The 115,343-nt window shown below is 50.2% G+C and carries 104 protein-coding genes and 1 pseudogene (1 of these 105 running past the window's edge); 21 read left to right on the top strand and 84 right to left on the bottom strand.

Annotation, left to right across the window (positions count from 1 at the left end):
• Window positions 1-131: 131 nt before the first annotated feature.
• The gene (locus tag PCH05_RS27230) at window positions 132-1,067 is read left to right on the top strand and encodes a CAP domain-containing protein (protein WP_246049421.1); all 936 of its coding nucleotides are present in this window, start codon (window positions 132-134) and stop codon (window positions 1,065-1,067) included.
• Between the two features lie 59 nt (window positions 1,068-1,126).
• On the opposite strand, the gene PCH05_RS08675 is transcribed toward PCH05_RS27230, so the two are convergent.
• From PCH05_RS08675 to PCH05_RS08700, 6 genes are all read right to left on the bottom strand, one after another.
• On the bottom strand, window positions 1,127-1,594 hold the full coding sequence (locus tag PCH05_RS08675) for a GNAT family N-acetyltransferase (RefSeq protein ID WP_127601987.1): 468 nt from the start codon (window positions 1,592-1,594) through the stop codon (window positions 1,127-1,129).
• 215 nt (window positions 1,595-1,809) lie between these two features.
• Window positions 1,810-2,949, bottom strand: coding sequence for a toxic anion resistance protein (locus tag PCH05_RS08680; RefSeq protein ID WP_127601988.1), 1,140 nt, complete (start codon window positions 2,947-2,949; stop codon window positions 1,810-1,812).
• Window positions 2,950-3,000: 51 nt separating this feature from the next.
• Window positions 3,001-4,689: a vWA domain-containing protein gene (locus PCH05_RS08685; protein WP_127601989.1), complete on the bottom strand. Its 1,689-nt coding sequence runs from the start codon at window positions 4,687-4,689 to the stop codon at window positions 3,001-3,003.
• A 12-nt stretch (window positions 4,690-4,701) separates the two neighbouring features.
• A complete protein-coding gene (locus PCH05_RS08690) occupies window positions 4,702-5,433 on the bottom strand; it encodes a hypothetical protein (protein WP_127601990.1) in 732 nt (243 codons plus the stop codon).
• 401 nt (window positions 5,434-5,834) lie between these two features.
• The gene (locus PCH05_RS08695; RefSeq protein WP_164766584.1) at window positions 5,835-7,175 is read right to left on the bottom strand and encodes a copper amine oxidase N-terminal domain-containing protein; all 1,341 of its coding nucleotides are present in this window, start codon (window positions 7,173-7,175) and stop codon (window positions 5,835-5,837) included.
• Between the two features lie 72 nt (window positions 7,176-7,247).
• Window positions 7,248-7,817, bottom strand: coding sequence for a GNAT family N-acetyltransferase (locus tag PCH05_RS08700; protein WP_127601992.1), 570 nt, complete (start codon window positions 7,815-7,817; stop codon window positions 7,248-7,250).
• A 281-nt stretch (window positions 7,818-8,098) separates the two neighbouring features.
• On the opposite strand from PCH05_RS08700, the gene PCH05_RS08705 reads away from it, so the two are divergent.
• Complete coding sequence (locus PCH05_RS08705) at window positions 8,099-9,835, top strand: ABC transporter ATP-binding protein (protein WP_127601993.1); 1,737 nt, start codon at window positions 8,099-8,101, stop codon at window positions 9,833-9,835.
• A gap of 96 nt (window positions 9,836-9,931) precedes the next feature.
• Here PCH05_RS08705 and PCH05_RS08710 read toward each other — a convergent pair whose 3' ends face one another.
• Window positions 9,932-10,777, bottom strand: a complete 846-nt coding sequence (locus PCH05_RS08710) for a helix-turn-helix transcriptional regulator (RefSeq protein WP_127601994.1) — start codon at window positions 10,775-10,777, stop codon at window positions 9,932-9,934.
• A 121-nt stretch (window positions 10,778-10,898) separates the two neighbouring features.
• On the opposite strand from PCH05_RS08710, the gene PCH05_RS08715 reads away from it, so the two are divergent.
• Window positions 10,899-11,894 (top strand): Gfo/Idh/MocA family protein, encoded by a 996-nt coding sequence (locus PCH05_RS08715; protein ID WP_127601995.1) that lies wholly within the window; start codon window positions 10,899-10,901, stop codon window positions 11,892-11,894.
• A gap of 24 nt (window positions 11,895-11,918) precedes the next feature.
• Complete coding sequence (locus tag PCH05_RS08720) at window positions 11,919-12,860, top strand: aldo/keto reductase (RefSeq protein ID WP_127601996.1); 942 nt, start codon at window positions 11,919-11,921, stop codon at window positions 12,858-12,860.
• A 73-nt stretch (window positions 12,861-12,933) separates the two neighbouring features.
• Here the strand turns inward: PCH05_RS08720 and PCH05_RS08725 are convergent, their stop codons facing one another.
• The 7 genes from PCH05_RS08725 to PCH05_RS08755 all read right to left on the bottom strand — a co-directional run bounded on the left by PCH05_RS08725 (window position 12,934) and on the right by PCH05_RS08755 (window position 21,553).
• Window positions 12,934-14,607, bottom strand: coding sequence for a ribonuclease J (locus PCH05_RS08725; protein ID WP_218030517.1), 1,674 nt, complete (start codon window positions 14,605-14,607; stop codon window positions 12,934-12,936).
• A gap of 92 nt (window positions 14,608-14,699) precedes the next feature.
• A complete protein-coding gene (locus tag PCH05_RS08730; RefSeq protein WP_164766585.1) occupies window positions 14,700-16,139 on the bottom strand; it encodes an LTA synthase family protein in 1,440 nt (479 codons plus the stop codon).
• Between the two features lie 179 nt (window positions 16,140-16,318).
• Window positions 16,319-16,603: a hypothetical protein gene (locus PCH05_RS08735; protein WP_127601999.1), complete on the bottom strand. Its 285-nt coding sequence runs from the start codon at window positions 16,601-16,603 to the stop codon at window positions 16,319-16,321.
• A 137-nt stretch (window positions 16,604-16,740) separates the two neighbouring features.
• Complete coding sequence (locus PCH05_RS08740; RefSeq protein ID WP_127602000.1) at window positions 16,741-17,394, bottom strand: deoxynucleoside kinase; 654 nt, start codon at window positions 17,392-17,394, stop codon at window positions 16,741-16,743.
• Window positions 17,391-18,014, bottom strand: a complete 624-nt coding sequence (locus PCH05_RS08745; protein ID WP_127602001.1) for a deoxynucleoside kinase — start codon at window positions 18,012-18,014, stop codon at window positions 17,391-17,393. The genes PCH05_RS08740 and PCH05_RS08745 overlap by 4 nt, the downstream gene beginning before the upstream one ends.
• Window positions 18,015-18,261: 247 nt before the next feature.
• Window positions 18,262-20,583 (bottom strand): glycoside hydrolase family 95 protein, encoded by a 2,322-nt coding sequence (locus PCH05_RS08750; protein ID WP_127602002.1) that lies wholly within the window; start codon window positions 20,581-20,583, stop codon window positions 18,262-18,264.
• A gap of 190 nt (window positions 20,584-20,773) precedes the next feature.
• On the bottom strand, window positions 20,774-21,553 hold the full coding sequence (locus PCH05_RS08755; RefSeq protein WP_246049422.1) for an FHA domain-containing protein: 780 nt from the start codon (window positions 21,551-21,553) through the stop codon (window positions 20,774-20,776).
• A gap of 108 nt (window positions 21,554-21,661) precedes the next feature.
• On the opposite strand from PCH05_RS08755, the gene PCH05_RS08760 reads away from it, so the two are divergent.
• Together PCH05_RS08760 and pdxK are read left to right on the top strand one after the other, a co-directional pair.
• A complete protein-coding gene (locus PCH05_RS08760; protein WP_164766586.1) occupies window positions 21,662-22,123 on the top strand; it encodes an NTF2-like N-terminal transpeptidase domain-containing protein in 462 nt (153 codons plus the stop codon).
• A 187-nt stretch (window positions 22,124-22,310) separates the two neighbouring features.
• Window positions 22,311-23,123, top strand: a complete 813-nt coding sequence (pdxK, locus tag PCH05_RS08765) for a pyridoxine/pyridoxal/pyridoxamine kinase (protein ID WP_127602005.1) — start codon at window positions 22,311-22,313, stop codon at window positions 23,121-23,123.
• A 124-nt stretch (window positions 23,124-23,247) separates the two neighbouring features.
• Here pdxK and PCH05_RS08770 read toward each other — a convergent pair whose 3' ends face one another.
• The 9 genes from PCH05_RS08770 to PCH05_RS08810 form a co-directional block, all read right to left on the bottom strand.
• Window positions 23,248-23,730: an HAAS signaling domain-containing protein gene (locus PCH05_RS08770; RefSeq protein WP_127602006.1), complete on the bottom strand. Its 483-nt coding sequence runs from the start codon at window positions 23,728-23,730 to the stop codon at window positions 23,248-23,250.
• 82 nt (window positions 23,731-23,812) lie between these two features.
• Entirely contained in the window at window positions 23,813-24,157 is a 345-nt protein-coding gene (locus tag PCH05_RS08775; protein ID WP_127602007.1) for a PadR family transcriptional regulator, read from the bottom strand.
• A 139-nt stretch (window positions 24,158-24,296) separates the two neighbouring features.
• Window positions 24,297-25,115: an NAD(+) synthase gene (gene nadE, locus PCH05_RS08780; protein ID WP_127602008.1), complete on the bottom strand. Its 819-nt coding sequence runs from the start codon at window positions 25,113-25,115 to the stop codon at window positions 24,297-24,299.
• Window positions 25,116-25,131: 16 nt separating this feature from the next.
• A complete protein-coding gene (nadD, locus tag PCH05_RS08785) occupies window positions 25,132-25,746 on the bottom strand; it encodes a nicotinate (nicotinamide) nucleotide adenylyltransferase (protein WP_127602009.1) in 615 nt (204 codons plus the stop codon).
• Between the two features lie 130 nt (window positions 25,747-25,876).
• Window positions 25,877-26,431 carry a cysteine hydrolase family protein gene (locus PCH05_RS08790; RefSeq protein ID WP_127602212.1) on the bottom strand — a complete coding sequence of 185 codons (555 nt, stop codon included), beginning with the start codon at window positions 26,429-26,431 and terminating at the stop codon, window positions 25,877-25,879.
• Window positions 26,432-26,515: 84 nt separating this feature from the next.
• Window positions 26,516-27,292, bottom strand: a complete 777-nt coding sequence (locus tag PCH05_RS08795; protein WP_127602010.1) for an NUDIX hydrolase — start codon at window positions 27,290-27,292, stop codon at window positions 26,516-26,518.
• Between the two features lie 193 nt (window positions 27,293-27,485).
• Complete coding sequence (locus PCH05_RS08800) at window positions 27,486-29,114, bottom strand: MDR family MFS transporter (RefSeq protein ID WP_127602011.1); 1,629 nt, start codon at window positions 29,112-29,114, stop codon at window positions 27,486-27,488.
• A 16-nt stretch (window positions 29,115-29,130) separates the two neighbouring features.
• Window positions 29,131-29,574, bottom strand: coding sequence for a MarR family winged helix-turn-helix transcriptional regulator (locus PCH05_RS08805; protein WP_127602012.1), 444 nt, complete (start codon window positions 29,572-29,574; stop codon window positions 29,131-29,133).
• 216 nt (window positions 29,575-29,790) lie between these two features.
• On the bottom strand, window positions 29,791-30,882 hold the full coding sequence (locus PCH05_RS08810; RefSeq protein ID WP_127602013.1) for a glycosyltransferase family 2 protein: 1,092 nt from the start codon (window positions 30,880-30,882) through the stop codon (window positions 29,791-29,793).
• A 325-nt stretch (window positions 30,883-31,207) separates the two neighbouring features.
• Between PCH05_RS08810 and PCH05_RS08815 the strand changes: the two genes are divergently transcribed.
• On the top strand, window positions 31,208-32,074 hold the full coding sequence (locus PCH05_RS08815) for a pentapeptide repeat-containing protein (RefSeq protein ID WP_127602014.1): 867 nt from the start codon (window positions 31,208-31,210) through the stop codon (window positions 32,072-32,074).
• Window positions 32,075-32,169: 95 nt separating this feature from the next.
• Here PCH05_RS08815 and PCH05_RS08820 read toward each other — a convergent pair whose 3' ends face one another.
• The 8 genes from PCH05_RS08820 to PCH05_RS08855 form a co-directional block, all read right to left on the bottom strand.
• Entirely contained in the window at window positions 32,170-34,122 is a 1,953-nt protein-coding gene (locus tag PCH05_RS08820; protein ID WP_127602015.1) for an elongation factor G, read from the bottom strand.
• A 129-nt stretch (window positions 34,123-34,251) separates the two neighbouring features.
• The gene (locus PCH05_RS08825) at window positions 34,252-35,931 is read right to left on the bottom strand and encodes a glutamine--tRNA ligase/YqeY domain fusion protein (protein WP_127602016.1); all 1,680 of its coding nucleotides are present in this window, start codon (window positions 35,929-35,931) and stop codon (window positions 34,252-34,254) included.
• Between the two features lie 383 nt (window positions 35,932-36,314).
• Complete coding sequence (locus PCH05_RS08830) at window positions 36,315-37,067, bottom strand: DUF7002 family protein (protein ID WP_127602017.1); 753 nt, start codon at window positions 37,065-37,067, stop codon at window positions 36,315-36,317.
• Window positions 37,045-39,048, bottom strand: a complete 2,004-nt coding sequence (locus PCH05_RS08835; protein WP_127602018.1) for a Na+/H+ antiporter — start codon at window positions 39,046-39,048, stop codon at window positions 37,045-37,047. The genes PCH05_RS08830 and PCH05_RS08835 overlap by 23 nt, the downstream gene beginning before the upstream one ends.
• Window positions 39,049-39,216: 168 nt before the next feature.
• A complete protein-coding gene (locus PCH05_RS08840) occupies window positions 39,217-39,978 on the bottom strand; it encodes a metallophosphoesterase family protein (protein ID WP_127602019.1) in 762 nt (253 codons plus the stop codon).
• 200 nt (window positions 39,979-40,178) lie between these two features.
• Window positions 40,179-40,442, bottom strand: coding sequence for a hypothetical protein (locus PCH05_RS08845; RefSeq protein ID WP_127602020.1), 264 nt, complete (start codon window positions 40,440-40,442; stop codon window positions 40,179-40,181).
• Between the two features lie 195 nt (window positions 40,443-40,637).
• Window positions 40,638-41,093 (bottom strand): hypothetical protein, encoded by a 456-nt coding sequence (locus PCH05_RS08850; RefSeq protein WP_127602021.1) that lies wholly within the window; start codon window positions 41,091-41,093, stop codon window positions 40,638-40,640.
• A 125-nt stretch (window positions 41,094-41,218) separates the two neighbouring features.
• Entirely contained in the window at window positions 41,219-41,617 is a 399-nt protein-coding gene (locus PCH05_RS08855; RefSeq protein WP_127602022.1) for a hypothetical protein, read from the bottom strand.
• A 272-nt stretch (window positions 41,618-41,889) separates the two neighbouring features.
• On the opposite strand from PCH05_RS08855, the gene PCH05_RS08860 reads away from it, so the two are divergent.
• Window positions 41,890-42,729: a DegV family protein gene (locus PCH05_RS08860; RefSeq protein WP_127602023.1), complete on the top strand. Its 840-nt coding sequence runs from the start codon at window positions 41,890-41,892 to the stop codon at window positions 42,727-42,729.
• Between the two features lie 66 nt (window positions 42,730-42,795).
• On the opposite strand, the gene PCH05_RS08865 is transcribed toward PCH05_RS08860, so the two are convergent.
• On the bottom strand, window positions 42,796-44,739 hold the full coding sequence (locus PCH05_RS08865; protein WP_127602024.1) for a glycoside hydrolase family 127 protein: 1,944 nt from the start codon (window positions 44,737-44,739) through the stop codon (window positions 42,796-42,798).
• Between the two features lie 221 nt (window positions 44,740-44,960).
• Between PCH05_RS08865 and PCH05_RS08870 the strand changes: the two genes are divergently transcribed.
• Window positions 44,961-45,866, top strand: a complete 906-nt coding sequence (locus tag PCH05_RS08870; RefSeq protein WP_127602025.1) for a helix-turn-helix transcriptional regulator — start codon at window positions 44,961-44,963, stop codon at window positions 45,864-45,866.
• A 39-nt stretch (window positions 45,867-45,905) separates the two neighbouring features.
• On the opposite strand, the gene PCH05_RS08875 is transcribed toward PCH05_RS08870, so the two are convergent.
• The 15 genes from PCH05_RS08875 to PCH05_RS08945 form a co-directional block, all read right to left on the bottom strand.
• Entirely contained in the window at window positions 45,906-47,009 is a 1,104-nt protein-coding gene (locus PCH05_RS08875; RefSeq protein WP_127602026.1) for a Gfo/Idh/MocA family protein, read from the bottom strand.
• 32 nt (window positions 47,010-47,041) lie between these two features.
• Window positions 47,042-47,761: a ThuA domain-containing protein gene (locus tag PCH05_RS08880; RefSeq protein WP_127602027.1), complete on the bottom strand. Its 720-nt coding sequence runs from the start codon at window positions 47,759-47,761 to the stop codon at window positions 47,042-47,044.
• A 33-nt stretch (window positions 47,762-47,794) separates the two neighbouring features.
• Window positions 47,795-48,955: a Gfo/Idh/MocA family protein gene (locus PCH05_RS08885; protein WP_127602028.1), complete on the bottom strand. Its 1,161-nt coding sequence runs from the start codon at window positions 48,953-48,955 to the stop codon at window positions 47,795-47,797.
• Between the two features lie 42 nt (window positions 48,956-48,997).
• Window positions 48,998-50,071 (bottom strand): LacI family DNA-binding transcriptional regulator, encoded by a 1,074-nt coding sequence (locus PCH05_RS08890; protein ID WP_127602029.1) that lies wholly within the window; start codon window positions 50,069-50,071, stop codon window positions 48,998-49,000.
• A 209-nt stretch (window positions 50,072-50,280) separates the two neighbouring features.
• Entirely contained in the window at window positions 50,281-51,390 is a 1,110-nt protein-coding gene (locus PCH05_RS08895) for a DNA alkylation repair protein (RefSeq protein ID WP_127602030.1), read from the bottom strand.
• Between the two features lie 143 nt (window positions 51,391-51,533).
• Window positions 51,534-53,237, bottom strand: a complete 1,704-nt coding sequence (locus PCH05_RS08900) for an alpha-keto acid decarboxylase family protein (RefSeq protein ID WP_127602031.1) — start codon at window positions 53,235-53,237, stop codon at window positions 51,534-51,536.
• 91 nt (window positions 53,238-53,328) lie between these two features.
• Complete coding sequence (locus PCH05_RS08905) at window positions 53,329-53,811, bottom strand: DMT family transporter (protein ID WP_127602032.1); 483 nt, start codon at window positions 53,809-53,811, stop codon at window positions 53,329-53,331.
• A 29-nt stretch (window positions 53,812-53,840) separates the two neighbouring features.
• Window positions 53,841-54,539, bottom strand: coding sequence for a Crp/Fnr family transcriptional regulator (locus tag PCH05_RS08910; protein ID WP_127602033.1), 699 nt, complete (start codon window positions 54,537-54,539; stop codon window positions 53,841-53,843).
• Between the two features lie 51 nt (window positions 54,540-54,590).
• Window positions 54,591-55,016: a DMT family transporter gene (locus tag PCH05_RS08915; RefSeq protein ID WP_127602034.1), complete on the bottom strand. Its 426-nt coding sequence runs from the start codon at window positions 55,014-55,016 to the stop codon at window positions 54,591-54,593.
• A 159-nt stretch (window positions 55,017-55,175) separates the two neighbouring features.
• The gene (locus PCH05_RS08920) at window positions 55,176-55,658 is read right to left on the bottom strand and encodes a DUF1259 domain-containing protein (RefSeq protein ID WP_164766587.1); all 483 of its coding nucleotides are present in this window, start codon (window positions 55,656-55,658) and stop codon (window positions 55,176-55,178) included.
• A gap of 197 nt (window positions 55,659-55,855) precedes the next feature.
• The gene (gene thrS / locus PCH05_RS08925; RefSeq protein WP_127602036.1) at window positions 55,856-57,769 is read right to left on the bottom strand and encodes a threonine--tRNA ligase; all 1,914 of its coding nucleotides are present in this window, start codon (window positions 57,767-57,769) and stop codon (window positions 55,856-55,858) included.
• A 495-nt stretch (window positions 57,770-58,264) separates the two neighbouring features.
• Window positions 58,265-58,606 (bottom strand): DUF1801 domain-containing protein, encoded by a 342-nt coding sequence (locus tag PCH05_RS08930; RefSeq protein WP_127602037.1) that lies wholly within the window; start codon window positions 58,604-58,606, stop codon window positions 58,265-58,267.
• 125 nt (window positions 58,607-58,731) lie between these two features.
• Window positions 58,732-60,006, bottom strand: a complete 1,275-nt coding sequence (locus PCH05_RS08935; RefSeq protein WP_127602038.1) for an RNA polymerase sigma factor — start codon at window positions 60,004-60,006, stop codon at window positions 58,732-58,734.
• A gap of 328 nt (window positions 60,007-60,334) precedes the next feature.
• Window positions 60,335-60,883 carry a PepSY-associated TM helix domain-containing protein gene (locus PCH05_RS08940; RefSeq protein WP_127602039.1) on the bottom strand — a complete coding sequence of 183 codons (549 nt, stop codon included), beginning with the start codon at window positions 60,881-60,883 and terminating at the stop codon, window positions 60,335-60,337.
• Window positions 60,884-60,998: 115 nt separating this feature from the next.
• Entirely contained in the window at window positions 60,999-62,777 is a 1,779-nt protein-coding gene (locus PCH05_RS08945) for an SgrR family transcriptional regulator (protein WP_164766588.1), read from the bottom strand.
• A 118-nt stretch (window positions 62,778-62,895) separates the two neighbouring features.
• On the opposite strand from PCH05_RS08945, the gene PCH05_RS08950 reads away from it, so the two are divergent.
• Window positions 62,896-64,128, top strand: a complete 1,233-nt coding sequence (locus PCH05_RS08950; protein ID WP_127602041.1) for an MFS transporter — start codon at window positions 62,896-62,898, stop codon at window positions 64,126-64,128.
• A gap of 174 nt (window positions 64,129-64,302) precedes the next feature.
• Here PCH05_RS08950 and PCH05_RS08960 read toward each other — a convergent pair whose 3' ends face one another.
• Both PCH05_RS08960 and PCH05_RS08965 read right to left on the bottom strand, forming a co-directional pair.
• On the bottom strand, window positions 64,303-65,274 hold the full coding sequence (locus PCH05_RS08960) for an acetamidase/formamidase family protein (RefSeq protein WP_127602042.1): 972 nt from the start codon (window positions 65,272-65,274) through the stop codon (window positions 64,303-64,305).
• 55 nt (window positions 65,275-65,329) lie between these two features.
• Complete coding sequence (locus PCH05_RS08965) at window positions 65,330-66,382, bottom strand: ATP synthase beta subunit C-terminal domain-containing protein (RefSeq protein WP_127602043.1); 1,053 nt, start codon at window positions 66,380-66,382, stop codon at window positions 65,330-65,332.
• 790 nt (window positions 66,383-67,172) lie between these two features.
• Here PCH05_RS08965 and PCH05_RS08975 point away from each other — a divergent pair.
• Complete coding sequence (locus PCH05_RS08975) at window positions 67,173-67,874, top strand: G1 family glutamic endopeptidase (protein WP_127602045.1); 702 nt, start codon at window positions 67,173-67,175, stop codon at window positions 67,872-67,874.
• Window positions 67,875-67,964: 90 nt separating this feature from the next.
• Entirely contained in the window at window positions 67,965-68,240 is a 276-nt protein-coding gene (locus PCH05_RS08980) for a hypothetical protein (RefSeq protein ID WP_127602046.1), read from the top strand.
• An 86-nt stretch (window positions 68,241-68,326) separates the two neighbouring features.
• On the opposite strand, the pseudogene PCH05_RS27630 reads toward PCH05_RS08980, so the two are convergent.
• The 6 genes and pseudogenes from PCH05_RS27630 to PCH05_RS09005 all read right to left on the bottom strand — a co-directional run.
• Window positions 68,327-68,527 (bottom strand): annotated as a pseudogene (locus PCH05_RS27630) (helix-turn-helix domain-containing protein); the annotation flags it as partial.
• A 12-nt stretch (window positions 68,528-68,539) separates the two neighbouring features.
• Window positions 68,540-69,922: a response regulator gene (locus PCH05_RS08985; protein ID WP_246049424.1), complete on the bottom strand. Its 1,383-nt coding sequence runs from the start codon at window positions 69,920-69,922 to the stop codon at window positions 68,540-68,542.
• Between the two features lie 22 nt (window positions 69,923-69,944).
• Window positions 69,945-71,690: a sensor histidine kinase gene (locus PCH05_RS08990; RefSeq protein ID WP_127602047.1), complete on the bottom strand. Its 1,746-nt coding sequence runs from the start codon at window positions 71,688-71,690 to the stop codon at window positions 69,945-69,947.
• Window positions 71,691-71,859: 169 nt separating this feature from the next.
• A complete protein-coding gene (locus tag PCH05_RS08995) occupies window positions 71,860-73,380 on the bottom strand; it encodes an ABC transporter substrate-binding protein (RefSeq protein WP_127602048.1) in 1,521 nt (506 codons plus the stop codon).
• 90 nt (window positions 73,381-73,470) lie between these two features.
• Window positions 73,471-74,367 (bottom strand): carbohydrate ABC transporter permease, encoded by an 897-nt coding sequence (locus PCH05_RS09000; RefSeq protein WP_127602049.1) that lies wholly within the window; start codon window positions 74,365-74,367, stop codon window positions 73,471-73,473.
• 21 nt (window positions 74,368-74,388) lie between these two features.
• A complete protein-coding gene (locus PCH05_RS09005) occupies window positions 74,389-75,315 on the bottom strand; it encodes an ABC transporter permease (protein WP_127602050.1) in 927 nt (308 codons plus the stop codon).
• 231 nt (window positions 75,316-75,546) lie between these two features.
• Between PCH05_RS09005 and PCH05_RS09010 the strand changes: the two genes are divergently transcribed.
• Window positions 75,547-76,377, top strand: a complete 831-nt coding sequence (locus tag PCH05_RS09010) for an alkaline phosphatase family protein (protein ID WP_127602051.1) — start codon at window positions 75,547-75,549, stop codon at window positions 76,375-76,377.
• Window positions 76,378-76,392: 15 nt separating this feature from the next.
• On the top strand, window positions 76,393-77,346 hold the full coding sequence (locus PCH05_RS09015; protein WP_127602052.1) for a metallophosphoesterase family protein: 954 nt from the start codon (window positions 76,393-76,395) through the stop codon (window positions 77,344-77,346).
• Between the two features lie 33 nt (window positions 77,347-77,379).
• Here PCH05_RS09015 and PCH05_RS09020 read toward each other — a convergent pair whose 3' ends face one another.
• From PCH05_RS09020 to PCH05_RS09040, 5 genes are all read right to left on the bottom strand, one after another.
• Window positions 77,380-77,844 carry a GNAT family N-acetyltransferase gene (locus PCH05_RS09020; protein ID WP_127602053.1) on the bottom strand — a complete coding sequence of 155 codons (465 nt, stop codon included), beginning with the start codon at window positions 77,842-77,844 and terminating at the stop codon, window positions 77,380-77,382.
• 121 nt (window positions 77,845-77,965) lie between these two features.
• Window positions 77,966-78,718, bottom strand: a complete 753-nt coding sequence (locus PCH05_RS09025; RefSeq protein WP_127602054.1) for an SDR family NAD(P)-dependent oxidoreductase — start codon at window positions 78,716-78,718, stop codon at window positions 77,966-77,968.
• Between the two features lie 73 nt (window positions 78,719-78,791).
• Window positions 78,792-79,262, bottom strand: a complete 471-nt coding sequence (locus PCH05_RS09030) for a MarR family winged helix-turn-helix transcriptional regulator (protein WP_127602055.1) — start codon at window positions 79,260-79,262, stop codon at window positions 78,792-78,794.
• Window positions 79,263-79,495: 233 nt separating this feature from the next.
• Window positions 79,496-80,887 carry an MATE family efflux transporter gene (locus tag PCH05_RS09035; RefSeq protein WP_127602056.1) on the bottom strand — a complete coding sequence of 464 codons (1,392 nt, stop codon included), beginning with the start codon at window positions 80,885-80,887 and terminating at the stop codon, window positions 79,496-79,498.
• Window positions 80,888-81,057: 170 nt separating this feature from the next.
• On the bottom strand, window positions 81,058-83,217 hold the full coding sequence (locus PCH05_RS09040) for an alginate lyase family protein (RefSeq protein WP_164766589.1): 2,160 nt from the start codon (window positions 83,215-83,217) through the stop codon (window positions 81,058-81,060).
• A 266-nt stretch (window positions 83,218-83,483) separates the two neighbouring features.
• Between PCH05_RS09040 and PCH05_RS09045 the strand changes: the two genes are divergently transcribed.
• On the top strand, window positions 83,484-83,834 hold the full coding sequence (locus PCH05_RS09045; RefSeq protein WP_127602058.1) for a VOC family protein: 351 nt from the start codon (window positions 83,484-83,486) through the stop codon (window positions 83,832-83,834).
• A 244-nt stretch (window positions 83,835-84,078) separates the two neighbouring features.
• Here PCH05_RS09045 and PCH05_RS09050 read toward each other — a convergent pair whose 3' ends face one another.
• From PCH05_RS09050 to PCH05_RS09105, 12 genes are all read right to left on the bottom strand, one after another.
• Window positions 84,079-86,667 (bottom strand): glycoside hydrolase family 84 protein, encoded by a 2,589-nt coding sequence (locus PCH05_RS09050; protein ID WP_127602059.1) that lies wholly within the window; start codon window positions 86,665-86,667, stop codon window positions 84,079-84,081.
• 135 nt (window positions 86,668-86,802) lie between these two features.
• On the bottom strand, window positions 86,803-87,828 hold the full coding sequence (locus PCH05_RS09055) for an LLM class flavin-dependent oxidoreductase (RefSeq protein ID WP_127602060.1): 1,026 nt from the start codon (window positions 87,826-87,828) through the stop codon (window positions 86,803-86,805).
• A gap of 15 nt (window positions 87,829-87,843) precedes the next feature.
• The gene (locus tag PCH05_RS09060) at window positions 87,844-88,080 is read right to left on the bottom strand and encodes a DUF896 domain-containing protein (protein ID WP_127602061.1); all 237 of its coding nucleotides are present in this window, start codon (window positions 88,078-88,080) and stop codon (window positions 87,844-87,846) included.
• Between the two features lie 83 nt (window positions 88,081-88,163).
• The gene (locus PCH05_RS09065) at window positions 88,164-88,646 is read right to left on the bottom strand and encodes an RrF2 family transcriptional regulator (protein ID WP_127602062.1); all 483 of its coding nucleotides are present in this window, start codon (window positions 88,644-88,646) and stop codon (window positions 88,164-88,166) included.
• A 148-nt stretch (window positions 88,647-88,794) separates the two neighbouring features.
• Window positions 88,795-89,682 carry an anti-sigma-V factor RsiV gene (rsiV, locus tag PCH05_RS09070; protein ID WP_127602063.1) on the bottom strand — a complete coding sequence of 296 codons (888 nt, stop codon included), beginning with the start codon at window positions 89,680-89,682 and terminating at the stop codon, window positions 88,795-88,797.
• A gap of 1 nt (window position 89,683) precedes the next feature.
• Window positions 89,684-90,190 carry an RNA polymerase sigma factor SigV gene (gene sigV / locus PCH05_RS09075; RefSeq protein ID WP_127602064.1) on the bottom strand — a complete coding sequence of 169 codons (507 nt, stop codon included), beginning with the start codon at window positions 90,188-90,190 and terminating at the stop codon, window positions 89,684-89,686.
• A gap of 156 nt (window positions 90,191-90,346) precedes the next feature.
• The gene (locus tag PCH05_RS09080; protein ID WP_246049425.1) at window positions 90,347-92,275 is read right to left on the bottom strand and encodes an acyltransferase family protein; all 1,929 of its coding nucleotides are present in this window, start codon (window positions 92,273-92,275) and stop codon (window positions 90,347-90,349) included.
• Between the two features lie 186 nt (window positions 92,276-92,461).
• Window positions 92,462-93,565: a stalk domain-containing protein gene (locus tag PCH05_RS09085; RefSeq protein ID WP_164766590.1), complete on the bottom strand. Its 1,104-nt coding sequence runs from the start codon at window positions 93,563-93,565 to the stop codon at window positions 92,462-92,464.
• Window positions 93,566-93,717: 152 nt separating this feature from the next.
• Window positions 93,718-94,551 carry a sugar phosphate isomerase/epimerase family protein gene (locus tag PCH05_RS09090; RefSeq protein ID WP_127602067.1) on the bottom strand — a complete coding sequence of 278 codons (834 nt, stop codon included), beginning with the start codon at window positions 94,549-94,551 and terminating at the stop codon, window positions 93,718-93,720.
• 26 nt (window positions 94,552-94,577) lie between these two features.
• A complete protein-coding gene (locus PCH05_RS09095) occupies window positions 94,578-95,372 on the bottom strand; it encodes an arylamine N-acetyltransferase family protein (protein WP_371860531.1) in 795 nt (264 codons plus the stop codon).
• Between the two features lie 206 nt (window positions 95,373-95,578).
• Window positions 95,579-96,322: an SDR family NAD(P)-dependent oxidoreductase gene (locus PCH05_RS09100; protein WP_127602069.1), complete on the bottom strand. Its 744-nt coding sequence runs from the start codon at window positions 96,320-96,322 to the stop codon at window positions 95,579-95,581.
• 56 nt (window positions 96,323-96,378) lie between these two features.
• Window positions 96,379-97,134 carry an SDR family NAD(P)-dependent oxidoreductase gene (locus PCH05_RS09105; protein ID WP_127602070.1) on the bottom strand — a complete coding sequence of 252 codons (756 nt, stop codon included), beginning with the start codon at window positions 97,132-97,134 and terminating at the stop codon, window positions 96,379-96,381.
• A 202-nt stretch (window positions 97,135-97,336) separates the two neighbouring features.
• On the opposite strand from PCH05_RS09105, the gene PCH05_RS09110 reads away from it, so the two are divergent.
• Together PCH05_RS09110 and cls are read left to right on the top strand one after the other, a co-directional pair.
• On the top strand, window positions 97,337-98,251 hold the full coding sequence (locus PCH05_RS09110) for a LysR family transcriptional regulator (protein WP_127602071.1): 915 nt from the start codon (window positions 97,337-97,339) through the stop codon (window positions 98,249-98,251).
• A 53-nt stretch (window positions 98,252-98,304) separates the two neighbouring features.
• Entirely contained in the window at window positions 98,305-99,753 is a 1,449-nt protein-coding gene (cls, locus tag PCH05_RS09115; protein WP_127602072.1) for a cardiolipin synthase, read from the top strand.
• Between the two features lie 94 nt (window positions 99,754-99,847).
• Here cls and PCH05_RS09120 read toward each other — a convergent pair whose 3' ends face one another.
• The gene (locus PCH05_RS09120) at window positions 99,848-101,104 is read right to left on the bottom strand and encodes a stalk domain-containing protein (RefSeq protein ID WP_127602073.1); all 1,257 of its coding nucleotides are present in this window, start codon (window positions 101,102-101,104) and stop codon (window positions 99,848-99,850) included.
• A 188-nt stretch (window positions 101,105-101,292) separates the two neighbouring features.
• On the opposite strand from PCH05_RS09120, the gene PCH05_RS09125 reads away from it, so the two are divergent.
• Entirely contained in the window at window positions 101,293-101,901 is a 609-nt protein-coding gene (locus tag PCH05_RS09125) for a cupin domain-containing protein (RefSeq protein WP_246049426.1), read from the top strand.
• Window positions 101,902-102,070: 169 nt separating this feature from the next.
• Here PCH05_RS09125 and PCH05_RS09130 read toward each other — a convergent pair whose 3' ends face one another.
• Window positions 102,071-102,481: a GNAT family N-acetyltransferase gene (locus PCH05_RS09130; protein ID WP_164766591.1), complete on the bottom strand. Its 411-nt coding sequence runs from the start codon at window positions 102,479-102,481 to the stop codon at window positions 102,071-102,073.
• 201 nt (window positions 102,482-102,682) lie between these two features.
• On the opposite strand from PCH05_RS09130, the gene PCH05_RS09135 reads away from it, so the two are divergent.
• Window positions 102,683-103,390, top strand: coding sequence for a TioE family transcriptional regulator (locus PCH05_RS09135; RefSeq protein WP_127602076.1), 708 nt, complete (start codon window positions 102,683-102,685; stop codon window positions 103,388-103,390).
• Here the strand turns inward: PCH05_RS09135 and PCH05_RS09140 are convergent.
• Window positions 103,369-104,700 carry an alpha/beta fold hydrolase gene (locus tag PCH05_RS09140; RefSeq protein WP_246049428.1) on the bottom strand — a complete coding sequence of 444 codons (1,332 nt, stop codon included), beginning with the start codon at window positions 104,698-104,700 and terminating at the stop codon, window positions 103,369-103,371. The genes PCH05_RS09135 and PCH05_RS09140 overlap by 22 nt on opposite strands.
• Window positions 104,701-104,956: 256 nt before the next feature.
• Between PCH05_RS09140 and PCH05_RS09145 the strand changes: the two genes are divergently transcribed.
• The gene (locus tag PCH05_RS09145; protein WP_127602078.1) at window positions 104,957-105,352 is read left to right on the top strand and encodes a DUF2500 domain-containing protein; all 396 of its coding nucleotides are present in this window, start codon (window positions 104,957-104,959) and stop codon (window positions 105,350-105,352) included.
• An 85-nt stretch (window positions 105,353-105,437) separates the two neighbouring features.
• On the opposite strand, the gene PCH05_RS09150 is transcribed toward PCH05_RS09145, so the two are convergent.
• Window positions 105,438-106,427, bottom strand: coding sequence for a ring-cleaving dioxygenase (locus PCH05_RS09150; protein ID WP_127602079.1), 990 nt, complete (start codon window positions 106,425-106,427; stop codon window positions 105,438-105,440).
• Between the two features lie 227 nt (window positions 106,428-106,654).
• Here PCH05_RS09150 and PCH05_RS09155 point away from each other — a divergent pair, with 227 nt between their 5' ends.
• Window positions 106,655-107,296 (top strand): DedA family protein, encoded by a 642-nt coding sequence (locus PCH05_RS09155; RefSeq protein ID WP_127602080.1) that lies wholly within the window; start codon window positions 106,655-106,657, stop codon window positions 107,294-107,296.
• 90 nt (window positions 107,297-107,386) lie between these two features.
• Here the strand turns inward: PCH05_RS09155 and PCH05_RS09160 are convergent, their stop codons facing one another.
• The 8 genes from PCH05_RS09160 to PCH05_RS09200 all read right to left on the bottom strand — a co-directional run.
• Complete coding sequence (locus PCH05_RS09160) at window positions 107,387-108,034, bottom strand: TVP38/TMEM64 family protein (RefSeq protein ID WP_164766592.1); 648 nt, start codon at window positions 108,032-108,034, stop codon at window positions 107,387-107,389.
• Window positions 108,035-108,036: 2 nt separating this feature from the next.
• On the bottom strand, window positions 108,037-109,200 hold the full coding sequence (locus PCH05_RS09165; protein WP_164766593.1) for an MGDG synthase family glycosyltransferase: 1,164 nt from the start codon (window positions 109,198-109,200) through the stop codon (window positions 108,037-108,039).
• A 209-nt stretch (window positions 109,201-109,409) separates the two neighbouring features.
• Entirely contained in the window at window positions 109,410-111,206 is a 1,797-nt protein-coding gene (locus PCH05_RS09170; RefSeq protein WP_127602083.1) for an LTA synthase family protein, read from the bottom strand.
• 673 nt (window positions 111,207-111,879) lie between these two features.
• A complete protein-coding gene (locus tag PCH05_RS09180) occupies window positions 111,880-112,542 on the bottom strand; it encodes an S-layer homology domain-containing protein (RefSeq protein ID WP_246049429.1) in 663 nt (220 codons plus the stop codon).
• A gap of 124 nt (window positions 112,543-112,666) precedes the next feature.
• Entirely contained in the window at window positions 112,667-113,368 is a 702-nt protein-coding gene (locus PCH05_RS09185) for a DNA alkylation repair protein (protein WP_127602085.1), read from the bottom strand.
• A gap of 54 nt (window positions 113,369-113,422) precedes the next feature.
• The gene (locus tag PCH05_RS09190; RefSeq protein WP_127602086.1) at window positions 113,423-114,031 is read right to left on the bottom strand and encodes a DNA-3-methyladenine glycosylase family protein; all 609 of its coding nucleotides are present in this window, start codon (window positions 114,029-114,031) and stop codon (window positions 113,423-113,425) included.
• Window positions 114,032-114,076: 45 nt separating this feature from the next.
• The gene (locus PCH05_RS09195) at window positions 114,077-114,895 is read right to left on the bottom strand and encodes an SPL family radical SAM protein (RefSeq protein WP_127602087.1); all 819 of its coding nucleotides are present in this window, start codon (window positions 114,893-114,895) and stop codon (window positions 114,077-114,079) included.
• A gap of 54 nt (window positions 114,896-114,949) precedes the next feature.
• On the bottom strand, window positions 114,950-115,343 hold the 3' portion of the coding sequence (locus PCH05_RS09200; protein ID WP_281278752.1) for a methylated-DNA--[protein]-cysteine S-methyltransferase. It continues 149 nt past the right edge of the window; only the last 394 of its 543 coding nucleotides appear in the window; the start codon falls outside the window, past its right edge; its stop codon occupies window positions 114,950-114,952.

A 115,343-nucleotide genomic window follows, 5' to 3' on the forward strand; every position in this document is an offset into this window, starting at 1 on the left:
ATAAAAAATCACGCTCTTGGCATAAGGGGTAATTTCCATTAAATGGGGATAAATATCTCTGAAAAGAGGACAAGCCGATGTGATTCCGATGGACGGAATAATTCGGCGCACTGCGGGAAAAGTTAAATCCGGTGGCTACACTAATTTCGCAGATCGAGGTGACCAAATACATGATCAAATACATCATGCTTTCGGCATTGATTCTGGCTGGAGGCTGTACCGCAAACCACACCGTCACACCGAAGCAAGTTAATCCGGAACCGACAAGATTATCAACGTATACGCATACGCAAACACCGGATCATATGCGGCCGCAGGTCCATGCCAGAACAGGTGAACCGATCCGTTCTCACTCCCAGGCACGCGCATCGATCGTAACCCAAGCTTCGTCCACCTCTACTTCTTGGATGAAAGGTTCAACCCTTTCCGCAAAAAGCACTCAGGACGGAATTCCTTCCGAGCTGCTTGACTTGCTTCAAGGCGCAGCCGGCAACCGTGCTGCCGGACAAGGACAGATGCCGACCGGGACTACAGGAGGAAAGACTCCGACGACAGGGACGGGAACTGCAGACCAAACCGGACAAACCAATCAGACGGGCCAGAATGCAGGGACAAATCAAAATACACAGGCAGGTCAAAATACGCAAACTGGTCAAAACACGCAAACCGGGCAGAATAACCAGTCCGGCAGCAAAGATTCCTCCCAATTCGCCCAGCAAGTACTGGATCTGGTAAACCAGGAACGTTCCAAGGCAGGTCTAGGCTCCCTTAACATGGACGATCAATTATCCAATATGGCTATGGCCAAGGCCAAGGATATGTATGACAACAATTACTTCGATCATAACTCGCCGACACACGGATCACCGTTCGATATGATGAAGGAGTACGGTATCACCTACAATTCGGCTGGTGAAAACATAGCCAAAGGGCAAACCACACCGTCTCAGGTCATGAAGGATTGGATGAACAGTCCGGGACATAAAGCCAATATCCTGAACAAAAGCTATTCGCATATAGGCATTGCCTTTTATAACAATGAATGGGTACAGGAATTCACCGGCTGATGCTGGTAAGTATTTCGAACGAAGAAGGCGATCCCCATCAGGATCGCCTTCTTCGTTTTCTATTGATGGGGCTCCAATTCCAGCGTCATAAATACACTGTATGGATCTGGGATATAGTCGGCAAAAGGCTCGCAGTATTGAAATCCGAAGCTGGCATAAAGCCTTCTCGCAGGTTCAAAGGCATGCATTGAACCCGTTTCCAGACTCAATCGCCGGAATCCTCTGTGCTTGGCCTCTTCGGTGATGTGCTCCAGAATCCTCCTGGCCACTCCCTTTCGCAGATGGGCCGAGGAGGTTCGCATGGATTTGATCTCACCGTGCTGTTCGCCCAGATCCTTGAGGGCTCCGCAGCCAAGCAGCTCTCCCTCCTCCCAAGCAGACCAGAACGTGATTTCCGGTTGTCTCAGCTTATCCAAATTTAAGGCATGTGTACTTTCCGGGGGCGATAACTCCGCCAAATTGTTCGTATGCTCGCTTATCAAAAGCGCCACTTCCGGTCCAGTCAAATCATCAAGCCTAATTTCCATTAGCCACTCGCTCCTTATTTTTGTTATCCCACGCTTATTGAGGTTCGATTGAATCACTTCATGTTATATAAATTAACACAATAATATTTTCATGTCCTCACACGGTTTGTAAGGCCGCTCAAGCCATACTTGATCAAGCTTGAAGATCAAAAAAAACTCCCTGTACCTTCAGCTTAAAGGCAGGGAGTTTGTAACCTTGTTTTCGTTGAATCGCATTACAATCCGAGCTTGTGCCCTCTTTCCAGACGCTGTATCTCCTTCTCACCGCTGTCCGCCATTTCCCGGAACTGATTGATCGTATCGCGCATTTTCGGCAGCGCTTCCTGTTTATACGTGCTGATCGAATCCAAAGCCGAAAGAACATCTGAAAAGGCCTGCTTCATCGTGTCTACCGATATGCTCGCTTCCAGCGCCTGCTTCTGGATCTCGGCGCCTTGATTTTTGAGCATTCTCGATGTGCTAGCGATGAGTTCATTGGTCGTTTGGTTGAGCAGCTCGATTTTCTTCAACACGATCTTCTGATTGTACAGCGCGCTGGCCACCGTTACGGCGATCTTCAAGGCAGACACCGTAACGTTTTTCGCACGGTCTACGCCCCGGATCAGCTCTTTATTGTTGCGGATGACGACCTCGATCGCCATAATCCCCTGCTGGTTAACGACCAGCATCTGCTGCAAATCCATGACCCGTTGGCGGAGCGGGAACAACACCTCTTCGGTGATAAACCGAATTTTGTCGGGATCCTCATTGCGTGCCTTAGCCGACTCAACCTGTGCCTCGATCGACTGGTCCATCAAGCCGCCGAGCTGAATTTCCTTCTGCAGCTTCTTCGTCAAATCGCGGAGCGTCTGCTGTTCGATTTCAAGCGTCGTATTGTCGTTCTTCAACGTCTGCTTTCCTTTATCCAGCGAGATCACGATGTCCGCTATAACGCCGTCCGCCTTCTCGAATCGCAGGAAGTAGGCGCGCAGCGGATTGAAGAGCTTTCCGAGCAGGCCCGTTTTCGCAAAATCAATGACGCTCGGGTCCAAATCCCGCAGCTGTGTATGCAGTTCCGCAAGGCCTTTGGCGACGTCTCCGCCTTCATCTCCCGTTTTGGACAGCTTGCCGACGGACACCTGAAGCAGCGCGTTTTTGTCCGAGGACATTTTCATCGTGTTCAAACCGAAAGCGTCGATGGACTGCAAAATTTCCTTTCTTTTGTCCAGCGATTCGATGTCGAGCTCCATAATGGCCGCCACATTGGAATCGGCCAGCTCCTGCAGCTTGGCGACTTCCTCCGGGACGGGCTTAACTTCCTCCTCGATTGCGGCTTTAATCTCTTCCGGGCTTGCGATTTCCATCGAAAATGACATGGTATTCCCCCTACAAGTTATAATTACTGATTTCATTCCTATGAATATTTGTTACATTTGAACGTTAAACAAATTTCCGATTTTGTAGACGACATCATCCGTGTCTGCATTGATGCTGGCTGCTTCATTAATGCTCGAGATGTTTTGGAGCGCCTTGATATTCGCGTTGTAGCCGATGGTATAGATCGGCACCTTATAGGCCTCAATCAAGCTCTTGATGTCTTTTAACGTATGCCCTTCATTCGTCTCCCCGTCGCTCAGCACGAAAATAAGCGGTTTGCTGGACGGATTGGCAGTCATCTCCTCCTGGAGCATTTTCAATGCGACCACGATGGCATCGAACGTCGCGGTGCCGCCGCTGGCCTGGAGACTGTCGACCGCGCCCACGAACATGGATTGCTGGTTGGTGTCGTATTTTCCGATCGGCAGATTGATGGTAACGTCGCTCGAATAGGATACCAGGCCGATGCTGTTATCTCTTCCTAAAAACTTTTGGCCCTTGAGCAAAGACTCTTTCAAGCGGTTCAGCGGTTCACCTGCCATGCTGCCGGAGACGTCGGTGACAAACACGGCCGCGATCGGTTTATTGCCGTTTTTCTTTTCCTTCCAAATCTTCTGGGCAGCAATCAGGACATCTCCGTCGACGGGGGTCATTTCGGATTTATAATCCTCCAGTCCGTTGAATCCCTTGTCTTGAGCCGCTTTTTGATAGGTATCCTGTGCAGCGAAGTCCGCAAACTTCTTGATGATGTCCTGTTTGTTCTGGGGGAGATCTCCCAGCGCATATAACGGGCTGTCATGACGGACGCCAAAAGGAGTAAATACATATCCTCCCTTCAAATCCGCTGTATTGACGAATGTCTGGTATTCCAATACAAATCCGTCCAGCATGCCCGACTTCGCCGCTTCGCGCATTTGAATCGTGGTCGAAGCTGTGAACGGCACGTTGGCCTGGAAGTTCTCGAAGCCCTTCACCGCTTTGTCCCCAAGAATGTTGGAGCTGTCAAACGTGTTCAGCGCCGTGATAAGGAAATTCAGGCCCGTCGAGCTTGCGAACGGATCGGTGTAACCCATGGAGAATTCATTGCCCGCTATCGCTTCGGTCACTGTTTTGACGTTGACGGAGCCATATTTCTGCACCAATGCGTCATATTTGGACTTGGAGAGGACGATGCCCGGCACGTTCCCCACGAGCCGTTTGGACACAAGCTTGGCTTTCACGCCGCTCGCCTTGATCATTTCGCCCCATAGCTCATTGGAAGGGGTAATGGCGTCAGGTATGTATTTGCCGGATTTAATGTAATCCACGCCGGTACCGGAGGCGATATTGCGGATTTTCACGGAAGCCGGTTTGCCGTTTACCACGATATTGGCCTTATTGAAGGCTTCTGCGGTTTCCGTGAGCCAGCCGTCCACGCCGGTGCCGCCCTTTTCCGGAGACGAAAAGATTTCCACGTAGTTATTCGTCGTATTGTTCACGGTGATCGGATATTTGGATATATCCGGCAGCGTTTCCCCCACATCGGCCGGATTGAGATCGATTTGCCCTTTGATCGGCGTATCGGTTCTCACGGAAATGTTCGAGTAGAGCTTATTCAACCGCTTGGCGGCATCCTGCGCGGTAATTTGCGGCTTAGTTTTACCAAGATTGGACGTCAAGTTAACACCGACATAGACAAGAACGAATACGACCACAAGAATAATGCCGGAAATCAGAAGAAACTTGCTTTTTCTTGCCATTCATTGCACCTCTCACTGTTTATAAAATTTGGTCTGCTTGATCAAAGAATCGATTTCCTGCATGCACGGCATCTGGTCAATGTCGCCGGGCTCGAAACTATCCAAACGGGAAATTTCCAGCAGCAGCTTATCGAGCTTCAACAATATTTCCTCGTTTGTGCCAAGCGAGTTTTTCATGAAAGTAATATACTCCCCGTACACCCTTCTCTTTTCCTGTAAAAGCTCGCTGGAGAACTTGCCCGTCTTTTGGCTCATGACGCTTTTGTACTCCGACTCGTCGAAGACGTTCAGCCGGTTCAGGATGCTGCGGACGTTCAGATAAAACAATTTCTCCACCTCGTACGTCACCGAGTCGAATTTCTTGTAGCTAAGCTCGGCAGGGTCGAACCTCTGATTCAGGACATTCAGCAAGGTGGCTTTTTTCTTCCGGAGTCGTTCCAGCTGCTCCAGCGCCAGGTTGATGTCTTCCTCCAGCGTTTTCATGTGTCTGTAGCGCTGCAAAGCCTCCACGTAGTCTTCGTGTGTCTTAACCTCCCGGACGGGCCGGACAACGGGCGGTTTAAACAGCCACGCGTAGCATCCGTACAAAATGATCAGCGCGCTCGCCGCAAGCAATGTCACTCCAAATGCCGTTTGGAGCGCTCCTCCTCCGATTTCGACCCCGATGAATCCGGGTGAGAGTACAAGGACATTCAGGATCAGCACGCCGACGATCAGTCCTGTGAATTTTATGTATTTGATCATGTTCAATATGTGTTCCCCCTCTTTCGTTCAGCAGGAATCCTGGATGCAAACCGGCTATGCAATGATGGAAAATATTTGAACATATCTTCATGATTGAAATATGTTTACGCAGCATCAAGCATTCGGTTTCATTTCATCGCTTCGACACGGCCCTATGTATCCTTCAAGAATGACCTTGATCAGTATGCCTTCCCCTCCCGTAAACTTGCTTTATTCGTACGCATTTTCCTGCTAAGTAAATATCTGTAACATGAAAATTGTACCATATGTCCGGAGAAGACGTGACCTAAAAAATTCAGAAAATCGTATTTTTTACGGGAATAATCAGTTGGCTATTCACCATGGACTCAAAAACAAAAAAAGCCGCAATCATGCGGCTTTTTCCCTTTGCTAACTCGGCTTTAAGGTTCTTCGATTTCTTCCCATTCCTTCGTGAACAGGTCCAGCTTGATCCATATCTTTGTCTTATCCTTCAGGACGGCACCGTAAATATAACCATCCCCATATCCCCCGCCGATCCATGACTTGCTCGCAGGAACGAGTCCATAGCTCTGAAGAATCGGACCCGCCAGCTTCAGCAGCTCTTCCTGATAGACGTTGCCGTTCCAAATAGCCTTCAGGTTAGGGGCGTTATCGATGATGAGATTCGTTTGGGGTCCGCCTGAAGTCGCGTCATATACTGTACCCGTGCGGCCGTTTACTTTGTATACGACACCCTCTGCCTTCGAGTCCGAAGGGACGGAAATGAAAGAGTAAATATTGCCCTCTTTGCTCATGCTCCAGTCTTTAACGCCCATTTTCTCCGCCATAAGCTGCTTGATGGCTTGCTCTCCCGACAGGAATACCGGTAGCTCGGCGACCACCTCTTCGGTATTTACATCAACGGGGTTCTTCCCTTCGTAGAGCGTTTTTCCAGCTGTGTCATAGATACCATAACGAACCTGGCCCGTGATCCAAGATTCCCTAAAGAAATCGATACGCCCCTTGAAAACAGGAGCAACTCCCCAGCTTTCACCCATAACGGGTATCTGGATCGGAAGCTCACCCGAAAGATTCTTATTCCCCGCATCCACGCGGGCTTCGAAGGTTCCCCAGGCGGCCCCGTTCCTGATTTCAAAATATCGGGCGATTCCCCGGTCAATATACATAAATCGGTCTCTCTCACCGGAGCGGAAGTAGTATGTTCCGCCGCCTCCCTCTTCCTTCGCCATCAATGAATCATGCAAAGTAATGCGCGGCAGACGGATTGCTGCATTCCGAGCCTTGGCGAGATCGGCGCCGTGCAGCGCTTCCGTTAATTTTTCATCGCTTTTATACATCACGACGGTTTGCGACGGCGCATCCCACAGCACTTGCGCATGAAGGCTGCCTGCGATAAAACGGAAAGGAACATAGAGCGTCCCGTCCTTCATCGCCGGCGGCGCATCAAGCGGGGTCTTTTGGCCATCGACATAGGCAATGCTACTTCCAGCCTGCAATTTCAACTGTTTTTGTGACACGGGATCGGTCATCATAACCGTCTTGTCGGCAGCATTCCAACTCACTTCGGCATCGGATATCAGGGCTACGGTGCGAAGAGGTACCATCGTATGGTTGTTCATGATGACGGGATGCTGTCCTTCAACGTTAACACCGTTCAAATTCAAGCGGACTTCCTGATTACCCGAAGCATGAGCCGCCTGAACGGATAGGATAGCAAACATTAGAATCGTGCAGCTCGCATGGATGAATTTCTTTTTCATCATATTCCTCCACAAGAATGTTCTCATGCTTAAGACGTTATAAACGCGGGAAAGTTCTATTTTCTTCCAAAACTATTTTTCATGAAGTAAGCTACCCTCAATAATGGCTCTCAGCCCGGTATCCTTCAAACGCTCCGCGATGTCACTCCATCTGTCTGCGTGACTTTCATGCGAAATGACAGGTACGAAGCCGAGTCTGAGATATGTAATAATGGCGGGAATACGAAAATCATCGGTGTTCAGCAGCGCTTTAGTTCTTCCTTCCTTTTGCATGTGAATTAATGCCGCGTGCGTAACGAATTGCCCAAGTCCCTGCCCGGCATAAGCATTTCTGGCACCGACCATATGTAAGTAGCCGGTATCGTTCCCCAGCTTGGGATGATGCCAGGCAGAGGCGGTAGCTGCCGGATCGCCATCCTTCCATACGATTAGAATCCGCTCCGGCTTGTACGCTGCATCCTTTTTCATAAATTCTTCAAAGGAAAACTCGGTTTGAAAAGATTCGCCGATAATGGTCTCCCATGCCTGCTCATCGCCGGGACGAAATGCGGAAAGCTGATAGAGACCCATCCCCGTCAAGGAAGGCAGCTTTGTCAAATCCTCATGCGTCATGACAAGCTGTGGTAGGTTCGGTTCATTCATAAAGATAACCCCCTGCGAAAAATAGAATGTTTGAATCCCAAAAGAATATACGTTCACGTTCTTTCATGTCAATATCATAAAACTGTTGTGGTAAAAAACAATTTAAATCATGGTATCGATTTCAAACTGAGGTAATATAAAAGTGTTAAACGCAGATGACTGCGAACCAAAAAAACGAGGAAATGGGTGTTTCGGATGAAAAAACGATGCTGGCTGCCGCAACGGATTTAATCTGGAGGGCTACCCTGCGTTAACCCTCCAACACATGGAGGTCAATATCATTGAAATCACGTACCCGAAAGTTTTTTTCTTATTATAAGCCTTACAGGAGGCTCTTGTTGACGGATTTGGCTTGTGCGGTAATCGTCTCCGCCATCACCCTGATCCTGCCCCTTTGCGTGCGGTATATTACCGTCAACGTGCTCGATGGCCATCCTTCTGACGCATTAACCCAAATCTACCGGATCGGTGCGCTCATGCTCGTGCTGGTTCTCATCCACACGTTTTGCGACATGTATATCGGCTATAAAGGCCATGTGATGGGCGCCATGATGGAGAGCGATATGCGAAGGGAGCTGTTCGAGCACTATCAGAAGCTGTCGTTCCGCTTTTATGACGAGCAAAAAACGGGTCAATTAATGACCCGGACCACGAACGATATTTTGTCGCTCACCGAATTATATCACCATGGGCCGGAAGATCTCCTGATTTCGCTGCTAAAGTTTGCGGGCGCTTTTGTTATCCTGATCAACATCAATGCAAAGCTTGCCTTGATCGTTTTTCTCTTCCTGCCCGTGATGGCGCTGCACGCCTTTTATTTCAACCGGAAGATGAACACAGCGCTGAGAAAAAGCAAAGACCGGATCGGCGATATAAACGCCCAAGTCGAAGACTCTCTGGCCGGAATCCGGGTCGTCAAGTCGTTCACGTATGAACAGGTCGAGGTGCGCAAGTTTGCCCGTGCAAACGAACGGTTTGTCCAAAGCCGCAAGGAAGCCTATAAAAGCGAAACCTATTTCGCAGAAGGCATGTCAGCCTTCACGAATTTGATCACGATTGCAGTCATCGTGTTTGGCGGAGCGGCGATCGTGAATGCTTCCCTTGCGCTTGCCGACCTGCTTACCTTCTTTCTGTGCATCGGGATACTGATCGAGCCCATCCAGCGGCTGGTGAATTTCGCAAGACTATACCAAGAGGGAATTACCGGGTTCGACCGGTTTATGGAGATGCTGGAGACCGCCCCCGAGATCGTGGACTCGGAAGATGCGATCGAGTTGACGCATGCCGAAGGGAGCATCGAATTCCGGAACGTCAGTTTTAAATACAAGGATGAATACGATTTCGTGCTTCAAGATCTCGTACTGGATATCAAAGCCGGTGAATATGTTGCGCTCGTAGGTCCCTCCGGTGTCGGGAAAACGACGTTATGCTCGCTCATCCCGCGTTTCTATGAGGCTTCAGCCGGGAACATTCTGATCGGCGGAATTCCAATCGTGGACATCAGCCAGCGATCGCTCCGGCAAAACATCGGCATCGTCCAGCAGGATGTATACTTGTTCGCGGGCAGCGTCAAGGAGAATATCCGTTACGGGAGAATGGATGCAACCGAGGAAGAAGTGGTGGAGGCGGCCAAAATGGCCTATGCCCATGACTTTATCATGAGTTTACCGGATGGTTATGACACGGATATCGGACAGCGCGGCGTGAAGCTATCCGGCGGGCAAAAGCAAAGGCTCAGCATCGCCCGCGTATTCTTGAAAAATCCGTCCATCCTCATATTTGACGAGGCCACAAGCGCTCTGGATCAAGAAAGCGAAAAATCCGTTCAGCATTCGCTGGAAAGCCTGAAAGAAAACCGTACCACGATTGTCATTGCTCACCGCTTATCCACCGTGCGCAGCGCACACCGCATTATCGTGTTGTCGGAGAACGGAATCGGCGAGCAAGGGACGCATGACGAGTTGCTTATGCAGGGCGGTACGTATGCCAAATTATATAGCATGCAGCTCATGCCGTAAGATCAAACTCGCATCAAAGCCCGGATGACGATAACAAAAGCATGAGCAGCAGCCCTTGCCGCTCATGCTTTTTTGTCATGCTCGCGTCCCAGCCCGCTAGCTTTTGTGGACGCCGTACAGCTGCCGGTAAGCTGTAGGCGTCATTCCCTCGTGCTCCATGAATCTTTTATTGAAATAGCTCACGCTCGGATACCCGGCTTCCTCCGCGATCCGCCCTACGGACGTCTCCGTGCGTTCCAAAAGCCATTGTTTCGCTGCCTGAAGCCGGCAACGCGTAATGAATTCCACCGGCGTCATTTCCGTGACGCTGCGGAACAGCTTGCAGAAATAATAGCTGCTGACGCCCAGCTTCTCCGACCAATCCTCCAGCCGGAACGGCTTCACCGCCTCCTGCTGCATAACAGGCAGCAGCTCCAGAATCCTGCTGTTGGATGTGGTGAACTTGCTGCCTGTCAACGGGGAAGCTTGCTCCACGAACACGCTGATTAAGGCGTAGGTCAACGTCGACAGTTGAATGGGCCGCAGCATCCGGTACTCTTCCGCTTCCTGCAGCAGCGCTTCATGCGCCTGCTCGAATACGTCCTTCTGGCGCACCGTCCATAGCAGACTCGCATTAAACCCCCGATCGACCAAATAATGCTGCAAACCGCTTCCGTAAAAATGAAACCACCGGACATCCCACGGATCATCTTCGCTGCTGTAATATCTTTGCTGATGCATCGGAAAATAGAGTACCGCCTCGCCGGAACGCAGCTCATGAATGACATTGTCGATTTCAACGTAACCCTTGCCTGCCGCCACGTAATGAATATTGAAGTTGTTCATGGCTCCCGCTTTCCGGGAAACGCTGTGCTCCGGATCATTTTGATAAATACCGACGGATTCGGGGAAGCAGAAGTAAGGCATTTGCGGAAGTGTAAGCAGATGGATTTGTCTTTTCATCATGACTCCTTAATGACAATTTTGTTTTAATGCAACGCAAAATAATATCATTTTAATTTTAAATTCGATCTTTTATAATCGCAATATCATCATAAAAGAACTTAAGGAGATGATCAACTTCATGAGCCGAAAATTAAAATGGGGCATCCTTGGCTGCGCCAGCATCGCCAAGAGATCCGTCATCCCAGGCATTCAATCATCCGAAATGAATGAAGTCGCCGCCATTGCAAGCCGAAACAAGGAGAAGGCGCAGCAGACGGCGGATCAGCTAGGCATACCGAAGGCTTACGGAAGCTATGAAGAACTGCTTGAAGATCCGTCGATCGACGTGGTATACATCCCGCTTCCGAACCATCTTCACAAGGAATGGACCATTCGTGCCGCTGAGGCGGGCAAGCATATTCTCTGTGAAAAGCCGCTTGCCTTGAACGCCGCAGAGGCGGAGGACATGGCTGCTGCCGCCGAAGCGGCGGGCGTTCATTTGCTGGAGGCATTCATGTATCGTTACCATCCCCGTTATGATGCGATCAAGGACCTGATGGAGTCGGGAGCCATCGGCGATATCAGAGGCCTTCGCGGGGTGTTTACATTCAACAATGCGGGAGATACGGCAAACGTGCGTTACCGCAAGGACTGGGGCGGCGGCTCCATTTATGATGTCGGATGTTATCCGATTCATGCCGCCCGGCTGTTGCTCGGCAAAGAGCCTAACGCGGTGACGGTAAACGCGTTTTTCTCTCCGGAGCATGACGACGTGGACATGATGGCCGCAGGATTAATCGAATTCGGTGACGTCTCCTTGTCGTTTGATTGCGGCATGTGGGCGGCTTCCCGCAATCCGCTGGAAATTCTGGGTACCGACGGCATCATCGAGATACCTTCCGCCTTCGTTACACCGACGGAGGGCAGCGGCAACTTCTTTATTACCGCGCATGGCGAGAGAAAAGAGATTCACGTACAGCATGTCAACGCTTACACGGAACAGGCGGATCAGCTTGCGAGAGCGATTCGTAACGAGGCTCCCCTCCGCTTCGACGTTCAGGATGCCGTTCGCAATATGAAAGTGATCGATGCTTGTTTGTTGTCCGCCAGGGAACACACGCGCGTGGTTCTTTAATACATCTGACAGGAGGTTTCGAATATGAAATATATAACAGTTCCCGGATTAAGTAAGCCTGTGTCCCGGCTGATGAAGGGTTCGGACTATTTTTATCATGATTCCTATGAAAAAGCGGCCGCGAATCTGGATGCCTTCATGGCCATCGGCGGCAACTCTATCGATTCTGCCCATATCTATTGCGGGGGTCAAAGCGAGGAAGTCATCGGCCGCTATATGAAGGAACGGAACAACCGCGATCAGCTTGTCATTCTCACGAAAGGCGCCCATCACGACCAGAACGGGCCCAGAGTCAGCGAACGGGATATTCGTCATGATCTGATGACAAGCCTCGAGCGGCTACAAACGGATTTCATCGATCTTTATGCCCTGCACCGCGACGACCCCAACGTGCCTGCGGGGGAAGTCATTGAGATATTGAACGAATACGTCAAAGCAGGCAAGGTGGGAGCCATCGGCGTATCCAACTGGAGCTGGAAGCGCATTCGGGAAGCGAATGACTATGCAGGCATGAAAGGCTTGACCGGATTCACGTTCAGCAGCCCTAACCTGAGCCTTGCCAAGGCCAACGAACCTTTCTGGGCCGGCTGCGTTTCCGCGGATGCCGAGACATGCGCCTGGCATGAAAAGGAGCAGTTTCCGCTGTTCTCCTGGTCCTCACAGGCCAGAGGATTTTTCACAGGCAGATTCACGCCGGAAGTTCGCGACAACGCGGATCTGGTTCGCGTATTCTACAGCGACGATAATTGGGAAAGACTTGAACGGGCCAAGCAATTGGCGGCATCCAAACAAGTCACGGCCATACAAATTGCCCTTGCTTACGTGCTGAATCAGCCGTTTCCGACCTGCGCGCTGATCGGCGCTCAATCCGCGGATGAACTGCGCTCCTGCGACGAAGGCGCGACGATTTCGCTCACCCGCGAGGAGCTGGATTGGCTCGACCTAACATCGGACACGTTGGATTAATGACGATTGGACATGTCAAAAAACCATAATCGGCAAACGTGCCGGTTATGGTTTTTGGTTTTTGCCAAGCTTGCTATATCTCAATAATAATCGGTAATATCATGGGTCTCCGCTTCGTCTGTTTGTATATGAATTGGCCGACCTGATCTTTCAAGGTTTGTTTAATCAGGTTCCATTGGGTCGTTTTCGTCTCCATTAAGTCATTCATGGCTGAATTGACGATCTCCAGAATATCCTTCATCAGCTCTTCGGAGTCTTTTACATAAACGAACCCCCGTGAGATCACTTCCGGAGGTGCCATCATATGCCCTTCCGTTTTGCTCAGCGTCGTCACGATGATCAGCATGCCGTCCGAAGACAGCAATCTGCGGTCGCGGAGCACGATATTGCCTACATCCCCGATCCCCAACCCATCTACGAGGCTGTTGCCAGAATGGATCTTCGGTCCAAGAGCCACGTTCCCCTGCTTGATCTCAACCGTATCTCCGTTCTGGATGATGAATACATGCTCCGGCATAACCCCCACCGATTCGGCCAGTTGGCGGTGCTGATAGAGCATCCGGAACTCCCCGTGAACGGGTATCAGGTATTCCGGCTTCATCAGGGTCAGCATGAGCTTGAGCTCCTCCTGGCTGCCATGGCCGGATACGTGCATGCCTGAAGCCGTGCCTTTTCCGTAAATGACGCGGGCGCCGAGCACGTACAAATTATCGATCATCTGTGCTAAATTCCGCTCATTGCCCGGAATAGCTCCTGCGGCAATAATGACCGTATCCCCCGGCAATATTTCGACATGGGGATGCCGGGAACTGGCTAAACGCGAAAGCGCCGCCATGGGTTCGCCTTGGCTTCCCGTGCATAACACAGCGATTTTGTCAGACGGGAAGCGCTCCGTTTCTTCCGGTCCGATCACCAGATCGTCGGGGAAGCTCAAGTATCCCAGCTCCTTGGCCATCGTTACCACATTGATCATGCTCCGCCCGAGCAGCACCAGCTTCCGCCCGGTTTCCAACGCAGCGTCGATGATTTGCTGAACCCGGTTGACGTTCGAAGCAAACGTAGAGATAAACACCTGCTGCCTGGCGGCTGCGAATGCGTCAAAAATATGTTCACCCACCATACGCTCCGAAGGCGTGAATCCCGGTCTTTCGGCATTCGTACTCTCGGAGATCAGGACTTTGACGCCCTGCATCCCGATTTCAGCCATGCGATGCAGATCGGGAAACGGTCCTTTCACGGGGGACATATCGAATTTAAAATCACCGGTATGAACCACATTGCCTTCCGGAGTGGCAAAACGAATGCCCAGGCAGTCCGGAATACTGTGAACGGTCGTAAAAAAGGTAGCCTGTATCTTTCCAGCATCCACCTGGGAATCCGCCGTAATGATATGAAGCTTGGCACCCCGAAGAAGACCATGCTCCCTCAATTTGATTTCGATCAGCCCGATCGTGAGCTTCGCCCCATACACCGGTACATTCAGCTGTTTTAAAAAGTACGGGATGCCTCCAATATGATCCTCATGCCCATGGGTAACGATAAGTGCTCTGACTTTATCCCTGTTTTCAAGCAAATAGGAAATATCGGGAACAATCAAGTCGATGCCGGGCAGGCTTTCATCCGGAAATTTCGACCCGCAGTCAATCACCACGATATCATTGCCATATTGCACCATGTACATATTTTTACCGATCTCGTTCACGCCGCCCAGTGCGGCTATCAGCAATTTATTCTCTGCAAGGTTCAACCTTAAGTAACCTCCTTGGGATAAGATGTAAGATCTTCCGCTACATATAGTATTGATTGTCCCCTGGAAGCTTATGCGGATGGTCTTTTCCATCATAAAGCCGGGATACCTTTTCCCTTTTTTTCCGGCCTGGAGGTCTGCCTTTCGGGGAGCAGCTTTACATACCGGTCCGACAGCTTCATCCATTGCATAATGTAGTCGTATTCCAGCTTATAACGATTGATATCCTTGACCGGCTCCAATGTCCGGATTGACGTTGCTTTCCCGTCCGCAAACCCTTTTTTCCCGGGAACAAACAGGACATCATCATTGACGAAGGTGCCTGTTGGCGAGTAATAACGCATCCCGATCACATTGTGATCAATATTGCACAGATCATGTCCGAACATCGGAGCTCCTTTGCCTGGCCGGATCCCCATAATATTCGCAATCGTCGGCATAATATCGATCTGTCCCCCCGTTTGCTCGATCCGTTGCCCTGCTTGCTGCCCTGGCAGATGGATGATAAGCGGCACATTAAACGTGCTAATCCGCTCGTGATAGGGAACTCCCGCCACCTTTGCGATTTCATCGGCCTTGTGATATTTGGGATGAAGCCCGAAATGATCTCCGTACACAACGAAGACGCTCTGATCCCATAACCCTGTTTCCTTAAGCTTCGCGATAAAGGTCCCCAGCGCATAATCCGCATAATGGATGGAGGTCAAATAATCCCCCAGTCTTTTGTCATGCATTCCCGGCGGCAGCTTCAGCTTTCTGCTGGATTTAGGAATGGTAAAGGGAGCATGGCTGGAAACGGTGATGAACTGGGAATAAAATTTTTGCCCGCGCCAATGCATTGTTTTCATCTGTTCTACGCCCACCCTAAAGAGCTCTTCATCCGAAGCCCCGAAGCGATTGAATTTTTCCGGACGGTAATAAGGACGATCGTAATACTTCCCGAAGCCCAAAGCCGGATACATCTCGCTTCGATTCCAAAAGCTCACATCGTTCACATGGAACGTGTTCGCCGTGTACCCCTTCGCCTGCATCATCCTGCCCAGAGCGGGGATGGCCCGGCTGCCGTATTTCTCCGACATCGCCGCTTTGCCAACCGGATATATGGAGGAGTTCATCGTGAACTCCGCGTCTGACGTATTGCCGATGCCGATTTGTTGGAAAATATGCGGAAAGTATAAGCTCTCCCTGGACAGCGCATTCAGCACCGGGGTGATGGGCTCGCCTTGAACTGATGCATGGATGGCGAAATTTTGAAAGGACTCGAGCTGGACGACGATCAGGTGCTTGCCTTTTCCTGCTCCTGCGTAAGCTTTTTTTCTTCCCGCTTTTTCATGGAACGGGAAAAACGCGTTCAACTGATTGCGCGCATTCACGACCGCCCCGGTTGCTTCCGTGGTTTGAACATGTAGCCGTTGACGGGATTCTCGTGATGGAGCACGGTCCTTCTGGTTCCATATAAGCATAGCGAACACGACTCCGGCAGCAAGGACGAGAATGATCATCGCAAATCTGCGGGTTTTCATAATGTGCATGGCATTCCTCCGGAAGAACTTGGTCTTTGTTATGCTGTCCGCTACGATGGTTTGTATTCCGATTTTCAACTCGATTCCCGATGTCCCAAGCCTCATCTCCCGGAAAATCAAAAAAACGCCGAAAAGAATTTCGGCGCGCGTCGAAGTCGCATCAATGAAACGAAGATATGTATGGAGGCTCAGAACACATTGATATAGAACACAGGGCCGCCAATGCCCAGCACCCAAAGCAGAGGCATCAGATTGAGGATCGCAGCCGCCCGAGCTTTGCGCTTGTGAAACACCCACGCCATAATCGAGCTTGCGATCGCAACAAGCGGATACACGCCGATGATAGTCACCAAAAGGATCGCCCCCGCACTGACGCCGCTATCGAACGCCATGAACGATATTCCCCAAATAAACAGCCATGGGATGATAAATAGCAAATAAATGATTTGGCTGATGATCAAATAAGTCTTCATGAATCTCCCCCGAGATTAGGATTAGAATCTTGCTACTACGTCATTTTATACCATAAGAGATGCGCTCGTTCCCAGCTTTATTTTAATAAAAGATCAAAAAAAGAGAGAGCACCATCGATGGCGCTCCCGCTCTTTCCTTATCTATTCGCAACGGGCGGAGTAATGATCTTCCCTACCCGCTCCAAAATGCCCGACATCGATTGGGGATCATGGACGTCATAGTCGTCAATATTCAAACGAAGCACGGGACAAGCGTGAAACTCATGAATCCAATTCGAATAACGCTCATGCATATGCTCCCAGTACGAAACATCCGTCTGAATCTCCATTTCGCGTCCGCGCTCCTTGATCCGGTTCAGAATGGAAGGCAGGCTGCCTTCAATATAGATCAGGACATCCGGATGCGGAAAATAAGGCGTCATCACCATCGCTTCGAACAGGCTGGTATACGTCTCATAATCAGTTTTGGACATCGTGCCTTGGTCCGCATGCATTTTAGCGAAAATTCCGGTATCCTCGTAGATCGAACGATCTTGGACAAAGCCTCCGCCCAGCTCAAAAATCTTTTTCTGCTCCTTAAAGCGCTCTGCCAGAAAATAGATTTGCAAGTGAAAGCTCCAGCGCTCAAAATCATGATAGAACTTTTCCAGATACGGATTATGATCCACCTGCTCCAGGGATGTTTTGAACCTGAGCTGCTGCGCGAGCGCCGCAGTCAAGGTGGATTTGCCGACGCCGACTGTACCTGCGACCGTGATGACGGCATGATCCGGGATGTGATATTGGTTCATATCATAAGCTCCTTTATTTGAGAAGAAATTTCTTCGTAATGTTCCTGATTCTCAACAAAATCAACGGCATTTCCGTCAATCGTGATGATGTGCGGCTTGGAGGGGCTATCCGCTAGCGCTGCCATGGCGGCATCGTAATCTTCGATCAACTGCTGCAGATACCCCTGATCGATCCCTTCCTCGAAAGCCCGTCCCCGTTTGGCAATCCGCTTCAGCAGCGTGTTGAGATCTGCCTTAATGTATATAATCAGGTTCGGTTTCGGCAGGTCATCGGTCAGGACATGATAAATTTGCCTGTATTTGTCCCGCTCGATGCCTTTCAACGTTCTTTCGCTAAAAATCAAATTTTTATAAATGTGGTAGTCCGAAACGACCGGCTTGCCTTTTTCCGTAAATTCGTTCGCCGTTTCTTTAAGCTGTTTGTACCGATTGCAGAGAAAGAACATTTCCAACTGGAAGCTCCAGTCATCCATGCTCTGATAGAATTTATCGATGAACGGATTCTCCTCCACAATCTCTTTGACGATCGGCAGCTGCAGTTCGTCCGCTAGCATCGTGGCCAGCGTTGTTTTTCCTGCTCCGATCGGGCCTTCCACGGCAATGAATGGCGCATGCTTCATATGATGCTGATTTCCTCCCCCGGTGCCAACCCAATAAATAGAACTAAAGAAAGCGCAGACCCCTGTGAATGCAAGGATAGCTTTAGTTCGTTGTATATCAAAAAACAGACTTTCCTATTGTATCACCTGCACTGTATTTCTCATAGATGCTTTATGAAAAATAGAGTGCACGTCGAGCAGCTCCCGCAAATGAAAATAGGAACCTGTCACCTATTCAACAGATTCCTGCAATCGTTAACTTTTTTCTTCAGAACAGGCTGCCCGCGCTGCGTAACGGATGGTAGACTTCTCCCGGTTCCGTCTCAAATTCGCACTTTAGACCTTTCCACATGATTTTACACGTATGGCCCTGATGGGATACAATCCTGCAGTCCATGAGGTCACCCTGCTTCCATTCCAGATCGACTTCAAAACCGCCCCGGGCTCTCAATCCTTTCACCAACCCGGACCCCCACTCGGCAGGAAGTGCCGGCAGCAATTCCAGGACACCGGTATGGCTTTGCAGCAGCATTTCCGCTATGCCAGCCGTGCCTCCAAAGTTCCCGTCGATTTGAAAAGGCGGATGGTTATCCAGCAGATTCGGGAGCGTGGAATGGGTCAGCAAGCTTACCAGATTGCGATATGCCTGATCCGGTTTTCTCAATCGGCTCCAGAAGTTGATGATCCAAGCCCGGCTCCAGCCCGTATGCCCGCCGCCATGCGCAAGACGATACTTCAGGGTCTCTTCTGCCGCAGACATATAATCCGGCGTGGATTCGTATGTATACAGAGCTGCCGGAAACAAGCCGTATAAATGGGAAATATGCCTGTGGCCGGGTTCGACCTCCTCAACCTCCTCGCACCACTCAAGCAGCCTGCCGTCCGCTCCGATACCGGGCATGGCTAAATCGGGCAGCATCCCGGCAATCCGGGCCGTAAACTCATCCTTCAAGCCCAGGGTTTCCGCAGCCTCCAGCACATGGGCGAAAGCTTCGTGGATAATCTGCTGGTCCATGGCGGGAGCCATACATAAGCCGGTTACTCTTCCGGACGCCGAATAGTACATATTTTCCGGAGAAGTAGAGGGCCCCGATATCCAGCGGCCGGTTTTAGGGTCCCGGACCAGCCAATCCATGAAAAAGAGCGCCGCTTCCTTCAGAATCGGATAGGCACGCTCTGCAAGAAACGTCTTATCGCCCGTGAACCTGTAATATTCCATGAAATCACGGACGCACCAGCCCGCTCCCATCGGCCACATGCCATAGCTGATCATGCCAAGCGGAGCCGTAAACAACCAGGCATCCGTCGTATAATGGGCGACAAAGCCGCGGCAGCCGTATACTTCGGAGGCGGTCTTCTTACCAGGCTCCACAAGCCCCTCCATCAGCTCAAAGTACGGCAAATGGCATTCCGAGAGATTGGTAACCTGTGCCGGCCAATAATTCATTTGAAGATTGATGTTCAAATGGTAGTCGCTGTCCCATGGCGCTTCCATGAGCGGGTTCCAGATGCCCTGCAGGTTGGCCGGCATGCTTCCCGGACGGCTGGACGAGATCAGCAGATACCTCCCGTATTGAAAATACAGCGCGATCAGATCCGCATCCTTGCCGCCGTTGTTCATGTCGGTTATTCTTTGGTCTGTCGGAAAGGAACGCCGCTTAACCGTCTGGGGATCATCGACCGAGAGCTCTAGCTGGACCCGGCGGAATAAACGCCGATGCTCAGCGACGTGATCCTGTTTACTCTGATCATAGGTCTTCCGCATCGCCTGTGCCAGCTCATCCATACATAAAGAAATCAGGTCATGGCGAAAAGGTTCCATCGGTTGATTAAAATGATAATCGGTGCGTACGGCAAGGTATATGGTCAGGCTATCGGCCCCTGTAATCCGCAGCGCACCGCCGGCATGTTGCAGCCTGCCTCCTTCCATCGAGACTTTGAGGACGCCGGCGAATCGGACGCCCGGATGGCTGGTGCCATGCGCAGCTTGCCCCTCAAGAATCAGCATGTCCATGCCTCTACCGGAAGTCATGGCGCCTGTCTCCCGCGTCAAGCGGACGGATGTATGGATTTGTCCCGGCAGCTCCGCGGTCCATCTCATGACGAGAACTTGATCCACGGCACTGACGAACGTTTCGCGCAGATGACGGACGCCTCCCTGAAAGAACGTAACCGTGGCCATCGCCTGATCCAGATCCAGTTCCCGCCGGTATCCTTCCAGCTCCGCTGGCGCAAATCCTTCGATAGGTTCTAACCATATGTCCCCAAACGGCTGATAACTTCGAGGTCCCGTGTGAGGCGACAACACCTTCTCCTGCACAAGCCGCTCCGCCTCTTCTTCCCTGCCGGCAAACATCAACGCCCGCGCTTGTTCCAGGGCATCCCGCGCCCCCGGCTGATGCATGGGCACGGGCGGCCCTGCCCAGATGGATTCTTCATTGACCTGGATCCGCTCCACCGGCAGATCCCCGAAGACCATCGCACCTATTCTTCCGTTCCCGATCGGCAGCGCCCGGTTCCAGCCGGAATGCTCAGACGGCTCCGCGAGCGTTGAGGGCTTGTCATACCATAGCTTCAAGTTCTCTCTCATTATCAACTCCACCTTTTGATATCAGATCGTTCCTATTGGATCGCTGTCGTTGTACATGGTCACACGTATTCTGGTTCCATGCGTATACCAAAAACTCCTTCCCGTACGGGAAGGAGTTTGGACTAGACGTGATAGCACTGCCCGCAGTTCTAAGCCATTTTTGCATTTGCTTGACTGGAGGTCCGCCAAATCATGCCTGCTTGCTTGTTTCGGGGTGGTTCATGTCTCGTTTCATATATACGCCTTTTTTATAAACGGATTTAATCGAGAAGGATGCTCCAAGCTTTTTGTTCGTCCGGTAAATAAGCGAATTTACTTCGTCGATGCCGACAAGATCGGCCTCTCCGCTGCACCGCTCCGGCCAAACCAACTGCATGATCTCCTCTTTGGTCACGAAATGATCGAGCCGGTCGTGAAGCAGCTTGAACAGCAGATATTCCTTTTTGGACAACGTGATGCTCTCGCTGCCTACCTGAACGCTTTGAAGATAATCATTCAGCCGCACTTCCCGCTCCAGCAAATCCGAAATCAGGTATTCCCGCGTATCTTCCAGATCGCTGCTTACGTCCACCTGCAGTCCGACCAAACCATTGACAAGCGTCAGGCTGTCCTCGGCCGACAGGAGCGTCTTCTGAAAGGGGTTCAGGCGCTGTCCATTGATTTCGGTGCCGTTCTTGCTCCCCAAATCCTCGACATAAACATCGTTGTGCATGCGATGAAAGCGGCAGTGCAGTTTGGATACAAGCTGATTGTAGATCGGCAGAAGCGTGTGATTCATCCCTGTATGCCTGCCGACGGTGACGCTTTTTCCCTGCTCCAGATATTGAAATGAACCATGACCCTTCTGACCGGCTGTATCAACCATGATCTTTATGATATCCGGCATGACGAATCTCTCACTTTCTTCATGAACATTCAAGAGAATCTGATGACTGAATCGATCAATAATGATAATTTCATCAGATTTCATCCATTGTTTGCTCCATTGGTAAATTTTATAGTTACATGGAGCAATGGTTTGTTCTCTGCAATTATATTAACAGCTTGTGAATTATTTTTCAAAAGTGAGGTTGTCGAAATGAAGACAAAACAAATCGTCATGTACGGTTTGCTCTCCTTTTTGGCCGCGTCGGTGCTAGCTTTATATGTGTACTTTTTCGGCCAATTGAAGGATCATACACCGAATGAAACGGTACAATCCTATATAGTCAGTTTGCAAAACCGGAATTTTGATGAGCTTTATAACCTGATGTCCAAAGAATCATTGGAGCAATCGGGATTAACACGCGACCAATTCATCCAGAAATATACTGCTGTCTTCGAAAGGATGGGTGTACAAAACATCGAAGTCACAGCCGGCATGCCGCTCAAATCGATGGATACACCTGACTATACGCTGGATTATTCGGCCATCATTCGAACCCAAAGCGGTGAAATTTACGAGAGTTATCAACTGTGTCTGATCCAGGATAAATATGATAAAGGCCATCCCTGGAAAATCCAATGGAAACCCTCGCTCATTCTTCCGGACGATCTATAAGACGATATGCAAACGCAGAAAATCATCAGAACGCGTGAATAAGGTGAATATTTTGACGGAATATATAAAGTGATTGTATATTTTGTTGTACTTTTATGCCAAAAAAGCAACCAATGCACCGATTTTCTGGTATAATCAACTCGGTTTGAACGTTACATAATTCATTGCAGGAAAAGAGGAATCAACCGTGTCCAATATTGTTAAAACATTAACTATTGCCGGCAGCGACTCCAGCGGTGGCGCAGGCATTCAAGCCGATCTCAAAACCTTTGAAGAATACGGCACTTATGGCTTCAGCGCTTTGACCACCATCGTGACCATGGATCCGGATAACGGATGGCATCATAACGTGTATCCGGTTGAAGCCGCTCTGGTCGCCGAGCAGCTCAAAACCGTTTTTGCCGGCGGTCCTGTCGATGCGATGAAAACCGGCATGCTTGGCAGCGTGGAGATCGTCCGCGTCGCGGAACAGGCAATCAAGAACAATCACCAGTCCAATGTCGTTATCGACCCTGTGATGGTGTGCAAGGGCGAAGACGAAGTTCTGAATCCGGAGAGCGCCGAAGCGATCCGCGATCTGCTCCTTCCGCTTGCAACGGTGGTAACGCCTAATCTGTTTGAAGCCGGTGTTCTTTCCGGTCTCGGCAAGCTGACTTCTATCGAGGACATGAAAAATGCAGCCCGCAAAATTCATGAGCTCGGAGCCAAAAATGTGGTCGTAAAAGGCGGCAAAGCCTTGGACGGCGAAAAAGCAATCGACGTCTTCTTTGACGGATCAGACTTCACCGTCCTGGAATCGGATAAAATCGAGCCTGCCCATAACCATGGCGCTGGCTGCACCTTTGCGGCAGCCATCACTGGCGGTTTGGCGAACGGCCTGCCGGTTCATGAAGCGGTCGCGAAAGCGAAGGACTTCGTGTCGGCAGCCATTCGCAGCGGCTATCAATTCAATGAATACGTTGGCCCCGTGTTCCACGGCGGCTATCGTTTGAATCGCTAAGCGATCAGGGCATGGATTAAGAAAAAGCCTCCTTCTTCTCGAAGGAGGCTTTTTCCAATTTAAATTAGATGCCTGATGGCTAAATGACGGATCTTTTGAGTAAAAAGAATTCATGCTGCTATTTCTAATATCCCGCCGATTGGCTGCCGGGCAGTGAACGACTGTAACGTTCGGACAAGAACGCGAGGTATTTCTTTAATCCTACCCAGCTAAACCAGGCGATCCCGCCGATAATGGCTCCCAAGACAAGAGCAAAGATCATGCTGTATTGTGTGGGTACCTCCATCCCGGGTCCAATCGACATATTGATCCAAGAAGCTCCGAACGTGCGGAGAATACCTGCGAGGATGGTTAAAATGGTGCAAAAACCGAATCCGTATGCTAACGTTGCCAGCACGGGAATCACCATCACGCTGAGCAGTCCCGTCGTGCAGTAGAAGCCGATGATGTTTAGGACATCCTTAAACGACTTCACGTTTTTCAACCCGCCCATATGCTCGCTCCGGTATGCCTTGGCTAACTTTCGCGGGTCTCCGAGACGGGATAAAATAACGGACTCCGGCTGCCCGTTCGCTATGCCCTCGGCAATGTGGCTTTGAATCTCCATTACTCGTCCATCCTTTCTTCGTCAGGCAGCTTCTCCAAGTACCGGTTTAACTTTTCCAGGTACGCACTCCCCATTGCACTCATCATGAATTTTCTCCTCCCAACCATTGTATATGCCCGACAGCGCTGCTGATTTTATTCCATTCCACCGACATCTGCTCCGTCAATTCGCGTCCGGAAGCTGTCAGGCTGTAATATTTCCGCGGCGGTCCGGATTCGGATTCTTTCCAATAGGATTCAATATATTGATCCTTGAGAAGTCTGCGCAGCAGCGGATATAATGTCCCTTCCGTGATGGCCAGCGGTTCCCACTGGTCAAGCAAAGTTACAAGCTCATAACCGTATCGGGGTTCCCGTCCTATGAGCTGCAGGATGCAATATTCCAATATGCCTCGGCGAACTTGAGAAGTCCATTCCGACATTTCCATACAGTCGTCCGCTCCCTTCGATACCATAATATCACCTAGTACTGTGCTTTACAAGGTACTAGGCGATATATATCCTCATAATTTTCAAACCACACTAAAAATCCCGACTGCGGGTGCAGTCGGGATACGTTCATGCAAGCTATTTCCACCACTCGTCAAATGGCGTAACAGGAAGTTCACGCTTGTGCCGGGAGTTTTGATAGCGTTGTTCAATCTTCGCTTTCTCTTCTGGTGCCACTTCCTTACCGGCAAGGTATTCATCGATCACTTCGTACTTCATGCCAAGCTCTGTTTCGTCGGCCTGCTGCGGCTTATTGTCCAGCAGATCCGCTGTCGGCACTTTCAAATACAACCGTTCCTTCGCGGCCAGTGCTTTCAGCAGCTCTCGTCCTTGTCCCTTCGTGAGTCCGGTAAGCGGTATAACGTCGGCACCGCCGTCGCCAAATTTGGTGAAAAAGCCGGTGATCGCTTCAGCCGCATGATCGGTGCCGACAACGAGACACTGGCGTTCTCCGGCAATGGCATATTGGGCGATCATCCGCATTCTCGCTTTCACGTTCCCCTTATGGTAATCGGGAATCTCCGCTCCCGTCGATTCCAGGTAAGTCCCGGTAAACGCATTGACCGAATTCTCAATATTAAAGGTAAAGGATTGATCCGGCTGAATGAAGGTCAAAGCTTCCTGCGCATCGTCTTCATCCTTCTGGATGCCGAACGGCAGGCGTACAGCATAGAAGAACGCCTCATATCCCTCCGCGCGAAGCTCCTCTGCCGCAAGCTGGCACAAGCGACCCGCGAGCGTGGAATCCTGCCCGCCGCTGATGCCGAGCACATATCCTTTCGCTCCGGCTTTTTTACAATAAGCCTTCAAGAAATCAATCCGGCTGCGAATTTCCGCCTGGGGATCGATCACCGGCTTCACATGCAAGTCTTTCATCGTTTGTTCCTGTGTGTTCATATCGGGTCTCTCCTTGTCATTCATATAGTTGATGGGCTTTGATATAGTCGTAGCAGCGATCTGGAACGAGATAACGGGGCTCCCCGCCCATTTTGAACTCATCACGGATGTAGCTTGAACTGATCTCCATCGCCAGACCTTTATCGATCAGGTGAAACGTATGGCCATCATCCGCGTTCCGCAATATCGGGGACTTGCTGATGGCAGACAGCATGTTGATCCCATTCCGGGCCATCACGATGAACTTGTTTTCCTTGATCAGCTCTTCGGATTTTTTCCATTTGCCTTCGCCGATATCCAGCAGTAAATCGGCTCCCATGATAAAGTAAATCTCATCTTCCGGAAATTGCTTTTTGAAATGCTTCAGCGTCAGATACGTGGCAATTTCCCAGCCGGCCTGCTTCATTTCATAGTCATTGGCGACGAATTTATCATTGCCCTGAATCGCCAATTCAATCATGTTCCAGCGATGCTCATCACGGATGTGCAGCGTCTTGTCGGGCCTTTTGCTTGAACAGGGCAAGAAAATCACCTGATCCAGCTTGCAGCGATGTGCTACCGTGCTGGCCGTCCAAAGATGAACGTTCGTGATGGGATCAAAGGATGAGCCATATATTCCGATTTTAGCCATATAGACCTCCTTTTGCTTCATTCCGCCTTCGCTTGCCAACGAGCCTCTTAAGTTAATAAGCCAGATGTCCATATTCCAAACGAATACCTTTAGGTTTATCCGTTCAGTAAATTCTCAGACTCGCTATCTCTTACCTAACGCTGGCACCCAGCGAGCCTTTAAAATGCCGAAGCGCCCACGCATGGCCCTCCGGATCAAAGCTGGCCACGGCATCCTGATAGATCACTAGCTCAAAGCCCTTATTGTAGGCATCAACAGCTGTATGCAGCACGCAAATATCCGTGCATACCCCCACCAGATGCAATTCCGTAATGCCTCTGGCGCGAAGCTGCAGCTCAAGGTCCGTTCCTGCAAACGCGCTGTATCTCGTTTTGTCCATCCCATAGACATTTTTGTCCGCACGATTCGCTTCGAATACCTCCTCCAGCGCTCCATACAGCTTCCGGCCCGGCGTGCCTTCGATATTATGAGGCGGAAACAGCTTCGTTTCGGGATGGAGCGTGTCTCCGGCTTGATGGACATCGATGGCGAACACGACATAATCCTGATTATCGATAAACTCTTTGGTGATCCGAACGATTTCTTCTTCGATTTCCTGGCCAGGAACGCCGCATGTCAACGCGCCGTCGGCAGCGACAAAATCATTCGTGTAATCGATATTGATTAACGCTTTTTTACGATCCATACCCATCTCGATTCCCTCCTGATATTTTCAACTCATTTAGCGTCTAAACGATCTTTTCATCATCAATTCTTGATTAGCATCCTTTTACTTTTTCGCATGGTAGATGGAATTGTTCACTTCCATATTTACAAAACGATACAGCTGAGTCGGTTTTTTAGATGTACGAGTCGTTTTTTTGCCTTCCGCCTCTTCGATAAACGGGAGAGATTTGATTTTCCTCGCAAATGCCGCATCCAAGGCGATCGCCGAATCATTCGTTACCGTCAGCAGGACGGCCTGCAGCTCGGAGTACGTAAATTCCTCAGGCAAAAACGCCTTTGCGACCGTGGTCTCCAGCAGCTTTTTGCGGATAACGGAAATGGCATCCTGAATAATTTTCGCATGATCGAAAGCCAGATCCAGCTCCAGAACCTCGCTTACCGAAAAGAGCTCCACCTCGCTCGCGTCATCCTGGGCTTGCCGATGCGACAGCTCGTGTTCCGGAACGATCGCATAATGCGCGTTCGAAATAATCCATCCCCTCGGATCACGCCCCGGCGTATCATAAACCCCAAAATGCTCAAGATGAATATGGTCAACGCCCGTCTCCTCCCGGAGCTCCCGCTGCGCTGACTGATAGGCGCTTTCTTCCGGATCGACAAAGCCGCCCGGCAGAGCCCACTTGCCTGCTTCCATGTTGGGCCGTCCTTCGCTGTCCATCATGCTCCGCTGAATCAGCATGATTTTCAGATCCATGACAGGAGGCTTGAACGCCTCCGCCTTCTCGGAAAGAATCGTAAACACCGCGATGTCCGAGGTGTAGCCATCGGGGGTTCTGTACTTAGCTGCATCGTATTGCTTCAATGCTTGCTCGTTCGACATGCATTCACCTCGCACTTATTGATGAGTTTCCAATTGCCTCACCTAACATTTGACGTTTTGTTAATTGTATTATAGTAACACAGGCTGCGCCTGTCAACCAATTTGTTCCATCCGGATTATTTTTAACGTAGGTGAACAAACGAATACCCCAAGCTGTTTTTAGCCTGGGGTATCGTTTATTTCATTATACGCATTATTCTGCGGTCAATGCTTTACCTTCTTTTATACCGGGATTCGCCTCGGGAGCAGCCGCATCTGCCGGCTGATTCGATGAGCGAAGCGGAAGCTCCTTCAGGAAGAAGACCAGCAGCAGCGCCACGACAAGCACCAGCGTACCTGTAAGAAATACGGTCGAAAGCGTGTTGCCCAACGCATCTCGGATGCTGTCAATCATTTGCACGAACAATGCTTTGGCATCGGCCGGCAGGCTTGCTTCCGTCTTTTCGACGAGCGGCTTGTTCATCAGCGTCTGCGGATTGGCAAATGACAGCATGCTTTGTGCCACTTGCGGATCCACTTTGCTAAAGTCCGGCGCGCTTGGAGATTGCAGAGCTTCTTTCAGGTTCTTCGTCAGGCTGTTGGACATAACGGTTCCCATCACGGCGATGCCGATCGTTCCTCCGAGGTTACGGAACAGCTGCGTTGAGGCCGTCACGACGCCAAGCTCTTTGTGCGAAACGGCATTTTGCGTCGCCAGCGAGAACACCGGCATGCCCAGACCGAGACCGAGGCCGAAAATAACCAAACTCAAAATGGTAAGACCAATATTGTCCATGAAAATCATAATCGCCATTCCGATAATCATTACCGGCATACCGATCAATGCGAAACGCTTGTACTTGCCGGTTTTAGCGATCAGCTGACCGGTAATGGCACTCATGACGACCATGCAGATGGACATCGGCAATGTAACATAACCCGCATAGGTCGGAGAAATAGCCAGAACGCCTTGAACATAGAAAGAGATATAGATCATAGCACCCATCAAGCCGAAGTTCATGATAAAGCCGATAATATTCGAAATGGTGACGACGCTGTTTTTGAACAAATGAAGCGGCAGAATCGGTTCTTTGACATATTTTTCAATCAGAATGAAAATAAAGCCTGCTACCACCGAGCCTCCGATAAGGCTCAAGATTTGCCAGGAACCCCATGGATGCTCCGTACCGGCCCACGAGAACGCGAGCAGCAGCGGAACGATCGTGAGCGTCAGGAACAGAGAGCCCCAATAGTCGATACTCTGTCCTCGTTTACGGTCCACTTTAGGGAAGAGCATCAAAATCATGATGAAGGCAACGACGCCAAGCGGCAGGAAGATCCAGAACAACCAATGCCAATCGATATGATCGACCAGGTAACCGCCGAGCGTCGGGCCGAGTACGCTTGAAAAACCGAATACGGCCGTCATCAGACCCATCCACTTGCCGCGCTCACGCGGAGGGAACAGATCACCTACTGCTGTAAAGGCTGTGGACTGGATAATACCTGCACCAATGCCTTGAATACCGCGGTAAATAATAAATTGATACACATCAGTGGAGGTTCCCGTCAGGAATGCCCCGACCATAAAAAATAATATACCGATCAATATGAACGGCTTACGGCCAAACATATCTGACAGCTTGCCGACCAAAATGGTTGCAATGGTGGACGTCAATAAGTAAATGTTGATGGTCCAAGTGTAATAATCCATACCATCAAGAATCGCGATAATGCGCGGCATCGCCGTGCTTGTAATCGTCTGGTTAATAGCAGCGAAAAACATTGCGGCCATAATCGCGATCATGATCGTAACTTTTCTTTTAAGCGTTAAATGCTCCATGCTTTCTCTCTCACCTCTAAATGTCGTTATAATCTATGTCCGAAAGCATTGAAGAGAAGATCCTTCTCAAATGCTGAATATCCTCCTCCGACAGCATACCGAAAAAGCCTTGAATGACTTCTTTCTGATCCTCTTTGATCTTGTCGATGATGGCATGCCCTTCATCCGTTATTTTCGTATAAACGACCCTTCGGTCGTTCTCCCCCCGTTCCCGGACGACATAACCGCTCACAATCAGCTTATCGGTCAAGCTCGTGATCGCCGGAGAAGTCAAAGCCAATGCCTCCGCCAGTTCCGATACTTTCAGAGCGCCCTTGTTCTTCAAGGTAAACAATACCTGAAACTGGGGAAAAGTCAGATTATATTCCTTAGCGCTTATTTTGTTCCATTCCTGAGACAAATTTTTTAACAAGGCACGAAACATTGCCGTCACTTCAAACAGCAATTCGCTTTTAGCCAAGCTTAAAACCCCCTTAACCGCATAACCCGCTCGCACGCGTTTTTTATGTAGTCACGCAAAATAATAAGAAATGAATATTTCAGTGACTTAATCATTAAAGACTTAAGTAATATTAAAGGCTCCGCAAAGAATAGTCAAGCGGCGATCAAAAATATTCGGAAAATAAAAGCAGCCCGAATCATGGAACATGACTCCAGCCGCTTTGATGTCCATCCCTTAAGCTTTAAGCTCCGTTCGATCATAGGTCGTACCCCGCCACGTCATACCTCCACGCCGACCGGCGTTAACAGCCCCGCGCCATGCACCGGCGATGAGAAGCAAACCTACGATGGGGTGCGCGATTCCATACCATTTCCCGCTTCCGGAATGTCTGGCGTAGACCATGTACAGCCAAAATACGGACACCAGGCTCACAGCACACAGCATTCTGGCGGATGCCGGCCCTGCAAAAAGTCCGATCCACGGATAAATCATCGTCAACAGGCAGGATATCGTCGTTAGGATCGCATTCGGAATCCGAAAAACGGATTTCTCGACGCTTCCGACCAGCTGCTTCACATTTTCATACCATTCCCACACCGCTATCTCACGCGTCCCGTAAATCGCATCCTGGCGGAATCCCGCTTGCTTGAGTTTTTTTCCGAGCGCCGCGTCATCGGTCGTAATATAAGCGAATTCAGCATGGGTTCCAATCTTGTCGTATGCAGCCGTCCGGACCAGGTTGAATGCTCCAACGCCCAAGGATTGCGTCGATTTCGGATCTTTGATTTTCCACAGTCTTCCGAAGGAAGACGCGCTCATAAAAATAAAGGCAGCGTACCATTTGGCAAACAGATTCGGACCTTTAAAGTCCGGGATCATCGTCAAATGATCCAGAGAATTTCGCTGACTGTAAGTAACGGCCTTTGCGATGCAGCTGGGCTCAAACAGGATGTCCGCATCCGTAAAAAGCAGCCACTCCCCTTTTGCTTGCTTGGTCCCCTGATACAGCGCATGGCTTTTGCCCATCCAGCGCTCCGGCAGCTCGGTGATTTCGATCACCGACACATTCGGATAGGCTGCCTCCAACTTGGCCATGATTTTTCCTGTTGCGTCTTCGGAACGATCGTTAATGAGTATGATTTCCAGCTGCCTGTAGGTCTGTTGGACGAGCGAGAGCACGCAGCGCTCAAGTGCCTTCTCTTCATTCCGGGCGGCCAGGACGACCGATACCAATGGATGGCTGCCATTCGGTAACTCCTCTGTGTCGTGAAGCCCCCCGATCTCCTTCGCTTTCAAGGTGAAAATAACGGCAATCGGCCCCCACATGATTACATTCAGTCCTCCCAAAATCCAATACAACCAATGCAAACCTAATCCCTACTTTCGAATAAATTGAACGTTCGTTCTAATCTTTGCAAAAAAATAAGCTGCAAAGAATTCCTTTGCCCATGTATCACTATATAGAACGAACGTACTAATCAAATTTTAAATGCTCGGGCACATGTTTGGCAATCTTTTCCTCTCCTTTTCACGAATCTGACAAATTAAAGGTTGATGCACTTTGCAGTTCCGGCTAAACTTTGAACATATGAAAAAGATCATCTGCGTTTTCTTCAAATTTCATCTATGAACCAAAGGAGTCTTCACGATTATGACGATAGATCGACCAAAATCCCCACCCTATATGGATCGAAGCAATTTGCAGGCGGATTGTGAACAATGCTTCGGCCTTTGCTGCGTGGCTCTACCCTATGCCGCATCGTCGGATTTTGCTTTTGATAAAGCTGCCGGGAAGCCTTGCCCTAATCTTCAAAACGATTTCCGCTGCGGCACGCACAGCAGTCTGCGCCAGCTTGGAATGCGCGGCTGCACCGTTTATGACTGTATGGGCGCAGGGCAAAAGGTCTCCCTGCACACCTTTAACGGGCGCGACTGGCGAGAAGCTCCGGAAACAGCAGCCCTTATGTTCGCCGTCTTTCCGCTTATGTGGCAGCTTCATGAGTTGATGTGGTATCTGAACGATGCGTTATCACTGGAAGGCATTCAGGATATACACGATGATCTTCGGCAGGCTTTGGAACGAACGGAGCAGCTGACGCTTCTCAGCCCGGAGGACTTATTACATTTGGATGCAGCCGCTCATCGCGCGGAGGTCAATGTCCATCTGGTGCGGGCAAGCGAGCTGGTGCGCGGGAATGCGCGCCGTCATCATAAAGGAGCGCCGGGACGTCGTAAAATTGCGGACCGCGGAGCCGATTTGATCGGTGCCAAACTTAAAGGCGCCGATTTGAGATACCAGAGCCTGCGGGGCGCCTATCTGATTGCCGCAGATCTTCGCGGCGCCGACCTGCGCGTTACGGATCTGATCGGTGCGGATTTCCGCGATGCGGATATCCGCGGTGCCGACCTGACAGGCAGCTTCTTTCTGACCCAGGCACAGCTCAACGCGGCAAGAGGCGATGAGCATACCAAGCTTCCGCCGCATCTCGCACGCCCGTCTCATTGGTTGAGAGGCTAAACGAGGATCTGATCTGCAAGTTACGCTTCCGCAGCGTGCTTATTCAAGACAAAAGAGCCGCCCCAGGTCAAATGACTTTGGGCGGCTCTAATGGTTTATATGATATGCATATATCCTTCCGCTTCATCCCAAGGAACGCCAAACGCCTTACCCTTGGAGCAAAAGATGGAGGATGACGTGTACTCCGGATCTGCATTTTTATCATACGATTTGGCAGCGATCACCTGCTCATATTGACGGCATGCTTTGTATCCGTTCAACCGGAGCGAAATAGCCCCTCTCCCTTTCGTATACGCAGCTAATTCCGCAGGGTAATTCATCATCGTGGCTACGGGTGCCTCCCCGCTGATGTCAGCAGTGTCACCAGCAATTTCCGGCGGGTTAAAGATGCCTCGCGCTTGCTGTATATCTGACATGACCCGACCGATCAGGTCGGAATCCACTTTAATTGTAAACTCATAAAACGGCTCCAGTAGCCTGCTATCCGCCTTTTCCAGTCCTTGACGCAATGCGCGAAGCGCCGCTTCCCGGAAATCGCCGCCGCTCGTATGCTTATTATGCGCCCGGCCCGTTAGTAAGGTGACCACGACATCCGTCACAGGCGAACCCGTTAACAACCCGCGATGCTCCTTCTCGGTCACATGCTGTCCGATCAGATGCTGATAGCCGACGCTTAAATCATCCGGATGGCAAGCATTCACGAACGTAATCCCGCTCCCGGAAGGTCCGGGTTCCATTCGGAGATGCACTTCCGCATAATGACCGAGCGGTTCGAAATGACCGTATCCGATGGTCTGGGACGTAATCGTTTCCTTGTACAAAATTTCCGGATTGCCGAAGGTAACCGGGAACCCGAAGCGGGCTGCAACGACCTGAAGCAGAACCTCAAGCTGGATCGTCCCCATTACATGGATATGAAGCTCCTGAAGCGCTTCATCCCAAACCACGCCAAGCGCGGGATCCTCAGCGTCTAACATCCGGAAACAACGTACCACCTCGCGTGCGGGAATCGATTTGTCAAAGATGACCTTCGATTTCAACGCGGGAACGAGCTCGTAAGGTACCCGCTGCCGGAAGGCTCCAAGTCCCTGACCTGCCGCCGCTTCCGTCAGTCCGGTCACGGCAATCAGCTGTCCCGCGGTGGCTGCATCCGTGGAGCTGTTCCGATCTCCGTTGTATAGGCGAATTGAAGTGATTTTCTCCCTCTTTTCCTCGCCCGCCGCATCGGTATAGACGATTTCATCCCTGACGCTCAGCTTTCCTTGCTTTATCTTCATGAAGGTTAAACGCATTCCCTGGGAATCGTGGCGGATTTTATACACTTGCGAGGCAAATGGGCCGGATTCATTATGTTCGGTCTTCGTCAGCAGCTCTAGATTACCGAGAAAATCATCAATACCCTCATCCTGCAGGGCGGAGCCGTACATGACCGGAAAGATCCGACGCTCTTTCAGCAGGGAGCGGCTTACGGTAACCGCCTGTTCCGAATCGGCATGCCCCGCCAGGTATGCTTCCAACCATGCTTCATCTCGTTCAGCCATAAATTCCAGAACGGATTCATCCATCCGTTGCTCTAACGAACCATGAATAAGACAAGCATCCGGAGTCAGCTGCTTCCGAATTTGCTCCAGTACTGCAGCCGGATCCGCCCCCTCGCGATCGGTCTTGTTCAAGAAAAACAATACGGGGACGCGATATTTTTCTATGAGATGCCATACGGTCTCGGTATGCCCCTCAACGCCTTCCACAGCGCTGACGATCACGACCGCATAATCCATCACCTGCAGCGCACGCTCCATCTCTGCCGAGAAATCGACGTGGCCTGGCGTATCGATCAGATCGTAAACCGAGCTGCCGTAGGACATGATGGCCTGATCCGCGAAAATGGTGATCCCGCGCGCACGTTCCAGTTCATGACGATCCATAAAAGCATCCCTGTGGTCCACCCTCCCCCGCTCGCGGATGCTGTTCGTATGATACAGGAGCTGCTCGGCAAACGTTGTTTTTCCGGCATCGACATGAGCTAGCAGCCCCACCGTTTTATACATTTTCCCCAAGGTGATCACGTCCGTTTGTAGTTAATTTCAACAATAGCAATGTACATTCTAAATCATTATATCAGAAAATGGTAAAGCACCTGATGGACTCCGGCTGCCATAATTCTGTCCATCATGCCGTTACTTCCCCTTTTTCCATGAATCCTTTAACGAAACCACGCGGTTATAAACCGGCTTCTCTTCGGTTGCATACCTCGAATCCAGACAGAAATATCCATGACGGATGAATTGGTATGTCGTTTTCATATCCGCGTGCTTCATCCCTTCTTCAAGGATCGCATCGGTTATTACGGTTTTGGAATCCGGGTTCAGAATGTGCTTCCAGTCGTTGTCCGATTCGGCAAGGCGAGCCTCCTCCCGCAGAAGCTTGTCGTACAGATGCACCTCTGCGCTTACCCCATTCATAGCTGATACCCAGTGAATCGTGGACTTTACTTTTCGGCCTTGAAAGCCCGACCCGCTTTTGGTTTCAGGATCGTAGGAACAATGCAGCTCGGTAATATCTCCCGTTACAGGATCACTGATCACCCCTTCGCATTTGATGAAATAAGCCCCTTTAAGCCGCACTTCCGAACCCGGAGCTAACCGATGGAAACCTGAAACGGGACATTCCATGAAGTCTTCCCTTTCGATATACAGCTCCCTGGAAAACAGGACATCCCGGCTGCCCACGGACTCGTCGGTTTCGTGGTTTCTCAGGCGCAACCGCTCCGTTTGGTCTTCGGGGTAATTCGTTAGGATGACCTTCAACGGATGCAGTACCGCCATCGCACTGATGGCCCGCTCCTTCAGATCTTGACGAATATAGTGGTCCAGCATGGCCGAATCCACGGTAGAGTTTTGCCTGAACACGCCAATTTCCTGAACAAATCGCTTGATCGCCTCCGCTGTGACGCCCCTTCGTCTCAGGGCTTTGATCGTAGGCAGACGGGGATCATCCCAGCCATCCACAAATCCGCCCTCAACCAGCTCCCTGAGATATCGCTTGCTTGTGACAAGCCCGCTCACATTCAGACGGCCAAATTCCCTTTGTTTAGGAGGTTCCGTCACGTCAAGCTCACGCAGAACCCACTCATACAGAGCACGATGGTCTTTGAATTCCGCGGAGCACAACGAATGCGTAATGCCCTCCAGGAAATCTTGAATCGGATGCGCAAAATCATACATGGGATAAATGCACCATGCCCGCCTCGTACGGTAATGCTCCGCATGAAGAATACGGTACAACACCGGATCCCGGAGATTCATGTTGGGTGAGGACATGTCGATTTTGGCACGGAGAACTTTGGACGAAGCCGGGTACTTCCCCTCCCTCATACCCTGGAACAAGACAAGATTTTCTTCAACGGACCGGTTGCGGTAAGGACTGTCCGTGCCGGCCTCCGTCAGCGTTCCTCGATATGCGGTAATTTCTACAGGAGTCAGATCGCATACGTACGCTTTACCTTTCCGGACAAGCTGCATGGCTGCTTCGTAATAGCGCTCTGAATAATCGGAGCCGAAATAAACGGGAGGATGAATGCCGAGCCATTCCATATCCTCCTTAATGGCTTCCACATACTTGATATCCTCCTTCACGGGATTGGTATCATCGAATCTCAAGTGAAAGACGCCGCCATATTTTTCGGCAATGGAATGGTTGATCCATATCGCGTAGGCGCTGCCAATGTGCAGGAATCCATTCGGTTCCGGCGGGAACCTCGTAGCGACAGGTCTATGATACTCTCCGTTCTCCAGGTCTTCCTTCACCAGCTTCGTCAAAAAATCCGTCGTTTCTTCGTTAAACGTCTTCGAATCCATCGTGAACACCTCCAAAAGTGTGATGAGCCTGAAACTTCTATACAACAAAAAAATCCCGTCTCCAAGACATGTGTCTTGGGGACGAGATTCGGTTTCGCGGTGCCACCCCTGTTCACGGAAAACTTCACAGTCCTCCGCCTCTTCGGGTACGGCAGCCTATATCTGCGTATACCCTAGCTCTATAACAGGAGCTCCTGTCACACCATCCCTGCAAATGAGTTCCGATGCACCGCTCAGAGGCTTGTTTCAACGAACCGGATTCTGCTCCTTTTCAGCTGCCGGAGCTCTCTACAAGAATCCATGCTTCGTTTACTCTTCTCTTCCATGCGTTTCATGTTTGGTAAATATTATCATCCTGCTGCTCAAAAGTAAACCCGTCACTTTCATTTCATTGAGCCGTCCCGTTTAACCTCCCAACAGTCCGGAAAGAGGCTTAGACAGAGAGCGCCAGCAGCTTGGCACATCCCGGCTGTCATCAGTATGAACGGCCTGTAAGAAGCTTGTGATGCGGTCAACCGATTTTCGATCAATACCTCGCGGATCTCGGACGCCTTGGTAGGTACGTTGCCGTTCACTTTGATTTTATAATGATCCAAATCCACAAACATATTCGGACTCTTCTTATAAGAGCAATGTTTCGGATAACGTGGGGAGCTTCCCGAATCATACTTGGACAGCTTGACTGCATCATAATGATCAAGCAATAGCGAAGCCGCGTCAAAGGACAGCACCGCAAATTTCTCCTCCGGCTCTCTGCGGGTATAGGTAGAAAGCATCTTCTGGCAGTCCCTTCGCGTAGGCCAAAAAAACACATGACGATCCAAATAAGCGCGAAACTGTTCCAGCGTGAAGTCAGGCTCTAACATGCTCTCTGGAATACACAAATGAGCATTGATGGTAATCAGATGACGGTCATACCGCACTTTCATGGGCGACGTTCTCCGTTCTCCTGCCGGATAAGGACTCATGCTGCCGCTAGAAACTAAAGAATCGGAAGCAGCGATGGCCGTTAAATTGCTGAGCCGCGTAAAGTGATACAGCGTTCGTCTGCCTGCTGTCGGCGTGACCGAGGCGACGATTTCCATTCTTACATCCGCAGGGTTGTCCGCATTCTTAATGTCCTTCTTCATCGTCATGTACCGTCAGCGTCTCGTAGACATGTCCTTCATGGTAGTTCACGTCCATCCGCAGCGTGTTGGCCAGCGTTCGGCTGATCTCCCCTTGTTCGAACAGCGTCTGAATTTCATTGCGCTCAGCCTGGATAGCCTTAAGCTCAAGCTCTCTGCGCTCGATATTCGGATCCAATCCGGATTCGCTGCGCTTCGAATCATTCTGCAGCTGAAATTCCATGCCTCGGTAATCCGCAATGATATTCTGAACAGTATCGCGGTTCTCCGGGGTTTCCAACTTTTTCACCTCTAGGATTGCTGCTTGAATGGCTTCGAGCTTAAGCAATTTGTATTCTCCCCACTTCGGATGGGACCGATCAAAAGCTTTTTCCTTTTTGCTCGCTTTCCTCATCCACCTCTTGAGAATCGCCAAGCCGAGAATAAGCAGCTTTTTCAGCTTCAAGCGGGTTGTGAGCATAAGTTCGATTTTTTCAAGCGATGTCTGGAATTTCTGCGCAAGCACCGGCGATATCCGTCCTTCCTTCAACCAGCTCTCCGCGACTCTCTTTTCCGCTTGCAAGGCTTGAAGGCGTATATCGAGCGCTGATTTCCAGGCGTCAGACAGATCTGTCCTGTTTTTCAGCTTGGTCATCTGAAGCTTATGCGTATAGAACGAAATCAATCCCAATCCTTCCTGCCGGTTGTCATCATTCATTTCGCTGCGAATGGCAAGAAGGCCAGCTTCCAGCACTCTCACTCTTGCATCCCGTTCGATTTCTTCCTGTTCATGCGGATCGGCTTTGGCATCGCGGGTCAGCAGCGGCAGCAAGGCGCTCGCCACAATAAGCGTGACCAGAATGACTCCCGAACAGATGAAGAGAATCAGGCTCCTTTCGGGAAATGGGCTGCGATCCGCCAACGTGAGAGGAATGGAAAACGCGGCTGATAACGTTAATGCTCCCCGGACACCCGACAAAGCGGTGAGCAGGGCATCGCGGAAATGCCTGTTCGCCGACCATACCCACAGGAAGCGCAGCACAATCAGCACCGCGGTAATCAGGAGTATATATCCGATCACTTGCCCGTTATTATAAGCCGGATCCTTCCACACTTCAGATAAGACAGCGGGAATTTCAAGCCCGAGCAAAATAAACACGAGCCCGTTCAGCGAAAACAGGATCACCGACCAGGTGCTGTCGGATACGACGCGCAGCCGCGCCGACCCTCTTCTCATTCGATCCCGTTCAATGGCATGGGTTACTCCGGCTGCTACGACAGCCAAAATGCCGGATACATGCACTTCTTCTGCGATCCAGTAAATGATAAAGGGAGTCAAAATGATAATAAGCATATGCAGCGTGACATCCTCCATCCCTAGCCGTCGCAGCTGCAAGCGGATGCCGATGACCAGGAATCCCAGCACAGCGCCGACGAGGATGCCCCCAACCGCAATGACCAGGAAGCTTCCAATCGCTTTGGGCAGTGAAAAATATCCCGTGACGGTGGCAGCAATAGCAAAATTAAAGGCAACCAGACCTGACGCATCATTCATTAATGCTTCGCCTTCAAGCAGCCGCATAATATTGCCGGGTAGCTTGACTCTCCCCGACAGAGATCCGACCGCCACGGCATCCGTTGGAGACAGAATCGCAGCTAACGCGAAGGCAGCCGATAGCGGTATGGCCGGAATAAGCCAATGGATGAACGGGCCGGCAATCAACACGGTTGCGAACACAAGCCCAAGCGCCAACAGCAAAATAAAGGAACGCAGCTGCCATAATTCATCCCGCGGCGTTATTTTACCGTCATTGAACAGCAGCGGAGCGATAAACAGCAGTAAGAACAGCTCGGGATTCAGCGGAATATGATGCAGCCCCGGTACGAATGTCGCCAGGATGCCGAGCGCAATTTGGATCAATGGAACCGGGACCACCGGAATGAAGTGATTCACGACATTGGAGATACCGATTAGAATAAGCAGCACAAGGACCACAAGAAATATTTCCACGAGCCTGTCCTCCTAATGGTTCACATTTCGAAAGTTGTGAAAACCTGATCGGATTATGTATTTACTAACAACTATTGTGTTCCGTTTCTTCTAGGTTCATCCGGCTTGCCTAAGCGGCTTCAAGCCCAAAAATAAAAACCCGCTTGGCGGGTTTAATGATTGTTTCATCTATGACTGTCCCTCTACTTCGTTTCCTGCTGCAAAAGAATCATCTTTGGGGACAACATGCATCTTGTACTCATTTCGTTCATTGATTTCGAGGCAATTGAGCTGTTTACCGAATACGCAGCCGCCATCAATACCGATTTTATCTTCCAAAGGACTGAACCAGATATCCGCTGATTCATGCAGATGTATAGCCGGCGTATGTCCAAAGACCACTTTTTTATCGAGGCCGGTGGGATTCGCGTAGAAGGGTTCCCTGATCCAGATGAAATCCTCGTGAGGCTGCTGCTTCCAGTCGGAATGCAAAGGATTGACCCCGGCATGCACAAAAATATGGGAATTCGTCTCATGATACAAACCCAGACTGCCTAAAAAATCCAGATGATGTCTGAAGCTGCTCTTCACGACTTCCTTAGCCTCTTTGAACTTGCCTGGCTCCATCTCCTCGCCGAAAAAATCCGCTCCACAGTAGCTTTCCAGCGTTTGGCGCGCACCGTTGCGACTCCATCTGGCATTCAGCTCGTCCGATTCGTTCAGAATCGCGTCATGCATCATCTGATCATGGTTACCGCGAAGAACAACGACGCCATGCCGATTTTTCAGATCAATGAGCTGTTCGATCACACGTTTGCTGTCGCGTCCTCTATCCACGTAATCGCCCACCAAGATCAATTGATCTTCAGCAGGATCGTATTGTACCTTTTCCAACAGCTGGTTGAATTCCGCCCAGCAGCCATGAATATCGCTAATCGCAAGTGTTCGCATCGCTATTCTTCCCTTCCCTTCCTGTCGTCTCAATTTTCTAATGTAATTGTTATCATACCACGGGCATCTCTATGCCGGGAAATCGAGCCTATCATGCAAACAAAATAAAACCAGCTCCCCGGGGAGCCGGCTTCTATGTTCAGAAACGGTTGAGCGGAATGCAGCCCCGTTCCTTATATACAATCGTGGACATTGGTTACTTAGACCAGGGAATCCTGCTTGTTGGTGCGGCTTTTCTTCATAATAGCAAACATGCCAATCACGCCGTACATCGGAATTACGAAATAAAACGCAACGGTCAGGTAGAACAAACCATTCGGATTATTGTTTAAACCGAAACCAACCGCAAGACCTACGAACAACAAAGCATTCATGACGATGGCAATTAAAATTTCGTGTTTCTTACCAAAAATCAATACCCCGATCATGGCAGCGGTGAATAAAATCAGAAATAATGTAGTCATAGCTGACTCCTCCTCATCAAGCTGATGCTTTATCATACGCGGTTGATTCGGCATCGATTCACAATTTAGACACATTTAGATTACCTAAAAGATACCACATATTATCCTCAATGAAAAGGCTTCCAATCAAAATAAATAAAAACCGCCGGGCATTGGCCCGACGGATCGCTTTCTGCACTCTTTTCCAGTCCTGACTCAGATCGGCGGCGAAGAATTAAAGATGTCCTTCAACACGCCCAGGTCCACTTCGCTTCGTATCCGACAATATTTCAGTCTGTCTTTACGTTTTTCCGGATCGAAAATCGAAAGGAACTGATCGTCATATACATTGAAGCTGAATTTCTTATAGTTGTTCACGTACACCGTTACCCAGTAATCGGAGTTCCTAAAATGAACCTGTGAGCTGCTTACCTCCATTAACTTAACGTCCTTAAACAAATTCAGGAACCGGTCGATCGTTTCTTGATCCGTGATTTTCACTTCTTTATCATCGTTTAAAATGTAAACGGACCTCACTTCACTCCCCTCGATATTGCCTCTCGTTTGCTTGTCGAAAGTTGTGAATAACCCGAAAAAATAAACGACGGTTAAAGCGATTGCTAGTATGTATAGTCCAACGAACCAAGGAATGTACTTATCATAATTTTTCATCCGATCCCTCCCTGTCACCCTTTGGTTTTGGTTGTCAAAAGAAAACCACCCTGGAGGAACGGACGCAGCTTCAATCCATTCCCACGGATGTTCAGACCCATACCGCCTTCGACGCTATGGGCTACTTACTTCAACAATCCCATTAGCGGCATAATCGATCTCATGACATTCATACCGATCTTGATGTGCGGAACCATTTGTCCGATAAATCCAAACATTCCCCTTTCGCCGCCGCTCCTTGCATTTCCCGCGCCGACGGCTGCTCTGGCCACTCCCGGCCGGCCTGCCCGGGCGAAGCCCCCAAACAACAGCGAGCTGAGCAAGCCGGATACCTGGGCCTGATCGTTCAACATGGATTCCGGAAACCGTCCTTCCTGCGGCAACGCCGTTAATGTCACGCCGGTTCGATCCATGCTGCTGACCGTTCCTACATAATGGCTGCCATCCTTCAAAACAACTAAAACCGGTTGTCCGACCCATTTTGCCGCCGACTTCCTTTTACTCCGCTTCTTTTTTACAGGCATGGTTTTCACCTCAGAATTCATTATTATATCTTTTAATGTATTCTGAAGGCTGCAATCAGCTTGTGCCTTTTGTCCAAAATATGAAGCTGCACTAGGCGGATCCGGGCATCTTTTATTATAACGCAGATTGGAAAATTACGGTTCATAGACTTCAAACGAGATTTAAGGTAGAGTTAGATTACCTCAATATATGCCAGGTGGAAGTGCTTCATACAACAACATCTTGATATTTGAGGATTCGTCCAAAAGAACATCGAAGGAGCATTTGCCTAATGCCGATCAAGATCATCACCGACAGCGGTTCTGATTTGCCTCTGGAGTACATTGAGAAATTTAACATTTCCATCGTTAAACTCGCGGTACATTTTCAGAACGAAAAAATGCATGAGGAGATGGATGCCTGCGCATTTTATGCCAAAATGCAGGAATCCAAAGACCTGCCGACGACAGCCAGCCCCAGCCCGCTTCAGTTTCTTGAACAATTCAAGGAAGTGGAGGACGGCACGGATATTCTTGTCATCAGCATGTCATCCAATATCAGCAGCACGTATCAGGCCGCAATGATAGCCAAAGAAATGTATGAGGAAGAAGGCCATAAGGCGCGGATCGAGGTCATCGATTCGAAGACTTTTTCCGGTGGACTCTCCCTGCTGGTTGCCTTCGCTGCCAAATGGTCGCAAACCACCCACTGCATTATGGAATTGAAAGATAAAGTTCAACACCAGATCAAGGATGTAAGCGCGTTCTTCACGTTGGACACGCTCGAAAATGTAATTAAAGGCGGACGCCTCAGCCGGTTATCCGGAGCGGTGGCATCCGTGCTTAATATAAAGCTTCTTCTGAAAATCAGCGCGGAAGGAACGGTTGAAGTCGTCGAGAAAAACCGCGGATTCCAGAAGGCATTGTCCGGTATCATGGCCCGGCTCGAAGAAAAGCACCATGATTACGAAAAGGGTATGCTCGCGATCGTGCACAGCAACTGCGAAAAACGCGCGCTTGAATTAAAGGAACGTATACTGGAAAAGCATCCCTTCAAAGAAATCCTGTTTTCGAACATGGGTCCGATCATGGGCGTCTATGCCGGCGAAGGCGGGATTGGCGTAGCGTTTTAAAAAAGGAAAAAGCTGATCATCGGAGATCGTTCCGAAATCAGCTTTTTGCTTTGAATGGGTAGTAGATTAAATTTCATGAATCCAGACACGCATTTCGCCCTTTTCCCTGTTGCACCAGGCATAATAAGGAATCGCCGTGATGGTCTGCGGTATCCTTTGCGGAGCATCGGACGAGTAGAGCGCAGCCGAAGACTGAATCCGGTAGCCCTGCGCCGTAATCTTCACGATCCCGTTCAGCAGTTGTTCATCATACTCGATCTCCAGGCTGCTCTCCCGCGGAAGGCGCAATGCCGCAAGATTGCTGCCGTTATCCGTTTCTTCCACGCAATACACGACAGGTCCGCGCTGCAGCGCAATTTGCCCCTGATTCATGGAGACAAGTGAATGGCTTCGCAAGCGTTCCACCGGCATCGGTAGCTCAAGACTGACGATATCGTCCTGAGACCATGTCCGGCGAATATGAAGATAGCCCTTTTCCACATGATCGAGCTTGACCGTTTCTCCATTGATTGTGACTCTTGCATTCTTGCACCAGCCGGGAATGCGCAGCGCCAGATCAAAATCCACTGCATTCGCGGCATCTACCCGCAGCTCGATACTTCCATCCCAAGGGTACCGATGAATTTGACGGATTTCAACCTCGTTTCCTTGAAAAAAGGTTTTCATTGTTCCGGCAATATACAAATGCGCGTAGAGTGTGTCCTCCGTTTGGCCATAGATGTGATCCTCGACCGAAGCGATCATCCGCGCCAGATTCGGCGGACAGCAAGCGCAGAAAAACCATTTTTGACGCTCTGTTGCAACATGCTCCTGGTCCCTACGACAAGCTTGAAAAGGGTTCACCTCCAGCGGATTGACATAAAAGAACCGTTTGCCGTCCAAATCCATGCCGCTGATCGTGCCGTTATAAAGCGCTCTCTCCAATACATCGGCATAGCGGCGATCCGGCTCCAAACGAAGCATCCGGCTGGCCCAAAATGCCAGTCCCACCGATGCGCAGGTCTCGCAGTACATGCTGTCGTTCGGAAGATCATGACCGCATGTAAAGGCTTCTCCATTAACTGCCGAGCCGATCCCTCCCGTGACATACATCTTCCGCTCCGTGACGTCCTCCCATAGCTTTTCGCAGGTTTGTTTAAGCCCGGCATCTCCGGTTTTGGCCGCCAGATCCGCCATGGCTATGTACAGGTACATGGCGCGTACCGCATGACCGACCGCTTCGGTTTGTTCTCTAACCGGCAGATGCGCCTGCTGGTATGCGAATCCCAAGCCGAAATTCAAATGCTTCTCATCGTTCCATGTCGGTTCCGATGGGGATGGCTCTCTTCTTTCCTTTTCCCCGATAAAATAAATGGGCTGCCGGCCGCGCTCCTCGATAAAATATCGGGCGAGTTGTAAGTATCGTTCATTACCGCTAACTTCATACAATTTGACGAGCGCAAGCTCGATTTCTTCATGACCCGGATATCCCTTCATTTTACCTTCATCGGGACCAAAAACGCTGTCGATCAAGGAAACATATTTCTCGGCGATGTTCAGAAGCTCGGCTTTGCCTGTCGTTTCATAGTAAGCTACGGCCGCCTCGATCAAATGTCCCGCGCAGTACAGCTCATGATTATCCCGCAAATTCGTCCATTGCTTATTCGGTTCTTTCAGCAAATAATACGTATTCAGATAGCCGTCCGCCGCCTGAGCGTGACCGAGCAGCGCAATGACTTCGTCCGCCTGGTTCTCCAGCTCGCGATTGGGATGATCCCTTAAGCTGTACGCGACCGTTTCCAGCCATTTGGCTACATCGCTGTCCTGAAACACCGTCCCGTAATAATCCCCGCTGGACTCTCCGGCAGCGATCCGAAAATTTTCAATCGCGTGGCTGGGTTCGGTATCCGGCAGTTCGTCGTTCAAAGCTTTCCATTGATAGGGAATGACCTCGTCTGCGACAATGTCCTTGTACTTTTTCCAAAAAAGATCCTCTACGATTATACCTTTGACGGGAAAAGCTATTTTCATTAGAGCAACCATCCTTCGCGTATAATTAATTAGCCCTTTCGTTTGTTTGCCATTAGCGGTAAAGTTGTGATGAATACGGATTTACCTGATTTCCCTGCTGCTTTGTCTGCTATTCTAGCAGATCAATCCGATTCGAAAAATCCGCGATCGCAACCTGTTGTTGTACGATTTCACACAATGAATTATTATGATGAATTTCATACGATGGAGTTGATCAGAAGATGGGCACATCCGGCTATCTTTCGTTTCTTGTTCCGCCCTTCCCGTATTTCATTGAAGGCAATATCACCACATACCAGCCAGGCGATCGGCATCCGGACCGGTATCGATTGGGCTATTTTGATGTCATTATTGTCCGGAATGGGGCATTGTATTTGGGCGAGGACAATCAAAGCTGGACGTTGACCGAGAATGATGCGCTCATCCTGGAGCCGGACAAGCATCATTATCCGGTGAAGCCCTGCAGCGTCGAAACGTCCTTTTACTGGTTTCATTTTCTCACGCCCAATCGATGGCTGTCCCAATCGGAGCCTCATCTGCTCGCGGGAAGTCCATCCATGTCCAATCTTCATTTCCATATGGACAACGCTACGATCCACCTGCCCAAGCACCAAAGCCTTGCCTATCCGAAGGAATTGTTCTCGAATTTGGATCTGCTGATGGCCTCTACGCTGAAACCGAGCAAGCTGGCTTTATGGGAAACACAGATGACGTTCATGAAGGTCATACAGCGTCTTGAAACGGGGCAGGGGCCGAAGGACAGCTCCACGCAATTAGCCGAACAGCTGGAGCTGTACTTGAAACAAAACTACCATCGTCCCCTTACCAATCAGGATCTGGCGAATCGCTTTCACATGCATCCGAATTATCTCGCACGATGCATGAAAGCCGCATTTCAATACACGCCCCTTGAATATTTGCTGAGGTATCGCCTGGAGCAAGGACGGAGTCTTCTGATTCAAACCGATGCCCCGATCCAGCGGATTACGGAAGATATAGGCTTCTCCCAGGTCAGCTATTTTTCAAGATGCTTTAAGGAGCAGTACGGTTTATCGCCGCATCATTACCGGAAGCAGTTCAGAAAGCCTCCGGAAGAACCGGCTGACGCCAAAACCCCCATTACGTGAGTAATGGGGGTAGAAGCTTCTTCGGCTATAAAGGACAGATTAATCAAGTACCCCGAACGGCATATGAAGGGGCATCGGTTTCGGACGTTCGCAGGTGCTTTGCATCATGTAATATTGATCCTGATCGGAGGAATCGTGGAATGCGTGCATGGCCTCAAGCACATGATATCCCAAGCTGCCGTTGGCACGGTTGATTCTGCCGCTGTTTATCGCATGTACCATATCCAGCACTCCCACGCCTCTTGAATTCTCTTTATACCCGTGAGACAAAGGGATCTCCTTCCAATCCGCAGAGTCATGCCGCTTGAGCAGCACAGGTCCTCCAAAGTTATTCGGGTCGGGAACACTGATCGTCCCCTGGCTTCCGTAGATCTCGATTCTCGGCAGCTGGCTGTCGCCAAAGACATCAAAGGTCGTTACCATCGTACCGATGACACCGCTGTGGAAATCAAGCACACCGGCGATATGGGTCGGTGTCTCGACTTGAATCGTTTGGCCGAATTTTTTGCTGCTCGTAATCGTTCTTTCCGGATACGATATTTTCGTCATGCCCGCTACCCGCTTGATCGGGCCCAGCATCGCAACCAGCGCCGTCAAGTAATAGGGGCCCATATCGAACATCGGACCGCCGCCTTTGGCATAATAAAATTCCGGATCCGGATGCCAATGCTCATGCCCGCGGGACATCATGAATGCTGTCGCGGCGACGGGGGTACCAATCCAGCCGTCTTCGATCAGCTTAATACAAGTCTGGATGCCTCCACCGAGGAACGTATCGGGAGCACTGCCGACGAGAAGACCCTTCTCCTTCGCTTTTGCCAGGATGGCCTGTCCTTCTTCCCTGGTGACGGCAAGCGGTTTTTCCACATAAACATGCTTGCCTGATTCAAGGATATCCAGGCAAACCTGTCCGTGCGCTCCCGGAATGGTCAGATTAATCACCAGATCGATTTCCGGGTCAGCAAGCAGTTCTTGGACTGAGCAGCCCTTCGGTACGCTGAATTCCTCCGCTCTGGTCTGGGCCTTGGCAAGATCCAGATCGGCGCATGCCGCAACTTGCACGCAGCCAAACGCATTTAAATTCTGAAAATATATGGCGCTGATATTTCCGCAGCCGATAATACCAACCTTTACGGTTTTCATGTCAATAGACTCTCCCATCCCTATGATCTTTCTTATACCTGGCTGTCCTGCATTCCTGTATAAGCGTTTCCTGCTTGCTGCCCTGCGGCCTGCGCTTTTCCTTCGGCAGCCCACAATAATCCCCTGCGCATGATTTCCTTAACCGGAGGCTGCTCGATAATATTCGCCTGATGGCCTAGAGAACAGTAAAACACCTTTCCTACGCCCCATCGCTTCGTCCAGACGACCGGCATATCGACGGCTTTATTCAGCACATGCGGACCGTCCGCCACCGGAAAACGGGTTGTGGCCAGAACCTCGACCGCCGGATCGACATGAAGATAATACTGCTCGGTGGAAACGTCGAAATCCTCAATGCCCTCCATCAAGGTGCTTGACGTGTTCACGATGTTGATCCGATGCGGCGTACCGTCATTACCGGGATGAGCCACCCAGTTTCCGCCCGTCATAAACTGCCAGTCGACATTGCTCCGGAATGCATCGCACATGCCGCCATGACAGCCGGCCAAGCCTACGCCGCTTTGCACGGCAGCAGATACGTTGTTGACGCGTTCCTGGCTGATCTCATCCATCGTCCATACCGGAATGATCAGATCAAGAGATTTTAGCTTGGCTGCATCGTCAAAAGCAGCAAGCGAATCTTCGACTTCGACCTCAAAGCCTTCGTGTTCCAGAAGACCCTTGAAAATAGCCGACACCTCTTCGGGCTGATGCCCAAGCCAGCCTCCCCATACGATTAATGCCTTTTTCATCCGTTGTGTCTCTCCTTCGCTTCCCTCATTGGTTTATAGTTCATCCGTACGCACCCAGCGTTTCTCTGCGATCGATAATTCCACTGCTTCGAGAACCTGCTGGCATTTCACCCCGTCTTCGAAATTCGGCATAGGCTGCCGGTCTTCGGCCACCGCCTGCAGCAGCTCCACGATCTCATGAATGAACGTGTGCTCGAATCCGATCGTATGTCCTGGCGGCCACCAGGCCTCTGCATAAGCATGGGCGGGATCGGTAGCCAGAACCCGGCGGAAGCCCTGCACGTCTTCGTCGTCACTTGTGAAGTAGACCTGCAGCTCATTCATCCGTTCGAAATCGAATTTGATGCTGCCTTGGCTGCCATTGATTTCGAACGAATTCGTGCAGCGATGCCCTGCGGCAAATCGGGTTGCCTCAAAGGTCCCAAGCGCTCCGTTTGCGAAACGGGCCAGGAACAGCGCCGCATCGTCGACAGTGACGGGACCTTTCTCATCGCTTTGCGAGCCTTTGGCACTCAGCCCGCTCATGGAGCCCGGAAGCGGACGTTCTTTGATGAAGGTTTCGCTCATGCCGACCACTTCTTCAATATCGCCGAGAAGATAATGGGCAAGATCAATCGTGTGAGCGCCCAGATCCCCAAGCGAACCGGAACCCGCAATGTCTTTTTGCAGGCGCCATACGAGCGGGAAGTCCGGATCGATGATCCAATCCTGCAGGAACCAGCCGCGGAAATGATAGATTTGCCCGAGTCTTCCTTCCAGAATCAGCTTGCGGGCGAGCTGAACTGCAGGTGCAAAGCGATAGTTGAATCCGACCATATGCTTGACGCCGGCTGCATTGGCAGCCTCCAGCATTTCACGGGAAGCCTTCAGTGACAGCGCAAGCGGCTTCTCGCAAAACAGATGCTTGCCAGCCTTTGCGGCGGCGAGCGCAATGGTTTTGTGCATATCGCTGGGGGCATTGATATCGATCAGGTCAATATCACTGCGTTCCATTAAATCACGCCAATCCGTCACGGCTTCCCTCCAGCCGAACTGCTTTGCCGCGAGGGACACGCCTTCCGCATCCCGCCCGCAAATCGCCTGCATCACAGGCTCTGCAATGTGGGGGAAGAACATCGGAATATCCCGATATGCGTGGCTATGTGCTTTTCCCATGAACTTATAACCTATCATTCCGATACGGACCTGCTTCATTGCATTGCATCCTCCTCTTCATTTGTGACTCCATGATTGATTCTATGCATGCTTGCCGCTGCTTGATGAACGGATCACGAGCTTCGTGTCCATTCGGATCAACCGCTCAGCGGGCGTGGAATGCTCTTGTTCCTTCGCTCCCGGAGCGGCAGAAGACAGCACGAGCCTGGCAGCCATCATCCCCATGCGGTAAAAGGGAACCGATACGCTCGTTAGCGGAGGATCGGTGATTCTTGCACCATCCGAATCATCATAACCCGCGATGGCAATATCCCGGCCCGGCTGCATGCCCAGATCTCGAAACCCCTGCATCAGCCCGATCGCCATGCGGTCATTCGCCGCGAAGACCGCATCGATCCGGTCCTTATTCCGAAAAAACCGCGAAGCCGCTTCATAGCCGCTTGTTCTGCTGTAATTCCCTGCTTCCATCCATTCCCTCGGAACAGATGCGTTGATATCAATTCCGGGCTGGAATATCCCGGCTTCCGTCATGGCCCGGACATAGCCTCTTAACCGGTCTATACTATTTGAGAACTCTGGCGGGCCGTTCAGAAATGCGATTCTACGATAACCTTCATCCAGCAGATGCTTCACCGCTTCATACGCGCCCTGTTCATGGTCCGCATCGACTTCCCAAAAGTGCTCCCCTTCAAAATGCTGGTTGACCAAGCAAAAAGGATATCCTGCGGCTTCCAGCTCCTTCAAAGCTTTACGCTCGCCCGGCGAATCTGTCGTGCCCAGCAAGATACAGCCGTCCACTTTTTGCGACCGGAACAGATCCATGTAACTGTTATCAACTCCGGGCTTCCGAAAGATCAGCAGCATGTCGTATCCGAGCTCCCGTACCTGCTCCCCGATTCCGTTCAAAATTTCGGAGAAATAATACGTCGAGAAAATATGAACCTTCGGTACATACGGCAGGACGACTCCCAGATTGCCGCTGCGCCGGCGAGCAAAGCTTTGGGCAATCGCGTTCGGGTAGTAGCCAAGCTGATCTGCTGCTTCGAGCACTTTGCGTTTCGTTTCTTCTTTCATCGGTCCCACGTTGTTCAGTACGCGGGAGACGGTCGCCTCCGATACGCCAGCCATTTCAGCGACCTCTTTACGTGTAGCGATATGGCATCACCTCTTGGTATGGTCATCTCTTTAAAAGAAAAGCATCCTCATTTTTAATTTTATGTACGCGCGTACATTATGGAATACAAACGACCTTGCTGTCAAGAGGTCAGATAAAATCGCAACTAAAAATATTGTCCGTCGCAATACTAATCATTAAAAAACAGAGAGAACCTCAGCATAACGAGGCTCCCTCTTTGTTCACTTTGTTAACGCCCATCTTCGATCCGAATGGCGGTTGCCGCGGCCTCTTGTCCATTCACGACCAATACGATCCGATGTTCGCCCGGATAATGCTTTCGTGTCGTCAGATCCGCCCAGCTGTGCGTGCGGGTTCCTTGGAGCCTGCTTCCACCGGGAACCGTCTTGTCCGACAACAGGAATAGTTTGCGGCTTGTCCGTCCGTTTGCTTTGATAAAATCGATGCCGTATTCAATCCTGACACGCACGCTTTCCCCACCTCGAATCTGCACATCATAGACAAGCTCGCTTCTTCCGCCTATCGCGACCGAATCAGGCTCTATCTTCAGGGCTGCCTCTGCGACCAGAGGCGTCTCGCCTTCGTCCTTTGCGTATCCGAACAGCCCCAGGACTTCCGGATCGGCTTTGCGGATCAGCGTTCTGCAGGCATGTCTGACGATCCAGTCGGTATGCGGTTGAACGCCTATCCAGCGCTTGGCGAGACCGATCACGACATCCGGATGATCCTTGGCAATATCGTTCAAGTTGTTTGCAACGCTTTTACGAACATAAAGCGAAGGATCTTCTTTCAGCACCTCCAGCACCTCCAGCACGGGAGCCGGATCCTTCTTAAACATCGTCAGTGCTTGTCCCCATGGAAGTCGCGGCCTGCATCCTTCACTCGCCAGACGTCTGACGTGCTCGCTCGGATGCACGGCCCAATCCAGCATCTGCTTCATCATCCGCTCCGGATCGGACATGATAAACGCTCTGACCGCAAATTCGGCGGATGAACGCTGCGTGAACCGCTCCAGGGCGTTCATGGACAAATCCCAGTCCTGCGCCGCTTGTCCATGGACCTCCACAAAATCCGGAAAAAATAAGTAAGGAAAGCCGACACATTCCTCATCGATCTGAAACAAAATATGAACTGCTTCCTCATAGGAATCGGGTAAATTTACTCCAAGCGCTTCGCTGATCCGGCGCATCCTCCCTTTCAGCGCCAGCTCCTCCCAAGAAGCATCCATAATTTGCGCAAGGAAGCGATTGCCATCGAAAGCGGGATAGACCCTCTTCACCTTTTCGCCAAATCCTTGCAGAAACTCCGGGTGATACATCTCTTTTAATGCCTCCGCCATGCTGCTCTCCTCCTTATGTTCCCGCTATCAAACGTATGTATATCGTCTGGCTCTACTACAAACATAACCCCATTACCCGGGAAACTCAATCACCGGACAATGGGGCATTTTCTCTACTATTCAAATTTCCAAGCTGACACGAATTAGCTTTGCTGCTTCTCCTGCTGTTCCATATACTTGCGCATGTTATGCATATACTGTGGGGCATCCATCGGATCAGCAGCCATCATTTCAATGATGCATAACCTGCTGCCGGACTCCGCCTCGGCTCTTATGATCGCTTCATCCAGCTCCTGGTTGGTATGGACGGTAGCGGTAAAAGCATCGCCTCCGAACGCTTCCGCCAGCTTGGTATAAGACCAATTTGGAACCTTGTTATACGTCTGATTCTCTGTTTTAACATTTAAATACTTCTCGATCGTATACCCATCATTATTAAGGATAAAAATAATCGGTTTGCATCCGTAATACAGCATCGAGCTGATCTCCTGCGCCGTCAGCTGCAGGGAACCGTCACCCGTGAACAGCAGCACCCGGCGCGTCGGAGCCGCGATACATGCCCCATACGAGGAAGGTGTCGCGTATCCGATCGACTGCCATCCCCCTTCGGCAATATACGTAACGTTTCGGGGCAGCTTCACTTGGGACATGCCGTAGAAGAACGTTCCCGTCTCGGGAATGATAATGTCCCCTTCCTTCAGCATCCGCTGAAACCGCGGGTAATAAGTTGCTGCTGTGAGCGGTTCTTCAGGATTTCCCATGATAACATCATAAGGATGTGTGAATTGGGGTACGCTAGCCTGCTGCCTGTACCCGGTTTTGGGCAGCGCTAGCAGGACATCCTCCGCCATCACGTTCAGATACTCGGCCGACGCGACCTTCACTTGCGTAGGTTGGATCTCGATCAGTTGAAGAGGATTCAACTTGGCGGTAAAGTTAGCCGTATTGGTATCTGCCCATACCAGCCCGACCGCAATAACGACATCTGCTGTCTCGACCTTTTCACGCACTTCAGGACTCCCGAATGCACCGCCGTACATCCCGATGAACAGCGGATGATTTTCGTCAAAAGAACCTTTGCCGAACAACGTGGAGACTACCGGCACGTTCATCGTTTCAGCGAGCTTGCGCACATACTCTTCCCAATGAAAGCGCATTGTTTTGACGTCCGCTAAAATAACGGCATGTTGCGCACGGTCCAGCAGGAGCTTCATCTGATCCACAGCCGCCTGAAGCGTCGCAGGATTCGTAACGGCTGACGGCATGGGTTGCTCCTTATGAGGCCATATCGGCTTATTGACCAGATCGTCGGCTACGACAAGGTATACCGGTTTCTTACTTGTCTTGGCGATGCGGATGGCATTCGGGATTTCGAGCGCCGCATTTTCCGGTGTCAGCACCGCCGTGTAAGCCGTGATCGGTTCATAGACTTTGCGGAAGACGTCAAAATCCCCGTCCATCAACGTGTGATGCATCAGCTTTCTCGCCTTCTGCGCCGTATCCGGCGGAGACCCGACGATGTGTATGATCGGAACATGCTCGCTGTTCGCGCCGGCAATCGCGTTGCAGGCGCTCATTTCGCCAACGCCGAACGTCGTGATCAGAGCCGACATCCCCTTCAAGCGGGCATAGGCATCCGCGGCATACCCTGAATTCAGCTCGTTTCTGCCATTCACGAAGCGGATGCCTTCATAGCGTTCAAGAGCATCCAGCAGGGTAAAATTATAATCGCCCGGCACGCCGAAAATATCGGTGATTCCTTCTTGTTTCAAACGATCAAACAGATACTCGCCTAACGTTTTTTGAATGAGGGGCATCTGAGATAGTTCATTCGTCATATTTTCCATACAAAAAAAACCCTCCCATCGAATCTGCAGCAATGTCCTGTATAACATTACCCGATTCTGGAAAGGTTATTCGGTTGGTTATGCTCCTTCCTCACACCGTGCCGAGGCTCTTCTGCGCGTTCTCCTGGCTTGGTTTCTTTCGTCCCCCCAGCTTGAACACGAGAATGCCTCCGACGATGACAAGCACGCCGACCAGCTGTTTAAACGTAAAATCGACCTTGTCCAGACCCAGCCAGCCCATGGAGTCGAACAACAGCGCGAAACCAAGCTGGGCGCACATGCTGATCGAGACCCCGAAGGTCGGACCGAGACGGTTGATCCCCTGGACCATGCAGGTTACCACGCCGACGCCGATTAAGCCGCTGAAGCAATACCAGAGCTTTAATGCATGCAGATCGAACATCCCTTTCCCTTCAAACAGAAGTCCGAGCGTAAACGAAGCCGCGAACCCGAGCCCCAGCACTAATGTCGTCGTGGTCCATGAACCGACATGCACGTTGACTTTATTATTGAAAATATTTTGTAAACTAACGAGCGAACCGGCCAACAAGGCCAATATAATTCCCAGTAACATTGTTGAACTCTCCTATCCATGTCATTCTGTTATTCATAAATGCTATCACCCGCAATGCTCTTCAAACGCTCCCGGTCCTTGACATGAATGCAGCCCTTGCCACGCTCCAGGATCCCTTCGTTACACAGCTGCAAAATTACGCGATTCAAATGCCGGTAGCTTGTACCGATCAAATTCGCCGCATCCCTCAGCTCCGAAGTGCTCAGCTTTCCCCTGAACAGCACATCGGACGGATCAAAGGAAACGGACAAAATGTAACTGGCGAGCCTGACTTCAACGGGATACATCAAATTGAAGCTGAGTGCGTTCGATTTCATGAAAAATTTGCCGGTAATGATTTTCAGCAGAAATTGCAGCAGCGGTGTATGATCCCTGCCGTATTGTTTCAGCCACTGATGATGAATCGCGATCATATGCACCGGGGACACGGCTTCAACGGTGTTGATAAAATCCGCCTCCTGGATATATTCCACGTCGCCAATCACTTCAAGCGCGTTTTTAAAGGAAATAATGAGCGTCTTGCCTTCCGTTGACGTGTTGTAGACCTTGAGTTTTCCTTTAACCAATACGTACAAATATTCCGCAGGCTCCCCCTGGGAACAGATCAGTTCTCCTTGTTCAAAGCTGTAAAGACTCAGATGAGAAAGCATCGGTTCATTGAAAATCGCGTGCAATTGATGCAGTTCCATATAATCCGCTAAGTTCGCGCGGTCCTTGATTTCTTTCATGAAGAATATCCCCCAGCCTTTGAATGTACATCATATCCTGAACATTATACTTTAAAATTTCAGGATCACCACACCCAGGATCATGATGGCGATGCCGGCGAATTGGGTCCATCCCATCCGTTTCTTCGGAAGACCGAACCATCCGTAATGATCCATTAAAAAGGTCAATACCAGTTGAGCGATAATGACCAAGGCCACCGTCAGTGTCACGCCGACATGTTGTATGGCCGTAACGTTACTGAAAATAATCACGGCCGCATACGCTCCCGCGCTCAAATACAGCGGTTTGACCTGCGTGAAGCCCTGACGCTTGAAATCGCGAAAAATGAACAGCAGCACAAGCGCTGCCACAAACCCCGTAAGCTGCGTTAACGCAGCCGCCTGCCAAGTGCCGATTCCCTGGCTGATCCGGGAGTTGGCGACACCTTGCAGCGTAATAAACGCGCCTCCCAGAAATGCAAATAGTATTCCCTTCATTGTGCCCTTCTCCTTAACACTCTTATTTGATAATCATTAAATAATAATTCGCTATCTCAATGATAGGACATATGTCCTCAATTCGGCATAACCACAAAAAAATGTAGAGTTCCAAAAAATAAACAGTTCAATCCTGTGGATTGAACTGTTTATGAACGGTTAATTTAGTTTCAAAGTTCCAGCCGAGCTGGCTGCCCCGATGGCTGCTTTGACGGTGGCTGCCAATGCTTCCGTATCTCCCCGCCCTTGAAAATGTAAATAAATGATTTGCGGGTTCTCCCCGATCATATGGTTGTGGACGGCAGAAACCTCTATATTTCCTTTCCGCAGCGCATCAATGACACGATTCACTTCCGGAACGAGCAGGGCGAACTCTCCGATCACGACGCTTTGATTGCCCGCTTGCTGGAAGTTCGCGCCGAATGCCAGCTCGATGGTTTCCGGCAGGAGTTGAACGCCCAGATTCGAGACCGGAATATTTTTTCGGATAAACTCCAGCCTGCAAATCCCGTCCTCCTGCTTGACCCCTGTTTTAAATATGTTCTCAAGCTGCCGGCAGTTCGGACTCTCCGCGCCACGAGTGAGGTTAGCCGGTCCGATCAGCAAACAGAATATCATAAGAAACGAAACGAGTTTTTTCATTCCAATCCCTCCTGAACAGGTGATTGAACATATTATTTTCATGGTTTACGCATGGTATTCATCGCCTGCAATCGCATACTAGCAAAAAAACCGCATTGAGCCATGAAAGAGTTACTTCCATGGTCCATGCGGTTTAGTTTTGTGGTACGCGGATGATCAGGAAGAAGCTTCCTCCCGGGATCAGCTTCCCTTACTCTTTACACTTTGGAGGCAATTTCCCCCAGGATCATCTCTTCAATCACGTCCAATGCTATCGAGCCAAGGTCACCTTCGCCGCGCTTTCTTACGGAGCCGGAGCCGGAGTTTTTCTCCTGTTCTCCCAGCACGAGCATGTAAGGGACCTTTTCCAGCTGCGCTTCGCGGATTCTGTAACCCAGCTTTTCGTTGCGCGCATCGATCTCCACCCGGATACCGGCCTGTTCAAGCCTTGCTTTCACCTGATAGGCGTAATCGGCATAGTTTTCGGATACCGGCAAAAGCTTGGCGTGTACCGGCGACAACCACAGCGGAAAAGCTCCGGCGTAATGCTCTGTGAGCATGCCCATGAATCGGTCGATGGCCCCGTACACCGCGCGGTGAATGACAACCGGCCGATGCTTCTGGCTATCCTCGCCGACATATAACAGGTCGAATTTCTCCGGCATCTGAAAATCCAGCTGAATCGTGCCGCACTGCCAGCTCCGTTTGAGCGCGTCCTGGATATGGAAATCGATTTTCGGGCCGTAAAAGGCGCCGTCGCCTTCGTTAATCCGATAAGCAATCCCCCGGTTATCCAGCACGCTTTGCAGCGAGCTCTCCGCCTGTTCCCATAGCTCTTCCGAGCCCATGGAATCCTCCGGACGCGTCGAGAGCTCGATTTTATATTCCAGGCCGAACACCTGATACATCTGGTCAATCAGCTCGATGATTCGTCCAATCTCTTCCTCGATCTGCTCAGGGAGCACGAACAAATGGGCATCATCCTGGCAGAACGTCCGCACCCGCAGCATGCCGTTCAGCGCTCCCGAAAACTCATGGCGGTGAACCTGGCCGAATTCGCAGATACGCATCGGCAGATCGCGGTATGAACGCAGTTTATTCTTGAAAATGAGCATGTGCCCCGGACAGTTCATCGGTTTGAGCGCATATTTTGTTTCGTCCACATTCGTAAAATACATGTTGTCTTTGTAATGATCCCAATGCCCGGAATTCTCCCACACCCGGTTATTCATCATGAGCGGGGTCCGTACTTCCTCATAATCCCGTTGTCTCTGCATTTCCCTCGCGAAATTTTCAAGCTCCGTGCGAATCGTCATCCCCTTCGGCAGGTAAAACGGCATGCCCGGTGCCTCCTCCGAGAACATGAACAGCTCCAGCTGCTTACCAAGCTTGCGGTGATCCCGCTTCTTCGCTTCCTCCAGAAAATGCAGATGCTCCTCCAGCTGGTTTTTTTTCGGAAAAGCCGTTCCATAGATCCGCTGTAGCATGCTGTTGCTCGAATCCCCGCGCCAATAGGCGCCTGACACAGTCAACAGCTTGAACGCTTTGATCCGGCCCGTCGAAGGAAGATGCGGGCCGCGGCACAGGTCGAGGAACTCGCCTTGCTCGTAAGTGGATATGACCGCATCTTCCGGCAAATCGCGGATCAGCTCCAGCTTGAGCGGTTCTTCCAGCTTCTCAAATATCCGAATGGCTTCCTGGCGGCTGACGACTTTGCGGACAATCGGCAGGTTCTCCTGAATGATATTGGCCATCTCTTGTTCGATCCGGTCCAAATCTTCAGCGGATAACGGCTTTTCGAGATCCATGTCGTAATAAAATCCATCCTCGATGACCGGACCAATGCCAAGTTTTACGGCCTTTTCCCCGTATATCCGTTTCACGGCCTGCGCCATCACATGCGCCGTGCTATGCCTGTACACCTCCAGTCCCGCAGGACTATCCAGCGTCACGATTTCAAGTCGGCAGTCCTCTTCGACGACCTGATCCAAATCGACAAGCTTGTCGTTCAGTTTGCCTGCAACCGCGTTTTTTTTCAGTCCGATGCTAATCGACTCGGCGACTTGTTCGACCGTGGTGCCTTTCGGAACCCTCCTGTTCGATCCATCCGGCAGCAATACGTTAATATCCATGACTTTTACCTCCATTTCTTTCGTCTTTGTGATATTTATGAACGCAAAAAAACGCATCTCTCCACCAAGGGACGAGTGCGTTCAGCTCGTGGTTCCACCCTAATTCAACCTGCAGCAAGCCGACCGTGGCCAAGGGACGATCGTTGCAGGTTCTTATTGGTATCCGTTATCGGAGATAACCCGGTGCCGCTTACTACCGCATCCGTCTCGGAATGCAGGTTCAACGCCACGGCTACAAAGGGGTAAATTCAAGCCGGTTTCCGTAAGAAGCTTTCAGCCGGTGGCTTCTCTCTCTGGGCGGTTCGTGCATGAAATCATGTCTTTGATCTGAGCCAGTATCGAATTAACGATATTATAGACCTGATCATCCCTAAAAAGTCAAGAGAAATTTCCGCCCCGAAAATAAAACAAAGCACCGCAAATGTTAAAACGGTGCATTTAATGGGAAGTACATGTTATGTTCATGGAATGTTATATCTGCATCATTGACAAGGATCAAAGCGTCGAAGAAGCCTGAATAACAAGCGGTTTCAGCAGTTCGGTATCCGCTGTATCTCCCTTACGCAGCTTTAACGTTTTTCTTTCCGGAGGTCCATCAAAAAGCTCGTCCGGCATCTCAAGCCCACTCGCGTTAAAAATCGTGAAGCTGACGGCATCCTTTGACGTTGAGATCACGGCTGCATATTTCCCGTTTTTCAAAAAATGGGGTTTCTTATACTGCATGCGCTCCTTCACCTCCGGTATGGCCTCATGCACCATTTGACGCAGCTGATGCGCAAGCTCTGCCTGCCATGGTTCTTTGATCGCTTCGATAAAATCTTTAACCTCTGTGTCCATGATCAATCTTCTCCTTTAAATTGAAATTTACCCTTCCATAAGACGACGAACGAAACTTGGCCCAATCGACATTTCTTTGAAAAAATATTTTTTTCGATGCTGCGCAAAAAGGAGAAACTTCCGGCTCAGGTTTCCACTTCAAGTTCTGCTGCCTTGGACTGCGAATCCGCGGCGCGCTTCAAAAGCAGGCTGCGCTCCCGTTCATTTTTGGCCAACGCTGCGGCGCGTTCGAATTCCGTCCGCGCTTCATCACAACGCCCCAATTTGTACAACAAATCGCCGCGGACACTTGGCAGGAGATGATAGTCTTTAAGCGTCGAGTCCATATTCAATTCGTCTAACAGCTGCAGGCCATAGGCCGGACCGAAGGCCATTGAGATGGCCACGGCGCGGTTCAACTCAACGATCGGGGAAGGCGTCAAGCGTGCGAGGGCTTCATACAGAGCCGCGATCCGCGGCCAATCCGTATCGGCAGGCGTTAATGCTTGGGCATGATAAGCCGTAATCGCTGCTTGAAGCGAGTATGGACCATAAGGCTGTCCCAAACTTTGGCTTCGCTTCAGCGCTGCCAACCCGCGGCGAATCAGCAGCTGATCCCAGCGCGACCGGTTCTGATCCATGAGAAGGACAGGCTCGCCATCTTGTCCGACGCGGGTCTTGAGCCTTGAAGATTGGATCTCCATCAATGCAACCAATCCATGAACTTCCGGCTCCTCCGGCGAAATTTCCGCAAGCACCCGTCCCAGCCGAAGCGCTTCATGGCATAAAAGCGGCCGGACCCAGTCATCGCCTGAGGTAGCCGTATAACCTTCGTTAAACATGAGATAGATGACTTCTAGGACCGTGGATAAACGCTCCTTCAATTCACTACGCTCCGGCACCTCAAAAGGAATTTTTTCCGCATTCAGCGTGCGCTTGGCGCGGACGATCCGCTGTGCTATTGTCGATTCGGCGGCAAGGAAGGCGCGTGCGATTTCATCCGTCGTCAAGCCGCATAACAGCCGAAGCGTTAACGCAATGCGGGCTTCTCTCGACAGGACAGGATGGCAAGTCATGAAGATCAAGCGCAGGATATCATCGCCGATCTCTCCATCAAGCCCTTGATCCACATCATCCTCTGTATATAAGACCGTAGTGCGGGCAACTTCCTCAACCTTCCGGTCCAGAACCTTGTTTCTCCGCAGCAGGTCGATGGCACGCCGTTTGGCCGTCGTCATCAGCCAGGCGCCCGGTTTATCCGGGATTCCGGTCTCCGGCCATCGCTCCAAGGCAATCACAAGCGCATCCTGGGCCAAATCTTCGGCAAGGCCGACATCTCGCACCATCCGGGTCAAACCAGCAATCAGTTTGGGTGATTCGATCCGCCAGATGGCGTCGATCGTACGCTTAACGCTCGTCATGCCGGCACTCGCCTCCATACCCGATCCTCTTCCGTAATGGCACGGTCCTCATTTTCTTCATGGCAGCTCCCTCCAGGTGCTAATCATTCATGGATCCTCTTTCTTCCATCTTTGTAACTCAAATTTAACATGAACGGGAATGATAGACACCTTTTTTTCTTATATCAGGGCATTTCATAGCAAAATAAGGATTGTCCGGAAACGGGACAATCCTCGATATTACATGTGGAATCTCACTTCTATGGAATCTCACTGCGGCACAGCTCTTCGGGAACTACTTCACGAGTATGTCAGTAAGCTATCTTATATTTATGCAGCCGGACTGATTTCAAGAAGGATTCGACGGATGGAGCGCGGTGATCTGCTGGCCTGAATCAGGTTTGCCGCGTTTTCCTCTTCTCCGGTTTGCTCCCCAAATAATAAAAGACATCACGATACCGGTACCGGTTAATAAGAGCATGCCGATTCCGCTGATCAGACCGACGACGCCTTCATGCAGGCTGCGGACATTCATGCTGAAGGATCCGCCGCTTTCTTTGCCGGGGAATTGCCCGGATCCGTTAAAGCGGTTCATGCCATTGGCTCCAAACCTGCCGGCGCCTGAATTATTTTGGCCGTTCTGACCGTTTTGATTGTTCTCGCTGTTTTGAGCGTTTGCGTCCGCTTGTCCTCCCGAAGAAGATGGCCCATTTTGCTGGTTTGATGACGAATTGGCGAAAGCAGGCATGGAACCATTCATGCGGAACGCCGCCCTTTCCGTGCCGCCCCTGCGATCTCCCTGATCGAAATACATGATGATGCCCGTTACGGATTCAATGAGTAAAAAGACCGTTGCAATGATACCGATCCACATATGGATCTTTCTGATTTTTCGCATGAAGAATCTCTCCTTAACCGGTAATGTTAGCCTGCTGAGCTAATTATGGGCAGAGCTCCTTAACGCCCGCTTAAAAAGAGGTTAATTTTAGATATATTTTCTCTTATGCTGCCGATTAATGCTTGATCCAGACGTTCTTGTAATCAATCCTTCCCCATGCATTCATCGTCATTCCGTTCAGCGCAGGATCAAATCCCACCGTCTGCCGGCTATGATAGATGAACAACACCTTGTATTCCTGCCGCAGCTTCTCCTCAATTCGCTCGAGGATCGTCCTTCTTGCCTGCAGATTAGGCTCGGCCAGCGCTGCTTTCACGAGCCGGTCCATCCAGTCTCTGCTTTTCAGATCGAGATGATTGCGAATATAACCGTGATGCGACAAGTACATACCGATTAATTCGACGGTCGGCTCCTCGCCAAGCACCTCCCCTGCAAATATCATATCCGCCTGCGAAATGCACTCGCTGTCCGTCAGTTCGCGAATCGGTCTGATTCGGATCTCCACGTTCAAGCCGATGGCACCGCAGCAGGCCCGGATCCACTCGGCATCCTCCCGGTTGCTCTTCATCTCATATGTCTCGAGCAGCAGCGTTTCTCCGCCATACCCGCTTGCCTGGACAAGTTCTGCGGCAGTATCGAGGTCAACAGCGCTGCCATACTGATCATCATAGTTGCCAGGATGAAAACTTGACGCGGGCTGTTGTCTTCTCCCCCCAAGTGTTCTGATCATATCTATTCTGTTTATCGCCATGTGAATAGCCTGTCTGATGCGTATATCCTGCAGCGGGCCTGTTTTGAACGTGTTTAAGGATAACATGGAGCTTCCATCTTCCAGCTGCGTGATCATTTTGGCATGGTCGGCGGAGTGGGATTCATCCACGTATTGAGGCTTCGATTCGCGAAGAATCGAGCTTCCGGAGATCAGATGCTCCTGATAGTCGGGCCACACCCAAATCTCGACCCGATCGATGAGCGGCCGGCCTTCGTGATAACGCTCATGCGCTTCCAGGATCATATTCACCTCGTTGTTCTCTACCATCCGAAACGGTCCGGTGCCGACCGGCATGCTGCGAAAATCGCGGTCTCGGCTCACCTGCCGCACATGTTTGGGTACAATGGAGAAACGTTCCAAGGCAAGGATATGCGGCAGAAGCGCATTAGGCTCTTTCAACGTAATCGAGAAAACATGTTCACTCCTCGCTTCCAGCCGCAGAACATTCGAGGTAACCCAGTCCGGCGGCTCGATGTCCATGATGCGCTGAAACGTAAATACGACATCCGCCGCCGTCATTCGGCTCCCATGATGAAACCATACTCCTTTGCGCAAATAAAACGTCCATTCGGTCCAGCTCGGGTTATGCTCCCAATAATGAGCCAGGCTCGGCTTCACCGATTCCGATTCGGCATGGTATTCGACCAGCGTATTGAACAGCTGCCGTACCAAATGCGCCTCCGTCCTACGAATGACATGCAGCGGGTCCAGATCAAGCACCGGACGGTAAAAAGGAAACCGCAAAACATCCTTTTCATCCGCGCTGTACTGAGCCCCGAACTGTCCTGCGAGCCAGTCCGCAAACTGCGCATGGAGTTCACGAGGCTCAAGTACGGCAAAGGCTTGCACCACTTGCCCTTTCAAAGCGAGTTCCTGGGCTCTGCCTATTCGAATCCCTTCCCTGTCTTTCTTCAAAACGAGTGTGGAAAGATTGCCTCGGCCCCTGCCGCTGTCCCAATCGATATAGGCCTGCTCCCGCAATTTACGGACCAGAAGCTGGGCATTGCGCCGCGTACACTCCCAAATGCCGGTAAGCTCCTGCATCGTAACCGGGATGGGGCTATTCAGCTTTTCGGAAGCGAAATGGCTGCTTAATTTCAAATAATAGTGGACGATATCCATCTTTAGACTCCTTGCACGATATAAAAGGCGAAAAGAATGCGAAAAGGTTTCGCTTTTTCCTTCGCCTTTTATAAAAGTATAATTTTTCTTGTTCATGGCGTAAAGAGGAGGAAACTACATGATGATCAGCAACTTCAACACGGCAAAGCAGCCGTCCGCTCTCAGGAACGGAGGCTTTCTGATTCTTCTGGTCACGGGAGGGATCATGGCTATGGGCAATAAAATATACGAGCTCGCGCTGCCGTTGATATTGTACGATATGACGCAATCATCCGTGGTGATGTCCACGATGCGGGGAATCGAGTTTTTGCCCAATTTGCTGCTGGCCATGTTCATCGGCGTCTGGGTGGATCGGGCGAACAAGAAAAAATGGTCTCTCATTGCCATCGGAATGCAGGCGGTGATTTTGTTCGTTCTATATTTCTCCTTGTCACGGGGGTATGCATCCACGCCCCTTTTCTATGGGGCGGGCTTCCTGCTTATGACCTTCGGGTATGCCTATTCCAACGCCCGTGTGGCGATGGTGAAGCATTCCCTTCCCGCTCCGCTGCTCACCTCCGCGAATGCCTCGTATAATTTCGTGGTGACGTTCGTCGGCATTTTGGGACCTGCGCTCAGCGGGATGCTCCTCATGCTGCCGAACATGCATACCGCATTGTTGCTCACCGCGTCCGCGTTTCTGGTCGCATGGATCACCCTTTCTGCACTCCGATCACAAGAGGAGAGCCCCGTACACATGCGCAGCGGATTTTGGAAGGAGCTTCGCGATGGGTGGCAGGAACTGCGATCGAACCGCCTGCTGCTCACGATTACCATTGTCGTCGTCTTTTTGAACAGCTCGGCCGGTATGGTCGATACGACACTCATCTTTTTTGCCAAAGACGCTCTCGCTTTTTCCAATGCGCAGCTGGGTCTGGTGCTGTCTGCCGCAGGCCTCGGAGGACTTGTGGGAAGCCTGCTCATCGGCCTGCTAAAACGCCGGTTCACCGTGGGCCAGCTGATTTCATGGACCGTATTAGGTCTCGGGCTTTGCAGCGTCTTGTTCTCTCTTTCCCGGACGGGGTGGATGCTCTTTCTTGGGCTGTTCCTCCTCGGTGTGCTTGAGACGGTGAATACCGTTAGCATCTGGACGTTTCGCCAGGAATCCACGCCCCACCATTTGATCGGACGGGTCAGCGGCATCACAGGTTCCTTGTTCAAGCTGGGACTTCCGTTTGCAATCATGGCGGCCGGCTGGATGACGAAGCTGTCGAGCCCGCAGACCGTATTTTGGATTGCGGCAGGGATGAATCTCGTAATTTTTGCCGGATGCTTGCTCAGCCCGATGCGAACCAAGCGAACCGAAGCATAAGAAGACAGCCGGGAACCTGGAGCATTAAAAAGGAGCCGATTGGCTCCTTCACTCAAAGATGGGTTCAGTATGTTCTCAATGCATCCAGCATCAGCTTCCAAAAGGCTTCGACGTCAAGCTCCCCCCCCCCGAACTTGGCATTCACTTTTCTGCCGCTGCTCCCATAGAGATCGATCATAGCCGTTCCCGCCGTAAACTCGCTTTCGTATCGACCTTAAGCGCCCCATGGGGCAGGCAAGCGTGGACGCCTTTGACGCCGTTCACGATTTGAGTCACGCGAATATCGATCACCGAGCTGCCGAGAGCCATCGCTTCAACCCGATTCAGGCCGTACAGCTCACCCATCAGATTCAGCATGCCGTCCAAAGCCTGGACAGTCGCCTCGTTCAAATCCTCATGGAAGCCGAACGTGATCCATCCGGCCGGCGTATTCGCGCGCGGACGGATGAGGGACATGCCCGGCAGCAGATCCACCGTAATCTCCACTTCGTCCATCGGACATTCGATCGCTTGGCAGCTTGCTTCTCCGTCGCCTTGCGCGGCATGGCCGTCTCCGATGGCAAAATACGCACCATCAACGGGGACAGGCAGATAGAGCGTGCTGCCGCTTACCAGCTCCTTGCAGTCGATGTTGCCTCCACACCAGCGCGGCGGCCATGTCGAATGAATGCCCGTTGATTCCGGTGGCATGCCGATCACGCCCATAAAGGGACTCAGTTTTACGGAAAAATCCCGGTCCCTAATACGCGTGCTTCCCGTCATGGCTTCAGGGTCCAGCGTCCAGTCCAATACGAGTTCATCGAAATCGGTCAAATGCAGCTGACGATTCTGCCAGTTGGGATAATGTCCCGCCGCCGTAAAGCCGTAGCGCCCCGGAATGATCCGGTTGAACGTAATCGCAAGCGTCATCCCCCGTTTGGCATGCTCCATGCAGAAAGGGCCGATTAGCGCATGTCCGCCATCAAGCTGCTCTCTTCTCGCATAAGGCTTGAATCTGTCTGGATAGGTTACGCCCTGGCCCCAGGCCGCGTCCGGCGTTTGGAACCGAATAATATCCCCTGATGCAATCGTGGCGAGCGGAGAAACCTCCGTCGTGAAACATCCGATCAAGCTGTTCTGCGACAATCGAATCTCATGAACTGCCATGGAATACGCCTCCATTCAAATGATTTTGGATACCTATGCCGCTTTACACGGCTTCTTAAATATCCTTGATACGCCCTGCAAAGGTTAATGCATCCACCGGGATATGGTCGGCTCCGCCATTCACGATTTTACCTACGTCTTCCAGCGTTTCCGGAAGGGAAATCCATTCGGCTTTTTTGCCGGTATAAGGCTCTGCAATATAAAAAGGCTGCGACAGATACGCCTCCAATCGTTCTCCGCGACGGTACATGATTTTTTCGGATTCCGGAAGCTTGTCGATTCCGCGGAAAAGAACCAGGGGTCTCAGCTCACGATAACGGCGCATGAGCTTTCTCGTCTGCTGCTGAACCCGTACATGCGGAGGCTCCAGCTGCGCGCCTTCCAGGATCACCGAAGTGGAGGCAACCGGATCTATGGCCGGAAACAAGCCCCTAGTCGTCAGCTCCGCATCAAACCGGAGAAAGGTATCCAGCGGACCGTAAGGAGTCTCGTCGTCGACGGCATCCCCCGTAATATCTACCAGAATCGTCGTGATCGACCGAGAGTTGGAAGCGTCCAGCCCTTCCAGCAGTTCATCGAACTCTCCGGATAACACCACGGAACGGTCTGCAGCCAGCACAATCTCTTCTTTCCCCGGAATTTCATACAGCTTCTGTAATACTTCTTCCGAAGATCGGCAGACATAATCCGCTTCCTGAAGCACCTCGCCGGTTCCGGCTCCATCTTCCGCCGGCTTCCAAAAGATCGATGTATAGCCCTGTTTCTTAAGACGATGCAGAAGCTCTGCCAGCAGGACCATCTGGCCGGTTCCCGGCCTTGCGACAAGCCCGGTTCTTCCTCCTTTGATGACGGGTGCCAATAAGTCCAGCGCTTTGATTCCCGTTTCAATCATGCCTGCAAGGCTCCCGCGGATAATCAGTTCATCCATGGTGCATCCCGCCAGCGAAGCCAACAGCGCAAGCGTCCTTACCTCTGCCCGTCCGATAGGAATTTTACCCGTGCACAGATTGGATACCGTGGCCGGGCGCAGTCCGGCTGAGCGGGCAGCCACCGTCAAATTCGGCACTCTGGTACGCAGTAGAGATACATTCAAATGAAGTTCATCCATTTTATCCCACCTCCCGTGTTGCTTTATATAGTAATTCATTTACTTATAGAAGTAAATACTGGAAATCATAAAAATAAAAAAAAGCGGTTTATAAGCCGCTTTTTTGTCCATCCTTGGTAATACGTTTTATCCTGCTGCTATAGTTCCATTTATCTACCGGAAATTTTTTTGAGGAGTTGGATCTTGTACCGTCTGAATCCGGACTCATGCTTTACGTGATAGAGTCCAATCAGTTCTAGCGCAATCCCTATGCCATAACCCAGTCCGACCAGAAAATCAGGCAATTGAACCGAATAGAGATGACAAAAAAACAAAAAAGCGATGATAACCGTCCCCGCCCCAAACGTTATACCCCGTCTCAACATCAAACCATCTCCTTTATTTAATCCATTACTTATCGCAAGGGCATAACTCATGGTCCTCCATACCAAATAAAGCTTACGACGACTTGAAGGCACTCATGACCCTCATATGGTTCATCCCGCTTACAGCTCTACTGACGTTTAAATACGAGTCTTAACAAACCAATGATCCCCAAAATTACTATCGCAAAAGGAATCAATACGATTCCAAAACTCGCCCAATTGATCGACATTTTCTAAACATTACCCCCTGTATTCGTAAATCCGTGCTCGTAACATGCGTTTCATATATTTAACGGCAGAGACACCCAAAAGTTACATCCTGTTTCAATGGATAAAAACAAGCTTTTCTCGGCATCCATTACCCCACTCGTCCCTCCTATCACCGCATATGATAGGTTAACGAACTTGATAGGTGGTGGAATACGATGTCGAATTTTCATAGTGTGTGCAAGCGGGATACCTCCGGTCGCCCTCAGCTGAACAGCCTGGGATGGATCTCCGCCAATTGGAGCGGCTACGCGGTATCGGGTCGTTCCAAATCCTTCAGGCGGATATCCGCGACTTGGCATGTCCCGTTTGTACGTCCCAGCTCGAAGCCAACGTACTCTTCAGCCTGGATCGGCATCGACGGCTTCGGGAATACCAGTCTGATCCAGACGGGAACCGGCCAAGATTATATCAATGGCAAGGCACACTATTATGCCTGGTGGGAAATTCTGCCCCAAGCCATGACGTTGATCCCGCTTCCGGTGCATCCAGGTGATCAGATCCATGCGGTCATTACCAAAATCAAAAGCTCCACATGGCTTATCTATATGAAGAACGCAACGCAAAAATGGACGTTTCGGACCATTAAGCGATATAACGGCCCTCAGTCTAGCGCCGAATGGATCGTTGAGGCACCCCAAGTTGGCTCGTTCATCTCCAGAATGGCGCGCCTCACGCCCGTGACGTTTACCTGCTGCCGCTTGAATGGCAGCAGCCCCCATCTGACGACCCATGAGCGAGGAATCATGCTTCAGGGAGAAAGCGCGACCTCCGTGCCCGGTAATCCGAATCCTGCCGGCGATGCATTTACTGTGACGAGTGCCAGAGCATCGGCAAAAAAAGCAAGAAAACAAAGATAAGCATAACTTTGCATAGGAACCAAGCGTTTATAAGAGTAAATATCTCTTTACCAATGAAGAGAGATTAGAGGTGCGCTAGTGGTTTACTGGGTGTTTAAAGATGCAAATCCGATGCTGCTCGTCCTCATCATCTGTCCCTTGTTATCGCTGGCATTCGGAGCCGCCGGAGCCTGGCTCCGACATCGTATGCGCTACGGTCTATGTATTTCCTTCCTGCTTCCTTTGCTTTTTATCGCCGTCAATCTGCCGACACTGGCCGGAAATATCGATTCCTGGCTTATGTATGGCCTTTTCTATGTCTCGATTAGTTATTTTGCTTATAAAATCACATCCCGAATCGATATACGCCTCAAGCAGCCGAAATGAAGCATGTGGAAAAGCAGCTCATATGACCACATTTCCTCCCATATCACAAAGCCGGCCTACGTAAATGTAAGCCGGCTTCTTCTTGTCTAACCCGATTGCTGCCTAAACTGCTGCGGCGAGGCCTGATACACCTTCCTGAACATTTTGGAGAAATGGGAGAAATTATGGTAGCCGAAGGTTTTGGCCACATCCGAAATCGGAATGGACGAGCTCGTAATCAGATCCTTGGCCAGTGACATACGAACATGCAGAATGTAATCGGTGATCGATTCCCCCACCTCCCGTTTGAATAAGCGAGACTAGTATGCGGGATTAAGATGCACGTAACTTGCCAGCTGCTCTCTCGTAATCGGTTCATTCAAGTGCTCCGTGATATAGTATTGAACGCGCTGGATCACCGAATGATTGCGGTGCAGCTGATCATGTATGATCCGGATCATCTGAAGCGCGGTGATCTCTAGCTGCTCGAGGTTGCGCGGCTGAGCGCTGAGCAGAATGCCCTCTTGATCCTGGAACAACTCAAAGGCTGATAGACCGTTCTTATGAAGAATATAGTGTACCATCTGCATGAACTCTTGATGAAATCCCTCCAGTTCGCTCACCGAAAGCCCCTGCATCTGTCCGAGCTCGGACAAGCGGGTGCGTACTTCCCGCTGCAGCTCCTCCAGCTTGCCCTGCTCCATTAGGATGGTCCATGTGGATATACGCGGAATCATCGTTTTTATGGATGTCGTCCCCATGGAAGCCAGCGTATACACCTGATTGGATTTGTTCAGGTTATTGTATTCGATCTCCAGCAGCTGCCGGTAAGTGTCCGCCATCTCAAGCAATGTGGAGCTTTCCCCGATATAGCACGACAGGTTGCAGCCGAAATATTTGTGGCATCCTTGTATGTATTTCTCACAGCGCGCAAGCAGCTCCGGAAAAAAGGTTGTTGGTTCATCATTGTCGTCACCGATAATAATAACGACGTTCACACCTTGCTTGGTTTGTATGACTTCCCCTTTTCCTGCCGGCAAAAGCATTTCGGATGCCGCCTTTCGGACGGCATATTCCATCATATCTTCATCCTTTGTGCTAAACTCCCGCTGCCAGGACTCCACGCTGACCATCACAGGCAGGAATACGGAATTCTCCAGTCCTGCCAGCTCATGCTCTTCCAGGATTCTTGCGATATTATCCGGCGTGCAGAGGATTCTGCCCGATAGCAAATCGTTCCAGAATTTATCGGTGATAAGCGACTTTTTCTTGCGCCACATGTCGTAATAAGGCTTGTATTGGTCTCTCAGGCTGAGCAGCTCGCGTTCCTGTTTGATCGATTTGAGCGCTTTCCCGATCGTATCCTGAAGCACGTCGAATTCGATTGGTTTGAGCAAATAATCAAAACCATCGAGCTGGATGGCACGCTTCATGAAGTCAAACGCCGAGTGTGCCGTCAAAAAAATCGTCTCCGTGCCTGGGGAGATTTCATTCACCCTTTCCAGCAGCTCGATTCCCGTTCCTTTGGGCATCTCGATGTCACAGATCATAATATCAATCGCCGTTTGCTCAAAAACCTTCAGCGCGTCCCGCATGTTGTATGCCTCGTACACTTCGGTCACCTGCAAATCCTGCCAATTCACGCCGCTGCGGATTCCCATGACCGCATAAATTTCATCGTCTACAATCAGTGCCTTATACATGCGACTACCCCCGTTTTGATCATCAATACGAAGTAAATTGTTCTACGGTTCGGAAAGGAAGAACGATGGTAACCCTCGCCCCGGCATCCGGAGCGTTATCAAACGAAAGAGACGTGCTCTGACCGAAAATATGCTTTAAACGGTACTTCACGTTGGATATCCCCAGATGCTCTCCATTTTGATGTTCCAGATCATCTCCGGATTGGAGCTGCTGAAGCATTTCCGCGGAAAATCCGTTGCCGTTATCCCAGATCACGATTTTAATTCGATCTTTTCCCAGAAGACGAATCTGAATCTCAATGTGGAAGGGATGATCCATGAAATCGAAGCCGTATTTGACGGCATTCTCAATAAAAGGCTGAATGAGCAGCGGCGGAATCGCGGCGGTCTCCGCTCCTTCCTCGATTTGAATCCGGTAGGTGACGCGCTCCGGGAACCGGACCTGCTGGATTTTAATATAGCTCTCCATATGCTCCATCTCTTCCGCTACTGTAACGGCAACCTGATTCGTCTTGGTCGTGAACCGGAAATATTTCACCAGATTCATGCACATCAGCTGTATGACGCCGTAGTTTTTAATCTCGGCCAGGTTATACACGATATTGATCGAGTTCAGCAGAAAGTGGGGATTGATCTGGAGCTGCAGGTGCTTCAGCTCGGCCTTATGCGCCCGGATCTGCTCTTCGTACACGCTTATTTTCAGCTGGTGGATTTCGGAAGCCATCCCGTTAAAGGTTTCGTTAATGATCGCAAATTCCTTGGCCTTGGAGGAGTGCAGCCGCGTATTCCAGTCGCCGTGCTTGATTCTGCGCATCCCCCGCACCAGATTGTTCATCGGCTTCAAAATAATATCGTTCAGATAAACCAAATAAATGATTAATAGGATCAGTGCTCCCAGAGAAATCAAAATGATGACTCTCCGGAAGTGATACAGATTCTTCAGCATTTGGGATTCGGGCACAAAAGCGCTCAGAATCACATCGGTGCCCTGAATTTGATTCATGACTACGATATATTTGCGGTCATCCTTCCGGACAACCTGATAGACCTCATTGGATTCCGAAGCCAGATTCGCGTCCAGCCGGTGCGAGCCGATCGCGGCCGTATTCGTCATCAAGCTGCCATTCGCGCTGACGAAGCTGGCAAATCCGTTCTCCAAGTGAATGAGATCCAGCGGGATCATCAGGTTCTCCAGCTCAACGAATGCACCCAGATAAAAATCGTCCCCCGTGTCGACGAGCCGGATCAAGGCGTATTTACCCAGGCTGTATTCGATCGCCTTCCATTCCCTAAAGTATGGGCTGTCCGGATGAACATCCTTGACCAGCTTTTCGATCGTTGTTTTGATGGACTGAAGCTCGTCGTAGGATTGGGTTTTAATCGGTGTATTAAACAGATCCTGCTTCTGCACCGAATAGATAAACTGCAAATCGACGCTGTTGTCAAACCGGTGGTATCGTGTGAGCGTGTTGAGTATTCTCGCTTTCGCCAAAAAGTACTCGTCCGGGTCGTCCAGCAGCTGTGACAACGCTGCAATGTTCGGATCTTCCACCGCAATGTTGTATAAGAAATTCGTCTCTTTGTTCAGTGCCGCTTCGATTTGATGCGAATACAGAATCATCGAGTTTTTATTGGAATCAGCCACCTGTTCCCGAATCGTATTCGATGCGTAATAGTTGCTATAGAGAAGAAGCCCGACCAGCGGCACCGCGATCGTAATAAAACCGATAATAAGCTTAAAGCGAAGCGAGTGTTTGATATTCAACATATGCATCAGCGACTCCGGCTCTTTATGACATCATGCGCAGAATGAATCTATTCATGAAAGCTAGACTCTTCTACACTCTGAGTATAGTGACATCCAAGAAAAAAGGGAATCCCTCTCCCAGGACATGCAACCATAGTCCCAAGGCGGATTCCCTTCCTCCTATCACATCTTATTTCGCCTGGGATTGCGCCCATTCGGCCAGTTGCTTATCGACTTCCGCCTTCACTTTATCGAAGCCTGCCGCTTTCCGTTTTTCCTTCCACTTCGCGATAATTTTTTCCGGATCGACGGCACCTGATCTCAGCGTCGCACCGAATTCTTTTTCCACGTTCGCAATCGATGCCATTTCAGACTTCACAGGCTCCTGGTTAAAAGCAAACCCGAGTGCGATCGAATGCTCGGCTCGTTGATTGAATTTCTCGAATTCTTCCCATTTGTTCGGGTCTTCATTCGACCACAGATACGAATTGAACTGGTTGCCAAACATCCAGCCGCCCGGATTCGGATACGTTTGGTTGTCAGCGTTCACGCCTTCCGGGAAATCGATGACGTTATCGGATTTTTTCACGTAGTGCTTGCCCTCGATACCCCAATCCAGCATATTCAGCAGCGTTTTGTCGGTATAGAGCAGGTTCAGGAACATCATTGCCCGGGCAGGATCCTTCGAGGTGCGGGAAATCCCCAGCATGGCTCCCTGCGCGTCTCCCGTCGTCGTGAACGGTTCAGCCGTTTCGACCTGTACGACATCGACGCCGGAGCTCAAGCTCATCTCCTTGTCTTTGCCCGGCTTCAGCGATTGGGCAACCGCGAAAGCTTTTCCTGCCTTGATCATGTTCATGCCCTGATCAGCGTCCGAGGTGAGCACATCCTTATCAAACCAACCGTTCTGATTCCACTGATGCATGCGCTTGTAAAAATCGATGAACTTCGGATCCTCCAGCGTATCGATCGCCTTCGGCTCCTTGCTAACCCGCGGGATGGAGAGATTGGCAACGACCCCGTCGTAGTTGGCAGCTTCCCAAATATTCGTAAATTTGCTCGATACGATCGGGGTTATGCCAGGTTCATTTTCCTTGATCGTCTTGAACATCGCTTCCATGTCTTCCAGCGATTTGACCCCGTTCGTATCGAATTTGTATTTATCGACCAGCTTCTTATCGAGCAGGAAGCCGAAGCCTTGCCCGAATTCCTTCTTGGTAGGGAGCGCATACAATTTGCCCCCGATTCTTGAGCCTTTAATGAAATCATCGCCAAGAACGCCCGGAATGTCTTTGCCGTATTGCGCCATGAGATCATCGAGCTCGAGGTACTGCCCTTTGGCAACATCCTTCGGATAAGAGAACCAGCTCGCGGTAAACATCAGGTCAAAGGGTTCGTTCGAAATCTTCATCAGATTCGTCTTATCGTCCCAGGACGCCCATTCGATCGGTTTCAGTTCAATGGTTGCATTGATTTTCTCCGTCAAATATTTGCTCATTTCGTCCTGGACAAGCTGCAAATCCTTAGCCGCTGTTGCGGGATACACGAGTGTGATCTTGTAAGGCTTCAGCGCGGACTCCGATTTCCCTCCGGCGTTTCCTGACGAAGCTCCAGGTTCTGCTGCCTTTCCCGAATCCCCTTTACCGCATCCCGTCAATGCCAGCATGCCGCATAACATGATCATAAGTACCAAATGATAGGCTTTTTTCATTGTATCGCCGTTCTCCTCTCGATTATCGACTATTGATTTACGACGGAAGTTTCCTGAAAGCCCCACCTCCCCAACATGGGTGCGATATTTTCAACCTTTGACTGCACCGCTTGTAATCCCGCTGATATAGTACTTTTGAAAAAACGGGTAAGCGAACAATAAAGGAGCAATCCCCACGATCGCCAGTGCCATGCGGACGGTTTCCCGAGGCATTTTGGCCAGCAAATCCCCAACTTGGGCCGAGCTGTTGGATTTCATCAGCAAATACTGGATATTGGTGAGCGTCTTGGTCATCAAATACTGGATGTTATACAGCTCCGGCTTGTCGATGAACAGCATGCAGTTGTACCAATCGTTCCAGTAGGACAATGTATTGAACAGACCAATGGTTGCCATGATCGGCAGTGACAGCGGCACGACGATTTTGAAAAAAATCTTCAGCTCGCTCGCGCCATCAATCGTTGCCGATTCCACGACGGATTCCGGAATGGTCGAGGCAAAAAAGCTTCGCATCAGCAATACGTTAAAGGCGCTTAACAGCAGGTTCGGAATGATCATGGCGAGTATTGTATTTTTCAGGTCGAACATATTCACGTACGTGATATACCATGGCACCATACCGCCGCCGAACAGCATCGTGAAAAAGATATAAAAGGAAATTGTGCGCCGGAACGGTAAATCCGGTCGGGACAGCGGATACGCGAACAAGGCGGTAATCAGCAGGCTTATAACCGTTCCGACGAGTGTCGTGATGATGGTCACGCCATAGGCTTTGGCGATCTCCGAAAAATCGTTGAACAGAAAATGATAGGCCGCGAAGCTGATCTGACTCGGGAACAAGGAATATCCCTTCTGCAATATGGAATCCTCGCTCGATATCGATACCATAAAGACCAGAATGAACGGAACCAGGGACACGATCGTAAATGCCCAGAAGAACATGTGGATCAAAGCCGAACCGATCCTGCTTTTTGTGTTTAAAGCCATCTCCAGTGTACCTCCCCTCTGTTAAAATAAAGCATCGCGTTTATTAATGCGCCGGACGGCCGCATTCGCGACCAGAATCAGCACGAAGCATACGACCGATTGATAGAAGCCGGCCGCCGTGGACATGCCGATATCCCCTGACTGAATCATGGCCCGATATACGAACGTATCGATCGTATTCGTCGTCGGAATCAGCGCGCCCGTATTCATCGGCACCTGATAGAAGAGTCCAAAGTCCGAACGGAGGATTCCGCTGACCGCGAGCAGCGTCATCGTCGTGATGACCGGCAGGATCAGCGGTATGGTGATCCGCGTCATCTGCTTCCATTTGCTGGCGCCGTCGATCGTTGCGGCTTCATAATACTCTTTATCGATACCGATAATGGAAGCGAAATAGATGATCGACAGGTAGCCGACGTTTTTCCAGGCGTTGACGATGACGAGGATGTACGGCCAATATTTCGGCTCTCCATACCAGGATATCGCTTCCGCTCCGAACCATTTGGTCAGCAATCTGTTGATAAGACCGCTGTCCACATTCAAAAAGCTGTATACCAGATAGGCCACGACAACCATCGAGATGATATGCGGCAGCAGGAATGTGCTTTGATAGAAACGGCTGATCACCTTGTCCTTGATTTCATTAATCAGCAGCGCCACCAGCACGGCCATGACCAGGTTCAGCACGATAAACACGAAATTGTAGAGAAAAGTATTCCGTGTGATGATATAGGCATCCTGAGAATTGAACAGGAATTTGAAGTTGTCGAGTCCGGCCCAAGCGCTTCCCCAAATGCCGTCGACGTAATTATAGTTTTTAAAAGCCAGAATCACGCCGTACATCGGGATGTAATTGTTGATGAACAAGTAGACGATTCCCGGCAGTGTCATCAGCAGCAGCCACTTATACTTTTTCAAGCTCTTCTTCAAATTCGGCAATGTTTTCATGCTCCAGCCCCTTCGTATCCTGTCATGTAAACCTTTACAATCCCAATTCTATAACGTGGTCCCTAATGTCAACCACTAACTTGATGACTTCTTAATAACACGATGATGACTTCTTGTACGCAGCTAGCTCGTAACGATTGACAGCCGGGATGAGACTCTTTATGCTAGGGGCGTAATAACGCTTTCATATAAAGCGCTGAAAATCGTAAGCATCTGGGGAGGTTTTAGGAGATGAGCAACAGGGAACGGAACATTGAGCGGGTATTTATTCTTGGCATGGACGGGGCCGGCAGCTTTATTCAAGACACGGATACCCCGAATATCGATGCATTTCTACAAAAAGGAGCGGTGACCTATGCCGCGCAGGCACAGTCGCCGACCATCAGCGCGGAATGCTGGGGCTCCGTCCTGCACGGCGTCGTTCCGGAAAAGCATGAATTGAACAATGATAAGGCCGCTTCGCAGCCTTACCCTTCCGATTCGCCGTATCCTTCCGTTTTCCGTCTTGCACGAGAGGCTTGGCCGGAAGCGAAGCTGGCAGCCTTTTCGGGCTGGACGCCGATTAACGACGGAATTATTGAGGAAGGAATCGGCATACATAAGGAATCCATGCCCGATGCCGAGCTGGTTAAGTCGATTCAAGCGTATCTGCAGGCTAACCGCGATGTGAAGCTGCTGTTCATGCAGCTCGACGAGCCGGACGGATCCGGCCACAAATATGGGTACGGCCCGGATTCATCCGAATATTTGAAAGCCATTTCCCGTAATGATGAGCTGTTTGGTCTCGTTCTGGGATCGATTGAAGAGCTGGGGTTATTGGAAGACAGTCTCGTGATTCTGCTCACCGACCATGGCGGCGGCGGGGATCATAAATACAGCCACGGCAGCGAACATCCGATGGACAAAAACGTGTTCTGGGGATGCGTAGGACCCGGCATCGCAGCCGGAAAGGAGCTGCCGAAGCTCTTTATCGTAGACACGGCAGCCGTGGCGGCCTATGCTCTTGGGCTGAAACAGCCTGACAGCTGGGATGCGAAAGTACCTGCGGGATTGTTCGGGTAAGGAGCTGAGAACAACATGAGAAAATCACTTCATTTCAATGCGGATGGAACCTTCAAAATCGTCCAATTTACGGATACGGAATTTTGCGAGCCGGATCGGGAAGAAATGCAAATGAAGGTAATGATGCGGAGAATTTTGGAGACGGAGAAGCCGGATCTGGTCGTGTATACGGGAGACGTGATCGCGAGCAATAAAAGCCCGAATCCCATCCAGGCTTTCCGGGACGCCGTATCCGTGCCGGAGGAGCTGCACATTCCATGGACTGCCGTATTCGGCAACCATGATTCCGAAGCGGCCGATATGACCCGGGAACAGCTTCATAATCTGCAGCTGTCGCATCGGTACTGTTACGCACAGCCCGACCCGCCAAACGTACACGGGGCAGGCAACTATGCACTGGAAATTCTGGATCGCCAGCAGCAGCCGGCCGCTGCGCTGTATTTTCTGGATTCGGGAAGCTACTCGCCGCTGGAGCATCTTCGGGTGGGCTTCTACGACTGGATTCGCCGCAGCCAAATCGCCTGGTATACCGAAACCTCCTATCGCTTGACTACTCAAAACGGCGGCTCGCCCCTGCCTGCATTGGGTTTCTTTCATATCCCGCTGCCGGAATACCATGATATCTGGGATTTTTCAGTCTGCTACGGCCAAAAGCTGGATACAACCATCTGCGCGCCGTGGATCAATACCGGCTTCTTCGCGGCTATGGTTGAAATGGGCGATATCATGGGAACCTTCGTCGGTCATGACCATGCGAATGATTTCTGGGGGACGTTGCATGGCATACGTCTCTGTTATGGGCGCACAACCCGGAACGCTTATCTGGATCAGCCTTTTGCAACAGGCGCAAGAATTATCAAGCTTACCGAAGGCGTGCGCAGTTTCGATACGTGGCTGCACCTTGAAGACGGAACGATCGTTCATGAACAGCCTGAGCATCAACCCGAAGGGCGCCGCCTGCGGAGCTGAATCTGAAGCTGACGCTTGGCGGATTGCCGATTTTCAGCCAAATGCGTCCATGTCCAGCTCCATGACTAATCCTGGGACGGCTCCCTCCTCATCGGTCTGTCCGTTCAGCCGAAAGCCCATGGATTCGTACAGCTTCTTAGCATGGGCGTTCTCCGGATGAATGCTTAAGTATATTTTGTTGCAATCATACTGCTGTTCGATATACCGGATCACCAGAAGCAAGAAACGTTTGGCATACCCTTGACCTTGATAATGCTGATCGATCATGAAACGGTCCAGCCAAGCGCTCTGATCGCGGGGATCCGGCCAGCCGTACATGGCAAAGCCGATCAGCGTCTCGTTATCGTACATGCCGACGGAGACGGCATTCTTTTCATATAGGCTTTCCGCCATGGAAAAGGCATTGGATTCAATAAAACGCTGCTGGTCTGTGCTTACGCTTAAAGCGGCCGCTGCGCGCCAATTATTTGATGTGATTTCTCTGATGTGAAGGCTCATCGTATCGCCACTCTTTTCTGCTCAAGATCATTTGCATAACAAGCAAAAAGCCATGAAACATTGCCTTGGGCATGTTCCATGGCTTTTTTTATTATGGTTAACAAAGGCTGCAATTACAACCTTAGTTGAAAATTTCTCCCCCTGCGCAGTTCACGATCGTGCCTGTCAGCATGGCAGCGCCGGTTGTCAGCGCGAAGATGACGGTATCCGCGATATCCTCGGGAGTCGCTGCGATGTTAGGACCCGTAGAGGCGGCCAGCTGCGCTCCGCGTTCTGCCGTCAAGGTTTGAACCGCTTTATTCGCGATGCCTGTTTTCATGGAGTTTGGAGCAACACCTACACAGTAGATTTTTTGATCCTGGTAGTCTTGTCCGATCGACTTGGTCAATGCGGCCAGGCCGTGCTTCGTTGCGGAATACAGGCCATTGAATGCGGTAGGCTTAAAGCTGTTGGATGACACCGTGTTCACGATACTTCCGCCGCCGTTTTCGAGCATGACAGGAATGACATATTTGAGGCCGAGGAAGGCGCCTTTCAGGTTTACGTTCATAACCCGATCATATTCTTCTAAGCTGTATTCATGCAACAGGCGCAGAGAAACCATCATACCGGCGTTGTTCACGAAATAATCGATTTTGCCGAATGTATCCACCGCTTGCTTCACATAGTTTTGCACATCGGCTTCATTCGATACATCAGCTTTGACGAATATGGCCTCGGCGCCTTTTTCTTTAACGAGAGACAACGTTTCGGCTCCGGCTTCCTCATTAAAATCCACCAGCACCAATCGATGTCCGAGCGCGGCAAGCTTAATAGCTGTCTCTCTTCCGAGCCCTGTTGCCGTACCCGTAATCACTGTGACCTTGTTTTCCATGGCGTATGACCTCTTTTCAGAATAAATGGGTGATTTAGATTGGATTAGAGTGCGCCAAAGCTATTTCAAGGATTTATCCGTTGCCACGATCGTTTGAACCCGGCGGTTGACCCTTCTCCAGCATTTGCTTCAGCTTCCGGAGCGATCGAATGAACTGATCAACCTCTTCTTCCTCCAGCGTGGCTTGTACCATGTTTCTGATGTGTCCATACAGCACGGTATAAGCCTCATCAACGGTTGCTTTGCCGGCAGGCGTAATGGTAATCACTGAGATTCGGTTATCATTCTCTTTACGCTCAACTTTTACCAATCCCTTTTCGGTGAGCTTCTTGAGCCGGTTGGAAATGGCGCTCTTGTGCACCTGGGTCATGTCCGCTAGCTGCCCCGCGGTCATGGAACCCAGTTGCTCAACAAGCTTCATCAGGCGCAGCTGCTGCGGAGAATATTCCTTCCAGAGCGGATGGTCAATCCATTTGACCATTTGCTCAGCGCCGCGCATCATGATTTCCTCAAACAGATCCGCGGATTCGATATATTTATCCATGAGTTCACCTCTAATCCAGATATAGTTTACCCCCTAAACTTTAACGGGTCAATTCTTGAAATTCCTTGAATTCTGTGTACAACTATGCAAGGTTGTTCCTACCATTTCCCCAGACTCCCCCTTCTTCTAGAAAGGGTCCAGGGTCCATCTGCTCCTGCAAGCTGCTTGCTCCTCTTTAATCGTTCCATATCAAACGGCTAAAAAGCCCGAACGAATTCGGGCTCGTGCCGTTCTTAGGTAGCCATCGTTTCCTTCGAATCCGCCGGCTTGGAATCGGTGTTGAACGTGCGAATCCATTTAAACCGGTTTACTTTCACGATCGCGACGAAGCACTTCAGAATCTGATCGCATTTGAGGCAAATGAACGTCAACAGCGGCGAAAGATCGAGCACGAATGCGCAGATCGTGGAAGCTGGCAGCACCACGAGCCACATGAAAATAAAATCATTATACAGCACGAATTTCGTATCTCCCCCGCTGCGCACGATGCCCGTCAATGCAGGCATCTGGTATGCGGTGCCCACCACGGTGATCGACAAGACGGTCATGAAATGAACCGCCAGCGTTTTGGCATCCGCGGAGATGGAATACAGGCCGGTGACATAATCCTTCGTGATAAAGAGAACCAACCCGGTCATCAACCCGATCGCAACATACAGCATCTGCATCGTCTTGCTGTACGTAATGATTTTCGAGACATGCCCTTCCCCGATGGTTTTGCCGATGATGACCGCCGTGGCGCTCGCCGAAGCGTAGGTTATCACCGTGACCAATTGAAATACGGTCGTCGCGACGCTGTTTGCGGCAATCGCCGATTCCCCCATATGCCCGAGGATCGCCGACTGGGCTCCCATCGCGCATGCCCATAAGGCATTGGCCATCAAGATCGGGGAACCGATCCGCAGAAACTGCTTGAACAGCTCTTTGTCGATTCGAAAAAAGTCCTTCAGCTTCAGCATGAGTCTCCGGTCAAAACGCTTGATGAAGGTGATCACGATCACGGTTTCGATGATTCTCGCCACCAAGGTGGCCGTCGCCGATCCGCTGACACCCATTTTCGGAAACCCAAGATGTCCGTAAATCAGTACGTAATTCAAGCATACGTTAATGATCAGCGTGGAGAGGGATACGATAAATCCGATCCGCACGATTTCCACGCTCCGCAAGGTAGCGAGCAGCACATTGGTTATGGCAAAGAACACGTAGGAAAAACAAATGATCCGTAAGTATTGCGCACCTTCTGAAATAACACGCGTCTCATTCGTGAACAAAGACATGCACGCATGAGGAAACAAAAATACGATCATCCACATCACGATACTGACCAGCAGGGCAATTCTCATCCCGATGCTTGCCGACTTTTTGATGGCTTCCATGTTTTTGGCGCCCCAGTTTCTCGAGGACAGGATGACCAGTCCTTCGGCAGCCCCCATCACCAGCATATGGAGGATGAACTGGATCTGATTGGCCAGCGCAACGCCCGAAAGCGCGGATTCACTGTACCCGCCGAGCATCAGATTATCCGACAGATTGACGCCGAGGGTAATGACATTTTGCAGCGCGATCATCAAGGTCAGCCTGAAGAAGCTTTTGTAAAATGAAGTCTCTCTAACCCATAAGCTCATCGTAAACCTTCTTCTCTCAAGTAATCTGCATTTCTGCGAGTTGTTTGCTTCTCTTCCTATGTATATTCATCGCTTTCCTTTCACAGCATACCATATTGGCTTAGAACCGTAGACTGCGATATCGCGTACAAAATGACAAAAAAATTCGGAAGAAAATACATATCCCTTAATTATTTGATGACGTAGACGATTTCTTTATCCCCGTCGCGGGCAATCCATACGACTTCGCCGAACACCTGCGTTCCGTCAACGACATAAGATTCGATGTGTCTGCCCGGTTTGCGGTGGCATACAAGAACCAAATGCTCTTCCCCGGCACGAGGATGCTGCGGATCATAAACAATCCGGACTGCCTCAGCCGTTTCATCCGCGACTTGCATGCCGGTGTATGTCATGACTTCAACCGCCTCAACCTTCGGCAAATCACCGCCATGCTCCCGCAAGGGGTAAAGCACCTGCAGCATCGATGTAAAACCCGATTGCTTGCGGCGGTACGTAACTGCCCGATTCGGCTCGATAAGGTTATATTCGGGGGATATCACGCTGTCTCGGGCTTCACAGGACATCCGCTCCGGGTGAATCGGGATAATTCCGATATTTGCCCCATCTTTTTCTTCCGTGACAGCAATGAGCCGATCCGAATCAATCCGGATATCCCCGGTTCTGAAATGAAAATGCTGTTCGAAGGTATGAACATCCTTGCACTCGAAGCTGTCGCAGATCAGCCAAAGGTCCGGTTTGATGAACAGAATTCTTCTCAGCGGCGTAACCGGATCAGGCAGGTGCTGGTAGCCCGTATGGCTCCCCTGCACATAATCGAACCCCGGTTCCGATTGCCAGAATACTTCCCTCGGCTCGGCAATTCTGCCATTCGTCCAGCTATCGATATATTCGGTAAAATCCTTTTCGTCCACCAGCGTCGTATTATGGGCGCTGCACTGTTTCAGCTCTCTGCGCAGCGGCGTATGGTCGCCGTAATTATAGCGTCCGGCATCCACAAGCAGATCACTGCCGAAGGCATGCAGCTCAAAGTGAAGCATATCCGCATGGCCATGTCCTCCTCCAAGGAAACCGCAGTGAAAATAGAGGTAGGCGTCCTGCTCAGACCAGCCGGAGCGCATGGCGAAATTGCCGGTATGCACAAAAGCCCGGGAGGTCTGCTCCGGTTCCTTCGAATCCAGCCCCTTGTATTGAGCGACCGCTTCCATTCCGAACATCCAGAGATGGTCGAAGCTGAGCTCAGGCAAGCCGCCGAATTTCAGCTCCGCATCCTCGAACAGGATGGCGCCGGTCGTCAGCGTTTCACGCAGGTCATTGTCATCGCTGTCCCCCTGCATCGGCTGGTGATGATTCGGTTTGGCCATATACAAATTGGCCTGCAGCATATTTTTGACCGTCTGAACGATGGATGAATCCGGTTCGAGCTGATTATTCCGGGCCAGAAGCAGATAGTCCATATAACAATGCAAGACTTCGCTATGATACTGCGGGGACTGTTCCCAATGCATGCCATCCTTTTGCACCTGCAGGAGTGCTGTCTCCCGGAGCCTCCGGGTGCTTTCCTCGCGCCAGTCCTCAGCCTTCTTCCAGTCGTTCAAAAATAACGAAAGCGCATGCAAGCCACGGTTCTCCAATACGCTCCAGTTGCTGATCCGCTTCCAGCCCGTGCATGGGTGCGCTGCGATGAATGCCGCATGCTCAAACAGGGATTTCAGCATTTTTAGAAATAAGTCAGTACTGAAATGAGGACTGTTCTTGATATATGAATATGTTTTGACCCAGTTCTCACTGCGAATCCCCGCATCGATGCTTCTCCATGCATGGGATTGCGCACCAGCTGCTGGAGGCACAGGATTGTAATCGATCCAGCTCTCCATTTGCCGGCATACGGTCTCCGCATATTTTTCATCACCAGTGATGGCATATGCTTGCCCAAGAGCAACCCAGTAGCGATGTCTGTTCAGCATATATGTCCATTCCGGATCTCCGGACGGCATATGATCCCACCGGATTTCTTCCCCAAAGCGTACCGATTGATTGGATCTTTCCATATCCCACGGAAAACGGAACGTAAAGATTCGGCTGGTGATCTCTTCGGCAGTCTGCATGACTAGCTTGAGCTCATTGGGACAATGCTGTTTCACGTAAGCGGCTATATCATCCTTATCCTCGTCACGAAAATACAGTTTGGGACAAGTCCTGTTTTCATAGATTTGCTTCAATGCCATCAAGGCCTCTTGCTCTCCGCATTCCCTGAGTACTTGAAGAACGGGCTGAAGATGCGTCCTATTCAAATCAATTTCCTGATGCCACAGCCATGGTTTTGCCAAAAGAAACCACTCTCCTTTCGCACGTCGATTGTAAGTTTTGAACATCCGTGTGAGCTTCGGCAATACATCGTATTTCTTCTCATCTGTATCTTCCCCATGCAATACTGGAAATCCTTGCTTGTCAACACATCAATATACATCCATTCTAAAAAAATTACTGCCTTCAAAAGTAAAAATAAGGTAACCTTATAAATATATTCTTCTTGATCACGGTAGCTTGATATCTGCTGAAATCTATTTTGTTCCCTAAAGGAGTGAACCTGCGAATGAAAGTTAAACGAATTGTAGCGAACGTACAAACGCCAGAAATTGCCGAAGCTAAACGATTCTATCAGGATATTCTTGGCCTTGAGCTGCTCATGGACCACGGCTGGATCGCCACCTACGGTTCGGAGGCAACCATGCAGATTCAGGTTAGCTTTGCTTCCGAAGGAGGCTCGGGTACGTTGGTTCCGGATCTCTCGATCGAAGTTGACGATGTGGACGAAGCCTATAAGCGCATGAAAAAAGCCGGATTCCATATCGAGTATGGTCCGGCGGATGAGCCATGGTTTGTGCGAAGATTTTATGTACGGAACCCTTTTGGCCGATTGGTGAACATTCTGACCCATGTATAATGGGTTGCTGTGCTTCCAAGGCATAAGTTGGATTAAAGCTTCGAATTGATCTTGTCTTCCAGAACTGAAATTCTTCGATTCAACCGGTATAAAACCGGTGTGAAAATCACTAGCAATGTAATAACCGCAATGACAGCAGCCATCGTATACATCCCTCCTGGACTGGTTTGGAAATAAAGCACTCCCCTAACCTTGCGGATAAAGGGAGTGCTGATGTCAACCCCTGAGCGGTCTCTCCCGTTTGTTACGCTTTACCTTTTGATGTTCTGACACTAGGCAGAAGAGAACCGTTCTTTCGTTCTACAAACACCCGTTTACCAATATGATGCATCTTTAGATCATTAAATACAATGTCATCTCCATCCTGAGCTGCCAACCGGGAAACCGCAATCGGCGTTTCGGCATCCAGAGATGCATACAATGAGATGGTGTCTCCCTTTTGCGCATGATGAACCGTTAGCGATCCGCCGGAAGACCATTCGATGTCGGAAGACAGAACTTTCGCGGACAGCTCGGGATACAGCTCATCGAACAGCTCGAAGGCATAAATCCGGGTATGCCCGCTGCCGTCAAGGCTCGTTTGCGCCGGTTCAACGATTTGCAGGCGAATATAACGGGCCGTTACTTCCTGGGGAAGAATCCGGTTGATGACATCCTCACGGTTACCGAATATTTCATCAATAACTTCGAAATTCGTTCCATCTTGGCTTGCCAGAATCTGAGCATCCATCGTATTCCAATATTTTGTTTCCCGCGCCTCCGGATGGCCGCAATTCACGATCCGGTACTGCCGGATGGTTTTCGGTTCCTTCAGATCGATCGTCAGATGAGGGCGATGCTCGCTGGAGCACCATTTGCCGCTGCGGATGCTGCCGTCGATCGTTTTGGATGCATTTTCATTCTCGTTCACACTGCTGGAAGCCTCAGCCGTTACCCCGAGCGATGCGAGAGCAATGTTTCTCCGGTTGTAGTTCAACTGCGGCTCGGCACCTTCCGTACCTGCGGCTACAGCAATATTCACGATCATATCGGATATTAAAGGCTTGATGATATGCGTTCCGACATCGACCGTAAAGTCAAACGGAATTTCTTCCTTGAGCCGGTTTACTTTACACGCTTCCATTCCTGCGAGCTGCTTCTGCGCTTGCTCGATATGCTGGTCCATATCCAGCAAATTCCCGGCTTGCATCGCCTTCATTGCGTTTATCATGTTTTGACCGGCCTGAGCCATCAGCTCAAACGCAGCTAAGAATGGCTGGAGTTCCTCCACCAGGCTACGGTTAGTGCAATGCTCCTGAATGCGGTCCCCTGCCAGCTCCATCCGTTCAAAATGCGCCGTCAGTCCGGCTGCGGGAGCAGAAACATCTTGACCCGCTTCGAACGCCGCACGAAGAGCGGTTACATCATCTTTCATATCCCATGATTCGTCAAACAGAAAATCCCCGCTGATACCGCCGTCGTCCTTCAAATAACAGCTGTTCGACGCGAAAATCTCCAAATCCTCCGCAACCTCAGGCGCAAGGGCTTTAAACGATGCAGAAAAGCTGATCTGCGCGTCGTAGGCATCGGTATTCCAGTTATGATCGGCAATGCAGAACATCGCTTGTTTGGAAGCTTGCGCCTGATTCATCGGATTAGAGAAAAAGCCGTTCACATTATTCAGATCAGAGCTTAGGTTATCGATTCTTCCCATCAGGATTTTGGAATCGCAATAGTCATTGACCGGGTAGTTCCACCACACCGAGAGGTTGCGGTCGGAACCGATTTGCCGTTTCGGCGCTTCATACTGCTCCCTGGATATGTTGGACATCGTAGCCGCACCTGTCCACATGATTTCAACATCCCCATGCAGCGTTTCGACAAAAGGCTTGAAATAGTCCGTCATCGACGGCCCCCAGGCTTCGCAGTATCTTGTACCGACCGTCAGAAGAGGACGGACGTCGCCTTTGACTTTCACGAACTCGCTGTCGATGCGGTTGATGAATTCCGCCTGCTGCTTGCCGTTCGGAACGCCGACCAAATCATCGAACAGGACCCCGAATTGGCGTACGCCGAGACCGTAGAGCTGCTCCAGCTTTTGCAGTGCAGACTGAAAATCCTCTTCGCTGGCCAGATCAATGGAATCCCCCGGATGGATGGTCCAGACGAAATTCAGATTGTTCGCATGCCCGGCGGCCGCGAGTTCCGAAATTTCCTTCGCCTTGTCATCCGGATACATATCCCTCCAATGCTTGCGGTGATACGGATCATCCTTCGGTGCGTAGATATAGGTATTCAGCTTCTGCCCCCCGCCAAACGCCATTAAATCCTTGCGGTCTTCATGACTCCACGGGTAGCCGTAAAATCCTTCGATAAATCCGCGGTACAAAATCTCCGGGTAGTCCTCAATCAGACAGGATTTCATGACACCGCCAGGAGATTGCTTCAGCATCTGGGACAGCGTAACCACGCCATAGTGGATACCGTCGCTGTCGGAACCGACAATCGCAATCTGAGCCCCATTGCCATGTCCGTGTACAAGCAAGCTATACCCTTCTTTTCGTTCAGGAAGCGCAACCAATTCAAGACCTTGGTCTAAAAGCTTACCCGCCTGCTCGCTCGTAGCCAAAATAATTTGCGGATGTTCCTCGGTAACATCGCTTGATACCTGGGTTGCATACCCAAGTTCATGCAGCGCTTCTTGCAGTTTAGGCAGTGTCGCTTCTTTCAGATCGGATTTGACCACAATGTGTATGGTCCCATCCAACTTCGTCTCACCGTCCAGTGAGGTCATCTTTTGAGGAATGGGATGTAGTTCATACAGGTTCTGCAGCTCTTGGTTTGTCTTTTGCAATGTAACGCGCTCCCCTCTTATCCATCGAATATCATATCCATTATATCAATTAAGTCTTTTTTATGGCTACCTTTGGTGTACAACAAAAAAAACGGTCAAGGCTTGGGAGCCTTGGCCGTTCTTCACAATTCGATCCTATCCGTTCATGCCCGTAATATCCGCAACAATTTCATAGGAACGCAATCGGGCTTGATGGTCATAAATAGCTGTGTTGATAATCATTTCGTCCGCCTGGGTTTCATCCAGGAAAGCCTGCAGCTTCCGCTTCACTTCATCGGGATTACCGATGATCGACGTTTTCAGCTGACCCATAATAATCATTTTCTCTTGTTCCGACCACAAGCCTTCCATTGATTTAACCGGCGGCGGCAGCTGCCCCGGCGTGTTCCGGATCAAGCTCAGGAATTGCTGCTGATGCGAGGTTGCAAGATATTCCGCCTCTTCCGTCGTATCCGCGGCAAATATGTTGACGCCAACCATCGCATGCGGGTGATCCAGCGCTTCTGACGGCTTGAAATGCGTACGGTACTGGTTTAGAGCCGGTACGGTATACTCCGGCGAAAAGTGGCTCGCGAAGGAAAACGGCAATCCCAGCTTCGCCGCGAGCGCAGAGCTGAATCCGCTTGAGCCGAGCAGCCAGATTGGAATCTCCTGTCCTTCGCCCGGAATGGCGCGTACCCGGTTGAACCGGGAATCCGGATCGAGGTACGCTCTTAGCTGCTCCAATTGTTCCGGAAATTCCTGTCCGTTTGCCCGCACGTCCCGGCGCAAGGCCATTGCCGTCAGCTGATCGCTTCCCGGAGCACGGCCGAGGCCCAGATCGATGCGGCCTGGATACATCGCCTCAAGCGTACCGAATTGTTCGGCGATGACAAGAGGCGCATGGTTTGGAAGCATAATACCTCCGGAGCCGACGCGGATGGTGCTTGTGCCTCCGGCTACATAGCCGATGACAACCGACGTAGCTGAGCTACCGATTCCCGGCATGCTGTGATGCTCGGCCAGCCAGAAGCGGTGATATCCCCACTTCTCCACATGCTGCGCCAAATCCAGAGTATGCTTGAATGCCTGCCCTGGCGTGCTGCCTGCCGTTATCGGTGCCAGATCCAAGACAGAATAAGTAATATCTTTCAACTGTTTATGCGTGTTTCCGGTTTCCATCGAGGCACCTCTTTCTTAATGAAGGAGCTTGCGGGCTTCTTCGTTTTGTTTCATGCGTAGTTTTTCAGGAGTTACATCGTTGCCCATAGGATCGACAACCTTCAATCCGGAGAAGGAATGGAGCACTTGTCCGCGAATTTCGCGCAAATAGTCCTCCCGCAGCACCTGCTGCTCTACGCGTTCGGCATTCGTTAATCCTTCTTCGCGTTCTTTTTTCGCTAACTCATTGATTCTGGCCAAGCTTGGGATCATCTGAAAACCTCTTTTCTATATTGAATTCCATATCTTGCAATCATGCAGGAGAATGATTTGATTTCGTTCATTCCGATGAATGGTCATAGGACCATTTTTTCTTGCACCCAAGACTGCAGCGACTCGAGCTTTTGCTTAAAGCGTTCCGCCTGCATTTCTTCCGCCACATCAGATACCGTTTCCCGCTTCAAGACGGACTTCCAGGCCGATTCCGCTTCCTCCATCAGGCTGGATAACAGACAACATTGATCTTCTTTTTGTAGCTCCAGCATATCGTTCAGGATACCGCTCGAGGAATATAGGGACTGCTGCCCTTCGATGGCAAGGTAAACGTCGTAAATTCGGATGTCCTCAATCCGCTTTTTCAGTTTGAACCCGCCCTTGATGCCCGGCACGGAAGCGATCAGGTCTGCGCTGACCAGCTTTCTTAACAGCTTCTGAAAATACGTCGCGGACACGCCCAGCTGCTGGCTAATCGCTTCGCCCGGCAAAACCGCCTTTTCGGGTAGCATGTTCAGCAGCAGAATGGCGTATACGGATTGCTCGACTCCTGTTTTCATGTGCATACATCGTTCACCTTGCCTATCCATTCGATTAATAACATGGATATTCATTATCCACTTTATTCATTATATCGAAAAACTCGATAATTGCAAGCCGATTGGACCAATGAAAAAACCGGTGCAAGGCTCGCCCCGTCACCGGTTTTTCTTTTTACTTAATATATTTATGGCTTACAAGATCGCCTTCCAACACCTCGGTCGGAATTACGAATTCCGCAGCGCCCATATAGCCTGGAGCGACATCGTATTTATTGAATACGATCACGAGCTTCCCCTCGTTGTTAATATAAAAACTCTGGTCCTTCGTAATGCTCTTGAATTCATCCGTCGGCAGCACGTCGGCCGCTCCTTGCACCCAGTAGAACTTGTTAGGATCTGCTTTCATCTGCGCTCTCATCTGCTCCTTGATATTGCTGCTTATCAGCTCGATATAACGCTCATCTTTGAACAGCATCGGCAGCGTGATGAGAATTTGGTTCTTTTTATCGATTGTATCCAGCTTCAGTTCTTCGGATGAAGAAGCTGCGCTTTCGACGACGTAGCGTTCGATCGATAGAATATCCTCATTGTCCGTTTTCACTTGATATCCGGCGTCGAGCCCCATATGGCCGTCCCCCTGTTTCTTCAGTTCGCTGATTTCCTTTTGAAATTTGTCAAATAGAGCTTTATTCTCCTTCATATATTTCTCATTCAGTCCGGATTCCAGCTCCTTATTGTCCATATGGGCAATCGAAGGCACCTTGACGTTCGCATTAAAGTTAGGTTCATCCAGTGTATATTCTTTTAATGTCAGCACCTTGATGATCCGGTCGACACCGGGGATGGCTGACAAGGCGTTTGCGACGCTCGTACTCGCATTAATCGTCACGAGGAAAATGATGGCGGCCGCACCAACGCCGGCAAACCAGCTGTATTTCGTTCGACGGCCCCTATTGGCCTTGCGCGAAGTCCGAATCGCCTGGTTCACAATCATATCCAGCTCTTCCGGAATCGGTATCTCTTGATACTCTTTCCGCAGCTGCTCCACTTGTTTGTTCATGTTATTTGATCTCCTTTGAGAATCCGTCGTTCATTTGTTTTCGTAAGTATTTGAGTGCTTGATACAGCCGCGTTTTAACCGTATTTACGTTTTCATCCAGCACCGCGGCGACCTCTTCGATCTTCATATCTTCAAAATACCTTAGGAAGATCACGCTTCGGTATTTATCCGGAAGCTCTTCCAGCGTTCTCTGCAGATCGAGATCCGTATAAGCATCCTCAGCGCCGGTACTGAACGTCTCCATCGTTTCGTGGTCCATCGCCTGAACCTTTTTGTTTTTCCGCAGACAATCCAGAGAGGTATTCACCACGATCCGGTAAAACCAGCTTTTGACCGCCTGCGGATCCTTCAGATTCCCGATGTTCGTCATCGCCTTATAGATGGAATCCTGTACGATATCCAAGGCGTCATCTTTATTTTTAACGTAGCTGTACGCAAGCCGGTAAACGTTCTCCTTATGCTCGGTAATACAGCGAGTCAGCAATTTTTCTGTTTTCCTATTTAACATGGTCGATTACCCTTCTGTCGTATGATACTTTCGTCGTCACAGGACATAGACGAATGAGGGCTGCCGAAAAGTTTGCCGTTGGCCGAAAAAATTTTCACGCCCTCCTTCATACTCGAAATCAGCCTCATTCATGCGGGATAAACCCGAATAACCCGGTTAACGCTTCTCGTTCCGAATCCCTTGTACAAGAAGCTCCGCATAATACGCGGCGCCATCCTGCTTCAAATGGACTCCGTCCCTGTAAAAATAATCGTCCTTCCCTTCACTGGCTGAATACCAGTCTACTACCGTCACATTGCCGAATTCATTGGAAACTTTTGCAATGTCCTCATTGACGGTGTCCTGCCATTTTCTCGGTACGCGTGTATTGACCAGTATCACTTGCTTGGCATGATCTAGTGAATTCAGTACCTTACGCAGTTGTTGCGTATTAAAAGGTCCGTTCGTGCCCAGCTCAATGATGACCCTGCTTCCCAGCTTGCCCCGTGCCTTCAGCTTGGCGATGACATCGTCCACCTCATGCATTTGCCGGCCGACCTTTCCGTCGATGATGATTCCCGGCAGCTTTTTTTCCAGAAAAGGCGCCGCATCGAGAATGACGGAATCGCCGATGGCGGTGATACCCTTGCCGGAATGCTCTTTCTCTTGGGACGTTATCGGTCCCGTTCGCTCACTTGATGGCGTTTCATGGGTCTGAGAAACAGGAATCTTCTGCGTACTTGGGTCCGGCGGGCTTGGCTTTGTGACGTACTCCGGCACCTTGGGAGAGGGCGGCAAAGCTTCCTGCTGCTTATTCATTCCATTCGTTACGCCGGAAGACTCTGCAGCAGCTTCGGATCCCGTTTTGGACAAGGCTGCGCTGTACGTTAACGGTACAAGGATCAGGAGAAGCACGGCCGTCCATATCACCGGCTGAAGACGGCGGCGGCGTAGCGGAAGGCTGTGACGTATCTTACTTGCTCGTCCCCGGCGCAGCGGCTCCTCGATATACTTGTAGGATAAGGCAGCAAGAATCACGCTGGCAGCAAGCTGAAGGCTGATCCGCAGGATGCTCGGGCCGCCGGTATCCACCTCAGGATGAGTCAAGATAATGACCGGGTAATGCCAAACATACAAACTGTAGGATCGGACTCCGATCCAGCGTAAAGGCTTCAGGCCCATGATATTCCCGGCAAGGCTGGCCGGATGGACAAGGGCGGCAATGGCAGCAGCGGTGATGAAGGCGATGATCAGAAATCCGCCCTGATACAGCCCATCATCGTATTCATTGCACCGGTGCATCAGGAGCATGAGGACGGCCAATCCCAGAAATCCGATGATATCCAGCAACCCGCGTGCTGCGGGAGATATCGCCGCATTCAATTTGCGGCTGGGCCATAGGACAGCGAGCGCCGCTCCGATGAGAAGCGCAAACATCCGCGTGTCCGTGCCGTAATACACTCTGCTCGGGTCGCTGCCAGGCGCATACATCATTCCCATGGCCGCCGCCGAAGCGGCAGCGCAAGCCAGTATGAGCAGCGTCAGCTTGCCGCGGCGTCTCGTCAACTGCAGTCCGAGCAGAAGCAGAATGGGCCATGCCATGTAAAACTGCTCCTCGATGGACAGCGACCATAGATGCCCGATCGGGGATACCGGCCCGAAGCTTTCGAAATAAGATACCTGATGGAAAATAAGCCACCAGTTATTCACGTACAGCAGCGATGACAGGAAGTCTCCCTTCAATGCCCGCAATCGGGATGGATCGATGGCAAGCAGCCAGATTGTGGTAAACAGGAGCATGGACAGCATCGCCGGCAGTAATCTGCGTACCCTGCGGATCCAAAAGTCCATCAGGCTGATCCGGCCGGTTGTCTTCCATTCCTGCAGCAGTTGATCGGTGATGAGATAGCCGGAGATGACGAAAAAGATACCCACGCCAATCAGTCCGCCCTGGGCCCATTTCAAGTTAAGATGGTAGGCGATGACAGCCAGGACGGAAAGAGCTCTTAGCCCATCAAGCCCCGGCATGTAATGCTTGCCCTTTCCCCTTTGCAATGCTGATAGCTGGTGGCTGCGTTCCCTGTAAATGCTCATGTTGTCAATCATGTGTTTTATCGTCCTTATCCTTGATGTGATGTTCATAGGCAAGACGCAGGATGGGCTGCAAAAAGTTGTTGCTATTTAATGGATTTTCCGTGCACGCAGCACAAAAAAAAGCATCCATGCCGAAATATTCGGCAGGGATGCTAAAGGGATAATTCATCTGAAGACATAAATAGAAGATTCTGTTGATTAAGGCTGCACTTGAACATTCAGAACGCCGGAAATGAATTGTAAGGGCACAAACAGCTTGCCGCTGCGCATCACAGGAGCGGTACCCAGCGATTTCGGCGCCTTGCTTAAGGTGGCGTACAGGTCCTTGCCCATCGTCACTTTGCTCCACTGCGCGTCCTTTTTGATCTCGGCGGTTTTGGCTGCCTGGTCCCAGGTCAACTCCCAGTTCAGCTGCTTCGCCACGTCGCGCAGCGAAACCATGGTAACCCCGTTCGCGCCGGTAAACTTTGCGATTTGTCTCAGATCCAGCTTAACGTCTTTTTCTTGCTTCGATTCCTGTGCTGCATGCTCGATCTGGCGTTCGCCTTGGAGCGCGAAACGGAACTCCGGTGAACCCATATATCCCGGCGCAATGCTATATTTAGGGAACATGACGACCAAATCGCCCTTTTCGATATAAAATGGTTGCTCCGTGCCGGTTCCTTTGTACTCTTCCAGGAAATATGGATCCGTAGACATCTTCATTTTCGCCAAAATATCTGCGTCCAGCTTCTCTTTGTAGTGAACCCCGAGCAAGTCAGACAGGGTAACGCGCTGTGCTTCCGCCGTATTTAAGACGTTGTACGTATCGATCCGCGGCATGCTGGTTCCACCTTGGGAGCCTTCGGTAATAACCTCCAGGGAAATGACGCCGGCCGGTTGGCCTGTCCCATCGGATTTCAAGGTATACGTTACATAGAGGTTGTTCGTCAAATACTTGAGATGTGCCGCTTTCGCTTCGGCAGCTGCCTCATCCGCTTTTTTCTCCCACGCTGCCAAATCCTTTTCCGCATGGGAGAGAATGATGTCATTCAGCTCCTCCTGATAATGCGTGTCCAGCATACCGGTCAGCTGCGGCACACGAATATGCGTCTCCAGGTTGGTGCTTTTGCCATGAAGCTCCTTTTCTTCAACCTTAACTCCTGCTGCAGCGGGAACCGACACCTGCTGTACGCTCGCAATCAGCACTGGAGCTTTCGCCGAAGACATGGCGTTGACCGGCAGATTCGCCGCGCTCACGCCAAATACCGCTGCGCACCCTAGCATGCCCACTTTCATCCAATTCGCTGTTTTCTTTTTCATATCTGTCATCCTCCATCTCTCTTGCATATGTGATTTGCGGTTACACTCATTGGCTAGGACGCAGCGGAATCTATAAAAAGTTTGGCGGTTCGCAAAAAAAACATTCTGATTCGATTCCTAATGGAAAAGAATTCAGAATGCTAGGGTTTACATTATGAAGATAGATACGGTTCTACCAAGGCTTTCACCCGGCCGATGCCCTCCCACATATCCCCGGGACCATCATAGACGAGGGTGATCGGCCCTTCATAGCCGCTATGTTTGACCTGCTCCATACAATTGCGCAATTCCTCCTCATCCGGTTCTCCACGCTGACCGGTAATAGCCTTGGCGTGAATCGATTCGCTGCGGGGGATGGTTGCGCGCAGCTCCGAAAGCTTGTGTGGGCCGGAAAAATTACCGAAATCCGTCGTTAACCCGAGATCCGATCCGCAGGTATCCAGCAGGGACAAGCAATTGTGGGAGGTGGATGTCAGATCATGAAAGTTCTCGGTTATAATTCGCACGTTCTTCCCGGCCGCGTAATCAATAAGCCGCTGCAGCTGTGAAGCAGCCAGCCGTAGGGCTTTGTCATCTGCCGGATCTGCATCACCGGCGATGACGCGGATTCGCTCCGCCCCGACGGCCGAAGCCACGTCGATCCATTCGATCAGCCATTTCATGTCCGACTCCCTCCGCTGTTCATCCGAACTGGTAATATCGCCATAATCCGCTAGCAGTGTATAAAGGCGTATCCCCGATTGCTCCAAGGCGCTTCTCAGTTTACTTAGGTAATCATTACTCGTATCCGGAAAATGAAAATGGCAGATTTCCATAGCCTGATACCCTTGTTCACGCAATATGCCCGGTAGTTCAAGCAGCGATATCGTCTCCGGTTGCTCCTCCGTATGCGTTCCTTGCGTGCGCTTCTCTTCATCCCAATAGGTCCAACGAAGCGGACCCAAATTCCGATGCAGGCTCCAGGTAGTCAATGATAAGAAAGGCATCTCGAACTCCTCCTATACTTTTGATCTTATATTTCATTCGAATCACCGATGACGATTCCAAAATACTGCTTCAGTGCCTGCCTGTATTCCAATGCGGACTGCGGTATGAATGTCTCCACCCCGTCTGCTGTGAAAATCCGGAATTCTTCCCCTGACAATGTATTCCTGCCTTCCGGTGTACGGATGAACAGCATGGCGGATTGCGTAAAAATAGATTCGGGCGCATGCTCGCACCAATACGACGCCATCGCGTAGTCCTGCAGCAGCTGCGGTTCTTCCGTAAATGAATAAATCCGATTCCAGTTGCCATGCCTCCGTTCGCACAGGACCCAGCCGAAGAATGGATCCTTTTCCAGCCGGTAACATTCCGTGACTTGCTGCTGTTCCGCTCCTTCGATCAGTTCCAGGGGACGAAGCGGTACGATTCCTCCGACACCAACATCGCATAGAAAAGAACGCCCTTCGGCTTCGACGCGCAGAATATGATGCCTCCGCATCGGCGGCGGATTCGGCTCGTCACGCCAGAACCTGGCAAAATAATGGGTAACCTTGTAACCTAACGATTCCAACAGCCAGCCGAACAGGGCATTCAGCTCAAAGCAGTAGCCGCCGCGGCCCCGAATCACGATTTTGTCGTACAGATCCCCGAGATCAAGCGATAAGGAGGTGCCGTTAAGTATATCCAGATTTTCATAAGGAACGGCGTGGATATGATGCTCCTGCAGATTTGCCAAGACGGCAACCGTGTTACTTACATCCCCATCATATCGAATACGTTTTAGGTAAGCATGCCTCCGCTGTGCGACATCCTGCTGTTTCATCCCATCCTTCATCAACTCCTACGTTTATGTATATCGATCATAGGCTCTCATTAGTCTTCCATATGCATGGGCACACTTCCTTCCTGCAGCAAAAAAGAAGCATGTCGATCGGCTTTGACATGCTTCCAAATTTCTGTTATATAAAAAAACCAGCCGATGTCCATTAAGAACACGGCTGGTTTTATGTTTATCTGTAAGCCTAGGAGTTAAACGGCCGTATATCCGCCATCGACCAGCAGGCTGGTTCCGGTAATGAAAGAAGCGTCATCGCTGGCCAAGAACAGGACAGCCTTGGCAACTTCCTCCGGTTTACCTAAGCGGCCCATGGGATGAAGTCCCACGAGATGCTGCGTGATTTCTTCGGTTCTTCCTTTGATGAGCGGCGTATCAATGTAGCCTGGGCACACCGCATTGATACGGATGCCTTTGGATGCATAATCGGTTCCCAGCGTTTGCGTCAGCAGCTTCACGCCGCCCTTGGCTGAAGCGTACGCCGTTACGCCAGCTTTGCCCACATGGCTGTGAATGGAGCCGCAGTTGACGATTGCGCCGCCGCTGCCCTGCGAGAGCATTTGCTGGATGGCATATTTATCGCAGAGGAAAACGCCGGTGAGATTGATATCAATGGTACGCTGCCAGCTGTCGAATGCCAGCTGATCGGCAGGACCGTCCTGTGCGATACCGGCATTGGCGAACAGAATATCCAGTTTTCCATACTTCGCCACCGTTTGTTCGATCATGTTCATCACTTCTTGCTCTTTCGTAACATCGGTTTTCACGAATAGCGTGTCAAAGCCCTGGCTGTTCAGCTCGTCCGAAACCGCTTGTCCGCGATCGGAAAAATCGGCGATAACGACTTTCGCACCTTCTTGCGCAAACAATCTGACGGAGGATTCACCGATTCCGCTGGCTCCCCCGGTTACAATAGCCACTTTATTTTCAAATTTCATATATTCCCTCTCCCATCATGCTTAGGCTTAAATTGTTGTATTGACCAATCTCTACATTAAATAGCCGTAGCGCCGCCGTCGATGATAAATTCGGAACCCGTGGAATAAGACGATTCATCCGACGCCAGGAACAGGACCAGGTTCGAAACCTCTTCCACGGTACCGAAGCGACCGATTGGCGCCACGCGTTTGCCGAGCTCGGCTGCAGACATTTGGTTGACCTGGGTTGCATAATCGCCCATGGCCGTGTTGATGTATGCCGGATGGATCGAGTTCACCCGTACATTCGCGGAAGCATATTCGATCGCGGCGTCCTTGGTCATGATCCGGACCGCCCCTTTGGTAGCGCCATAGGCTACATGGCCGGAAGCCCCGGTTAACCCTGCGATCGAAGAGGCATTAATGACGGAACCGCCATTTTGTTTGGCCATAACCGGCAGGACATGCTTCATGCCGAGGAATACGCCGGTGACATTAATCGAAATCATCCGGTTCCATTCATCGAGACCGATATCCGCGATCGGTTTGATAAAATAAATCCCTGCATTGTTGAACAAAATATCGATAGAACCGAAGGTTTGCTGCGTTTCCTGCACAATGCCCTTCCAGTCGTCTTCGCTGCTGACGTCATGCTTGAAGGCCGCAGCCCGACCTCCTGCCGCTTCAATCTCGGCTTGAGTTTGTTTCACGCTCTCCAAATTGATATCCGTCACAACAACTTTGGCGCCCTCTTGGGCGAACCGAAGCGCCGTCGTTTTTCCGATCCCTGCGCCTGCTCCTGTAATCAATGCGACTTTGCCTTCCAATCTCATACGATAACTCCCTTTCTAATGAATGTAAGATCTATAGGGTTTCCTGAAATGGATATCATATCGCCTGAAAAAAATAAGAGTGCTGCAAAACAAATGTACCCTCAGGCTTTATATCTATGGTATCATCGTTCTTGATTAAATAAAATTTAAACATTTTGAATTTAATTTAAGTAATACTTAAAGTAAAGGATCGATCAAGACCATGCACATCGAAAAACTCGAGTATCTGGTGGAAGTCGCCAAGACAGGTTCGATCTCGAAGGCGGCCCAAAATCTGCATGTGACTATTTCAGCGGTCAGTCAAGCCGTCTCCAGCCTGGAGGAGGAGTGGGGTGTATCCGTGCTCAAACGTTCCCGTTCAGGCGCGGTCCCTACAGCGGAAGGTGCAGTCATTATCAAGAAGGCGGTCGAACTGCTGCATAAATATGAGGAGTTGAAAGATGCTGCTCAGGGGTATTCCAATACGGTTCAAGGGCGGCTGCGTCTGGCAACCATCCCGGGACCGATGTTTTTACTCGAACAAGCCGTTCTTGATTTCAAGCAAAAGTACCCGCAGGTCAAAATTGAAATTGCCGAGCAAGGCTCGCAGGATATCATCGACAATATCTTGAATGACAAGAGCGACCTGGGATTCATCATCCTGTTCAAGGATCGTTTGGTTGAGCATCTCGGCGTGACCTTTGAACGGCTGTTGAAAGTGAAAATGGTGGCCGCGACCAGCATTCACTCCCCTCTGGCCTTCCAAAAGGTCATTACGCCCGGGGAACTGAAGCAGCAGTCGGTCGTACTTTACAATGATGATTACGTCAAATGGTTCATGGATGATTTTCAGAAAAAGTACGGTGAAGTCGACATCGCCTACACCACCAACAACCGTTCCTTGATCAGCCGGGCGTGCATGAATCATTTGGCTGTGACAGTCGGCCTTAATTATTCATTTATCACTGAACCGCTTTTTGCCGAAGATGACACCGTCATTTTAAACTTTGACCTTCCGGAGGAAAGCCCGGTTTATCTCGGAGTTATTCAACAAAAGGACCATATCCCGAGCACCATATCAAAACATTTTCTCGACCGATTAAAGCATGATATTTCCGCCTTGCAGCAAATGTTGTAACATAGTGTTACATGTAATCGCTTGGAATGAAGCCGTAGGAGGACACCGTAGCAATGAATTTTTCTTCAATTATTCTTGGATTAATCATTTTCTTAAACTTCATCTTCGCTTTGGTGGTCGTATTTAAGGAAAGGCGGGACGCCGGTGCTACTTGGGCCTGGCTGCTCGTACTCTCCTTTATTCCGATTGCCGGATTTATGCTGTACCTGTTGTTCGCCCAGAATTTCAGGCATATCCGTTTGTTTCATTGGGGCGATTTGAAAAAAATCGGCGTGGAAGAAATTATTTTGGATCAGGTGGAACAAATCCAGTCAGGGAAGCATCAATTTCATAATGAATCCGCCAGCAAGAATCGTGACCTCATTTTCATGCATCTGACCAACAACCACTCGATATTTACGGAAGAAAACGCGGTGGACATCATCACCGACGGACAGGAAAAATTCGATAAGCTCTTCAAGGATATCGACGCAGCGAAGGATTATATTCACGTACAGTACTACATCATCCAGAACGACACCCTCGGCAAAAAGCTGATGAGCATACTCACGCAAAAGGTACGGGAAGGCGTCAAGGTCCGCGTGCTATACGATCAGCTCGGTTCGAAAAAGCTGACCAAACGCTTTTTTCGTGATTTCCGCGCAGCCGGCGGGGTAGCAGAGGCCTTTTTCCCTTCGAGGCTCAGGCTGATCAATTTGCGGCTCAATTACCGCAACCACCGCAAACTTGTCATCATTGACGGCGAAATCGGTTACGTGGGCGGTTTTAATGTAGGCGACGAATATTTGGGACTCAACTCCAAGTTCGGGTACTGGCGTGACACGCATCTGCGAATTACAGGTTCTGCTGTTTACGCGATGCAAATCCGTTTCATTCTCGACTGGAATCAGGCATCACATCATCATTCCATTACATATTCACCGAATCTGTTTCCGCGCGTCGGTCCGGCCGGGAAGATCGGCATGCAGATTGTGACGAGCGGACCGGACAGCGAATTTGAGCATATCAAAAACGGATATATCAAAATGATATCTTCCGCGAAAAAATCAATTTATATTCAGACTCCCTACTTCATACCGGATGCCAGCCTCCTTGACGCCCTCCGGATTGCTGCCTTGTCCGGCGTGGAGGTCAAGATCATGATTCCGGATAAGCCCGACCATATTTTCGTCTACTGGGCTACGTATTCCTATATTGGCGAGCTGCTCAAAACGGGAGCAACCGTATACCTCTACAATAACGGATTCATTCATGCCAAAACGATCGTCATTGACGAAGAGATTTCCTCCGTCGGTACCGCCAACATCGACTTCCGCAGCTTCAAGCTCAATTTCGAAGTCAACGCATTCTTATATGATGACCGGATTTCGCAAAAGTTGACCGAGGTCTTTCACGAGGATATGCGTGTATCCCGGCAGCTTACGATGCAGGAATATTTGGATCGCCCGAGGTGGATCCGGATTAAGGAATCGGTCTCCAGACTGCTCTCGCCTATTCTATAAGCGGACACCCCCGGAAGAAGCACGAACAGAATAGACTCACAACCCAAAAAGCGCTGTCCCGCAAGGGACAGCGCTTTTTTAAAGATCCGCTAGATTATTGTTTCATTTCAATCGATTGATTGATTTGAGCCCATGCAGACGGTCCGATAATTCCCAAACGCCAGAATGCGACACCCTTCAGATCATATCGCTTCGCCAAACCGATCTTCGAGTTGACGGAAGTATCCTTCTCACTTCCAAGCGAGATGCCAAGGATCAGCTTGTCTTTCGTCGTTTGCTTCAGCGCCAGCTGAATGGCTTCGTCGACTTTATTCAGCGGCTCCGGAGCCTTCTCCTGTTCATACGCATAAGCCATGATAACGAGGTCATCCGCGAGCGTCGCCAGGGTCTTATAATCATAGCCTTTGTAGGAGCTGTTTAGCGGATGAACGATGATCGTGATTTTCAATCCCGCCTCGCGTGCTTTGGCAGACAGTTTCTTCATAAATGCATTGTACTCGGTTTTGACTTTGTCTTTATCGCCGGTGAGCCCGAGTCCTTCAAGATCAAGCGCGATGCCTTTAAATCCTTTATCAGCAGCGGTCGCTACGATCTTGGAAGTCGTATCTTCCTGCAGCGCCGGGTCTTCCAGATTCTTAGTTAGCTCCAGGCTGGAATCCACCGAATAGACCATTAAGTAGGGCGACGTTCCTTGATCCGATGCATCCTGTATGATCGATTCCGGCGTAACGTCGCCGGCGGGCTTCGGCCATTTGTGTTCTACGCCGCTGGATTGGGTCGTAAATTGTCCATCCTTTTCAATACGGCTCCAACCAAATGCTACGGTATCAAAAGATGGGATATAGGCACGTTCATCAAAGGATGAAATCGCGTAAAATCCGAGCGTATACATATCCTCCCGCGGTGAAGTGATCGAAACCGTCTGCGTCGGTTGATCCCATGAAACCGCGGCTCCAAATTGCTGGCTGAAAAAGCTGAGCGGAATCATTGTGCTGCTTTGAATCGTTTGGGGTGCCACGGCTAACGGTGCGTTGACCCCATCAACAACGGCATTTTTGCTGCCGATCTTCAATTCTACTTTTTTCATGGCCGTTCCGCTTGGTTTGGTAGCCGTAATTTTCTGCTGCTTCTGGTCCCAAACGACTTGAATGCCAAGCGCTTCGGAGATGGCTCGAAACGGCACCATCGTCGTTCCGTTCATGACCGTAGGCTGTACAGGAAATGGCAGCGGGTATCCATCCAGCAGGATGCTTACTTTTCCTGCGGCTGCTTCCGTCGGTTGAGGCGGGATTGCTGACAACGAGCCGACAAGTATCACAGACGTCAAAAGCAATTTTCCTAATACTTTCATGATTCGGTTCTCCTGTTTATTAGTGATAGATTCGTATTCATAGAATACTAGATTTACTATATCACGTATGGAGAATCCATTTCCACCCTATAAAGGGAATGGCTGGCGCATGGGACATTCGCGGAATTTTCGCATAGGATATCCAATCAAGGCAAATCCCCATCCCCTAAAGGACGTGAAGCTTAAGCATGATTTCGTATATGGATTTTACATCACCGTCTGTCCAATTCTCTTATGATTTGAAAAACAATCCTATGTTTAAAAAAGACGACCGAAACTTTATCAACGCTTTATCCGTCATGCAGCTTAATACACTCGGCAACGTTTCATTGCTTGATATTTTCTTAAGCCGATCCAATGTCGTCGAGCCCCATATTCACCAAAACGCTTCCGAGCTAGTCTATCTAATCTCCGGTTCCGCCGTCGTTTCCCTGGTGAACCCGTTTACGAAGAAGCTGATCAACCTCCCGGTTACGCCGGGTCAAGTCGCCAACGTGCCGCAAGGATGGTGGCATTATGAAATCGCGACCTCAGATGATACACATATCCTGGCGATCTTCGATGCCCCGGTACCGGAGTTCATCGCGGGTTCCGACCTGCTTCGCCTCACGCCTGCGGAAATTTTGGCACATACTTACTGCCTGAATGAAGCCCAGGTCCAAGCCACGCTGGCGCCAATCACCGATACAGTCGTAATCGGACCGCCAAGCAGCTGTATGTCTGCTAACAACGGCATTCCGAGCATGAGCAGCATGCCGCAGCGTCAAGTGATCGGAAACGGATGGCAGAACGGATAACTGTCCGGATCGTCCTTTCCGTAGTAACCCATTACAAACAGGATGATGCGCACATTGCTTCATCCTGTTTGCTCTGCACTCCGAACCCCTTGCTGCGTAAAACACGTCAGGGCAATGTGCAGCTCCAATAGTCCGAATCCGGTAGGCATTCAAAATATCATGCCTATGCCTAAGACTGCCCCACCATTCTTACCATGCCGTAATAATCCGGATAGACCAATTTGAAGCCGCTGGTTTGATACAGCTTGATGCTTCCCACATCCGACATGACCATTACGGTTGCCTCCATGGAGGCATTGGCGTTCAAATAGTCGAGCAGCCGCGTCAAAATTTGTTCCTCAATGCCCTTTCCATGAAATTCGGGGCGAACCATCATATCAACAATTTGATAATAACAGCCTCCATCGCCGATGATCCTCCCCATGCCAACGATATTCGATTGATCGTCTCGCGCAACCATGACGCAAATCGAATGATCCAGCCCTTGATTTACAATGTGTTCATGTACAGGGTCCGCACCTGAGGCCAGTCTTATAGCCATCGTCTCCTCAACGCTTGGCTTTTCATTAAAGATATTCATCTTCATTCACTCCTTGAGTCCGTCATATCTTCACTTTACAACATGGATGCAAGTGATAAAGAAAGGCAGGTCCGGCTCCGCGTCCACAATCTTACCGATACGAAACATTCTCATGCAGCTTTAAGGTTTTACATGAAGATTTGCTCTATGATTCCGTTTCTGCTATAGTGTTCAGCGAATTCTATCAAGGAGCGGATCACACTGAGCGAATATCTGAAGCCAAGCGAAATCGCAGAAGAATTGGGCATCAGCACCAGCAGCCTTCGCCACTATGAATCATGGGGGGCCGTTCCCGCACCGGATCGGGGATCTAACGGATACCGTCTGTATACCCGGGTTCATTTAGCCTATTTTCGTTGCTTGCGTGCCATGTTTCCCGGATTCGGTGTCGGCGTAACCTGTGACGTGCTCCGAAGCATCCAGCAGGGAGATGCCGATACGGCCTTCTGGATGGTCAACAAAATACAGGCAGAGCTGTACCAGGAGAAACAGGCTGCCGATCAAACCCTCGGGCTTTTACAGGAAATTGAATTGCCATCGCTCCCGCATCAAAAGCTGAAAAACCGCATGACTATCGGAGAAGCCTCGAAATACGCAGGTGTAGCTGCCTCTGCAATCCGCCACTGGGAAAAAGAAGGCTTGCTGCAATCAGAGCGGCATCCAGAGAATGGATATCGCCTCTTTACCCCTGCAGACATCCGCAAAATCCTGCTCATCCGCACGCTACGCAGGACCGTATACTTTCTCAAAAGCATGAAGGAAATCATTCATGCCCTGGACCGGCAACATGTGGAGCAAGCAAAAAAGCTCACGGAGGATGCGATCCACACCATCCATGAGCGTATTCGTCACCAGTTCACTGGTGTCCATCAATTGGTTCAGTTATGTCAATTGCTTGAGTTGATCTGAACTGAAGCTGGAGCTCCCTCGATGCCTGCTTTCTTCTCCAGTTCTTTCCATTGACGCAAATGATGCCGGGTATGCATTTCTACGAGCCGGACCCATTCCTTGGCATTTAACCATCCAAAGCCGTCATGCCGTATGATGGGCCGGGAATCCGCGACTTCTGCAATCTTCTCCAGCTCAATATACTTTTGCTTCAATGCTTGCAAGTCTTCCGCAAGTTCCTCCGTTCCCTTCAAGCCATCCGGTGTATTGCCGGGATCATCCGAAAGCTGTATTTTAACCGGAGGAAAACCGCCGAATCTGAACAACAATTCCCCAGCAGCTGTTTTTCCTTCGGTCTGGATATTCGTCTCCTTGACCGCATGTATGCAAGCCTCTGCGAATTCCAAATATTCCATAGCCACCACAATGAGATGCTCATATAACTGGCTGAGCGACCAAGCTAGTTCATCCGATTTCGAAAACAACGCTCCCTCAGAATATTCATGCAGCCGTTCAAGGTAAGCATCGATTAAATCAACCGGATTCCGAGGTTCGGAATACATGAGAAAGGCCTGTACCGTTTCCATGAAGCGTTCCGGCTCTTCCACGTTCGGGGCATGCCCCGATTTTCCGAATTCAATGAATACTGCACGGGGAATCAGCGAAGCGATGATCCTTCCCTCGCCAGGAGGGTTTAACCCGTCGTATGTACCGCCAATGATAATTGTCCTTGCCTTCACGAGAGGCAAACCGGATCGAAAGTCAAAGTTCTCCAAGGCCTTATTGGCAGCGGCCTGCAGCGCTTCTGACAAAGCAGGACTTGCCGTATAAAAGGCACTCATCCATTCCTGAACTCGTTCCATATTGTGAAAGATGAATTTGGAGAGCAGCTGCAATTGTTCCTGCGGATCCTTTCCCTGAACCTCATCCTGATGCTCCGCGAGCAGTCTTGCCGTCGAAGAGGTTTTACCGTTTGATTTGGCTGCGACCAAAATCAGTTTGTCAATGCGATCAGGCACGGCAATGGCCACGCCTTGGGCAATGTAGCTCCCCATGGAACCTCCTAGAAGGGCTGCTTTTTCGATATGCAAATGGTCCATCAGTGCAATGACGTCTTCAATGTGATCCTGCAGCTTATACTCCTCTGGTTTTCCCGATCTTCCATGTCCTCTTGCATCAGGTACAATCACCCGAAACTGCGATGCCAGTTCGTCCATTTCATGTTGAAGAGCGAGAGCGTTCATGCCCAGGCCATGCAGAAGAATGAGCGGTTTTCCGCTCCCCTTTTCCTCGTAATACAGTTGAATTCCATTGCAATCGATTGCAGGCATGGCGAATCCCTCCATAAGTATATAGATACATAAATCATAGCACGAAGCTCTGGCTTTTGGGCGGGATTCCCATCTATTTTTCTTTCTGCCAAAAATATTTTCGCGAGCTCATACGTCAACTTTTGGAGAAAAAAAGCGTTATATAGGAGTAGAGCGTCTAAGAAAACACCAGTTAAACTTCAAAGGGTTAGGAATTATTGAAACACCCCCGCCACTTCGTCGTATACAGTATAAATGTTCAACTAGGAGGAATATTATGGTCACTCCCGGACCGTCTTTTGGCGGCGGATCAAATTTCATGTTTACGCTCGTACCCGTCTTTATCGGTATCGTGTTCGTCATCGTCATTGTCTCTATCCTTTTGAATGGAGCACGTTATGTCAAAAATGTACGCTCGCCCCGCTCATCCACCTATGCCCGGGTTGTATCGAAACGTTCTGAGGTACAACACAGCGCGGGACATACGGACAGCAACGGGCTCATGCATTCCGGTTCATCCCGAACCTATTATTACATCACGCTGGAATTCGACAACGGCGAGCGGAAAGAATATCTCGATGTCAAAAAGCTGTATGGTCTTGTAGCCGAAGGAGATGCGGGGTATGCGTCTGTACAAGGCGACTGGATTGTTGCATTCGAAAGGGAGATATAGCGTCTGCAGCAAAAAGCCTTCGCTGCCGGTATTCTAACCGGGCGAAGGCTTTTGCTTGTAAAAGCTCTTCTTTTGAAGTCCCGTATCAGTCCCGCACCGGCCGGCCATTCTTCGTATCGAGGGGCTTTAACAGCTTTTCGATGTGCTCCCTATGGCTTTCCAAAAATGGCGGAAGTGCAAGCGACTCACCCAATGTGCGGATATCCTCGTCCGTATCGAAGCCTGGACCGTCGGTTGCAAGCTCATACAAAATACCGTTCGGTTCTCTAAAATACAAGGATCGGAAATAAAAGCGGTCCACGAATCCCGAATTTTGCAGTCCCGCATCGTTGATCCGTTCAATCCACTGCCGCAGCTCTTCTTCATTGTCAACACGGAAAGCGACATGATGCACACTTCCGCGCCACGGCCGTTCTACTGGAATGTCCGCTCTTTCTTCGACATGAATTTCCGCTCCGGTTCCCCCTTCTCCCGTTTCGAGTACGAGAATGTCCGGTTGTCCCTCAATGGTTGAAGGATATTGTCCCTTATGCCGGAAGCCCAGCACACGGACAAGCACTTCTATCGAAGGTGCTGCTTCTCTCACCGTAATTTTCACCGGACCCAAACCAACAATGCCATGCTCCGCAGGAAGCGTACTTATTTCCCAAGGTATACCGCCAGGAACACCCTCATTCATTTCATCCGATACCAGAATGAGCCGCTGCTGCTCAAAATCCCTGAATGCAAGTGTTGCGCGTCCTGCCCGTTCCGTGATCGGCTCATGATCAACACCTTGCTCCTCAAAGCGCCGCTTCCAGTATTTCAGGCTGTCGTCAGTCGGAACCCGTAGCGATACGGAAGATATGCTGTTCGTTCCTTCGTAATTCCGCGCAAGCATCGGAATTTCAAAAAAGGTCAGATCCGTGCCGGGATTCCCTTTTTCATCCGCATAAAACAGATGATACATCGAAGGTTCATCCTGGTTTACCGTCTTCTTGACCAGTCTCATGCCAAGCACCTTGGTATAAAAATCGAAATTGCGCGGTGCATCTGTCGTTAATGCCGAAACATGGTGTATGCCTTTCAGCTCCATTCCAGAAGCCTCCTTCATGATCGTAATATGAACTACTGGTTCGCGATTAAGAATGTCCGCTCATTTTAACATGATTGCCACGTAAATGAAATCAAGCGCAAACCGCCTGACAAACACACAAGCCTCCGCAGAGGCTTGATTCTCATGGTTTTCTAATGATCCCTGCTTCCGTTCGCGTTATGATGAAGTGAAACTCCAGGAATGACAATGGAAAGAAGGAAACGTAAATGCTGCATCAAATCATGGATTTCATCTCATCAATTGCTCAATCTCTCGTTGATAAGCTCGGCATTGCAGGGATTTTCGCGGGAATGGTGCTGGAAAGCGCATGTATTCCCCTGCCCAGTGAGGTGATTATGCTAACAGGCGGTTTTTTCGTGCATCAGGGTAAATTCCCGTTATGGGAAGTCGTCGTTGCAGGCACCGCAGGGAATATTCTGGGATCGATCATAACGTTCTGGGCCGGTGCCAAGGGCGCCCGCTCATTGCTTGATAACTATGGAAAATACGTGCTGATCAACCGCAAGCATATGGAACAAGCGGAGAGATGGTTCTCCAAATACGGTGAACGTACCGCGCTTATTTCCAGGGTACTGCCGTTTGTCCGGACGTTCATTTCCTTACCTGCAGGTATTTCCGGAATGAGCTTTCCCAAATTCATCATTTATACGGCCATCGGCTGCATCCCTTGGAATCTGGGCTTGACGTATGCCGGCTATATGCTTGGGGCAAACTGGTCGAAGGCTGAGCAGTATATCCACCCGGTTACCTATGCTATCGCAGCCATCTTGATCGTATGGATCCTCCTGTTCGTATGGAGAGTTCTCCGCAAAAAAATGTCCGGTAAAGCTGTAGACTCTGACAAATGATAAGGGAGTCCTGCACACCGGGCTTTATATTCCCACAATAGCCGTCAATACAAAAAAACCGCCTTCAAGGCGGTTTTCGTCTTTTCATATTCAGTTTGCTTTGAGTGCAGCTTTCGATGTGCGTTTCTTAAGAAACCAGGCCATTCCCGCTAGGAGAAGAAAGATGGCACAGCCGATCAATCCCCACGTCATCGAGCCCTTGCGAAAACCGGCATAAAGCACGCTCATCGCTACGGTGTGCGGCAAAATGCCGAGGCTCGTCGTCCATATAAAACTCCACATCCCCGCTTTCAAAATGCCTGCCGCGTAATTCACGAAATGATAAGGAATCAAGGGCACAAATCGTACCAGCAGCAGCCCCTTGTGTTCATGATTCGCAAGCCATTGCTCCATCTTGTGCAAATAAGGGTCCATTCGATGATTTAACAATGGTTTGGCGAGCCACCATGTCAGGTAATAGCCCGCGACTGCACCTAATAATCCGCTGATCCATAAGATCAATCCGCCCGTGATCGGACCGTAGATTTCCAGAATAACCACGGCGATAAATTCACCCGGAATCGGCAGCATGTTCGACAGTGATTGAAATAGGGTGATGACAACCATGCCAACGAATCCCCACTGCCGGACTGAAGCGATCATCCGCTGCGCGTCACCGGTATGCAGAAGATAGAGACAATACACAATCATCACAGCAATGCCCAGCAAACCGAGTATACTCCAATTTCGTTTTGTCATTTTCATCTTTTCAGTACCTCGGTCGGATATGCCATATGAAGATTTTGTTGATCCAGCGATGATAAAATATCTTCAACGATGAGCTCGGCCGCTGCTCCTTTTCTCATACCAGCCATGCGATGTCCCATTCGTTCCTTCGCGCCTGGGAATGAAAGAAAACGGCAAATCTGCTCGCCCAGCTCTTTGGCATCGTATGATGTCTTTGCCAATCCATGCTCTGTAAAATAGATGGCATTCTCCCGCTCCTGTCCTCCAAATGGCTTAAAGATAAAGGCAGGAAGCCCTAGCACCAGCGCCTCGGATAGCGTCACCCCTCCTGCTTTGGTCACGATGCAGCTTGCGGCAGCCATGAGCTTAGGCATGTGCTCGACATATCCGTAGATATGCACATGCGGGTGATCGGGAAATAATGAATTCAGTTTATGAGCCAATTTATCATGGCGCCCGCAAACGAGATCCATCTCGCAATCCCCCTGCTCCAGCAGGATGTGAACCAGCTCGGTGATATGATGAAAGACCGTGAATGATCCGGCCATAATCAGAACTCGCTCGCTGCACGCTTTGTCCTTCTCATGGACTGGCGGCGAAGCGGCTGAAGTTTCATAGAACGCGGGCCGTACCGGAATTCCGGTCACATGTATATGTTCCGCTTGCGTTTCCCGGTAACTGATCAGTTCATTTTTCAAATCCTCCGTGGCCACGTAATACTTGGCCGTATCGGGATGAATCCAGCGTGAATGAAGCGTGTAATCCGTAATGACCGTAAATGCGGGAATCGAATATTCTTTCCCCATCTCGGTGACCGCGCCAAAAGGAAAGGTATTGATAATCGCGTCGGGCCGGGACTGTTTAATCAACTCCTGTATTTTTCTTCTGCCAATCGTGTTCAGATATCGCTGTACCGACCCTGCCGGGTTGTAATCCCGGGTCGCGTAATAGCTCCAGCCATAGTAGTCAAATCCGAATTGGGATGATACGGTGCTCATTTGATACAGTTTTGTGGATACCGAATGTAAGATCGGATGTGCTTCCTTCATCAAATCGACGATTTGTACATGGTGGACTTGATGTGAGCGGAAGCTGTGCTCCAAGGCGCGGGATACTTGCAAGTGCCCTTCTCCATAACCGGCTGTCAATATCAAAATACGCTGACGACGGATGTACACAAGAATCCCTCCTTTGAACTCAACTGAATGATCTATTTCCAGTATAGATTCCGTACATGAGAATTCTATTAAAAACCTATGCTTTCCCAAGGGATGATATGGACAACTTTGTAAAATATCCGTCTCCATTGTCGCGTATGAAATACGATTTTACACTTGGCTATCTTTATTATTACAAAAAAAACCCGCCTGATTCGGCGGGTCATGCATCAAAATAACAGGTCTTTCGAATAATTTTCTCCCTCGAGCATATCGTATTCCACTAATCTGTAATCATTCAGCAGTGCTTTTTGTTCGGCAGTCAGCTGCGTCAACACGCCTGAGGAACCGATCCGCACATTTTTGCTGAGACCGGGAATTTCGGATTTAACTTGTTCAAGCAGTCTATAATAAGGAGGAAGCTTTTGCCCACTCATCTGGAAAATGGTCGGCCCGATGAACGCAGGGCTGTGCGTACCCACGGACTGTTTGCCGATATCGAAGTTCGCCAGGTACATCAGCTTGGTTTCATGCTTCAATCTCGGATTGGCATCCCACCCTGCTTGCGTATAAATGCCCGCGGACAGCGCTGGCAGATGATCTCCCCAGAAAACGACGATGGTCGGGCGCTGGATCGTCTTCAGCTGTTCGCTTAAATAAGCGAGAGCCTCATCGGTTAATTTGGTGTCATGCACATAGGTTTCGAGCTCATCTTTAAATTCCGGCTTTACTCCATCGACCGTTATCGTATTGGTTCCATTCAGACCTTTGGTGAACGGAAAATGATTTTGCATCGTAACCAGGTGAAGGAAGGTTGGCTTGTCCGATTTTTTTAATTCGCTGACCGCTTCCTCAACGGCAAACTTGTCCGATATATAACCGCTCGGCGTAAAACGTTCGGCGTCCTTCAAATCCTTTTCACTCGTAAATTGATCAAAGCCCAGGATCGGATATACCCGATTGCGGTTATAGAACGTATCATCAAACGGGTGCAGCGCTTTGGTTTCATAGCCTCTCGCTTTAAGAATGCTGACGATAGAGGGCAGTGACGACATTTTTACGATTCTTTGCTGATAAGGGATCGACCCGTCCTGCAAAAAATACATGGACATGCCGGTCAAGGCTTCAAACTCTACGTTCGCCGTATTCCCTCCAAACTCCGGTGAAAGCAAAAATCCGGACGGTGTCGAGTTTTGCTCCTGATGAATGAATTTCAGCGGGTCTTCACTGAAGGTATAGCCCGGCAGGCGTGTCGGATCGAAAAAGGCTTCATCCATCATATACATGATGTTCGGCTGCTCTGCTGGCGCATTCGCATTCATATTCGTATCGTCAGGCAGCGCGCTGTATTTTTGGGCGATGGCCTCGATGGCCGACCGACTATAGCCGTCAGGCTTTTCCATCAGCTTTTGCTTCAAATTGCCTGCGAAGGCATAGACAAAACCGTTTTGGGTGTAATTCACCTTTTGATTCCATGGAATATTTTGATACTTCATGGAGATGGCTAGAGCGGTTTGACCTCCAACCATTTGGAAAAAGCCAAAAATGACCGCTGCGGATACAATGATCATCAGGAACCGCAAAGGCAGCTGAATTCTGATTTTCGGCAGCTTGTACACCACATAGACCAAGAGCGCAATCAGGATTACCGCCGCGATCACGGCGTAGGGCGAAATCATGCCCTTCGTGATTTTACTCAATTCCTGCGCATTTTTGACCTGCCGTAAATCCCAGGGAAATAAAGGTTCCCCCGTCGTCCCCAATTTTTTGTAATTGGCTACGGCAATGACAAAACAAACGAGGGACGCGATCAAAGCACCCGTATACACATTGGGCAGCAGCGCGCTGCAAACAAGCAGGACAAAAAAGAAGAACAAGCTTCCGGAAATATAAAGCCAATAATATTGCGATATCCAATGAAAAACGCTGCCAAAATTTCGTAAGGAAGCGGCCTGCATAATGAAATTCAGCACGAAACCGCCAAACAGCAGCAGCAGTACAAGAGCCCCCATACGCTTAGACGGCATAAACAAACGAAGCACGAGTATCCTCTCCCATCTTTTCCATACAAAATGAACTCATTCCGTTAGCTCAATTCATATAGGCGAACAGTATACGACAACAATCTTAAAATGACATTAAAAAACGATAGACAGGAAAATAAAAGCATATAAAAGGTTGACCTTCATTTTCATGAAGAATCAACCTTTTAAGGTTATAGCATATATTCTCATTTTCGTAAACATTTGAGACCTTCATCGACTAATATACTCTACCGCCAAAACAACCGGAAGCGAGGATGATTACCAATAGAATAAACAGCACCAAGATTGCACCAGGGTTGCGAAATGCTCCACCTACCTCAGACATCGCCATGCACCTCCTATTAACGATTTCACGTTATTCTATGAACGGATGCGTGCGGATGATTGGCCGAATTTACGAGGTTAATCAACCAAAATTACGCAAATTCATATAAAATGCATCCATCACACAGCTTCATTTGTACGCTATATCATAGACCAGGAAGGTTATAAAAAAACGTCTATCGACGTACCTTCAAAGAAGACAGACTGCGATTAGCTAAAGTTTTTCTTGCGATTATAGAATGGTTCAGCTTTGCTGAAATTTATAAATTCTTTAATCTTAAAAAAAGATATCCCGCTGCCTAAACGGCGGAATATCTTCTTATGCATTTCCTTACTTGATTGCTTTGTCCTTGTGGCTTTCAACGAATTGAACCGCATCGAACACCATTGCTGCCGCTTCATCCCGTTTCATGACATGCTGAGGATTGAAGTTCTGGTTCTCGTCCAGCGAGGTAATCTTGTAGATCAGCGAACGCTGTATGGTTCCTTGATATGGAGGCGTAATGTCCTGCTCATCATGGATCTGGATAAAGATTTTAATCAGCGGGTACTCTCCGGTTTTCTCCAGCGCCTGAACCAAAAGATGCGTGAACTGCTCCTTCGTCATCGGCTTCTGAGGATCGATATCCGCCGGGATATCCAGGCCATTGTAATGTCCGTTGATGAACGCCTGCGCGAACCAGGCATCATTCCTGATGTTACTGAACAAGGCTTTAGCTTCCGGCGCTTTATTGAAATCGATGCTGGCCAAGCTGAGCTGCATCGAGTCCACGATCATCTGGATTCCCTGCGCATACGTCAGTACGGCTTGCGGTTTGAATTCCTGCTGGTTCATGCCATGCAGAATTCCTTTATTCTGTAAAGCTTCAATCTGCGTCTTGTACGCGGACGTCGTCAAATCTTTGAAGGAATCTGCTGCGAACGTGTGCTTGGGATACAGCATGGTCGAAGATAACAACGCGGCCATCATAGCTATACCTATCCATTTCTTCATGGTTACCGCCCCTTTTTGTTACTATTTTCATTTGATATCTTTGACGGGGGCCCATCAAGAAAAGTTGCAAGCGTAACGCCTAATTTGACGCGCTTAAAGGTATGGCTTCCAGCAAAGTAACGCGTCAGGCGTGCGGCGTGGCGGCTTTTCGCTTCATGCTTCGAATCCGCTTCTTCGTCTCCGGGTCGACGCGATAGGATTCCGCAATCTTTTGCAGCGCCTTGTTGTACGTAAAATCATCTATGCGCGCAGATTGAAGATATGCGAGGGTCGGATCAGGCAGCTTGATATAACAGATCGACAGCGCCCAAGCCGCTGCCATTTTGACATAATAGCCTTCATGATCGATCGAATCGATGGCGAATAGAACCCGGTCGATATATGGGTCATGGACGAAATAATTCAGCAGCATGACGAGGCCAAACCGGATCTCATATTCCTTGTCGGACATCCAGTAAGGCTGCAGAAACTCCCATACCCGATCCTGCTCTTTTTTGGCGAACTTCAGCCCTGTACAAAAGCTGTCGCAGACCGACCAGTTATCGATTTTAGGCACAAAATCGGCCACGAATTGCAGCTTCTCTTCAACATCCGCTCGAATGTATCCAATTAACATGCCCTGCAGCATGATTTCTTCAAAATAATCACTGGGCGCTTCCCGTAAATACCCCCGCCAGTCTCCTGACGCGATCTTCTTGGCAAGCTTGCGAAGTTCAGGCAACCGGACGCCAATTATATTGGATATGTTCGGAATGAGCGCCGACGAGAACTTCCGGTACTCCTCGTCTGCCAATACAAGCAATTCCTCGCGAATATTAAAATCCATAAGTCATTCTCCTTACCTGATTAGCTTGCGGAACGATCGATCCCGGGACAAGCTCTATCCATTCGAAATTTCCCAAAGATAAATCGAAGCAACCGAGCCGAAAGGCGAATAGCGTTGCTTATAATAGTCGAATTGCTTTTTGCTCAAACTGTCCATGCCGTACAGCTTCATCATCCCGCGCCGGATGGCGATGTCCCCCCAACTGACGATGTCAGGCCGCTGCAGTGAATGCAGCAATAGCATTTCGGCCGTCCAACGCCCGATTCCCTCGAAAGAGGTCAGCCGCTCAATGACGATTTCATCAGGCAGCAGCCGGAGATCATCCAATTCGATCTCATGGTTTGTGATGCGCTGAGCGATGCGGTGAATGCACTGCGCCTTTTTCATCGTTATGCCGCAGGTTTGAATCATATCTGGCGTGCTAGCCGCTACGTCTGCAGGCGTGATGACATCCAGAACATTCTGCAGGCGGATCCACGCTGAACGGGCAGCCTTGACGGAAATCACCTGTCCGATCACCGCATAAATCAACGCTTCGAACAAATCCGGCATGACAGCACGTTCGATTTTACCGATGTGGCCGATCGCTTCACCCAGAACCGCATCCGCCTGAATCAAACCGTTTATTTCCACATCACCGTATTGAAAAAAGGAAGATTCCATATCCGCTGATTCCCGCCGCCTTTCCTGCTTCGTCTTGCCTCCTAATCAAGGCTCAAATCCTTCCTGGCTGATGCGCACATGCTCTGGAGGAAAAACATGAAGGAACCGCTCCACCACCCGCTTGTAAGCATCAGGCTGATACCAGTCGGATAAGCCCAGCTCCTCATATAAGCCTTTCAATCCAAGTCTATGGGTTCTCTTGCCACCGCTTCCGTCCCCCATATAATAATCATCAATACATATCCGGTCCACCACGTTCAGCAGCTTGTCCGGAAAGTTCTCACTGCTGGGCAGTACGGGCGCGATCGTTGCCTGTGCCGGTATTCCGGCCGCTTTGATGACTTTTAGCGTTCGCAGCCTCGCTTCAATGGAGGGCGTACCGGGCGTAAAATGACGGCGTATAGGCTCGAGGTCGGTTTCAATCGTCATGCTGACTCTTACACGGTCTCCAAGCTGCGTCAGTAAATCCACATCCCGTTTGACCAGCGGGCTTCGGGTTTGAACCAGCAAAAAATCGGGTTGTATCTGAACCATGACCTCCAGGAGAGATCGGGTAATACATTCTTTGGCCTCAACAGGCTGGTAGGGATCGGTGCTGGAGGACATGAAAATCGTGACTTTCCCTTTGCTTTGGGCTCGGAGCAGCTCACGCCGGAATACCTCAGCGGCGTTTTTCTTCACATCCACCCAGCTGCCCCATGGCAAACCGCGGAAGATCGAAACAGGCATTTGCCGAACGTAGCAGTATGAGCATCCAAAGGAACAGCCCGAATATGGATTTAATGAATGCGTATAGCCCGAGAGGAAACCGGTTCCTTTATTCAGCATCGATTTAGGTATTTTATGTTCAATCTTATATGCCATAAGGACTCCTTCTAGGGATCAATCCCATCATGCCATCCGTTTCTATAGTTGCGCTCATTTTTCCCGGACTTGAACACGAGCGCTCTCCCTTTCGAGCTGGAGCAGTCTCGTCTTCATCTCAAGCCCCCCTCTGTAACCGGTCAGCGCGCCATTCTTGCCGATAACGCGGTGGCAGGGGATCGAGATCAGCACCGGATTCGCGCCGATGGCGGTGCCTACCGCCCGGACCGATGCCGGCTTGCCAATCTGGTGGGCAATGTCCGAATAGGAGCGGGTTTCTCCGTATGGTATATGAAGCAGCGCATCCCATACCGTTTTTTGAAACGCCGTTCCTGACAAATCGAACGGAATGGAGAAATCGGCGAGCTTTCCTTCCATGTACTGGCAAAGCTCTGCAGCATAAGCCTCCATAACCGAATCATTCCGCTCCAGAATGTAACGGTTGAAA

The organism is Paenibacillus chibensis (assembly GCF_004001045.1).
In the GTDB taxonomy this organism is placed as follows: domain Bacteria; phylum Bacillota; class Bacilli; order Paenibacillales; family Paenibacillaceae; genus Paenibacillus_AQ; species Paenibacillus_AQ chibensis.

What these genes read in the sequence shown, in the direction of transcription:
- nadE (WP_127602008.1), bottom strand. Translation starts at nt 25,115, where the DNA reads ATGAACACACAGGAACAAACGATGAAAGACTTGCATGTGAAGCCGGTG.
- PCH05_RS08855 (WP_127602022.1), bottom strand. Translation starts at nt 41,617, where the DNA reads ATGCCTGTAAAAAAGAAGCGGAGTAAAAGGAAGTCGGCGGCAAAATGG.
- PCH05_RS08875 (WP_127602026.1), bottom strand. Translation starts at nt 47,009, where the DNA reads ATGAAAACCGTAAAGGTTGGTATTATCGGCTGCGGAAATATCAGCGCC.
- PCH05_RS08965 (WP_127602043.1), bottom strand. Translation starts at nt 66,382, where the DNA reads ATGGATGAACTTCATTTGAATGTATCTCTACTGCGTACCAGAGTGCCG.
- PCH05_RS08720 (WP_127601996.1), top strand. Translation starts at nt 11,919, where the DNA reads ATGAAATATATAACAGTTCCCGGATTAAGTAAGCCTGTGTCCCGGCTG.
- PCH05_RS09080 (WP_246049425.1), bottom strand. Translation starts at nt 92,275, where the DNA reads ATGATTGACAACATGAGCATTTACAGGGAACGCAGCCACCAGCTATCA.
- PCH05_RS08710 (WP_127601994.1), bottom strand. Translation starts at nt 10,777, where the DNA reads ATGAAAAGACAAATCCATCTGCTTACACTTCCGCAAATGCCTTACTTC.
- PCH05_RS09140 (WP_246049428.1), bottom strand. Translation starts at nt 104,700, where the DNA reads ATGCCTGCAATCGATTGCAATGGAATTCAACTGTATTACGAGGAAAAG.
- PCH05_RS08940 (WP_127602039.1), bottom strand. Translation starts at nt 60,883, where the DNA reads ATGCGAAAAATCAGAAAGATCCATATGTGGATCGGTATCATTGCAACG.
- PCH05_RS09120 (WP_127602073.1), bottom strand. Translation starts at nt 101,104, where the DNA reads ATGAAAGTATTAGGAAAATTGCTTTTGACGTCTGTGATACTTGTCGGC.
- PCH05_RS09190 (WP_127602086.1), bottom strand. Translation starts at nt 114,031, where the DNA reads ATGGAATCTTCCTTTTTTCAATACGGTGATGTGGAAATAAACGGTTTG.
- PCH05_RS09155 (WP_127602080.1), top strand. Translation starts at nt 106,655, where the DNA reads ATGCTGCATCAAATCATGGATTTCATCTCATCAATTGCTCAATCTCTC.
- PCH05_RS08715 (WP_127601995.1), top strand. Translation starts at nt 10,899, where the DNA reads ATGAGCCGAAAATTAAAATGGGGCATCCTTGGCTGCGCCAGCATCGCC.
- PCH05_RS08730 (WP_164766585.1), bottom strand. Translation starts at nt 16,139, where the DNA reads ATGCACATTATGAAAACCCGCAGATTTGCGATGATCATTCTCGTCCTT.
- PCH05_RS08745 (WP_127602001.1), bottom strand. Translation starts at nt 18,014, where the DNA reads ATGAAGCATGCGCCATTCATTGCCGTGGAAGGCCCGATCGGAGCAGGA.
- PCH05_RS09150 (WP_127602079.1), bottom strand. Translation starts at nt 106,427, where the DNA reads ATGGAGCTGAAAGGCATACACCATGTTTCGGCATTAACGACAGATGCA.
- PCH05_RS09090 (WP_127602067.1), bottom strand. Translation starts at nt 94,551, where the DNA reads ATGCCTTTCTTATCATTGACTACCTGGAGCCTGCATCGGAATTTGGGT.
- PCH05_RS08990 (WP_127602047.1), bottom strand. Translation starts at nt 71,690, where the DNA reads ATGTTGAATATCAAACACTCGCTTCGCTTTAAGCTTATTATCGGTTTT.
- PCH05_RS08675 (WP_127601987.1), bottom strand. Translation starts at nt 1,594, where the DNA reads ATGGAAATTAGGCTTGATGATTTGACTGGACCGGAAGTGGCGCTTTTG.
- PCH05_RS09010 (WP_127602051.1), top strand. Translation starts at nt 75,547, where the DNA reads ATGAGCAACAGGGAACGGAACATTGAGCGGGTATTTATTCTTGGCATG.
- PCH05_RS08905 (WP_127602032.1), bottom strand. Translation starts at nt 53,811, where the DNA reads ATGTTACTGGGAATTATATTGGCCTTGTTGGCCGGTTCGCTCGTTAGT.
- PCH05_RS08800 (WP_127602011.1), bottom strand. Translation starts at nt 29,114, where the DNA reads ATGGAGCATTTAACGCTTAAAAGAAAAGTTACGATCATGATCGCGATT.
- PCH05_RS08975 (WP_127602045.1), top strand. Translation starts at nt 67,173, where the DNA reads ATGTCGAATTTTCATAGTGTGTGCAAGCGGGATACCTCCGGTCGCCCT.
- PCH05_RS08945 (WP_164766588.1), bottom strand. Translation starts at nt 62,777, where the DNA reads ATGGATATCGTCCACTATTATTTGAAATTAAGCAGCCATTTCGCTTCC.
- PCH05_RS08815 (WP_127602014.1), top strand. Translation starts at nt 31,208, where the DNA reads ATGACGATAGATCGACCAAAATCCCCACCCTATATGGATCGAAGCAAT.
- PCH05_RS09105 (WP_127602070.1), bottom strand. Translation starts at nt 97,134, where the DNA reads ATGAGATTGGAAGGCAAAGTCGCATTGATTACAGGAGCAGGCGCAGGG.
- PCH05_RS08900 (WP_127602031.1), bottom strand. Translation starts at nt 53,237, where the DNA reads ATGGAAAATATGACGAATGAACTATCTCAGATGCCCCTCATTCAAAAA.
- PCH05_RS08695 (WP_164766584.1), bottom strand. Translation starts at nt 7,175, where the DNA reads ATGAAAAAGAAATTCATCCATGCGAGCTGCACGATTCTAATGTTTGCT.
- PCH05_RS09100 (WP_127602069.1), bottom strand. Translation starts at nt 96,322, where the DNA reads ATGAAATTTGAAAATAAAGTGGCTATTGTAACCGGGGGAGCCAGCGGA.
- PCH05_RS09125 (WP_246049426.1), top strand. Translation starts at nt 101,293, where the DNA reads ATGATTTCGTATATGGATTTTACATCACCGTCTGTCCAATTCTCTTAT.
- PCH05_RS08850 (WP_127602021.1), bottom strand. Translation starts at nt 41,093, where the DNA reads ATGAAAAATTATGATAAGTACATTCCTTGGTTCGTTGGACTATACATA.
- PCH05_RS09025 (WP_127602054.1), bottom strand. Translation starts at nt 78,718, where the DNA reads ATGGAAAACAAGGTCACAGTGATTACGGGTACGGCAACAGGGCTCGGA.
- PCH05_RS09060 (WP_127602061.1), bottom strand. Translation starts at nt 88,080, where the DNA reads ATGATCCCAAGCTTGGCCAGAATCAATGAGTTAGCGAAAAAAGAACGC.
- PCH05_RS09160 (WP_164766592.1), bottom strand. Translation starts at nt 108,034, where the DNA reads ATGACAAAACGAAATTGGAGTATACTCGGTTTGCTGGGCATTGCTGTG.
- PCH05_RS09065 (WP_127602062.1), bottom strand. Translation starts at nt 88,646, where the DNA reads ATGCACATGAAAACAGGAGTCGAGCAATCCGTATACGCCATTCTGCTG.
- PCH05_RS08830 (WP_127602017.1), bottom strand. Translation starts at nt 37,067, where the DNA reads ATGACGATGAAGAAGGACATTAAGAATGCGGACAACCCTGCGGATGTA.
- PCH05_RS09015 (WP_127602052.1), top strand. Translation starts at nt 76,393, where the DNA reads ATGAGAAAATCACTTCATTTCAATGCGGATGGAACCTTCAAAATCGTC.
- PCH05_RS08920 (WP_164766587.1), bottom strand. Translation starts at nt 55,658, where the DNA reads ATGAAAAAACTCGTTTCGTTTCTTATGATATTCTGTTTGCTGATCGGA.
- PCH05_RS08840 (WP_127602019.1), bottom strand. Translation starts at nt 39,978, where the DNA reads ATGCGAACACTTGCGATTAGCGATATTCATGGCTGCTGGGCGGAATTC.
- PCH05_RS08915 (WP_127602034.1), bottom strand. Translation starts at nt 55,016, where the DNA reads ATGAAGGGAATACTATTTGCATTTCTGGGAGGCGCGTTTATTACGCTG.
- PCH05_RS08755 (WP_246049422.1), bottom strand. Translation starts at nt 21,553, where the DNA reads ATGAAATCTGATGAAATTATCATTATTGATCGATTCAGTCATCAGATT.
- PCH05_RS08865 (WP_127602024.1), bottom strand. Translation starts at nt 44,739, where the DNA reads ATGAAAATAGCTTTTCCCGTCAAAGGTATAATCGTAGAGGATCTTTTT.
- PCH05_RS08860 (WP_127602023.1), top strand. Translation starts at nt 41,890, where the DNA reads ATGCCGATCAAGATCATCACCGACAGCGGTTCTGATTTGCCTCTGGAG.
- PCH05_RS09055 (WP_127602060.1), bottom strand. Translation starts at nt 87,828, where the DNA reads ATGGAAACCGGAAACACGCATAAACAGTTGAAAGATATTACTTATTCT.
- PCH05_RS09145 (WP_127602078.1), top strand. Translation starts at nt 104,957, where the DNA reads ATGGTCACTCCCGGACCGTCTTTTGGCGGCGGATCAAATTTCATGTTT.
- PCH05_RS08740 (WP_127602000.1), bottom strand. Translation starts at nt 17,394, where the DNA reads ATGAACCAATATCACATCCCGGATCATGCCGTCATCACGGTCGCAGGT.
- PCH05_RS08750 (WP_127602002.1), bottom strand. Translation starts at nt 20,583, where the DNA reads ATGAGAGAGAACTTGAAGCTATGGTATGACAAGCCCTCAACGCTCGCG.
- PCH05_RS08735 (WP_127601999.1), bottom strand. Translation starts at nt 16,603, where the DNA reads ATGAAGACTTATTTGATCATCAGCCAAATCATTTATTTGCTATTTATC.
- PCH05_RS09020 (WP_127602053.1), bottom strand. Translation starts at nt 77,844, where the DNA reads ATGAGCCTTCACATCAGAGAAATCACATCAAATAATTGGCGCGCAGCG.
- PCH05_RS09000 (WP_127602049.1), bottom strand. Translation starts at nt 74,367, where the DNA reads ATGGCTTTAAACACAAAAAGCAGGATCGGTTCGGCTTTGATCCACATG.
- PCH05_RS09030 (WP_127602055.1), bottom strand. Translation starts at nt 79,262, where the DNA reads ATGGATAAATATATCGAATCCGCGGATCTGTTTGAGGAAATCATGATG.
- PCH05_RS08885 (WP_127602028.1), bottom strand. Translation starts at nt 48,955, where the DNA reads ATGAAGCAGGTCCGTATCGGAATGATAGGTTATAAGTTCATGGGAAAA.
- PCH05_RS08895 (WP_127602030.1), bottom strand. Translation starts at nt 51,390, where the DNA reads ATGGCGGAGGCATTAAAAGAGATGTATCACCCGGAGTTTCTGCAAGGA.
- PCH05_RS08770 (WP_127602006.1), bottom strand. Translation starts at nt 23,730, where the DNA reads ATGGAGATTCAAAGCCACATTGCCGAGGGCATAGCGAACGGGCAGCCG.
- PCH05_RS08935 (WP_127602038.1), bottom strand. Translation starts at nt 60,006, where the DNA reads ATGACGAGCGTTAAGCGTACGATCGACGCCATCTGGCGGATCGAATCA.
- PCH05_RS09170 (WP_127602083.1), bottom strand. Translation starts at nt 111,206, where the DNA reads ATGCCGTCTAAGCGTATGGGGGCTCTTGTACTGCTGCTGCTGTTTGGC.
- PCH05_RS09005 (WP_127602050.1), bottom strand. Translation starts at nt 75,315, where the DNA reads ATGAAAACATTGCCGAATTTGAAGAAGAGCTTGAAAAAGTATAAGTGG.
- PCH05_RS08810 (WP_127602013.1), bottom strand. Translation starts at nt 30,882, where the DNA reads ATGTGGGGGCCGATTGCCGTTATTTTCACCTTGAAAGCGAAGGAGATC.
- PCH05_RS09035 (WP_127602056.1), bottom strand. Translation starts at nt 80,887, where the DNA reads ATGAGCTTATGGGTTAGAGAGACTTCATTTTACAAAAGCTTCTTCAGG.
- PCH05_RS08700 (WP_127601992.1), bottom strand. Translation starts at nt 7,817, where the DNA reads ATGAATGAACCGAACCTACCACAGCTTGTCATGACGCATGAGGATTTG.
- PCH05_RS08820 (WP_127602015.1), bottom strand. Translation starts at nt 34,122, where the DNA reads ATGTATAAAACGGTGGGGCTGCTAGCTCATGTCGATGCCGGAAAAACA.
- thrS (WP_127602036.1), bottom strand. Translation starts at nt 57,769, where the DNA reads ATGGATATTAACGTATTGCTGCCGGATGGATCGAACAGGAGGGTTCCG.
- PCH05_RS08930 (WP_127602037.1), bottom strand. Translation starts at nt 58,606, where the DNA reads ATGGACACAGAGGTTAAAGATTTTATCGAAGCGATCAAAGAACCATGG.
- PCH05_RS08685 (WP_127601989.1), bottom strand. Translation starts at nt 4,689, where the DNA reads ATGGCAAGAAAAAGCAAGTTTCTTCTGATTTCCGGCATTATTCTTGTG.
- PCH05_RS09045 (WP_127602058.1), top strand. Translation starts at nt 83,484, where the DNA reads ATGAAAGTTAAACGAATTGTAGCGAACGTACAAACGCCAGAAATTGCC.
- PCH05_RS08910 (WP_127602033.1), bottom strand. Translation starts at nt 54,539, where the DNA reads ATGAAAGAAATCAAGGACCGCGCGAACTTAGCGGATTATATGGAACTG.
- PCH05_RS08995 (WP_127602048.1), bottom strand. Translation starts at nt 73,380, where the DNA reads ATGAAAAAAGCCTATCATTTGGTACTTATGATCATGTTATGCGGCATG.
- PCH05_RS09195 (WP_127602087.1), bottom strand. Translation starts at nt 114,895, where the DNA reads ATGGCATATAAGATTGAACATAAAATACCTAAATCGATGCTGAATAAA.
- PCH05_RS08880 (WP_127602027.1), bottom strand. Translation starts at nt 47,761, where the DNA reads ATGAAAAAGGCATTAATCGTATGGGGAGGCTGGCTTGGGCATCAGCCC.
- PCH05_RS08690 (WP_127601990.1), bottom strand. Translation starts at nt 5,433, where the DNA reads ATGATCAAATACATAAAATTCACAGGACTGATCGTCGGCGTGCTGATC.
- PCH05_RS08985 (WP_246049424.1), bottom strand. Translation starts at nt 69,922, where the DNA reads ATGTATAAGGCACTGATTGTAGACGATGAAATTTATGCGGTCATGGGA.
- PCH05_RS08845 (WP_127602020.1), bottom strand. Translation starts at nt 40,442, where the DNA reads ATGACTACATTATTTCTGATTTTATTCACCGCTGCCATGATCGGGGTA.
- PCH05_RS08795 (WP_127602010.1), bottom strand. Translation starts at nt 27,292, where the DNA reads ATGTCGAACGAGCAAGCATTGAAGCAATACGATGCAGCTAAGTACAGA.
- PCH05_RS09130 (WP_164766591.1), bottom strand. Translation starts at nt 102,481, where the DNA reads ATGAATATCTTTAATGAAAAGCCAAGCGTTGAGGAGACGATGGCTATA.
- PCH05_RS08870 (WP_127602025.1), top strand. Translation starts at nt 44,961, where the DNA reads ATGGGCACATCCGGCTATCTTTCGTTTCTTGTTCCGCCCTTCCCGTAT.
- PCH05_RS08760 (WP_164766586.1), top strand. Translation starts at nt 21,662, where the DNA reads ATGAAGACAAAACAAATCGTCATGTACGGTTTGCTCTCCTTTTTGGCC.
- PCH05_RS08950 (WP_127602041.1), top strand. Translation starts at nt 62,896, where the DNA reads ATGATGATCAGCAACTTCAACACGGCAAAGCAGCCGTCCGCTCTCAGG.
- PCH05_RS08680 (WP_127601988.1), bottom strand. Translation starts at nt 2,949, where the DNA reads ATGTCATTTTCGATGGAAATCGCAAGCCCGGAAGAGATTAAAGCCGCA.
- sigV (WP_127602064.1), bottom strand. Translation starts at nt 90,190, where the DNA reads ATGTTAAATAGGAAAACAGAAAAATTGCTGACTCGCTGTATTACCGAG.
- cls (WP_127602072.1), top strand. Translation starts at nt 98,305, where the DNA reads ATGAATTTTTCTTCAATTATTCTTGGATTAATCATTTTCTTAAACTTC.
- PCH05_RS08825 (WP_127602016.1), bottom strand. Translation starts at nt 35,931, where the DNA reads ATGGATTCGAAGACGTTTAACGAAGAAACGACGGATTTTTTGACGAAG.
- PCH05_RS09185 (WP_127602085.1), bottom strand. Translation starts at nt 113,368, where the DNA reads ATGGATTTTAATATTCGCGAGGAATTGCTTGTATTGGCAGACGAGGAG.
- PCH05_RS09110 (WP_127602071.1), top strand. Translation starts at nt 97,337, where the DNA reads ATGCACATCGAAAAACTCGAGTATCTGGTGGAAGTCGCCAAGACAGGT.
- PCH05_RS09085 (WP_164766590.1), bottom strand. Translation starts at nt 93,565, where the DNA reads ATGAAAAAGAAAACAGCGAATTGGATGAAAGTGGGCATGCTAGGGTGC.
- rsiV (WP_127602063.1), bottom strand. Translation starts at nt 89,682, where the DNA reads ATGAACAAACAAGTGGAGCAGCTGCGGAAAGAGTATCAAGAGATACCG.
- PCH05_RS09095 (WP_371860531.1), bottom strand. Translation starts at nt 95,372, where the DNA reads ATGAAACAGCAGGATGTCGCACAGCGGAGGCATGCTTACCTAAAACGT.
- PCH05_RS08790 (WP_127602212.1), bottom strand. Translation starts at nt 26,431, where the DNA reads ATGGATCGTAAAAAAGCGTTAATCAATATCGATTACACGAATGATTTT.
- PCH05_RS08775 (WP_127602007.1), bottom strand. Translation starts at nt 24,157, where the DNA reads ATGGAAATGTCGGAATGGACTTCTCAAGTTCGCCGAGGCATATTGGAA.
- PCH05_RS09180 (WP_246049429.1), bottom strand. Translation starts at nt 112,542, where the DNA reads ATGAAGAAATGGATAGGTATAGCTATGATGGCCGCGTTGTTATCTTCG.
- PCH05_RS08960 (WP_127602042.1), bottom strand. Translation starts at nt 65,274, where the DNA reads ATGGCAGTTCATGAGATTCGATTGTCGCAGAACAGCTTGATCGGATGT.
- nadD (WP_127602009.1), bottom strand. Translation starts at nt 25,746, where the DNA reads ATGGCTAAAATCGGAATATATGGCTCATCCTTTGATCCCATCACGAAC.